The following is a 115343-nucleotide window of genomic DNA, read 5'->3' as shown; positions in this document are numbered from 1 at the left end:
CTATTTCATTATTGGCATAATCTTCGAGACGACTCAACCTGGAATTGATATAAATATCACCTCCGGTCGTCATGATATTCTGAGTCAATGATAACCTACCATCAGATTGAAGCTTTTCGGAGCGTTTAAGATATGACCCGGTATTATCTGTGATGGCTTCAATGGAGTTTTTATACGATAAAGGATTTGAATTCAGTTCGAGCCATGGCCTCTGTTGCGCTTTAAATGCTTTATACTCCCACCAGCTTGACAAATACATGTTTTCCTGAATAAAAGCATCCAGGGATTGCTTCTGCGCCAATTCTATCACCTGATCCAATGATAGCACTGTCTCCTCCTTTTCCTGTGCTGAAACAGAAACCATACAACACATGATAATGGCAATACTTATATAAAATTTCATTTTCATCACTGACTATTTAAAAACCAGTTTTTCGGCATCTCCAAACGTATCATAACCTGAAACGATGACTTTCTCTCCCGGCTCAAGTCCCTCAAGAACTTCATAATAGTCATCGTTTTTGCTCCCCAAGCGAATTACCCGCTTTTCTGCGAAAGAATTCGACTTATCTATTACATATATCCACCGGCCTCCCGTACTCTGAAAAAAGCCTCCACGTGGTATTAAAATGCCGACCTGAGAGTCTCCGAGTCTGAGTTTTATGTGATAGGTCTGACCCACACGAATCAAATCCGGCATGTGGTCTGTAAAAAGTAATTCGGTTTCGAACCGCCCACCGTTGACCTCAAATGAAACCTTATCCACGTAAAGATCATAATCCTTATTTTCTATGGAGCAGGTTGCCTGCAAATGCCGTGATACCCTTCCTGTATAATACTGATCAATATTGGCTAATATCTTTAACTCCGAAAGGTCTCTGATATATCCTATTCCAGAGTTTTTCCCAAGCTGTCCTCCAATCTCAACATTTATAAGAGAACTAAGTCTGCCGGCTACCGGTGCCTTTACATTCAGATCGTCCAGCTTTCTTTGTTCAATCCGGAATTTTGCCTCGTTTCTTTCCAGGTTATTTTCCATTCGTTTTATGTTCAGTACGCTCAACAAGGAGTCCCTGTGCAGATTTTCAATTTGAATATCACGCTTTTTAAGGGTAAATTCATAAGATTCCTTGGCCATTAAAAACGCATTTTGAGGGATCATCCCCTGTTCGTATTCATACTTCTTTTCTTCGTAATTGCGTCGCTCATTGTTGACAGAAAACTCAATTTCCATAATCTGGCTTTTAAAACCAGCCCTGTTCTTTTCTTCATTTATCTTGCTTTGCTGCACATTAATGCGCTCCTGATCCAGTTCCGAACGCATATCAATGATGGACTGCTCCAGTTCGGGATTTGTCATGGTCAGGATTATATCCCCGGCCTTTACTTCATCACCTTCTTCATGAAGTTTTTCCTTTACCTGTCCACCTACCAAAGGATGAAGGCTTACCGTTCTTATCGGTTCAGCAACACCGGTAATGCTGATATAGTCCTGAAAGGTATCCCTGACAACCTCTCCAACCGATAGCTTATCCATATCCACTTTAAAAGTGGACCGGTGATCACCAAATACTGTGGTCGCCAGTATAAAAACGAGGAAAGCCGTTCCTACAATCACAAGAATATAGTTTTTCCGTAACCAGCTTTGCTTCTTTATTTGTCTATCCATTCCCATAAGAAGAATTTTTATGTACCCTGAACCAAAACCTATGCCGTTATTACATAATTAACTAACTAACAAAATATTACACATTATCAATGATTGCGATGTGTCAATATATTTTACACGTTCATGTATCAGTTTTTGACACATTAGTGGAAATTAAAAATGTGCGTCCTGGTTTGAAATCTAAAAAAAGGATAGTATAACAGGAATTTGGGCTCAAAATAAAGCATGACAATCTAACTGTCTAATATTTTACAGCACAAAAGTCGAAGAAGGAAGTTTAACAGATATTGAAAATAATCAACCCCAGATATACGTTAATCCGCAGTTGTTATTCAACCAGTATAAGTCCCGGATTGGTTCCCGTAATACAACGTCCACCAACATGTGTAACAACAAATGTGTTTTCAATTCCCACCATCCCAATTCCTTCTATGCCCTTTTTAGGCTCCACGGCAAACACCATGTTCTCTTTTAGCGGGTCTTTAAATCCTTTGGCCAGTACCGGTAATTCATCCACTGTGAGCCCAATACCGTGCCCCAGAAACTTAACCTGCCGGTTTCCATAACCCATAAAATTTTGTTGAAATTCAGGGCTTAAACCTTCCATGATGCTTTCATAAATCTGCTCCGGGGTATTCCCCGGTTTCAGCATCTCAGCAATCCGGTTCTGAATATCCACACACTGTTGATGAACAGCAATAACTTCATCAGGCAATGATTTCCCGAACATATAGGTCATGGTTTTATCGGAATGATAGCCATTCACTCCCATTCCCATGTCCACAAAAACCAGGTCGCCTTTCTTTAACTTACGGGTACGGCTTCCAAGTCCCGGAACGGCAGCACTTAATCCGCGGTTTCCTCCGGGTCCGTCAAAATTAGTGGGATATAACGAACTGTCACCAAATCCGAGCTGAGCCACAATAATTTCCGTATCGTGCATGGCAAAACGGGCAGTTCCCTGATGCCCTTCACGCACCATAACCTGGTATAATTCACCGGCCAGATCGGCTTCAGTCATGCCCTCACGTAACAATCCGGGTACAAATTCTTCCGAGACACGTTGATGAATAGCTCCGGCTTTTTCCATAAAAGCCAGTTCCCATTCACTTTTTACTGCACGGGTCATCGCTATCTGGAAATCGAGGGGTTTAAAGGATTTAAACGAAAAATGTTTTTGAAACCGTTGGAACATTGCCAAGGGTACATATTCCGTTTCCAGATAAACATCTTCCGAAAGTTTTCGGTACGACTGCGCGGCATCCCGGTAGCTGTTCATTGGCTTTATGTCGCGAAATTCCGACTCCTGTACAGTACGGTCATAACTACGTCTGGCCCAAAGCGTAGCTCCGTTTTCACGTTCAATAATCAACATACCTTCAGGCATTGATCCTGTAAAGTATAACAGGTTTATTTTACTGAATATTACTGCTGTTTGCCAGTCAGGATAGTTTCGGCTCATAATCCGACGGAATGCTTCCATCCTCTGGTCCAGTTCTGCTAAAGGTACGTTTTCACTCATAATAGTCTTTTTGCACTTCAAAAATAACGGAACAAAACAAACATCATTCCCATTTCTGATAAGAATATTGCATTTTTTTAAATCCATGTTACAAACGACCCTGTAATTTGATACTTACTTACCTCTTATAAAGGATTTAATGCTACTCTGTTTTGTTCCAATCACGTAAATTTACATGCTAGCTTAATTTGAATTACTAACTTTAAAAATTGTATTATGAAAAAAACTTTTTACTTACTCTTTGCCCTGGTATGTAGTGTAAGTATTTTATTCGGTCAAACTGCCGGAACAACTTATACCTACAGTTTCGCTGATGGAAGCGAAATGCCACAAAATACAGATACCAAATACGATAATTTTACAACGAACGATGGATTTCTCACTATCAATAAAAATAGTGGACAACAATTTTGGTATCACGATGCAACACACGGCGTGGTTGTTTATTCAGGTAATACATTTGATATTTCAGTAGCGGGTAATGCTATTATAACATTTGTTACCTGCGAGTACAGTGCCGATAATTCAACGTTTACATTCACAGATTCTGAAGGAACCGAACTGGGAACCTGTGCTGCAGACAATAACGGAGGGACAGATGCTTATGCGGTTAGTTTTGCATATACCGGAGCGGCCGGAGTTATTACAGCAACATTGTCAAGCGGAGGTTCTGTCTACATCCACGGCATGAACGTTGAAAATGCAGCAGAAATTGTTCAAACCGGAAAAATAGACGTTTGGGATTTTGGTGCAGAGCAACTGGATGAAAATACATATAACAACAACCTGACTGTTGATGTAATTAACTCATGGTATAATGAATCTATTGCTACCGGTAGTTCTGGTAATGTACTGCCAAGCTTCTCTGCAGGAGTCTTAAGCTGGACAGGAGGCAGCAATGACAGGCTCAGAACATCAAACACCAATCTGACCCGGTACGATGAAAACCTAAGCAGCGTAACTGATTATACCGGGCGCGTTTATGTGAATTCCGGTGCGGCGACGGGAAGATTTATGAGCCTGACCCTGAGCGAAGATGATATGGTAACCTTGTACATGATTGCCCAGAACGGTGGAGGTGAAATACACTTCCAGTATGTTGGTGATCCTGATTTACAGGATGATGTAACTATGGTTACAACAAACGGCACAACTACCCAGGAAGTTAAATTCGTAGCAAAGTATGCAGGAACCTACCATATCTTTGATAGCAGTGATAAACCAAGTTATTACCGGATTTACAGGCAGGATGCAGAATACAGTACAGTTTCCGGAACTATTGATGTGAGTGCCGCCACCGGAATTCCTGGTGACTACGCCATTCAGTTTACAAATGAAGCCGGCAAGGTGTGGTCAGCTACCATGAACGGCGGCGACTATACTGTTGATCTGCCAATAGGTTACGATTATAATTTGAGCCTTGTTAATGCCAATGGTTTTGTGATTAGCAGTGCAAATGTAATCAGTGTAACAGAAGCAACTACAACCAACAACGTGACCATTTCTAAAGTGGAGCTTTATACGGTTAGTGGTTCTGTTACAGGCCTTGGCGACCTTATAAATAATCTTTCGCTGACATATACACCAGATCCGACTGCAGGAACAATCTTTACGCCTGATCCGGTAGTTGATGCAGGTGCAGGAACCTACTCTGTTGATCTTGAACCGAATGTGGAATATACCATCTCCGCTGCCGGAGTGAATGATTTTTATATCCCATCAAACACCATAACCATCGGAAATGCCGGTACAACTGCAGATATCGTATTTGAAGCCAAACCGGTTTATAACGTAACGATTAATGCAACCGGATTAACAACTGAACAACAATCCGCACTTAATCTTACATTCACTAATTTGAATGAAGAAGGTTATGTATATGATTTTGCTTCTGTTGATGGTATAGCTCTGCGTGACGGAACATATTCCATTTCTTACAGTGGAGTGGATGATTATCCTATTGAACTCCGAATGACATCCAATCTGACAGTAAATGGTGCAGATGTATCCAAAGACCTGGTGTTCAACCCTGTAACAAACTGGTCTTTCGATGATAAGGTGATTTCAAACGGAGACCCATCCTACAAGGGTTTATTGTTTACAGGTGATGTTTACAACGAAGTGGCCAAAGGTCATCTCGCCACAAAACCTGATGCAACGATTAAGGTGCCAGTTAAAGCCGACGACAAAATAAGGGTTACTTTTTATTATTCGGCTGACTTTACAATAGAAGGAGATGGGCCTTATACAACATCCAGCAGTAGCACAAGCACGTTTGAATTTGCAGATTATACTTATCAGGGAACAGAAGACGGTTTTGTAACCATAACCATAGGTTCAAACGCAGGAACAACATATATTACTAACATTGAAATAGGTAACATAGTAGATTATAAGGAAGTTATTACCGTTGGAACCGATAAAGACTACCAAACTATTAATGAAGCCCTGGCTGCCTTGCGTAAAATGAACCGACCCAATGATGAACGCGTAACTATTATGGTTGATCCGGGGGATTATGAGGAAATGCTTGTGGTTGACGTGCCAAATGTATCGCTCAACAATGCATCAGATAATGCAGATATTGATCTCCTTAACAAAGGTGTGGATATCTCAGAAAATGCGGTCAGAGTAACGTCTTATTATGGCCATGGTTACAACTATTACAGCATGGGTAACGATCAGAAATGGAATGCAGATATACTGCGTGTTAATAAGGAAAATGGGTATCTGTCGTACGAAAATAAAGGTGCAGGAACTACCAACGGATCATACTGGAATGCCACTGTTGTTATTACTGCCAAAGGATTTGAGGCAGACCATATCATTTTCGAAAATTCCTATAACCAGTATATCTCGAAGAAAGAATCTGAGGATGTTGTGGTTGAATGGGAAGTTGGAGGCAAAGGAACCCGTCCAACTGATTACGGAAATACAACCGTTCAGGACAGAAGTTTTGTAGAACGTGCAGCAGCAATCGCCATCACCGGAAGTTCAGACAAGGTGATCCTGAACAAATGCCGCATTGTTGGTCGTCAGGATTCCTACTATGGAGCTGCTCCTGCCAGAGTTGTGATGTACAAAGGTGCCATGATGGGTGCGGTAGATTACATCTTTGGCGCCATGACCGTTGTATTCTATAAATCAGATCTCGTAATGAATGTCAGTGATGCCTCTTCTGATGCCTCATACCTGACAGCTGCACAACAAAGCAGTGGCAGAGGATACCTGATGTACGAATGTACCGTAACATCGGCTGAACCGGGAACTGAATCCGCGTCAACTTACCGGGCAAAACCGGGTTATTTCGGAAGGCCATGGCAGGCAACAACCAGTGAGGTTGTCTTCTACAATACCACTGTTGAAACATCCAATTTCCCCGGATCTGAAGGACAGTCTCTCATAAGTCCTGCAGGATGGTCAAGCAGTCTGGGTGGTGAGTCCACTAAGATGTATGAATATGGTACTGTTGAGGAATCGGGAGTGGATAATTCCGGCAACAGGGTAAGCTGGTCAACCGTTTTGACACAACCACAACTTACAGATGGAACCGATATTACAACCTTTAACTTTACAAAAGGCAGTGATAACTGGGATCCGTTACCGGAACTTATTGCAAATGATACCGAAACTGCCATAGACGCACCTCAGGGTAATGCTGCCATTGGAGTCTATGCCGGAAAAAACAGGTTGTACGTAAAAAACGTAACTTCAGAAACGCACGTTAAACTGTATAATCTGAATGGTTCACTGGTTCAGGATTATATTCTGACTTCAGACGCCAGTTTAGAAGTTAACCGCGGATTATGGATCGTTAAGGTTGAAACAGCCAAAGAAACAGCCACGGCAAAAGTTATGGTTGAATAAATAAAAATACCAAATATAAACCCCGAAGCACACCTTCGGGGTTTTTTATACTTTGAATTATAATAGTGCCCTGAATCAGGTTAACTAAAAAATACCTAAATTCGTATTGATAATCAGTTATTTCACAATACATACCCAAATCAGATTACATTTAGCGGTGAACCGAATTAAAATTTCAGAAAAGACTTTGAGCTTAGAACCTGTTGCGAAATTGTTTCTTGTATTCCTTCTGTTGTTCTTTCCGTTTTGCTATTTATTGCATTCCCAAACTGTGAATGACACAGTTTTTAAAAAGGACGGGCAATATGATATCTATGAAAAAATATATCTTCACTCTGACCGGTCACTCTATCAGCCCGGAGATGATATCTGGTTTAAGTCCTATCTTGTCGAAGCCCTTTCAAATCAGCTCACATCACATAGTAAAGTCGTTTATGTTGAATTGATTTCACCTGACACTTTAATTCTGAATCATCATAGCATAAGGCAAATTAACGGAACAGGATATGGTGTATTTCACTTATCAGATAGCATTCCCGCAGGCGAATACTTTTTAAGAGCATACACTGCTTACATGAAAAACTTCGGGGAGAATTTTTTCTATTTAAAAAAGATATCGGTAAAAAACTTTGCTGACACAACAGGTAGTGAATTAAAGAAAAAACACCAAAAGCCTGCCGTTGATATACAGTTTTTCCCCGAGGGAGGTAGTCTTGTGCGCAATGTCTATTCCAAAATAGCCTTCAAAGCCGTTAATTCAAACGGATACGGATGTGACGTGTCCGGGTACATCATTTCTTCACAGGGAGACACTGTTTCAGCCTTTAAGTCAGAACACCTTGGCCTGGGTAGCTTTTATTTGAAGCCTGAAAAAGATCTGGATTACTTTGCGACGGGTAAGGCAGGCAACGGTTCCGGATTTAATGTGAAACTTCCCGCCAGCTTTGAAACAGGACTTGTCATGCGTCTGAAACCATCCGGCACATCCCTGATTCTGAATATAGGAACCAACCAAAAAACATTGCCGTTGCTCTCTCAAGGTCGCCTGATCCTAAAAGGCACTTTCAGAAATCAAACTTTTTTTGAAACAAACCTAAACATCAATAATTCAAGTTACTTATTGCCGGAAAGCGCATTTCCTGAGGGAATAATAAAACTGACAATTTATGGTAATGATACGCTTCCGTTATGTGAACGGCTTTTTTATGTTGAACACGAAAACACATTAAATGTAACGGTAAAAACCAATAAGTCAGAATATTTACCCAGAGAAAAGGTTGATATTGAATTATCGGTTCGTGATTCTTCCGTACAACCAATTTATGCTAACCTTTCGATGGCGGTAATCGACAAGAATTTTGAAGATTTTGGAGAGCCATATGCTTCCAGTATTGCTTCGTGGTTTTTACTGGAATCAGAAATAAAAGGATACGTTGAACAGCCGGGTTACTATTTTGACCCGTCCCAACCTGACAGAACAAAGCATTTGGATTTATTACTTCTGACCCAGGGATGGCGGGATTTTCTATGGAAATATGTTCCTCCCGTATCAGGGAAACCAGAATACAAACCTGAACAAGGCCTGACAATCTCCGGACGACTTCGACACAAATTGTTTGACACCCCAATACAGAATGCAAACATAGCCATGGGAATTTTCACCGGAAAGAACAGATCTTTTAAGAATGCCCAAACTGATTCGCTGGGTAAATTTTCATTTGAAGGTCTGAATTTCATGGGAGAATCCACTCTTGTATTAAGTGCTACAAATGATAAACAAAATACAGTTGGTTGGATTTTGCTCGATTCACAACAGACAACGCCTCCCGTAATTTATCCTGCAAATGCTAATGAAGAAAAATTGGTTCCTGCAATGATGAAGAACATTACAGAGGATGCCCTGTACAAAAAAATGCTTAAAATGAAATACCAGTTAACAGATACCATTCTTATAAAAGAAGTTACGGTAAAAGGTGAAGTTAAACCAACAACAAAAAATGACGGAAATTTCAGAATGTACGGTAATCCCGACAATGTTATCCACATTCAGAAAGATGACCTGTCATATTTCGATATATTCGATCTTATCCAAAGCCGTATTCCAGGGTTCAGAGTTGAAAGTACGTTTCCTGATATTACCGTTTCTTTTCGTGGTGGAGGCACTCCAATGTTTCTGCTTGACGGCATTATGATTGACGCCGATTGGATAAGCACTATTCCTCTGGAAAGTGTTGATAAAATTGAAATACTTAAAGATATCGGTGGGTCTGCTGCTTTTGGTATGAGGGGAAAAAGTGGTGTAATCAGTGTGTTTACCAAAAAGAATTATGATTTGCCTTCCGAAGAAAATTTATATCACACTATTAATGAAAAAATAACTGGTTACACTACTCCCCGTATTTTTTATTCTCCGAATTATGATATACAAAAACCAGAAGATAACAAGCCTGATCTGCGTTCAACCATACACTGGGAGCCTGATATTAACATAAGCAATACGGTACCTGCAAAAATAACCTTTTATAATGCCGACCTTTATTCAACAATTTATATCGATATTCAGGGTATAACCTACACGGGAATTCCTGTTACAGGGCAGGCCATTTATGAAGTAAAGGATTAGAATACGATCACATCATGTTCTTTTGAAAAGATCAGTATTTTCTCCAGTTGATCCACCACTGTCAGTTGCACCCCTGCGACAGGCTTTTTTGCTTCCTCCATAACCTTTTTAGCATTGGCCAACCAGATATCCTTAGGAACTTTTCCCCTTACAATGTACTCCATGGCCTCATTGGCAATTCTCGCAGTAGCCGAAAGATTCTTTGCCAATGGTTCTAATTCCTTTAACCGGGAATTCTGCTGGAAATATGCTTTATTTTTCTCATAATACTCTTCCCATTCAAACAACTTTCTTGCCACCAGATCAAAATTCGAGTCGCTTGAACCGGCAATAATAAATTCACGCAGTGCATTGTAAAACAAATCAAGATTAGCAGGATCTGTATCTGCTGCATCTGCAAAAGTATTCAACGGTGTAAGCGTATTATTATATCCTGAACCATGACGGTAATAACCTCTTACAGGCGTGACCAATCCCCGGAGTTCAATCAGTGGCGCAATATCTTTGCTGCCTGCAATTTCATATAAAATACTATATGGTGCACCAACCTGGTTAAGGTTATGCTCCATCAGCTGAAGATTAATCGCTTCCGTTGCAGCAGCCAGCGATCGCCTGTCCCGCTTTTCCGTCGACCAGAACCGGTCTGCCAGCATTGCCATCCTCGGCCATAGCCGGAATCCCAGGATACGTTCATCCACCAACTCTCCCCACAGACAGGCTTCCGCTCCTAAATAATTTTGCCGTTGATCCGGTTTAAAGTTCACATCTTTGGGTAAAGGGTCATTGTTATAGTGATCCTTTAACGAATTAAAAACATCCAGATAATATCCGTTTGACAGGATCGTTTTCAAACCTTGTTTTGCATAGCTGTAAGCAAGTCCCTTGCTTTTCCAACACTGAATAATGACTTCTTTGTCCAGTCCGTCACGAGCCACTTCTTCCCATCCGATGACAGTTTTTCCCATCGGTTTAATGCTGTCTGTCATACGTTTCACAAAATACCCCTGAAGCGCCGGAAAATCCTTTAGCCCTTTTTGCTCCCGAAATGCATCAATTTCAGGATTATTTTTCCAGTTATCATACTCCACTTCATCTCCCCCAATATGGATATACGGCCCGGGAAACAGGCCGTCGATCTCACGGAAAAGGTTGGTTAAAAATGTATACGTTTCATCCTTTGCAGGATTCAAAACAGGTTTGTGAACACCAAAACTTCGGTCAAGCACATAGGTTGTATCAGCAGATGCCAGAGTCGGTTTAGCAGTTAATATGGCCGTGGCATGACCTGGAATATCAACCTCGGGAATAATAATGATTCCACGATTTGAGGCATATTTAACCAGATCACTGATCTGTGTCTGTGTATAATAATTCCCGTCCGAAGCCATAATCTGCAAAGACGGGTACCGCTTGGATTCAATGCGCCAACCCTGATCATCGGATAAATGCAGGTGCAGCACATTCAGTTTAACGGCAGCCATGGCATCAATCGTTGTTTTCAACGCATCCACCGATAAAAATCTCCTGGCAGGATCCAGCAAAAGGCCACGGTAGGACAGCATGGGTTTATCTGTAATTTTAACAGCCGGAATTATCCAAACGGAATCATTTTTCTGTACCAGCTGTAACACAGTTTCAACAGCATGTAAAACACCCACCGAGGTAGCAGCTGATATTTTTACACCAAGCGTATCAACCAGGATGGTATAGGATTCGTCCATCCCGGGGATCAGACGGACAGATTCTTTGGCATCAAGCATAAAGCCGAATGATACAGGTTGATTTATAACCGGCTTCTTATCGAAAGTTATGCGGGTACGATAAGTCAATCCTGATTTCAGACGATCAACAGCCTGCAGCATCTGATCATTAGCCTTTCCTTTAATTGCTACTGGCAAATCTCGGTTTAATACCAGAAATCCGTCCTGAGTTTCAATTTTTTCAGGTAACGGAACAATAGTATTTTGGGCTGACACAGAAAATATCGCACATATCAGGAGCAGAACTAACTTACTTCTCATGGTTTTTACGTTTTAATATTTAACCCGAATCGGAATTTTATGTTGTGTTAAACAGGGATTAAATATACGGATTTTTTAAGTTAGTAAGAGTGCGACTTAAGTAACGAGGGCTTCACTTCAGGTGGAACCCCCGGTCAAACTTATTTTACTGACAATTTTTCTTCTGCGATGGTTTTCCCAACTCTGAGGGCTTTAATATTTATGTTGATGATGTCTTCTCCTTTACGTGCAAAAATTTCACTGATCCCGGCTTCAAACGCTTCGTAAGGGATATGTATAAATGGCGTGGCAGCACCCAGCAACACCATGTTGGCTACCCGCGATGATCCTATCTTTTTTGCTTCTGCATCCACATCAAGAATCACATGGTTCGGTAGTTTTCTGACCTCCGCCAACACCTGATCCAGATCGGGATAGTTGGGAATATTGATAAATGGTGTAGCATTGGTTACCAACCAGCCCTTCTTTGAGAGATACGGTAAGTAACGTAATGCTTCCATAGGTTCAAGAGAAAGAATAAGATCGGCTGAGCCCAATGCGATGAGGTCAGAAGCAACCGGTTTATCGGATATCCTGAGATTTGATTGCACGGCCCCTCCTCTTTGGCTCATACCATGAACTTCAGCCTGTTTGAGATAAAGATTATTATGAATGGCGGCAGAGCCTATAACTGCGGCAATGGAAAGAATCCCCTGTCCTCCTACGCCTGAAAGTATGATATCTGTTTTCATTTTCAAAGTTTAAACGTGACAATTGCGTTGTGGTACCTTCTGGTTTTTTCTGCGTTTCAGCGTCTGAATACATTCCCTGCGGGCGATAATTACAGATACGCCTCTGTATTTCATTTCCTCTGCAATGATCCCTACCAGCTTGTCATGATTCTTTTTCATTGGTTCAACCACGTGAATATGTTCCGGGGCAACACCAATACCCTGACAAATATCTTCCAGTTTTCCTGTGCCGGCAGAATCCTGTCCTCCGGTCATTGCCGTGGTTTCGTTATCGGAGATAATTATTGTAACCGGTGAATTTGCGTTCACCGTATCTATAAGCCCTGTCATTCCTGAATGAGTAAACGTGGAATCACCGATTACTGCCACTGAAGGAAACAAACCGGCATCGGCAGCACCTTTTGCCATTGTCACCGAGGCGCCCATATCCACACAGCTGTTGATGGTATTGTAAGGCGGCAAAGCACCGAGAGTATAACATCCGATATCTGAAAACACGTGCCCGTCGCCATAAGGTTTCAGTGCATCAATAAGAGCTTCAAAGGTATCAATATGGCTGCAACCGGCACACATTCCAGGAGGGCGGTTGACCACCAAATCAGGAATATCGTGTATCTTATTACTCTCTGATCCCAGTGCTCTGGCAACAATATCAGGATTAAGTTCGCCAGCACGCGGAATAGTGCCATCCAGTCGACCCTTTACTTTGGGCCCTACATTGGTAATTCCTTTTACCATGCGTTCAATCAGCGGATAACCTTCCTCCAGAATCAGCAGCTCATCATGTTCCTCAACCATAGTGTTGATCACATCCACAGGTGGTGGATAGTGGCAAAGCTTAAATACCGTATAAGGACAACCATCCGGGAAATTCTCCATCAGATAGTTATATGCTATTCCACAGGCGATGATTCCCACCGTTTTGTCACCTCCTCTTACGAGTTTATTATAGGTTGAAGTGGCTGCAGTTGCTGTAAAATCTTTCTGTGCATCCAGCAATTCAGCATACTTCTTTCGTGCAAAAGCAGGTAACAAAATAAACTGGCGTAAATTATCCGGAAGATGCATATGGTTTTCAGGTTTCACCGGCTTGCGTTCCACTCCGGCCCTTGAATGTGCCAGACGTGTGGTGACCCTTATCATTACAGGAACCTTAAATTTTTCAGAAAGTGCCAGACCTTCGTAAGCCATATCGTAAGCTTCCTGTTGATCGGATGGCTCCAGAACCGGTAAATTGGCAAAATCGGCATAAAAGCGGGAATCCTGTTCGTTCTGGGATGAGTGCATGGAAGGATCATCCGCTACAAGGACCAACATACCACCGTTTACCCCAGTTACAGCGGCATTGATGTAAGGATCTGCTGCAACGTTTAATCCCACATGTTTCATACAAACCAGCGTACGTTTACCTGCATACGACATTCCCAATGCTCCTTCCAATGCAGTTTTTTCGTTAGCAGCCCATTGACGATGCACATTTCTTTCAATGGCTTCGGTGTTACTGCGTATATACTCTGTAGCCTCGGTGGATGGTGTACCCGGATACGCATAAACACCCGATAATCCTCCATCCAGCGCTCCCTGGGCAATGGCTTCATCTCCAAGTAAAAGAAGTTTCTTCATGACATTTTAATTCAAAAATAAGATACTAATGGTAAACCGCAATAAAATTAGCTAATCCAATATGGCTTAAATATGATGAATGTCGCCATGAAAAAAATAACATGAAAAATTAGTATTTTTAACAGCTCAAATGACATCTTTTAAACGTTTGACCATAAAATGGACCTTAAATTTTCACACAAAACTTTTACGCTCTCAATATGGTGTTTTGCCCTGGCATTTCTCCCGCTTATAGTATTTGGATTACATTATATATCAATACAATCATTCATACCGTATCATGAAACTGCCCTGGGTACAAAATGGGACAATATGCCTGAATCTTTCCATATGCTGTATCTCGCATTGATGAAAGTTGCAGGAGGCGGGATGCTTTCAACGGGCATTGCCGGAGAAATCCTGATATGCATACCCTTTCGGAAATTCGAACCATGGGCAAGATGGTCGCTTCTTGTTATCGGTATGATAGTTGGTGGTATGGCTTTAACTGCTGCCATAACCATAAAATTAAATACACCTGCTTCCCCTCCATGGATATTAACATTGTGCAGTATCATTCTTATTCTGGCAGGATTCCTTTTATCCTCAGGAATGAAAAAATTTATCAATTCCGTTGAATAACATTTAATATTTCACTGGTTTAGCTTATTTCTTCGGGCTATTCGAATATTTTATTTCAAATAAAAGGAGGGAAATATTAGTTTTATCCGGTTCATTATATAAACTGTATTCACATGAAGCCGTATTTACTTCTGTCACTTTTAATTTTCTCAACAACAGCATTCGGGAAAAAAGTTATTGAAACCCACTCAAAGTGGACTCCTGATAATTCTTTCCCTGTAAAAACCGATGCTTTTGATAAAAAATCGGGCATATCGTTAGCGGTCAGTAATGATGACAAAAACATTTACCTGACATTTGTTACAAGCGATCAGAAACTGCAAATTGCTTTAATGAAACAAGGGTTTAAACTATATTTTGATACTGTAAAACAGAAAAACAAAGCATGTTACCTTAGCTATGCCAACGAAGTTCCAACCCCAATGCAACGCGGTAAGGGTATGCAGCAGGGCAACAGAAATGTAATGGGACAGGGATTGGAAATGGGTAACAATGCAACCCGCCCGGTTCAGCAACAACCCGGTAATACTATGTTACCGCCATTCAGAATAGAAATTATAAAAGGTGATTATTCCAAAGCTGAATGCAACGGAATAGACTATGACCTTAAATTTCAAAAGACCGTTTTTTCGGCCAGCTTTGAACTTGATACTTCCAATGTTATGATTTGCAGGGCTGTTATTCCTTTAAGAATAATCAACACTTCGGAATTAACCGCTATCCCTAATTTATCCATCGGACTCGAAATTACAGATAACTACAAGCAGGGACCCGGTGGAAACCGGCAGGCGCAGCACGGAGGAGGAATGGGTATGTCATCAGGAAGAGGTGGCGGCAGAATGCAGGGTATGGGAGGAAGTCCCGGTGGTCGTGGAGGAATGGGCGGCCCGCCACAGGGAGGCATGCGTGGTGGTCCCGGAGGAATCTCATCCTCTTCTGCGAAAAGACTGGCAAAATTCTGGTTTCATACTACTTTGGCTGAACATCCTTAATAGGATATCAAACAAAAAGTGAATAGAGAAGCGTGGAATGTGTGTCATGGGAGGTTTTTATGAAAAGTCGTGGTTCTTGTGTCTTATATCCTAAATCTTAAAAATTTATTTCCTCACAAAAACCTTTGCTGTTCTAAACGTGAAATAACGCTGGGCGAGATAACTGTATCCCACAACTACAAATGTGGTGACAATCTTGGAAAATGTGGCGTACCAGTGAAAATATTCCACAAAGAGCTTAAGAAGCACATAATTCAACAGAATGGAACCTCCTACCGTAAACCCATACCTGAAAAGCTGCACCCTGCCCACAACTTCAGATGCAGTAAAGGTAATGTATTTGGCTAAAAGGAATCCGGTGGTAAATGTAATAGGGAAAACGACCAGAAATGCAGCAATATGCGGGCTGATCGCATAAAATCCCAGATCGATAATCTCCCTGTCAAAAACATAGCGGTAAAAAATAAAGTACAACAGAATATCCAGAACCATATTCATACCACCGGTAGCAGCATAGCGAAATGTTTCTCCCGGAATAACCCTTTGAAACGGCTTATAAAACCAGTTAATAACACCGTTAATGATATTTCTTATGTGCTGTAATACCGTCACCTGCTAATGTTAATTCGTTACAAATATAACAGTTATGCTAATCTTTTTACGGATACCAGTTTGTGGGAATAATCTTTTAAATCTGAATTATAAATCCCTATGGCATCAATGGTATCAATTCTCACCCAGCCAGATGCATGGATAATATGCTGCTTATCGACGATTAAACCTACATGGGTAATTTTATCAGAACTACCAAAAAAGGCCAGGTCCCCGGATTTTACTTTTTCAATATACCCGATATTCCTTCCTATCTTCACTTGCTGACCTGCATCACGTGGAATGTTTTTTCCAGTCATTCTGTAAAGTAACTGCGTAAATCCACTGCAGTCTGTACCAAATACGGTTCTTCCGCCCCATAAATAAGGAACATTTAAAAATAAACGTGCTACCTCCGGCAGTTCTTCGACGGAGAGGTTATTATCCAGAACATCGGTGTTTTTATAATTCAACAACAATCCCTTTCGCATTTGCGATCCCATCGGAATAAGCTGTTTCCCTCTTAAAGTTATTACTTCTGCATAAGGAACTGAAAGTATTTTGCAATCCTCTTTTGCAAGGATTTCGTAATCTTCTGATGAAACCGGGCTAATCATTTTGCGGTCAACCCAACCTGTATAGCTATCGTGCGTAAGTTCCACCTTCAGCCACTTATCCTTTACCTCCAAAACCTTAGCAGTTTCGCCAAATAAAAGCTGTGTCACCATTTCTGAAGTTTCGCTGGCTTTTGCCCTTACGGGGACAATACTTAGTTCACATATAGCGTAATCATTCATAAGTAATATTAATTATCTGTTGAAAGTATTATAAGTTCAAAATTTGAATATTCTTACTGGTTGGAATGAAAAAAAAGGCATAATTCATTCTACTTTTTTTAATATATCATTCAGCATTTCGACCTGTATTTTTTGTATTTCGATTAATTCCTGCTGCTGATGCATGATCAAATGGTCCATTTTTTCGTGTAAGGTCCGGATCTCTAATTCAGATTTCAGGTTTACCATGTAATCCTTTTTTGCCCGGTCACGATCCTTTTCTTCCTGCCGGTTCTGACTCATCATAATAACAGGCGCCTGAAGCGCTGCCAAACACGATAGGATAAGATTTAGCAAAATAAACGGATAAGGATCAAATCCCTTATTCATTAACCAGTATACATTCACAGTTATCCATAGCAGAAGGAACACTCCGAATGAGATGATGAATGTCCAGCTTCCTCCAAAAGAAGCCACCTTATCAGCAACTCTCTGACCAAACGTTGGTTTCTGATCTTCATCAGCATCAATCTTATCAGAAAGTGTTGTTTGGTTCTTAATGGATTCCAGTACCGTCTGATCATATTCGGTCAGTTCTCCTATCTGAGTCCGCAGATAATCTGAAATATATTTCTCCCGGTAAAAATTTAACTCCTCCTCTGACAGATAGCTGTCATCTGAGAACTCAGGAATATCTTTTTTGATACTATCCAGAATTGTGTCCCTCAACGATTTCGCAGATATGCGTTCAGAAACAGGAAATTCCTTTTTAGAAATATCACTGATAAAAGTCTTCATATAAATATATTAAAATCAGGAAATCATAATTCTGATCCAAATTTAAACTAAATAATTCAAAGTCAATTTATGCACCAAAAACATATGCTGTGTTTAAAATAAATTGATTTTAGTTAAAGTTTTTTTATAAATTTAAGAACCAAATACTGTAATATGCCTAAAAATCAAAACAGAGGACAGGGCTTTGGAACAGCACCTGTTTTTTTTACAGCCATATCCACCATACTTGGAGCTATTTTATTTTTACGATTCGGTTGGGCCGTTGGAACCATGGGATTCTGGGGTGTAATCGGGATTATTATTCTTGGTCATCTGGTTACTATCCCAACAGCACTGGCCATTTCTGAAATTGCAACCAACAAGCGTGTAGAAGGTGGAGGAGAATATTTTATTATCTCCCGGTCCTTCGGCCTTAATATTGGAGCCACCATTGGAATTGCTCTTTATTTATCACAGGCTATCAGTGTCGCATTTTATGTGATTGCATTTACCGAAGCATTTTCTCCTCTTTTTAATCTTGTCCAGGAAAAATGGGGGCTTGATTTACCACGTCAGGTTGTAAGTATTCCTGCTATGGGTTTACTCTCGTGGATCATCCTGAAAAAAGGTGCAAATATGGGGGTTAAAACGCTTTATGTGGTCATAGCCATTTTGTTTATTTCACTGTTGCTGTTTTTTCTCGGATCAACCGAATATCAGCACAACAACTCCTACAACCTCTTTGAAGGAACCTTAAGAAATACGGATAAATTTTTTATGGTATTTGCCATTATTTTTCCTGCATTTACAGGAATGACAGCCGGCGTAGGTCTATCGGGAGAACTCCGTAATCCGTCAAAATCCATTCCTTTAGGGACGGTTGCAGCCACGCTTACCGGCATGTTGTTTTACGTTTTTGTGGTTTACAAACTGGCTATTTCAGCCTCCCCTGAAGATTTGCTGGGGGATCAGCTTATAATGAGTAGAATTGCTATCGGCGGTGCGATAATTGTTCCGCTTGGTCTGGCAGCCTCTACCATTTCTTCGGCCATTGGTTCGGTTATGGTGGCTCCAAGAACGCTTCAGGCACTTTCAAAAGATCACTCGCTTCCTTCAAGAAGGCTAAATATCTTTCTGGCAAGAGGTAAAGGTAAAGAAGGCGAACCGTTCAATGCAACGTTGGTAACATGTGTTATTGCCATGGTTTTTGTGGCGCTTGGCGATGTTAACACTGTAGCATCTATCATTTCTATGTTCTTTATGGTAACCTATGGCTCTCTGAGCCTTATTTCTTTTCTGAACCATTTTGGCGCTTCTCCATCTTACAGACCTTCTTTTCGGTCACGCTGGGGCATTTCTCTAATCGGCTTTGTTATTTCAGTATGGGTAATGTTTATGATAGATCCGTTATATGCTATCCTTTCAACCATTATCATAATCCTTTTTTACATAGGAATCAACTATTATCATAAGGACAGAAAAGGGCTCGAAGCAATATTTTCGAATGCCCTGTTCCAGCTGAACCGGAACCTGCAGGTATACCTGCAAAAGAATTCACGTAAAAAGAAGAAAACCGAATGGCGCCCAAGCGCAATTTGTATTTCAGACGATTCCTTTGAGCGAAACAGTGCATTCGACCTGCTGAACTGGATTTCTTACCGTTTTGGCTTTGGAACCTACATTCATCTGATACATGGTTACTATTCATCCAAAACACATGAACAGGCTGCCAAGGAGCTGGATCAGCTGATATTGCGATTTAAAAGCGACCTGAACCAGGTTTACATTGATACCATGATCAGTCCTTCATACACCACAGCAGTGGCACAGGCCATTCAGGTTCCCGGAATTTCGGGAATGGAAAATAACATGGTTATTCTGGAATTTGAAAAAAGTAATCCTGATAATCTGGATGCCATAGCCGAAAATTTTGCCCTGGTAAGAAGCGGCGATTTTGATGTGTGCATTTTAGGCAGTTCAGCCAGAACCATGGATCCTAAAAAAGGAATACATGTATGGATAAGATCAACCGATGAGGAAAACTCCAACCTGATGGTCCTGTTGAGTTACATCATTATGGCTCATCCGGACTGGCATAAATCAAATATCCGTATTTTTGAGATTTGTAAAAAAGGAGAAGAGGAAACATCGAAGCAAGAATTTGAAAAACTCATCCAGAACGGACGTCTGCAGATCACCACAAAAAATATTGAGATTATTACGCAACCCGAGAATCAGAGCATTAAGAAAATTATAAATGAACGATCAAAAGAAGCGGCACTGACAATGATCGGTTTTCACGAAGAAATGCTTAAACATACCGGTAAGGAGGTCTTTCAGGGTTACGATGAACTGGGAACAGTTTTATTTATTAATTCACATAAACAAATTGATATTGTATAATGGCACGGTTTTTAAAGAACAGGAAACAATCGCAAGGGACCTCTCCCGGATCACTGATTTTTTTAGGGAAACAAAAAACGGATAAACCTACTATCCGTCAGATGCAGTTCGATAAAAATACGCTTGAAGAGTATGAGTACAGTAAGATAAGTGATGTAAAGCTTGATGACAACAAAATGGACTGGGTTAACATCGATGGTTTGCATGATACGAAACTCATTGAAGAGATAGGTATTTTGTTTGGTATCAATACGATGTTTCTGGAGGATATTCTGAACACCGATCAACGTCCAAAATTGGAGGATGATACTAATCATATTTTTGTCGCCATGAAATTTGTGGGGTACGATGAAGAAACCAAACACCTGTTTACAGATCAGGTTTCATTCATTATGGGTAATAATTACCTGATATCCTTTCAGGAGAAAAAAGGAACATATTTTGATTCTGTGAGAGAAAGGTTACGTTCAGGGCATGGCAGGTTAAGAAATATGAAATGCGATTATTTGTTGTATGCGTTAATGGACACTATTGCTGATAAATACATTGATACGGTTGAAAATATTGGCGATAAAATTGAAGGTTTGGATAAGGAAATTTTCGAAAATCCAAATACGGATATTATCAAATCCATTTATTCATTTAAAACTGAACTTAACTACCTGCGAAAAGCCATAAGACCGGTTAAAGAGATCACAAATAACCTGTTACGCTCAGAATCACATTTGCTTCACAAAAAAACAGATTCATTTTACAGAGATCTTGACGACCTGGTTACGCAGTCTACAGAAGCCCTGGAGGTGTACTATACCATGAACTCGGATCAGTTAAATATACTAAATACACTTATTGGCAATAAGACAAATGATGTGATGAAAGTATTAACTATATTTGCGGCCATATTTATTCCGTTGACATTTTTAGCCGGTATTTACGGAACAAATTTTGATTATTTGCCAGAATTACACTTTAAATACAGTTATTTTATTATGTGGGGTGTCATGATAATAATGGCCGGCATCATGTTGCTCTATTTCAGACGAAAAAAATGGCTGTAGATTAAACGAACAATATAATTATAATTGCTGTTTAACTACGGATTAAATTATTAACCATCTAAAAACTTGATGAAACATGAAAAAGCTCATTTTACTACTATTCCTGTTTGCTGTTGTTGGATCGACATTTGCGCAGGATGCACAACCTGAAAAGAAGCCCTGGACTATAAAAGGTGAAACTGGTTTAACATACTCCAATGCTTATTTTGGAAACTACTGGGCTGCCGGAGGTGATAATTCGAACTCCCTGCTATGGCGTGGATTACTGAACGCAAACTGGGTTGGAGAGAAAGGTGCGTGGAATAATACGCTGGACCTTAGCTACGGACTTTTACAACAAGGAGATCAGAATGTACGCAAAATGAACGATAAAATCGATTTCCTTTCTAAGTACAGTATAAACGGATTCAGTGAAAAATGGCGGTACACAGCACTACTTAATTTTAAAACTCAGTTTACCGAAGGTTTTAAATATGAAGATAATAAAATTCTGGTTTCTGACTTTTTTGCACCTGCATACCTGACTGCATCGTTAGGTATAGAATATCTGGGTGATGATAAACTTAAAATATTTTTCTCTCCATTCTCTGAAAAAACAACCATTGTAAAGGAGGCTTATTACAATAAAAAAGTTGAAAATACTGCTATAAACGATGGTTTCGGTGAAAATGGTGATGCAATTCCTGAAGAGGTTTTAAATCAAATTGACACCACTTATGCTAACAATAACACGATTACATATGGTTTAGCATGGAGGGAGAATGTAAAAACAGAAATTGGTGCCCTGGCCCAAATCATATATGATCATCCGGACATGGTCAAAGGTTTTGGATTGAAAACCAGGCTTGACCTGTTTGCGGCTTATGCTCACCTGAACAAAATTGACATCGACTGGGAATTGTGGTTAACATTCCAGTTCAACAAATATCTGTCTTTGAATATCAATACTCAGATGATTTATGATGATGATATTAAATTTCAGATTGATTATACAAAACCGGATGGAACACCAGGAATTAAGAATTCACCAAAAATTCAGTTTCGGAATTTACTCGGTGTAGGTTTAGTATACACTTTCCAGAATCAATAACCCGGGTTGAAACAAAATACAAAGGGGATGCATCTTTTGATACATCCCCTTCTCTTATCTTCAAAATTTCATTAAAAGGTTATAACATGCCTTCCTGACTTTATATATTTAGTGGTAAGTTCTCCCACGTATCTGACCTCAATACCCATGCCTGTTAATTCTTCTGTTGCTTCATAATCATCGGAACATGATTTACAGGCCACTACCTTAATACCACTGTCAATATTTTTTTGCAGGAAATTCCGAACCAGACTGTCCTCCAGAAGTAGTTTTGCCGAAGGGCCCCATACAATTAGCGTAACATCCTGCCACCATCCCTGTGTAATGGATTTATAGGTATATAAAAGTACTGTTCTCAGAGCAACTTCACGCTCCCCACTTGACCAAATCACTACAAGTTTTTCACTGTCAGGTGTTATTGGATCTTGCTTTTCCATAATCTTTTTATTTAACTGTACGAATAGCTAATTTACAATTTTTACTCCGCTAAAAAAACTAAATGCCTTAAAGAGTAAGTAACTTTTATCTTCAGCTATTGCTTAAACCCGACCAGGTCGATATCAAAAATCAGCACTGCCCATTTAGGAATATCCGCTAAATCTTCTGAATTACTAAAACTTGCGTCAGAACCATAAGCCAGATGCGAGGGAACAAAAATAGTAGCCTTTCCTCCGGGGCGCATTTTCTGCAATCCAATCTGAAAGCCCTTAATAAAATTATCCACCCTGGTTTCCCAAATTTCATCTACATGAGTATCATCAAAGACTTCATCGTTGGTTAAATATCCCTTATACATTATCTGAACCGTAGTATAGTAATAAGGATGCATCCCTTCTCCTTCTTCGTGAATCACGTAGTAGATGCCTGATGCATCTTCCTTTGCGTTGGTAATATTATGAGAATCCAGATAATCCTGAATTTCCTTATCATCCATACGGCTGTGATCCTTATCGCAGGAAGCAAATAAAAGTGTCGCCAATACAATCAAAAGATAGTTTAATTTCATATGTTTAAAATTTCAATATTAAAAAATCAAAGATATTAAAAAGACGGATAACTCAGGAATTTCACACAGAATTTGACGGAATTATGAAAAACAACTCAGGTCATCGTTTTTTATTATCTTTAAAGTTAAATTTCTGATCCGGAATTGTCCGATATAAATTATTAATATACTACATACAATATTTATGAAAACAACAATAACAGGCTTTTTCCTCATGGTTTTTCTGGGCTTTGTCAGTGCTCAGAATATGACCGACATCAGTCTGAGTAAAAAAGGAAGTGGAAAACAAGTAAAAGAGATTGTTTCTGAAACCGGAGACATGTATAAACTGGTGGAACATCACGGACCTGCGGTTGAAAATGAGTGGATAGGATTAAGGCTTTATTTCGATTACAAATGCGCCATTGATGTGTACAATAAAACCCGACAGGGACTGGAACTTGAAGAGGCAGGTTGGTATCCTACACCGGAACAACAAAAAGAAGGATGGGGAGCAGATCAGTACAAGGTTGGGCAAACAGTAGGACTGGGAGGCGTAAGACTTTGGGATGGGGAGAAAGAAGTATTTCTTAACCCTGTTAAAGATCGCATAGCTCGTGTAAGAAAAGAAGCTAACTTTTCCCAGATGGAGATGCTGTCGGAAGGGATTCCTTACAAAGGAGATTCAGTAGATATTCTGATTCGTGTTACTGTATTTTCCGGTTTCAGAGAAGCAAAAGTTGAAGCGTTTGCACTTTGTGATAACCCAGTGGAATTTGTTACCGGAATCAATTATTTTCCCACAACAAAAACTGTTGAAGGCGATAACTATATCTGCACCTGGGGCTTGCATCCCGAAGATGTTGCAGCTTTTCAGTTAAACATCGGCGGGGCCATTATGTATAATCCTGAAGATTTTGCAACCCTTACAAAAGCCGATAAACAGTATATGCTGATTTCAAAACCTACCAAATACCTTGCAACCTGGATTACATCAGCCTGTGAAAAAGAAAAAGGCTTTAAGTCAATGGATCAGTTTGTGGACTATGTAAAAGAAAAGGCACAGTAACCTGTACCCTCGAAAACATAAAAAAGGGAGCTGATTTTTGAAAGCAGCTCCCTTTTTAAATTCTTTATAGTTTAGTTAGTCGATCTTAATCGTCTTGCTTAATAAGACCGGAGTTCCCTTGCTGGAAGTAAACCTTGCATTTACTGTAACTGACGGTGGAAATCCATTAATTTCGTAATACGTTACCGAAGCAACATTGTTTTTAGCTTCAATTTCTTTCAGATTTGGATTTTCATATAATCTGCCGTCCGCAGGAATAAGCTGACCTACCGTAAATTTCACTTTTGGAACTACCTTCCCAAACTTATCTTCAACTCTAGCATATACGGTATACTTTCCTTTGTACCTTCTCTGGTCATCAGCCCAAACCTTTAATTCCGGCATAGTAAGTACGGTGTGTTCCTGATCATCCGCATAATCCTGTGAACCGGTTCCTAAAAAATCACTCTTGTACGGCATTTCAGCCATTACACGACCTGACCTGTAAAACTTTTTAGATATTCCGTCTTTCTTCCCGTTCTTGTAAGACCACTCTAGATAAATCTTTTCTCCATCCTCATAAAATTGTCTTCCAATACCTTCCCTTTTTCCGTTAACGTAATTAAATTCTCCTTGCAATTTACCATTCTTATAATATACCCAATACCTTCCGTTTCTGATCCAAACATCCTTACCGTTCTTTTTTACTTTTATGATTTCACTCTTATCTTTTATCAATTCGCCACCAGGATAATAATTAGTGTGAATCTTAAAGGTATCATTGTAATCTGCAGCGGCATCCCCAGATTGAGCAGTTGTTGATGACTCACCTCCCTTTTTAGGTAAAAACTTACACGAGGTAAATGTGAATACAGCAATTAATACCAGTAATAGCGCTTTTGTTAATTTCATAATTCTTTATATTTTATCGATTTATTGATCTCTGAAACGTTCAGTATTTGCCCTGTCTCCCATTTTAAAATACGCAGCATAAAGCAGCTTTTTTAAATTCGGATCTTCTTTTTGGGCATAAGCTTTTTCAAGATAACCGACCGCTTTCACATAATAATCATCCAGAATAACTTTACATTTTTTCTGATAATTGCTCCATTGAACCCGGTCAGGATTTGCATTCTTTTTATATGCGGCCTCTTCTCTGTCAAGTTTTGATTTGCCGACCTGGTAGTAATAATTCCCCATAAATACATTGGCAGACAAATCATCCGGATCTTTCTCCAGTATCATTTCATAAACAGCTTTTGCCTCGTTTATCTTTTTATTCTTTTGTAAAGAAACGGCTTGCAATCGCATTAATTTCTGGTTATCCGGATCATCCTTCAGTAACTCTGTAGTCAACTTTTCGAGCTCCGGATACTTTTTAGCCTTGTAATAAACATAAGCCAGCTTTTCACCATAATCCTTCGACATTGAAGGTAAAACTTCCATTGCTTTTGAATACGTCTTTATCTGGCCTTCTACATCATCCTGATCACGACAAATATCTCCAAGCAAGTTAAATACTTCACTGTCATCTACTCCTCTGTCAATAGAAGTTTGAAAATATCCTTTCGCTTCATTGTCCTGTCCGATTGCTTTAGCACAAATACCGGCGTATGAATACAGCAAAGGCGTTGCTGTTTTATCTTCATCCAGTGCAATAGCCTGTTTAAATTCGGACAACGCTTCTTCGTTTTTGGTTTGGTTCATATAAGCAACACCCTTTTTCAGATGTTCTTCCAATGTTTGGGCATTTATGCTGAATGACAACAAACCTGTTAATAATGTCAGTAGTGCAATTTTAGTTCTCATGATTTTAATTTTTAACAAAAATATCAGTTAGCTGATTAATAAACAAATTATTATTTTATATACATCCCTGATGATTAGGTTCATCAAGCAGGGAATACTTAACTTCCCGCTAACTAAAATCAAATACTGTACCAAAAATGTATCCATTCAGATTTTCAATAGATACCGGAGGTATATCAATTGATGTTTTACAAATTTAATCCATTATGCTGAAAAACATATCACCCGCAACGCTTTTAAATTCAATCCTTCAGAAAAATTAACCCTTGCTGTCACACAATTTACTTAGCGTACAATGTACGTTAAGTAAAAAACCAATATATTTGCACCCTGAATTGAACCAGTTTGAAATTACTCTCACACATATCAGTTGACTGCGTTATACTCGGATTTGACGGGACAAAACTTCATGTTTTACTTTCTGAGCGCGATATTTTACCTCAGGAAGATACTAAGATTCGTTCAGGTAAATATAAATTACCAGGCGATATGATCGGAAATAATGAAAGTCCTCAGGATACGGCATTCCGCGTGCTGAACAACTATACCGGAAGGGACAGGCTGTTTTTAAAACAGTTTGAGGTTTTCGGAACTCCGGGTCGTATTAAGTCGCCAAACGATCTGCTTTGGTTACAGCAAACTTCAGGAATAGACATTGACCGCGTGATTACTCTCGCCTATCTGGCACTGGTAAAAATTGATCAGAGCGAACCAAAAGATGTATCTGAAAATCTTCACTGGGTCCCGGTTGACCAATTGCCGCATTTGATATTTGACCATGATGCCATTGTTAAACGTGCTTTTGAGGAAATACAACGGGAACTCAGAACTGAACCCGTTGGGTTTGAACTGCTTCCGAAAAAATTTACCATACGGCAATTGCAGCTGTTATACGAGATTGTATTTGAACGTGAACTTGACAGCAGGAATTTCAGGAAAAAGATTCGCAACCTCAAATATATCGTTCCGCTTGAAGAGAAGGAAACCGGAGTTAGCCACAAACCAGCCCAGCTTTTTAGGTTCGACCCGAAACTGTTTAATAAGTACAAAAAAGATATTGGATTTTTTATTTAAACAACATGCATTTATTAGGATTTGATATTGGAAGTTCTTCGGTTAAAGTCTCGCTGATTGATGGCGAAAGCGGCAACTGTGTTGCTAGCTCGTTTTACCCGAAACAGGAGATGGCAATTATTGCCAAACAGCCCGGCTGGGCCGAACAGGAAACGGAACAATGGTGGGAAAACCTGAAACTGGCCCTCAAAGATGTGATGCAGACCAGTGGTGTTGATCCGAAAACCATTGATTCTATCGGCATCTCTTACCAGATGCATGGATTAGTGTTGGTGGATAAGAATCATAATGTGCTCCGTCCATCCATTATTTGGTGCGACAGCCGCGCTGCAGGCATAGGTGACAGAGCATTTGAAGAATTAGGTGCCGAAGAGTGTTTGTCATGTTACCTGAACTCGCCGGGTAACTTTACCGCTTCGAAATTAAAATGGGTTAAATCCAACGAGCCGGAACTGTATAAGCGCATTTTCAAAATGATGTTGCCGGGCGATTACATTGCCATGAAACTCTCTGGAATCATTAATACCACAGCGAGTGGCTTATCAGAAGGTATATTATGGGATTTCAGGGAAAACAAAGTGGCTTCTGCCCTACTGGATCATTATGGTATTGACCCGGATTTCATACCCGACATCGTCCCAACCTTTTCGGTTCAAAGCACTGTTTCAGAAAGAGCAGCTAAAGAACTCGGCCTGGTTCCCGGAATAAAAATCGGTTACCGTGCCGGTGATCAGCCCAACAACGCCCTGTCATTAAATGTGCTGAATCCGGGCGAGATTGCCACAACAGCGGGTACTTCGGGAGTCGTTTACGGGGTCAGCGATGAAGTGAAGTACGATCCATTATCACGGGTAAATACCTTTGCACACGTCAATCATTCTGACGCTTTGAACAGACTAGGCGTATTATTATGCATTAACGGAACAGGTATTCTGTATGCCTGGCTGAACAAGAACACAGGCAACAAGGCATATTCATACGAAGAAATGAATCACATGGCTGCATCAGTTCCCATAGGCTCTGATGGTGTTGTTATTCTGCCCTTCGGGAACGGAGCAGAACGTGTTCTGCAAAATAAAGATACAGGTGCTCAGATTTCGGGTCTTAACTTTAACCGTCATACCAATGCCCATTTATTCCGTGCTGCACAGGAAGGCATCGTGTTCTCGTTTATGTATGGAATGGAAATTATGCAACAAATTGGTATTGAAGCCAAAGTGATCAGAGCCGGAAAAGCCAACATGTTCCTGAGTCCTTTGTTCCGTAACACGCTGGCAGGCATATCAGGTGCAACCATAGAACTTTATAACACAGATGGCTCCATCGGTGCTGCCCGGGGAGCCGGAATCGGTTCAGGGTATTTTAAAGATGCATCAGAAGCATTCAACAACCTGACAAAGCTGGAGACAATTGAGCCTGATACAGCCAACAAGGAAGCTTACACCACGGCTTACAACAACTGGAAATCAATCTTAACACAAAAATTATAACTCAAAAAATAAAAAAAATCATGACAGTATTTAAAGGTAACAAAGAGTATTTCCCGGGCATCAACAAAATTAAGTATGAAGGCCCGGATTCAAAAAATCCAATGGCATTTAAGTGGTACGACGCCGATCGCGTTGTAGGTGGAAAATCCATGAAAGAGTACCTGCGGTTTGCAGTGGCTTACTGGCATACCTTCTGTGGTGACGGTGGAGATCCGTTTGGTCCCGGAACACAAATTTTCCCCTGGGTTGGCGCATCTGATCCGATGGAAGCAGCCAAAAACAAAATGGATGCTGCATTTGAATTTATCACCAAACTGGGCGCCGAATTTTATTGTTTTCATGACACCGATGTGGTAGGTGATGGTTCGGTATTTGAAATTGAACAGCGCCTGGCAAAAATGATCGATTTTGCCAAAGAACGTCAGGAAGCCACGGGTGTTAAACTGTTATGGGGAACTGCAAACGTATTTTCAAATCCCCGGTATATGAACGGTGCCTCAACAAACCCGGATTTTAATGTGCTTGCAAACGCTGCTGTTCAGGTTAAAAATGCCATCGATGCAACGATTGCCTTAGGTGGTACCGGTTATGTTTTCTGGGGTGGCCGTGAAGGTTATATGAGCTTGTTGAACACCAACACTAAACGTGAGCTGGATCATCTTGGTCAGTTTTTAACTATTGCCAAAGATTATGGCCGTAAACAAGGATTTAAAGGCACGTTCCTGATTGAACCCAAACCGATGGAACCAACCAAACACCAGTATGATTTTGATACGCAGACAGTTCTTGGCTTCCTGGCTAAAAACGGGTTAAGCAATGATTTTAAAATGAACATCGAAGTGAACCATGCCACCCTGGCTGGCCACACCTTTGCACACGAACTGCGTATGGCTGCCGATGCAGGCATGTTAGGATCAATCGATGCCAACAAAGGCGATTACCAGAACGGATGGGATACCGACGAATTCCCGACCAACATCTATGAAACCACAGAAGCAATGCTGGAAATCATCAGCGCAGGCGGTTTTACACATGGTGGTATTAACTTCGATGCAAAGATGCGACGTAATTCAACAGATGCCGAAGACCGGTTCATCGCGCACATTAGTGGGATGGATACATTTGCCCGTTCACTGATTATTGCTGATAAAATTCTGAAGGAATCAGACTATCTGAAACTGCGAAAAGAACGCTATGCGTCTTATGACTCCAGAAAAGGTGCCGATTTTGAAGCCGGCAAACTGTCTCTTGAAGATCTGAATGCCATTGCTAAAGAAGTAGGTGAACCAAAACAGCTCAGCGGGAAACAGGAAATGTTTGAGCAACTGATTAATATGTATATCTAACGGATTGAGGCTGTAACAAAAAATATTACGTATCCCACTCCAAACCTCTCCTGAAAGAGAGGCTTAAAGTCCCCTTTAGGGGATTTAGGGGTAATCAGCTTCAACCGCTAATCTTTAACAACTAATCTGAAAATTATGAACAAATCTCAAGGGAATACAGGCTTTGTCTTTGCGATCACACTGGTAGCAACTCTTGGCGGTCTTTTATTCGGTTATGACACCGCAGTGATATCCGGTGCAGAGAAATCGGTCCAGGCCTTTCTGATCACCAGTCAGGGATTGAGTTCCTGGATTCATGGAGCAACCATATCCAGTGCACTCATTGGATGTATTATTGGTGGCGCCATTTCCGGGCTTCTTGCATCCCGCTTCGGACGTAAGAAATCGCTGATGATCGCCTCAGTATTGTTTTTTATTTCTGCACTGGGATCCGGTTACCCGGAAGCTTTCTTTTTTAAAAAAGGTGTGGCAACCATGGGACTGCTCTATATGTTTAACTTTTACCGCATTATTGGTGGTATTGGTGTAGGTCTGGCTTCCGCCATCTCTCCAATGTATATTGGCGAAATTGCACCGGCAAACATACGCGGGAGACTGGTTTCTTTTAACCAGTTTGCGATTATTTTCGGAATGTTGGTCGTGTATTTCGTGAACTGGGGTATTGCAAAAGGCCAGTCCATAGACTGGATCAACTCTACCGGGTGGCGTTATATGTTTTTATCTGAAGCCATCCCTGCTGGTTTATTTGGTATTTTGTTGTTTCTGGTTCCCGAAACACCACGTTACCTGGCGTTGAGCCATAATGATGAAAAAGCACTGCAAATCCTTGAACGCATCAACGGAAAGGAAAAAGCAAAGGCAATTTTTAAGGACATCAAAAGCACGGTTGAAAAATCTTCTGCCAAACTCTTTTCTTACGGTAAGATTGTTATACTTATTGGTATTCTGCTATCAGTCTTCCAGCAGTTTGTAGGCATCAACGTAGCGCTTTATTACGCACCACGTATATTCGAAAGTATGGGCGCCGGTAAAGATGCTTCTATGCTTCAAACGGTTGTTATGGGGCTCGTGAATGTCATCTTCACCGTCATTGCCATTGTAACTGTAGATAAATGGGGACGTAAACCCTTACTTATGGTTGGATCAGTCGGTATGGCTATCGGTATGTTTGCCATCAGCGGACTGGCCTTTGCTGAGGTCATAGGCATCGGAACGCTGATCTTTATTATTGTGTACACGGCTTCATTTATGATGTCATGGGGTCCGATTACCTGGGTACTGATCTCGGAGATCTTCCCGAATAAAGTCCGCGGAAAAGCAGTAGCCATTGCCGTGGCCGCACAATGGACAGCCAACTACCTGATATCATCCACCTACCCGGCCATGATGGAATTCAGCAGTGGCATGACCTATGCATTTTATGGTACAATGAGTGTGCTTTCACTGATTTTCGTCTGGAAAATGGTTCCCGAAACCAAAGGCAAAACGCTAGAGGATATGGAACATTTATGGAAGAAAAAATAACTGCAAAAAACAGCGAGGGCTTCACTAAAAAGTGAAACCCTCGCTAATATCTTAAATAACGTTCTACCCAATAAAAATACCTATGGAATGGGTTGCCCAGTCCACCAGGGATGAGAAATAAATTCCGAAGATCAAGGTTGGTATTGCCAGTGCTACAACAATTGCGACTGACACGGGTGAGAACTTTACTTTTTCTGTTGCAGCATCACTTTGACGCAGGTACATGTTCCGTACTACTTTCATATAATAATACAATGAAACCACGCTGTTCAGAATACCGATCACAGCCAGCCAAAGGTAACCGCCTTTTATAACTGCTGTAAATATGTAAAACTTACCAATAAACCCTGCGGTTGGAGGCAAGCCGGTTAACGACACAAGGAAGATTGTCATACAAACCGCTATAACCGGATATTTCTGTCCAAATCCTGTGTAATCTGATATATTCTCTGAGTTGATCTTATCTGCAATAATCTGTACCACAAAGAAAGCACCGAGGTTCATGATCATGTAGAACACAAAATAGATCATCACTGCAGATACACCTGTGTTGTTCATAACCGATACAGCCATCAATAGATAACCGGCGTGCGCAATACTTGAATAAGCCAGCATACGCTTCATATTGTCCTGCCATAAAGCCACAAGGTTACCGAGTGTCATCGTTAAGATTGCCAGTACTGCAATCACTGCATGCCAATCAAAATTTCCCATCAGGTGCCAGCTTTCCGACACAAATGAGGAGTCAACAAAGGCGGTTTTGAAGAAGCGTAACATGACTGCAAAACCTGCCGCTTTTGATGCTACAGAAAGATAAGCTGTGATGGTTATCGGCGCACCTTCGTATACATCAGGTGTCCAGAAATGGAAAGGTACAGCTGATATCTTGTAACCAAAACCTGCTATTATCATAATTCCAGCAACAATAACCGGAGCAGTATTCAAATTTCCTGTTGCCAGTTGCTGGTTAATGTCAAATAAATTCAGACTTCCAACCAGACCAAATAATATTGAAATTCCATATAACATGATGGCTGACGACACAGCACCGTAAATCACATATTTCAGAGATGCCTCGGAAGACCGCTTTACTTCTTTAGTATAACCTGCCAGGATATAGGAACTGATACTCATGATCTCAATGGAAAGATAAATCATGATAAGATTGGCAGATCCAACCAGTAAAAACATTCCGAAAACCATGCCCAGTATAAGTGTAAAATATTCACCTAACCGGGAGTTTTTAGGATCAAGCTCCCTGGATAAAAAGGAGAAAATGATAACGATGACTGTAGTAATCAGGATGATCCATTTCATGAAAATTCCGAAAGAATCTACGACCAGTAAACTGCGAAACACTCTAACCTCTGCTCCGGACTGCTGTAAAAGAAATACACCAGTAACCACAAGCACAGCCAGAGCCACATAACCGGCAATCTGTTTGGGTTTCTTTATAATCAGATCCAGAAGGATTGCCAGTATAATACCGACAGTCAGTGTTGTCTCCGGTTTAAAGAAGCTTACACTTTTAATCAGTTCCGACGTTATGGAAGATATATCTGTCATCTCGTATTCAGTATTTTGTAATAGCTAAGTTGTTTTTAGAGACCTCCAATGAATACAAACGGTTTCATCAGCTCTATAAAGTGGTTTACAGAACCTGTAATTAAGTTAAGCACAGGCATTGGATAAATTCCAAGGAAAATAACAACGACGGCCAACGGAATAAGTGCAACAAGTTCCCTTGCATTGATATCATCATTCTTATATATTTTTCCTGTCGGATCCCATGGTCCTTTCCATTTTTCAGGCAATTCACCAAAGAATATTTTCTGTAACGCCCACAACATATAACCTGCTCCCAGAATAATACTTAATCCTGAAATAACTGTCAGTATCGGGAATGACCTGAAAGCTCCAAGGAATACAAGCACTTCCGAAACGAAACCGCTTAATCCCGGTAAACCAATGGCAGCAAAGAAAGCTATGGCCATCACACCAGTGTAAACCGGCATCTTTTTGGCCAGACCACCAAAATCGTCCAGTCCGCGGGTATGTGCCCTGTCATAAATAACACCTACAATCATGAAGAGCATGGCAGTAATCACCCCATGGTTGAACATCTGGAAGATCGCTCCTACTGTTCCCTCCGGACGCATGGATGCTAATCCCAGGATAACCAGTCCCATGTGACTTACCGAAGAATATGCAATCAATTTCTTGAAGTCTCGCTTTCCGACTTTATGCTGACCCAAAGCACACAATGCTCCGTACACAATACTTATCATTCCGATCCAGGCTATCAGATTCTGGAAATAGCCAAAGGCATCGGGGAAGATCGGAAAAGCGATTCGGATCATACCATAAGCACCCATCTTCAACAGTACGCCTGCCAGTATAACGGATATCGGCGTAGGTGCCTCCACGTGTGCATCCGGCAACCAGGTATGGAAGGGGAAGATCGGAACCTTAATGGCAAAACCGATAAACAATCCCATAAATGCCACGTACCGTATAGTGGTCGCTGTCCCTCCGAATATAGAGCCTGCCTTGAATACTTCAGGGTTCATCATACTAATAATATCGAATGTACCGGTACTTTGATACAGTCCAATCATCACCAGCAACATGAACACACTACCAACCAGCGTATAGATGAAGAACTTGATGGCCGCATATTCTTTACGTGGTCCACCCCAGATTCCAATCAGGAAGTACATTGGTAACAACATAAGTTCCCAGAATATGTAGAACAGGAAGAAATCCAGTGCACAAAATACACCCATCATACCAAGGTCAAGTAAAAGGTACATGGCAAAGTATCCTTTCACTGCCTTTTTAATATTAAATGACGGGAAAATTGCCACGAAAGAAATCAGCGCTGTCAGCAATATCATTGGGACACTCACACCGTCAATCCCCATATAATAATTGATATTCAGGTTTCCAATCAGCGGGAAACTGGCATGAATCCAGCTTAGTTTTTCCACAAACTGAAACGAAGCGGCATCATTTATCCCAGCCTTAGACGAATCGAAGTTGATGTAAATAATGACAGCTAAAATTAACTGAATAAAAGTAATGGCGGCACTCGTCCATTTAATCAGTTTTGATGATAATTCTATTCCTTTCTCATCTTTTCCTTTAGGAATGAACAGGATAATTAATATCCCCAGAACCGGAAGGAAAGTTATCCATGATAAAATCGGAAAATTGAATGTCCCTTGCATATAAGTAATTTTTAGAATCTGTTAGCTAAATAAAAAAGTATACCAAAATTAAAATGCCCATCAGCACAAACACAATGTAGCTCTGAACCTTACCAGTCTGCAGTTTCTTAATCATCGTTCCTGCATAACCCGTAGCATTGGCCACAAGGTTTACCAGACCATCCACCACGTAACTATCAAATAAGCTGGTGAGATAACTGAACCCGCGTGCAAGCCACGAACTGGCATTGACGATCCCGTCAACAATATTTTTGTCGAACCATGAAAATGCTTTCGATATCCCCATCACGCCGGCAATAACTGTGGCATTGTACAATTCGTCGAAGTACCATTTATTGTACAGAAATTTATGAACAGGTTTATACCTGCGTTCCAGGTTATCTGCACTAATATATTTAAACTGATAAATCAGATAGGCCAATAATATTCCTATACCAGCAGTCAAAATAGATATGATCATTGCCAGCACATGTAAATGATGTGTTTCCTCCTGTAAAAGGGTTATGGTACCGCTATGCGCCGCAGAAGCTTCATGCATGGCATGCTCTGTATTTTCAGTAGCCACCTCGTGTTCTGTTGAATGTACAGCAACTGTTTCATGTTGTTCTTCAGGAATCAGGAAACTGAACTGGTATTCAGCCGGAACCACGGTTGCAGGCTGTTCTATTTTCTTTTCAAACCACCCTTGTGAAGCATTAAACGGATTAGGTGAATAAATAAACCAAAAGGACAAAAATGCCAGAAGAACAAGCGGTGTAACAATGCGCCAGTTGTTTTCTTTTACTTTTGTCGCCACTTCAGTTTTGTGTTCACCATGAAATGCCAGAATCGTTAAGCGGAACATGTAAAACGCTGTCATACCGGCTGCTGCAAATCCCAGGAAAGGAATGATCCAGTGCCATCCTCCGCTAAGTTTGGCATAAGCCAACGTACCGGCCAGGATGCCATCCTTACTTAAAAATCCTGAGGTAAACGGAATGCCGGAAAGCGCCAGAGTTACAACCATAAATGTGCGGTAGGTCCATGGCATATTTTTACGCAGGCCTCCCATATTATTGATGTCCTGTGGGTCGGTATGATGATCGTGCATGCGATGCATGGATTCGTGCATGGCGTGGATCACAGATCCGGCAGCAAGGAAAAGCGCTGCCTTAAACCATGCATGCGTTACGAGGTGAAAGAATCCGTTGGTATATCCACCGGTTCCCAGCGACATAATCATGTATCCCAGCTGGCTGATGGTGGAATAAGCTAATATCTTTTTAAAATCGGTTTGAACCAATGCGATTGTTGCCGGCATAAATGCAGTGATGGCACCGATAACTGCAATAACGGTCAATGCATCGGCTGTAAACATTACGAAAGCCTTGGAGACCAGGTAAACACCTGCTGCCACCATGGTTGCTGCATGGATCAAGGCAGATACCGGCGTAGGTCCTTCCATGGCATCGGGTAACCATACATGCAACGGAAACTGAGCCGATTTACCAACTGCTCCCATAAAAATACAGATGCCCGCAATGGTCAGCATGGTCGGATTATCAAACGGAAGATGACCGGATGCAATACCTGAGAAGATATCCTCGAACATGAACGAATGATAGGTAAAGAACAGGATCATGATTCCTGCAAAAAAACCAAGGTCACCAATACGGTTTGTAATGAAAGCCTTTTTGCTGGCATTGGAAGCTGAATCTTTTTCATACCAGAATCCGATTAACAGGTAAGAGCTGATCCCAACCAGTTCCCAGAAGATGTACATCATCAGGAAGTTGTTTGAAATCACGATTCCAAGCATTGAGAAAGTAAACAGTCCTAAATAGGCATAAAAAGTAGGATAGCGTCTGTCTCCTTTCATATAAACGGTGGAGAACAAGTGTACCAGGAAACTGATGAGTGTAACCACCATCAGCATGATGGCCGCTATATTATCGATACCAATTCCAATATCAAATTTTAATTGCCCCAGATTAAACCATTCAAACCTGTTTTGAACGGTGGTGATATCGGCGTATTTGAAAAGCTTGTTAAACGCCAGCGTAAAAGCCAGGATCATATCTATTCCAAGAATAACCGTTCCAACAATACCACTTTTTCTTCCTAACCTGTTTCCAAAAAAGATATTGGTAATAAAACTCAACATCGGAATGAGGAGCACTAAAACGCTAAGAAACAGCAATATATTTTGTGTCATAATTAAGATTTCCTTTAAATATTACTATTCTTTTAAATCATCTACTTCATCCACATTTGCATGCCTGAAATGCTGATAAATATTCAGAATAATGGCGAGTGCAATAGCCGCTTCCGTGGCAGCCAGAATAATGACAAAAATGGCAGCAATATGACCTTCAATGTTCAATCCGCCAAACTTCGCAAAAGCGATGAAATTTATATTGGCTGCATTCAGTATCAATTCAATACCCATCAATACCAGAATGGCATGCTTTCGGGCAATGATACCATACAGTCCGATTGAAAACAGAATCGCGCTGACAACCAAATAATGAACCAATCCTATATGCATAACATTACTTTTTTTTACGTGCTATAAGTGCTGCTCCAACAATGGCAAGTAACAATAACATCGAAGCCGCTTCAAACGCCAGAAGGTAGTTGGTCAGTAACTCGTTACCTATCTGCGTTACGGTTGAATTAACTTCTTCTGAAGGTGCAGTATGCCAATCGGTTGAAATGGCCATATAAATAAGTGATCCGGCAATAACAACTGCCAGTACACCGGCAGCCACAACCTGCAGTTTTCCCAGAGTACCCGATTTTACATCAATTCCCGTAATTCGCGATGTAAGAACTACTCCAAAGATGATCAACACCAGAATACCTCCTATGTAGAGCATAAGTTGGGTTATCGCCAGAAAATCGGCTGTAAGCAACACATAGAGACCTGCCACACCAAACAGGGTAAACAGCAGGGCAAATGCCGAATACATGATATTTTTAGACAATACAACAATCGCGCTGAACCCCAGAGTTAAGGCAGCGAGAAAGTAGAATGCTATCGTTACTAAATCCATATACTGTATATCTTGATCTGTTATTTCTCGTCTTTTTTCGGACTGTCATCTTTTTTGGCAGCAGCTGCTGCTGCAGCTTCAGCTGCCTGCTTCTGTTTGTACTCCTCAAGCAAACGCTTCTTTTCCTCAATCTGCACCGGAGTCAGGGTCTGAAACTGGTATACAAGGTTCTCGCGTTTATATTCCGAGTATTCAAATTCCTTTGTATGAAGAATAGCGTCAGTAGGACATGCCTGAGTACATAAACCACAAAAGCAACACTTGGCAAAATCAATTTCATATTTCTCCAGCCACATTTTCCGTTCTTTACCATTCTCGTAATTTTCCTTGTTAGGATCATCGGGAGAAGCCTTAATGGTCTCTATGGTAATGCAATTTACCGGACAGGCTGTTGCACATAAGGTACAACCCGTGCATCGGTTCATCTGTAGTGCCAAACGGTTACGTGCACCGTCGGGTATCGGAAAACGTTCATCCGGATATTGAATGGTCACTTTTTTGGCAAAGATATGCTTCCAGGTAATTGTCATCCCCTGAAACGCCGTTGATAAGCCTGACCAGATTGTATTAAAATATGCCATTATAAAATCCTATTTCAACATTACGTATAAACTAATTGCAAAAAAGCAAACAAAGGCCGCCGGTAACAATACTTTCCATCCTAAGTACATCAGCTGATCAACCCTGAATCGCGGCAATGTCCAGCGAATCCATATCTGAACCAGAACAATCATAAACCCTTTCAGGATGAACCAGAAAGCGCCCCAAACCGGTCCCTGCATGAAATCGCCAAACGGCGAATTCCATCCTCCTAAAAATACGGTTGTCAGGATGGCTGCTACCACAAACATGTTGGCGTATTCTGCAAAAAAGAACATTGCGAATTTTATTCCGCTGTATTCTGTATGGAACCCTGCCACCAATTCCGATTCACCTTCAGGAATATCGAAGGGTACACGGTTGGTTTCGGCAAGTGACGATATAAAATATGTTATGAAAAGAATCACAGTAAATGGAAAAATGATCCATTTGGCAGCTGTTCCGGGTCCTCCAAAAAGATACCAGTTCCAGAACCAACCGGATTGCATGCTGCTGATATGCTGGAGATCCATGCTGGAAGTCAAAACCACAACAGATAAAACTGCAATAGCTGCAGGAACCTCATAGCTGATCAGCTGCGCCACCGAACGCATTGCTCCCATTAACGAATATTTATTGTTTGATGCCCAGCCACCCATCACAATACCAAGCGCACTGATGGATCCAACGGCAAAAATGTAAAACAGGCCCAGGTTGACGCTCGCAGGTGTATAGGCCTGACTGAACGGAATAACAGCAAATGCAGAATAAGCACCTGTGAAAATGATGAACGGTGCCGCATTATACAACAATTTGTTAGCCCTGTCCGGAGTAATATCTTCTTTTTGTAATAATTTGATTACCTCAGCCACAGGCTGTAATATCCCCCATGGCCCGGTTCTCATTGGACCTAAACGCTCCTGAATCCATGCTGAAACCTTCAACTCAGCCAAAATGGCTACAAGGGCATAAATGAGTACAAATCCCAGAGGAAGAAGAACTGCAAAAGTGACCGCCCAGCCGTTTACACCGCCGAAAAGATCATATAGAAAGTTTGAATTGTCCATTTATATAATGATTCAATTTTTTATTATCTGTCAACTTCACCCAGTACAATGTCGATACTTCCTAAAATCAGGATCAAATCGGCAAACATATAGCCTTTTGAGATTTCAGGTATTATCGACAGATTCACGAAACTGGTTCCGCGAGCCTTCAGGCGTTCCGGCTTATCGGTACCATTACTTACAATGTAAAACCCAAGGTCTCCTTTTGGATTTTCAGCCCTCATGTATACCTCACCGGCCGGTGGTTTAACTCTCTTCTTTACTGCTTCCTGCACATCACCTTCCATCGGCATCTGCTCCAATGCCTGCTCAATAATCCGGCAGGACTCTTCCATCTCACGAACTCTTACGATGTTCCTGTTCCAGCAGTCGCCTACCTTACCTATTTCGTTGGATCCAACCGGTATATCAAAATCGAACCTGTCGTAAATGGAATATGGTTCATCTTTTCTCAGATCGTATTTTACACCGGAACCGCGCAAAACAGGACCGCTACAGGCATAATTTATGGCTACGTCAGCCGGAAGGATACCAACATTGGTTGTTCGTTTAATGAAAATACCATTCAACATTAAGAGATCCATAACCTCTTTATTGGTTTCACGAATCTGCTTAATTGCTTTCAGAATATCCTGTTTAAAATCAGGATAGATATCTCTGGCAAGACCACCGATTTTAAAATAATTATAAAGTAAGCGTGCTCCTGAAAGCTTTTCAAGTATCCAAACAATTTGCTCGCGGTCGCGGAAATAGAACAGGAATGGTGTAAATGCTCCGGCATCCAGACCAAATGTTCCGATGGCTATCTGATGGTTAGCGATACGGTTTAATTCTGCCACGATTACCCTTATATACTCTACCTTGTCCGGAACCTTAATGTCCATCATTTTCTCCATGGCCATTGCGTAAACCCATTCGTTGTTCATCGCAGAAATGTAATCCATACGATCGATGTACGGTATGATCTGCGGATAGGTCATATTTTCACAATGTTTCTCAAAACTCCGGTGCAGGTAGCCCAAATGTGGAATTACCTCATTTACAATCTCACCATCAACTTCAACTTCCAACCTGAGTACGCCATGAGTAGACGGATGCTGCGGGCCAACATTCAGCCGCATTTTATCGGAACCTAACTGGCTGTACTCGAGATCTAATTTTTTAATATCGCTCATACCCTTATTCGTATCCTATTTTCATCCCGTGATAGGTCTCGGGTGTTACGTAATCTTTTCTTAATGGATAGCCTTCCCAGTCGTACGGACAAAGAATCCGGATCATATTGTGATGTCCTTCGAACTCAATTCCAACCAGATCGTATGCTTCACGCTCGTGCCAGTCGGCTGATTTCCAAATTCTCTCCACAGAAGGAACCACTGGTTTATCTTTTAAAACCATCACTTTAATGACCAGCTTATGCTTAAGCTCCATGGAATACAAATGATAAACCACGCCAACGTTCTCTCCATAATCCATACCACTCAGGCTCATCAGATAATCGAACTGTGTCTGGTCGTGATCGCGAAGTGTATGGCAAATGTCAAACAGTTTTTCGGGGGAAATTATAATATACGGATCAACCGGCTGCAGATCATTCATTTCAATGATTGCATCACCAAATTTGTCCTTCAATAACTGATATATCTCGTTTAATTCCATGTTATACCGCGTTATTTGATTCATCAGCTTCAGCTTTCAGCTTTTTCCGTTTATTGAAAATCGCCTGCTTGCTTATTTTTTCCTGCAGTTTTATCATTCCTTCTTCAAAAGCTTCCGGGCGCGGAGGACATCCAGGAATGTATACATCTACAGGAATAATCTTGTCAACTCCCTTTAGTACATGGTAACCATGTTCCCAGTAAGGCCCGCCACAGTTAGAGCATGATCCCACAGAAATGACGTATTTTGGTTCAGACATTTGTTCGTAAAGAATCTTGATCCTGTCAGCCATCTTTAAGGTAACAGTTCCGGTAATCATAATAAAGTCAGCCTGTCGCGGACTTGTACGAGGAATGGTACCAAAACGCATAAAATCAAAGTGGGAGGCATTCATTGCCATAAATTCGATGGCGCAGCATGCCAGACCAAAATGCAAATACCAGTTGGATTTACTCCGACCCCAGTTTAACAAATCTTCTACTGTTCCAAGAACAATTCCACCACCATCGTAAGGATCATCCAGTTTATTTAATAAACCCATCGTTAATCAATTTTTTTACCTACAACTAAATCTTCTAATTTTGGAATTACAGGTTTTGGTTTTTCCCAGTCAAGGTCCCCTTTTGCCCATACGTATACAAATCCTGTGAGCAGGATAACGACAAAGATGATCATTTCAATAAATGCAAACCATCCCAATCCCTTGAATATAACGGCCCACGGGAGCAGAAAGACGATTTCAACATCGAACAAAAGAAAAACCAGCGCGATAACATAGAACCGCACGTTAAATTTTATCCAGGGTTCTCCTATCGGAATTTCACCGCATTCATACGTAGAATTTTTTACCGGATTTGGATGACTGGGACGCACGAGGTAGGATGCTGCAAATCCAATGCCTACAAAAACAAAACCCAGGATAACGAAAAGTAGTATAATACCGTAATTTGAAAGCATAACCTGTTAACTTATCGTTTAATTTTTTTGTTAACTGTCTGACAATGTCACATTTATATCGACCGGCAGCTTGTTTTTTTGAACCATCAAATATATATTTTTTTTAAAAATCTGTATACCGAAATGAACTTTTTATATGTAGATATGTTGATTTATCGATTTAATCGGCAATTTTATCCTACCTTAAAAATAGTGTAACATCCAATGAATCTGTTTTTTATGATTTTAACACTTGTAACTAATTTAGAATCAAACTAAAAAGTAAATGCGTAATTTATTTTTAGATTGGATAACCGGTTTATAAATAATAATAGGTTAGGCTATTTATATTGTTTAGGGGACGTTTGACTAATACTTTGAAATAATTTATACAGGTTTTTATCGAATATAGACTTTAATTTTCATCAATTGATTTTAATATCTCATCTATTCTTTCATTTTTCACAATCTGCATTCCAAATCGTTCTTTAGTAACGCCCCCTTTTAATTTATAATTGTAAACGGGAGTTTCCATGTCCATTTTAGATTCAAAACACTTGAAAAAAATATTGTCTTTATTATTCAGTTCTTCAGCAATTTCAATAATATGAGTAGAGATCAAAAATATACTTCTTTTAATTCTTAAAAGTTCCGAAATAACCATTAACGATGCATCAAATGCATCCTTCACATTGGTTCCTCTAAATAACTCGTCAAAAATTACAACTACATTCTTATTCTTTTCTATCATTGATGCTGCTTCTTTAACCCGCTTAACCTCGCTATAAAAATGGCTATAGCCAAGAGCAATATTGTCGTTAAGATTAATCGTAGTTATCAGTCCTTTAAAAATAGTTGATTCCATTTTTGACGCAGGAACCGGAAAACCTACATGGGCCAGATAAACTGCCAATCCAAATGCCTTTAAAAAAGTGGATTTCCCTGACATATTAGCTCCGGTAAGAAAACACAGGCTTTTATGTCTGCCTATTTGAAAATCATTTCTAACGGGCCTTTCTAAAACCGGATGGTACAAACCTTCAAGTTTTACATTTGGAATTGCGGAACCGGAATATTCAGGAAAAGATAAATTGTATTTTTTTACTGAAGCGGCAACAGATTCAAATACATCCATCTCATAAAGCATTTCCAGAATTTCAGTGATTTTGTTACTATTGGTCCTACTGAAAAAATTATCCAGCTTCTCTATGTCAACAGCATTTAAATGTGTTTTATCTGCCGTATCTAATATTTCCCGAAATCCTTTCTCATAAAGTATTTCCTGAATATTATAAAAAATAAGAGATAAATATACGGGAATATCATTAGTGTGATACTCTTTAGCAAATACAGAAAGATAGTGTAACAGTCCTAATGTTTTTTGTACACCTGTCTTTTTTATATAATAATCATTACTGGATTTTATTTTATAACGCAACCCTTCATACATTGAACCAATAACATTCTTTCTTGAATCAGCAGTTTTGTATGATCTGTAAAACTCAATAAAATCAATATCTTTTTTAGTGATTTTTAGGGTCACATTTTTTTCGACAAAAAACTTAATCGTATCTCTTCTATCCGTTAATCTGTTTATGTCCGAAATAGGTGTTTTGAGCATCTTCTGCAAACGAATTCCCCCTCCCGTTGTTTTTACATTATCGAATATTGAAAAGATAAGACCTGTTTTTGTATTGCCAATCAAGTCAAGATCACGCAATGTTTGACTATCCACATTAAAATTAACAGGGAGACTTTCTTCCCGAATACCATCCATTTTTGAACGCATTAACGTCCCGGCAGGCAAGTAACCATATTCTTCCAGTTGTTCTGACTTTTGTATATTTATTAATGCTCCATCTTTTATTAAGACTAACCTATCACTTATATCAAGTATATTTTGATAATCATGGTCCGTAATTATAAAACCTTTATCATTACTATACTCTTTTATTAACTCCTTTATTTTTCCCTTATAGATCGGTTCAATACCAGAAAAAGGTTCATCAAGAAGAATAAATCTGACATCTAAATTAACAAGTACGGTTATCTCAAAATACCTTAACTCGCCTCCAGACAATTCTTTTGTTCCTTTCTTTAAATGTTGCTTTATTCTTTCGTCAGCAATTAGCTTTTTCCTTTTTTCAGGATCCTTTATAAAAACATGTATTATACCCCTCAAACTAATATTTTCAGGTAAAAAGCTGTGCTGGGGTAAATAAGCAATCAAATTTTTATACTGATACGGTTTATCATAAAATTTATTGTCTATTTTAATCGCCTTTTGATCCGCAATCAATGTTCCAAATAATATTTTTAATAGTGTTGACTTTCCACATCCATTCCTCCCCAGAATTCCGACAATCTCTCCTGTTTGACATTTTAAATACACATTAGAGAGTATTTTTCTCTGACCAAATGTTTTAATTACACTATCTATTTCCAACGTACTACACATAAGAAATTAATCCTAGAAGGATGGCTCCTGTTAATGAGTTAAAAATTAATGCTGACAAATACAATTTCGTCTTTGTTAAAGCATGATTGTAATAAAAAAAGTAATTTCTTTTCTTATAATATTCATAGTAGGCAATACTACATACAAATCCAACGGTAAAAAAAATAATTATCCAATTGTGTAATAATTGTAGCCAAAATGATGATGGTACTTCTTCAATTGTCGAAGAAATAAATGATGCAACAAGAATCGACGATACGAACGAAAATAAAATATTCAATGGTAATAATGATCGGTAATATATCCAACACATCTTAATCATACTTTCATATTTGTATTTGAATATAGCCTTCTTACGATTTTATTTTTTGATGTCAGACAACAGATAATATCTATTAAAAGTAACTAAATTTCAGCTGTTTAATAAAATTAAAAATGTTAAATTGACGATTGTTAACATAAAATCACTTTTTATTCAAAACTCTCGCTAAATTTATTATATGCTCAAACATTTCAATATAACTGTTTACGGTAATGTTCAGGGAGTCGGATTTCGCTGGCATACCCGCAGAATGGCAGAGACTCTTGGTGTAAAGGGATACGTAAAAAACCGATATAATGGCACTGTTTATATTGAAGCAGAAGGAAGTGAAATACAGCTTTCACAGTTTGTAAGCTGGTGTAAAAAAGGACCAGATCATGCGCAGGTTGAACATGTGGATATTACTATAACTGATCTGGTTGGGTTTAATTCGTTTACGGTTAGAAGATAAGTGGGTACCGAGGGCTTCGCTTAAAGCGAAGCCCTCGGTATGCTCAGAATTCCACCATTATTTTTAAGACCTCTCCCGTATGTTCTGACCAGTATTTAACGGTTTCAGACGCCTGTTCTACTGAAATAGTTTTTGTGATTAACAGGTTTTCATCCAGGTCGCTGCCCTTCAGATATTTAATTACTGCTTCAAAGTCGGATGGATTGGCATTACGTGATCCCATGATTTTCAGTTCCTTCTGTACCCACAGTTTGGTTAAGAAGGATATTTCGCTTCCGGCATAGCCAATACATACCACCCGTCCCGCAAACGCGACTTCTTCCATGGCCGCTTTATAGGTAACGGTATTTCCGGCTGCTTCAACAACAACAGTCGGACCGTCACCGTTAGTTATCCTTTCCAGTTCTTCATGCAGGTTCTGCTTTAGTGAATTAATGGTATGAACAGCTCCAAGTTTTTTAGCTACAGCCAGTTTGTCATCATCAATATCCACAGCTATCACAGTTGCACCACGCAGGGCAGCACGAACAATAGCACCTGTTCCGATCATTCCACACCCCAGAACCATAACGGTATCCAGATCTGTTACCTCACCATTGTCAATGGCGTGAAAGCCAACAGTCAATGGTTCAACCAAAGCCAACTGACGTGTTGATAGCTGCTCGTCGGTTAATATTTTCTGCCACGGAACCACAATATATTCCGCCATGGCCCCATCGCGTTGCACTCCCAGCGTTTCATTATAGCGGCAAGCATTAAAACGCTTCTGTTTACACGAGGTACACTGTCCACAGTTGGTATAAGGAACCACGGTAACTTTCTGTCCCGCATTGAAGTTTTCAGGAACACCATCACCTTTTTCGATTATTTCAGCAGAAATTTCATGCCCCGGAATACGTGGATAACTCACCATGGGATTTTTTCCCAGATAAGTGCTCAGATCCGATCCGCAGAACCCCACGTACTTTATCTTCAGTAAAACCTCGCCTGTTCCTGCCACCGGCATTTCACGTTCCACAACTTTTACTTCACCTGCTTTTATAATTTCTATTGCTTTCATATTTTATCTTTAGACACAAGATACAAGAATCAAGACACAAGACTTCTGTGAATTCCCGACAATCGCATCTATAAATTGTATACTTTCTTTGCATTCTTAAACAGAATTTGGTCCTTTTCTGTTTGGCTAAATCCTGAAATTATACCTCTTACTATATTAACCCATTGTTCATATTCTGTAGCTACAAGGCAAACCGGCCAGTCAGAACCAAACATGAGGCGTTCGGGACCAAATGCTTCCAAAACCACATCAAAGTATGGCTGAAGCTGTTCACTGGTCCAAGTTTTGTAATCTGCTTCAGTCACCATGCCACTTAGCTTGCAATACACATTATCGCGTTTTGCAAGTTCATACATATTATTCTTCCAATCCTTAATTTCATTGGTTTTAATTTTAGGTTTGGCAATATGATCCAATACAAATACCTGATCCGGATGTCTGTCCACAAACCTGATGCTGTTCGGAAGCTGATGTTCAAATATCAGTATTTCATAGAGCAAATTATACTCTTTTAGCAATACAATCCCATTATTAAAATCCCGTCCTAAAATAAATTCCGGGTCCGTTTCTCCCTGTACCACATGACGCACGCCTTTCAACCAGAGATTACCTTTATATTTTTCCAAAACAGAATCTAAATCGGGTGAAGCAAGGGGCACCCAACCGATCACGCCTTTCATAAAATCATGTTTTTCTGCCAATGTGAGCAACCAGTCTGTTTCTTCCAATGTTTGTCTGGCCTGAACCGAAATGACCTGTTCAACACCTGTTCCCTTGATGGTTTGCTGCAGATCATCCGGCAAAAAGCTTTTACGGATTATGGCCATCTCATCATCAATCCAGTCAAACTCTACCGGATTATACTGCCACAAGTGGTGATGTGTATCAATAATCATCATGTTGATTTATAAAAAGGGATACGCCGGATCAATAATCTTTTCTTCTTTTAATGCTTCCCAGAAACCATACGGCATAGGACGCACGATAACAATCTTGTTCCGTGCCATACGGGTTGGTTTCCCCGGATTAAGAGCTACAGCATTCACCGGCTTAGGTGAATAGGCAAACTGCAGACAGGCATCACCCGGAACTACATTAAACGTATCGCAAACGGCATAGAACTTCTCTCGCCATTCAAATAAATGCTGATCCTGTGGATTTGATACATCTACCAACCGGTAATCAAAATAGGCACCTCCGGTCAGAAATCCGGCATTAAAAACTCCTGAGTTAATGATGCCAACGCCATCCTTCTCCAGTTGCATGAAGAAATCAAGAACTTCTCCGGGATGGGAATAAACCGTGAAAGAGTTGGCAAACATGATCCAGTCAAATTTCACATGCTGGTACAAATCATAAATTACTTTCCAATCCTTGGACCCAATGCCAACCGCTTTAACCTTTTTCTTCTTTTTCAGTTCGAACAGGGCTTTATAAGCACCAAGTACATCATCAAAGCGCTTTTTCCTGTCTTCTTCGGATTTAGCTGCTGCAAGATATTCATCGGGATCATGTACCGAAACCAGTTCTGATTTATATGTATCTCCCAGCAGCTCACTTCCCTGCTTCCAGCATTCCAGAATGCCTTCGTAGCTTATTTTCTGTACAGCATCGTGTTTAATATTAATCCATGCACCAGGTTCAAATGTTGGTTCATCGGTAGTTAGGGGCACACGATACCATCCCAGCTTATTGCTGATGGTAATCTGAGACGGATCAACACCAAGTTCCTTCAGGCCTTTTCCAATGGTTTCAAGAGACAAACCAGCACCGTATTTCCCGGCAGAATCAATCACAACTTTCTTACCATCCGCCACATTGAACCATTCCTTTATCAGTGCCAGCTTTTCCTTCCATGAAAGTTCCCGGTAAAGATTTCCGAGATAGCTGGTCCCATAAATAATTGGCGGACATTCAATGCCGGTTTTGCCTAAATATTTTGGTTTAATAAATGTCATTTAATCCATTTTATAAATACGTTCCATCAACTGCCATTTTTCATCGGCAGAGGCATCTTCTGAGGTATTCTGAAACTTTGACACATAAGCCTCCCATTCACTTTGCCGTGGTTTTTTTGCCAGATCATGCATTGCTAGGTCATGATCGAAATCCACTATTGTATCCATGATCATGAACAACTGGTTCCCCAAAATGTAAATTTCCATATCCAGAATTCCAACCTCTTTCATTCCTTTTGTAATCTCCGGCCAAATGGCACCGGGTGCATGAACTTTTTTATATGCCTCAATCAATTCCGGATCATTCTTTAGAGTTAAGGTCTTACAATATCGTTTATATTCTGTCATTATACTGCTACTTTTTTGGTTAATGATAACCTGTAATACGCGTAAGAACCTATTACAATAAAACAAACCAGAGGAATAAAGTAAGAAAAGCTTACACCTATTATGTCAATAAAAGCACCCTGTAACGGTGTGATTAATGCACCACCAAGAATCGCCATAATTAATCCGGAAGCACCTACCTTTGTTTCTTCATCCGTCAAACCATCACTTCCCATGCCAAATATGGTTGGAAACATAAGAGACATAAACGCCGATATTCCTATCAATGAATATACGCCGACAATACCTCCAACGAAAATTACACTCAGAGAAAGCAGACCTGCCATTACTGAAGCGGTTAAAAGTAATGTACTGTCTTTAAATTTTCTCATAAGGATAGTAAAGATCCATCGCGAAACACCAAACAATATCAGTGCCCATGAATGATATTCCAGAGCCTGATCGGGAGTCACATGCAAATGTTCAGGGATATAAAAATTTGTGTATGTCCATACCGTAATCTGTGCTCCAACATAAAAAAACTGTGCAATCACGGCAAACGTATAATTCTTTCTTTTGAATAAGGATTTAAAGGTTCGAAACAGATGCAGGTCGGCACTGTTATCAGAAACCTTTGGCATCTTCATGACAGCAATTAATATCCACACCAGCACCAAAACAGCAGCAATAGACAAATACGGAAAAATGACGATGTTCAGAACTTCATTGATCTGATCAGATGCAACCTGTATATTACCCTCTGCATCCAAAGGCATCTTGGCCATAATGAGATAACGGGCCAAAAACACACCAGAAACAGCTCCGATCGGATTAAAAGACTGTGCAAAATTTAAGCGCCGTGTTGCCGTTTCTCTTTCACCCAGTACCAGAATGTAGGGATTTGCATTGGTTTCCAGAATACTTAAACCGCTTGCCAATACATAATAAGAGATACAGAAAAAAATAAATTCCTGTAGCAACGTTGATGGATACAATAAAAGACAACCAATGGCATAAAGCCCTAATCCTACAAGAACCCCTGTTTTATATGAATACTTCCGGGATATCATAGATCCGGGAATTGCCATACAGAAATAACCAAAGTAAAATGCAAACTGAATGAGTGAGGCCTGAAACGTACTTAATTCGCCAAATACTGCCTTAAAAACCCTGACAAGAGGATCTGTGAGGTTATTTGCAATACCCCACCACATAAAACAACTTGATAATAAAATAAATGCCAGTGTGTACTTCTTATCCAGTAATGGCACTTTCTTAGCTATTGCATCCATGTTCTATTGTAATTTTATTCTTATAAATAACTCATCAATGTACATATTTTATTTCTAATCTTCCTTTTCAGGATTATATGTTTTAATCCCGAATGATTTCCCTACTATTTTATGAGCCTCTTCAATGGAACTGGCATACCCCATCGCCACGCTCTGCCATAACATGTTCCCAATGGTTGCTCCCTCCACCGGTCCTGCATGAACCGGAATTCCTACTGATTTTGCCGTTAACCGGCACAGCAATTGCGACTGAATGCCGCCGCCAAGCATATGAAGGCAGTCGAACTTTCGGTTTCTGAGATTAATCAGGACATCCAGAATTTCTTTGAAAGATGCCGCAAGGCTTTCGTACGCACACCAGAAATACTCCAGTGGATTTTTAAACGGCTGATAACCTGCTTCAGACAGCAATTCATCAAATACCAGTTTCATGCTTCCAGGATTGTACAACCTGTTGTCGTTCGGATCAATGGTTATACCGCTTGACCCGAATCCTGAAATGCGTTGTTCCAGTTCACCATACGATAAATCCGGGAACAGCTCCTCCTTAAGTTTCTGGATCAGCCACAAACCCATGGCGTTTTTATGCACCTTAATATTCCCCGGCGACGTAATCTCGTTGGTGATACCTTCGGTAAAAGCCAGCTCAATAGTGATTGGCATTGTGCTCTTCATGCCCATGATACACCAGGTCCCTGTTGATATATAAGCATAATTATCTGTAGTGGCAGGAATGGCTTCAATGGCTGATGCGGTATCGTGTGAAGGTGCAAGACAAACTTTGGCATTCGACAGCTTAAATTCGGATCTGACTTTGCCAATCACCGTTCCGCAACGTTGTGGTTCAGAAAACTGATCTGACTTAAGCGCCAGTTTTTTCAGGATAAGTTCATCCCATGTGTTCGTTGTAATATGTATCATTTGCGATGTGGAACATAACGATAGCTCGTTATTTAAAACACCACTCAAATAAAATGCTATGTAGTTGGCCATAAAAAGAATAGCCCTGACATGTGCAAATTCTGATTTGTCTTTAACCGACAGAAACTGAAAAAGCGTGTTGAACGGATAAAAGTTGATACCGGTTCGTTCGAATGTTTCTTTCGCTGACAGAAATTCATTCTCCCACCTTTCCAGCATGCCATCTGTCCGCTTATCGCGGTATGCAAAAGGATTGGCTAAAGGTTTCAAATCGCTATCAAGAAAAACATGGTCCACACCCCAGGAATCAACAGCCACACTTTGAATTGGATAAACCGATAGTTTGGCAGCCTTTTCCAGTCCCTTTTTAATCTCATTGGTAATTCGGACCAGGTCCCAGCGCTCGTGTCCGTTTTCAAATATAATTTCATTGGCAAAGCGGTGCACCTCGGTCAGGGTTAGTTTAGCGGAAAACTCTCCAAGCATGATCCGGATACTACCGGCGCCCATATCGATTGCCAGACATGAAAACTGATCCATACCCAATAGTATTTAGAATCCTTTACTTCTCAGTTTTTTTGCTTCGTATTCTCCGCCGTTTATAAGATGCATCAACGGAACCGGACGATCTACACCCTCTATTAAACTGGCTCTGTTTTGCCATGGCGCAACCGATAACACATTGGTAAGATCCATCCAGTATTGCAGAACAGCTGGTTTCAATCCGGCGGTCATGTGGAAGTGGTTAGCCGGTGCATACTGTTTGTATTCTGCCATGGTGGCATATTTCGGAACTACCCACGTATGTGGCCAGGTGACATTGGAACTGTTGGAAATAAAGGTTTCCATTTCTTTTGGAAGATCCACTGTGGTTGCTTCATCCCATATCAGGCTGAACATGCCATTTAATTCTGAGTAGGTTAAGCGGCTGGCAATACCGTCAATACCACCTGGAGATACGAAGTTAACACTGTTTCCTCCACCCGGGAAATAATACAATTCTGCTCCCGGCATAGTGATTCGTTTCAGCAAAGCTTCTGCCTTTTCACCCGGTAAGCCTGCCCAGTTCAGACTGGCTGATCCGGAGTTGTCGCCGTCAACCAAACCTTTTTGCAGCCATAGCTCGTTACCTGTAACTTTCAATCCAAGCTCCTCCACTTTTTTCTTCAGTTCCCACGGTTCCCACACTTTCCGGAAGTCCATAAACAACGGAGGATTTCCTCCTGACAACCATGTTTTAAACAACATGGTCAACGTTCCCTGCATATCTGCCTCTGTTCCAAATGGCATCGCAAATTTGGCTCCGTTATGGTCGAAGGTTGAATTAAACAATGACTCGGCCATATCGCAAATTGGCAATGGAATGCCACGACGGTCGCTTCCCCATTCCAGCTGGTTCATAAATGCACCGCCAACCGCATCCAGATCGGTCAGCAGATCGCGCATGATCAGGTACATACTTAGCGACTGATCCAGCTTTTCTTCGGCACCTTGTTGTGACTTGTCAATAGATTTCAAATTGGATTCCAGCCAGTTCTTTAAGGCCTTCAGTTCTTCTTTATCGTAATCTTTTTTGTTCAGTTTATCTGCCAGCAATTTCATATCCAGCCTGGTCACCTCCAGACCAAATGTGTTGCGGGTTGCATTTACATGGGTTAAAGCTGTTTCCATGCCCATGGAGTCGTGTCCAAAACAAACCACCCGCCTGCCTTTCAGACCAACATAAGTTACAGCTGCATAGCACCAGTCAATCAACTGATCCAGTGTTTCGGGTTTGATGGCAGGATCCAATCCGTTGTCATCCCAGCTGCCAACATTCAGATGGGTCAACCGGCCCTGTTGTGCAAATGCACCATTAACAGCATGAGCAAATACCACGCCCGGTTTCGGTGCACTGTTACCACAGGTTATATTTAAAGGTGTGTCCTTTGGAAAATGTGCCATTAAACTCATCAGGGTCAGCTGAGGAAAGGCCCATGTATCAGGTGTACACACCACAATATTTACACCCTCATCCTTAAACTGACGAGCCACTTCATCGGCCTGCTTTTCGCCGTCGATTAATATCGGGGACCAAACAACATTTACTGTTTCATTAGCCGGAACCTTAACTCGTTCAGAAATAACACCCGCTATTTTATCTACGATGTTCTGCGTACGTATTCGTGCATCATCATCAATCCTTGGATCACATGCAGCACACACACCGATATTAATGCTGCTTTTTCGTGTTTCTGAAAATCTTTCAGAGAGTCTGACTGCTTTTCCCATGATATATTTTAATTTTGTAATTATTAAACAACTGATTGATTACATCACTATTTATTGAAGTTCAAAATTAAGTGTTTAAAGCTTATATATTGTTGCATATAAAAATCTTAAATGTGTACAATTTAAACATTAAAGCATGTTTTACAGAATATGATTACTGCCAATGAAACCGTTTAATGAAATTATTGACCATCACATTGACCCTTCAGATGTCAGGCAACAATTTGAAACCTTTCAAATTAAACTGCATTGTTGCAGGTACTGGAAATTTCACAACTGGAATGTCAGAAATTTGTCTGCACCTTTCTGGCGCTTTTACCATAATGAATTGCCGGGGGCGTTTGTTGAACTGGAAGGCTGTTTATATGAACTGAATAAGGATCAGTCACTGTTGATTCCACCTAATACTCCATACTCAATTCTGACGTCCGGCAATAATTCCGATTTGAATATAATTGATGGTTCACGAATTACTTCTATGGACGAGATTCATCATCACGAACCGGACACATTTGACCATTTATTCATACACTTCAACCTTGGGATCAACCGTGATGATTGTGAACCGGGGATCTATAAAATTCCGGTAACCGATCAGTTGCGGAAAAATATCACAACAATACGGCATCATCTACTAAAGGACCATGTTTCCATTCCGGTTCATATAACTACTAAAATATATAATGTAATCATGGAATCAGTGGCTTCTCTGCCTCAAAAGAGCTGGATACTGACACATTACGATGAGCGGATAGATGATACCCTTGCATTTATTGAAACGCATCTGCACCGCAATATACAGAACGAAGAACTGGCTCAAAAAGTGAACCTGGTAACCAATTCATTTGCACGCTTATTTCGTGAAAATGTGGGTCTTAGTGTACAGAAATATATTCAGAAAAAACGCATTGAAAAGGCACTGACGTTATTGCATCATTCAACTTACACCATCGAACAGATTGCCAGGGAATGCGGTTTCTACGACCTCCACCATTTTTCGCGTGTATTCAAACAGGAGCTGAATATGCCACCAACCTATTACAGAAAAAATATGAGTATTGCGTAATTCAGATATAAGTATCAAGACACAAGAACCAAGAATGCAAAAAGAGCTGCCTTAACAAGACAGCTCTCTTTTATTTTAAGCATTTCTGATTATTACATCATTCCTGGCATTCCGCCTCCCATGCCGCCTGCAGGCATTGGTGGTACATCTTCTTTTATGTCAACCAAAACACATTCTGTTGTTAGGAACATGCCTGCGATAGAAGCTGCATTTTCAAGAGCAATACGTGTTACTTTTGCAGGATCAATTACGCCACTTTCGTACAGTTTCTGATATTCATCAGTACGGGCATTGTAGCCAAAGTCGTCTTTACCTTCTTTAACTTTCTGAACAATAACAGCACCTTCCTGCCCCGCATTGATTACAATCTGACGCATTGGTTCTTCAATAGCACGCTTAACGATTTCAATACCGATTGTTTCATCATCGTTTTCGCCCTGAACACCATCAAGAACATTAATAGCACGAACCAAAGCCACACCACCACCAGGAACGATTCCTTCCTCAACGGCAGCACGCGTTGCATGCAATGCATCGTCAACACGGTCTTTTTTCTCTTTCATTTCAACCTCAGTAGCAGCTCCTACATAAAGAACAGCAACACCGCCAGCCAGTTTAGCCAGACGTTCCTGAAGTTTTTCTTTATCATAATCAGAAGTGGTTGTTTCAATCTGCGCTTTAATCTGATTCACACGGGCAGTAATGGCATCTTTATCACCAGATCCGTTTACAATGGTCGTGTTTTCCTTGTCAATGGTGATCTTTTCTGCTTCACCAAGCATATCCAAGGTCGTAGCATCAAGCTTCAAACCTTTCTCTTCACTGATGACAACACCACCGGTTAATACAGCGATATCTTCCAGCATTTCTTTTCTGCGGTCACCAAAACCAGGTGCTTTAACAGCAGCTACTTTTAAAGATCCTCTTAAACGGTTAACAACAAGAGTTGCCAGTGCTTCACCATCCACATCTTCAGCAATAATTACCAATGGACGGCCGGTCTGTGCAGTTTGTTCCAGAACCGGTAAAAGATCTTTCATGGTAGAGATCTTTTTATCGTGGATCAAAACGTATGGTGCCTCAAGATCGGCTTCCATTTTTTCGGTATCAGTAATGAAGTAAGGAGAAATATAACCCCTGTCGAACTGCATCCCTTCAACAGTTTTCAGTTCATCCGTAATACCTTTGGCTTCTTCAACGGTTATCACACCTTCTTTACCAACAACATCCATAGCATCGGCAATAAACTTACCTATTGATTCATCGTTGTTGGCAGATACTTTAGCCACGTTCTGGATCATTTCGCGGGAATCGCATGGTTTGGACTGTTTCTTAATGTTTTCAACAACCAGACCTACAGCTTTATCAATACCACGTTTTAAATCCATTGGGTTGGCACCTGCAGTCACGTTTTTAAGACCAACAGAAATAATGCTTTGAGCAAGAACAGTTGCAGTTGTTGTTCCATCGCCGGCATCGTCACCGGTTTTAGAAGCAACTTCTTTCACCATCTGTGCTCCCATATTTTCATATGCATCTTCCAGTTCTACTTCTTTTGCAACAGTTACACCATCTTTTGTAACCTGAGGAGCGCCAAACTTCTTTTCAATTATTACGTTGCGTCCTTTGGGGCCTAAAGTAACTTTAACTGCATCGGCCAGAATGTCCACACCTCTTTTCAGGTTGTCTCTGGCTTCAATATTAAACTTAATCTCTTTTGCCATTTTTATTTTGATTTTGTGTTATTAAACAATAGCTAAAATATCCGATTGTCTCATTATCAGGTAAGTTTCTCCATCAAGTGTCAGTTCTGTACCGGCATATTTACCGTACAAAACGGTATCACCAACCTTAACTTCCATTGCTTCATCATTCGTACCGGGACCGGCTGCTACAACTTCACCTTTTTGTGGTTTTTCTTTGGCTGAATCCGGAATAATAATTCCGCTTGCTGTCTTTTCTTCTGCAGCGGCAGGTTTAATTACAACTCTGTCTGCTAATGGTTTGATATTCATCTTTTGTTATTATTAGAGTTAAACATTTTATTTTTGAAACCGGTCATCTTCTTATCACATTGTATGCCAAACCGTATTCTGACACTTTCATAAAATAATGACAAAAAAAATGTCAGACTTGTATGACAGTCTGACATTTTGATATTTTTACTTATATCTCTTATTCCGTATCTGAATCCTGTTCTTCCAGAGCAGGAGCTTCTGTCGGGAATTGAGGAACCTGGTTAGGATCAATTGTCTGTTCTACTCTTTCCTGAATAGCCGATTCAGCCTGACCGCTGCTTCTTGGAATAGCTGCTGCGCCTGCAATGCACAAAACAAGAATAGCAATAGACAAGGTCCATGTTGCCTTTTCAAGGAAATCTGTCGTTTTTCTCACACCCATAATCTGGTTTGATGATGCAAAGTTGGATGCCAAACCTCCGCCTTTTGAGTTTTGAACCAATACAATCAGTATCAGTAAAACTGCTGCAATGAAAATAAGAATTGATATTAAAAGATACATTGTGATTATTTTTCGTTATTCTTTAATTGCTCTACAATTTTAATTTGACCCGCAAAGTAAATACTTTTTTCGGGATATTTCAAACTTAACTTTTTAAATATCTGCAGTGCTTTTTCAAAGTTTCTCTGTTTGATATATATCCTTGCAAGTGTCTCGGTCATAAATTCATCGCTATCGGATACCGATTTGGCACTCAAATCCTGAACCACACCGTCTTTATCCACAGGTTTTTCTCTGGATGCAGTGAATGCCGGTGTTTCTTTAATGAAGTTATCTATCAGCTCCCATTTTTTGTTTGGCTGAACCGGTTTTTCTTCATCCACATCAGCTTCATTTGGCCTATGACTCATAATATCAAGCCACTGGGCGAATGAATGAACACCATCAAACTTATCTCCGGAAGTTCCTTCGCGTGTAATTTTTGAGATGTTGAAATAATCGTTTGATATGGTAACAGAGTCAAAATATGTGTTTTCTTTAGCCGCTTTTGGTTCCTGAAAAACCTCTTGCTGTTGCTCGAACTCCTGCTCAGGAGTCTCTTGCTGTTGATTTCTTTCTTCTTTACTTATTTCAACCGGCTTTAGCCCCGGTTCAACAGATTTTATATCCGGAGTCCCCAGGATATAATCATATAGTAATTCCCTGTTCCCTGCATAAGCAGCAATCTTTGTCAGATACTTTTCATATAACACATCTTTGGTTTCATACAAACTTTTTAAAAGCAGCACATGTCCGGTCTGAAAAGCCGGATAGGCCTTTAAAAGCTCTTTAAGCTGGGGTGCGACTTCAGGTGTTATTGAAGCCGGTTCTTTCAGATATGCTATGAATTCTCCTTTGTTCACTACCAGTTTGCCACAGATTCGTTAAAAATATCTTCGAAGATCTGATCCAGAAGTTCTTCCCTGATCGTTTCCTTAATGGATTCAAAGTTTTCTGAACTGTCGAAATCCACATACGCAGAAAAGCTTTTTTCAAAATCCTGCTCCGGATCAGTTATATTCATAAACCTCACATTCACCTTCATCGTTACCCTGGTTTGGGCAGCCGTCATATCAGCCTGAATGGATTGCGGTTTAATGGTATAATCTGTAATTTCCCCTTCAAACTGTAAATCACCGTTATTTTCCTTGAGATCCAGACGCGTCTGTTTCATAAAATAATCCTTCAACCCCTCTGTAAAAGCCTGACTTAATCCCGGGTCGGCAACCAACGGTGCTTCATTTGGAAACAATGCCACAGACATTGTTTTAACTTTGGTATAATCAATGGATGCACCTGTAAATTTATAACTGATTTTGCATTGAGTTAAAATCAGCACACTTATGACAAATATGAATAATTTTCTCATCACTGGTCTATGTCGTATTCTTTAATTTTTCGGTATAACGTCCGCTCCGAAATCCCCAATTCCTGAGCCGCATTTTTCCGTTTTCCGTTATGTTTCTCCAATGCTTTTTTTATCAATTCTATCTCCTTATCTATTAAAGAAAGGGATTCTTCCACGTATACCTCGGTATCTTCAATATAGTCGCCATTGGAATGTTCTTCTATATGAATCGGTTCTTCCTCGTGTTTACTGAAATGAGACAAATGCACATCCTTCTTCTCTGAAAGGGTATTCAGAATACGGGATTTATCTTTGTCAAGTTTTGTTACATCAATATTCTCTTTATCAATAATTTCATGAACCAGCTTTTTCAGATCGTTCATGTCATTTTTCATGTCAAACAGAATCTGGTACAAAATTTCACGCTCGGAATGAAAGGTTTTTTCTTCCTTTTTGTCAGCATTGTAAAGTGCAGGAAGCTGATCGTGACTGTCAAACGGAATGTACTGTCTTAGAATTTCCGGAGTAATCTCCCGGTTCGGCTCAATCACCGAAATCTGTTCAGTCACGTTTTTCAGCTGGCGAATATTTCCAGGCCAGCGGTACTGAATCAGCAGATTTTTAGCTTCTTCTGTCAACCGGATATTCGGCATGCGGTATTTTTCGGCAAAATCCTGAGCAAATTTTCTAAACAGCAATACAATGTCATCGGTTCTTTCCCTTAACGGAGGGATGGAGATAGGTACGGTATTCAAACGATAATACAGATCTTCCCTGAATTTTCCTTCTTTAATGCCTTTGGCCATATTCAGATTAGTAGCTGCAACCACCCTCACATCGGTTTTTTGTATCTTGGATGATCCAACCCGAATAAACTCACCGGATTCAAGCACACGCAATAACCTTACCTGTGTTGACAACGGCAAATCGCCTACTTCATCCAGAAAAATGGTTCCTCCATCGGCTACTTCAAAATATCCTTTTCTATCGGTATGCGCACCGGTAAATGCTCCTTTTTCATGACCGAACAATTCTGAATCAATGGTTCCTTCAGGAATGGCACCACAGTTAACCGGAATGTAGGCGCCATGCTTACGCGAACCATACTGATGAATGATCTGAGGAATAATCTCCTTACCTGTTCCGCTTTCACCCGTAATTAAAACCGAAAGATCCGTAGATGCTACCTGTACAGCTATATCAATGGCGCGGTTCAGTCCGTAGGCATTACCAATAACACCAAATCGTTGTTTTACTTGTTGAATATTCATAGTGAGACTGAAATTTTTTCAGTAAAGCATGACAAATTTACAATAATTCAGTTTTCAGCCGCATTAAGCCGGTACATTTTAAAAATTTTTAGCGAAAAGATATGAAAATATGATAGCCGTTAGGACTTAAATGTTGGTGGAATATAGTAATTTAGTAAAATAAAGTCCCGTAGGGACGTAATTACCTTAAAACCAATTCATCATGGCTAATACTTACACTCAAATTCATATTCATGCAATATTTGGCGTGCAAAACCGACTTTCATTAATACACATTGGTTGGCGAGATGAACTTTACAGGTACATAACAGGTATAATTCAAAACCATGAACATAAATTATTGCAAATAAACGGAACGCCTGACCATATTCATGTATTATTCGGCATGCGACCGATACAATCATTATCAGAATTAATGAAGGATATAAAAGGGAGTTCTTCAAAATGGATTAATGAAAGAAAATTGGTCAAAGGGAAATTCTCCTGGCAAGAAGGTTATGGCGCCTTTTCGTACAGTAAATCACAATTATCCGGAATAATTCGTTACATAAAAGGTCAAGAGGAACATCACCGACGAAAATCATTTAGGGAAGAATACATAGATTTTCTAAATGAATTTAAAATAGATTATGATCCCAAATATATATTCCGTGAAATAAGATGAAACTATTTCGTACCTACGGCACTTGATAAAAAAGTGAGAATTTATTTTTACCGACATTATGTCCTTACAGGACAATGGAAAAAACTGCAATAATGAATTACGATTTTTTATCTCTGTATAATTGTTCGATTTATCGGATAAATATTAATTTAAGCAAAAGACGCCTTGGATGAAATCAACCTTTAGACATGTAAATTAAATAGCCCGCTAGGGCTTAAATGTTGGTAGAATTTCGTATTCGAAAAATTGAAGTCCCGTAGGGACGAAATTAAGTTATCCAAAATAGCTAACCTCTTTTCCTGTAATCTGTCCCAGCACATCGTTGGCCAGGCGACTGGCTCCGATTCTGAAGAATTTATTATTCAGCCATTCTTTACCTAATACTTCTTTTACTATGGTATAATAGAGCAATGCTTCTTCGGTGGTGGATATTCCACCTGCTGGTTTAATTCCAATCTTCTTTCCCGATTTCTCTCCAAATTCCTTTATGGCTTTCACCATCACCAAAAATGCTTCAGGTGTAGCAGCAGGAGAAATTTTACCTGTTGATGTTTTGATGAAATCCGCGCCGGCTTCCATGGCAATAATGGAAGCTGTTTTAATCGTTTCCGTGGATTTAAGCGCACCAGTTTCCAAAATAACCTTCAGCTTTTTTTCGCCACAGGCTGATTTGATTTCTGAAATATCATCAAAAACATTATCATAATCTTCATCCAGTAATTCTCCGACATTGATCACAATATCAATTTCATCGGCACCATCCATAATGGTCAGACTGGTTTCTGCAATTTTTACCTCTGTGAAGGTATGCCATTCCGGAAAACCGGCAGAAACAGCACAACACGAAACTCCTTCAACGTTCAGTGTGTCCCGAACCTGACCAATTAAGGATGGCCAGGTACAGATAGCAGCTACATTGGGTACATCCTTAAAATTTGACTGAAACTGATTAACTTTATTCACAAAGGCATTGATCCGCGTCTTGTTATCCTGTACATTAAGCGTTGTCAGATCAATCAGACTGAAAATGGTTTTATAAACATCTTTTGACTTATTTTCATCAACTTTGGCCTTAATGCCGTTCAGCTCCTTGTCTATTGTGGCTTCATCAGCTTTAAACCTGTACTGTGTGAGGCAATCCAATATTTTACTGGATAACTCTTTATTTATTTCCTCGTGTTTCATGCTAAATAATTTGCGGCAAAATTAGGGAATATTTTTGTTTTCAACGAAGTCCTCGTGAAGTACATGATGTTTGGTAATGAGGGTTTCGTTTTTTTACCGAGGGTTTCGTTTGAAACGAAGCCCTCGGTCGAGCTGTAGCACTCCTGCTTGTATTTCAGCAAAAAACCCTTCGAGCATTCGAAGGGTTTTTGTAGCTGTCCAAAGGCAATCTAAGTATTAATCAAACATTTATTATGAATAAAACTATAATGTTACACCAGATTTAAATATGGAAATCTCACGGTATCCGTATTTTTCATTATTTACCTTTTCTCCTTCTGCCACCTTTAAAATGTATGCCAGAAATTCTTCTGCCAGATCATCCAGCGATTTACCCTCATCTGCAACCGGTCCTGCATTAAAATCTATCCAGTGTGGCTTATTCTGTGCCAGCGGTGTGTTGGAAGATATTTTCATAGTGGGAACAAAACTTCCAAACGGTGTTCCTCTTCCCGTGGTAAACAGCACCATATGACATCCTGCTGCACCTAAGGTTGTACTGGCTACCAGGTCGTTTCCAGGAGCACTGAGCAGGTTCAGTCCGTTAACAGAAATCCGGTCACCGTACATCAACACATCATTCACCGTTGCCTTTCCGCACTTCTGCGTACAACCCAACGATTTTTCTTCAAGCGTAGATATACCTCCTGCTTTATTTCCTGGTGATGGATTTTCGTAAATTGGTTGTTTGTTTTCTATGAAAAAGGCTTTAAAATCATTGATCAGATGAACCGTTTTATCAAAGGTTGCTGCATCTTTTGACCGGTCCATTAAAATAGTTTCCGCACCGAACATCTCCGGCACCTCTGTTAAGACAGCTGTTCCACCCTGACTCACAAGAATATCGGTTAATTTACCCAATAACGGATTGGCCGTTATACCGGACATACCATCCGAACCACCGCATTTTAAACCAAGCCTCAGTGCTGACAAGGGAACATCTTCCCGTTTGTCAGTACCGGCTTTGGCATACAGATCGCGCAGTATTTTCATCCCCTCCTCAAATTCATCCTGCACTTCCTGCGTCACCAGGAACTTTACACGATCTTCATCAAAATCACCAAGAAATGTTTTAAAATCTTTGGGCTGGTTGTTTTCGCAACCCAATCCCAGTACCAATACTGCACCTGCATTAGGATGCAGCACTATATCTTTTAAAATCTTACGCGTGTTTTCGTGGTCATCACCCAACTGGGAACACCCGTAGTTATGCTTAAATATTTCAATGCCATCAACTTTTAGGTCGCCTACCTCAGCTTTTAAGGCATTGAGCATACGGTCTCCAATGCCGTTTACACAGCCAACTGTCGGCACAATCCACAATTCATTCCGAATCCCTACATCACCATTTTTTCGCTTATAGCCTTTAAAGGTGAGATTGCGTTGAGGATATTCCACATCCGAAAGCGACTGATTGAATTTATAATCCAGTACTCCCGAAAGGTTTGTTTTGATATTTTTTTCGTTCACATGATCACCCTGTGCAATTTCAGCAGTGGCATGTCCGATGGGATACCCGTATTTTATAATGTGGGCATCCTTTTTTATATCGGCAATGGCAAACTTGTGTGCTCTTGGGATGTCACTTTTCAAAATAATCCTGTTCCCGTTCAACTCCACCTCTGTGCCATTGGCCAGATCAGCCAGTGCAACAGCCACATTATCCTCAGGATCAATTAAAATATGCTTTGACATTGAAATATGTTTGTACGCTGAATTATTGTTTATGCTTCAATAGAAATAACTGATTTTACCACCTCTTCCATGCCTTCATGAATGATTTTATCGAGGTAAAATGCTGTCCGCCCACACAATCCTTCGATTTTTGTCAGATCCTCGCCCCAGATCATCTGGTTGCTTAAAAACACCTGAACAAAAGCATCGAGGTTCATCTCTTTATTTTCGAGTTTCTTCCAGTTGGTATTAAAAAAGCTCAGTACATAGTCGGTATCCTTCAAAGTAATGGCTTTACCATTGAATTCACCTTTGTAAAATGCCATCATGGCTGCAAGTGATAAAACGAGATTATTCGGCAGTTCGTTGTATTTGGCGTTGAATTCCTTTATCGTATCAAGCACACGTGCTTTAAATTTAGAGATTGAGTTCAGCGAGATACTCATCAACGCGTGCTTTACAAAAGGATTGCGGAACCTGTCCAGAACTTCTGCCGCAAATTTTTCCAGTTCCTCTTTAGGCATATCCAGTGCCGGAATGATATCGTTGTTTATGGTTTGCAGGATAAACTGTCCCATCAACTCATCTTCCAGGGCATCACCCACATATTCAATTCCGCACAGATAAGCTACAGGTGTCATAACCGTATGTGGACCGTTCAGCAGACGTACTTTACGGGTACGGTATGGTGTTACGTCATCCACAAACAATACATTCAAACCAGCCGCTTCAGCAGGGATTTCATTTTTGATCCATTGCGGACCTTCAATGACCCAAAGGTGAAACTGCTCACCGTCAACCACCATATTATCTTCATATCCTTCTTTCTCTTTTACCTCTTTGGCAGATTCAGGATTGAACCCGGGAACGATGCGATCGACCAGCGTGTTGGTGAATACATTTGCCGTATCCAGCCAGTTGATGAATTCACGATCAAGGCTCCACAAATCACAGTATTGTTTGACACATTTCTGCAGTTTATCCCCGTTCCGATCAATGAGTTCGCAAGGCAAAATGATAAATCCTTTTGAAGCATCTCCACTGAATGTTTTAAAACGGTGATAAAGTAAGGCCGTCAGTTTTGCAGGAAAAGAAGATGCCGGCTGATCATTCAGCTTATCCTTTGCATCGAATGTTATACCTGCCTCAGTTGTATTGGAAACGATGAAACGCATATCCGGATTCTCTGCCAGCTTCAGGTATTCATCGTATTGCGTATACGGATTTAAACCTCTTGAAACTGAACCAATAACCTGTGATTCTTTCAGGGCTTTTCCGTTTTTTATTCCTTTTGAAACCAATGTATACAGTCCATCCTGTTCATTCAGTTTATCCACCATTCCGAAATTTATGGGTTGAACCAAAACCACACTGCTGTTAAATCCGGCTTTTCTGTTCATCTCATCAACCATCCAGTCCACAAAAGCACGAAGGAAGTTGCCTTCTCCAAATTGAATTATCCGCTCCGGTGCCTTCTCAATGTTTTTAATCTTCCTGTTCAATTTCATAATGAGTTCTTTTTGATATTTTTTACATGTTCTTAATCGACGATTCCCTGATCACAAGCTCTGTCTTCATCACGATCTGCCGTGGTGAATGTTTGTGTTCTGACTGTAGCTGACGAATCAGCAGACGGGCTGTCTCCTCTCCCATTTCAAAGGTGGGATGAGACACCGTAGTTAATGTTGGTTCCACAAAATCGGAATGCAGTTCATTATTAAAACCTGTAACTGCAATGTCTTCGGGAATTTTATATCCACGTTCCTTTAATTCCTTCATCACCACATACGCCACTGTATCGTTTACACAAAAAATGGCATCAGGCGTTTCGGCTGATTTCATCAGCTTATCAATTGCTTTTTTAGCTCCGACAGGTGTCAGATCTGAATACACCAGATGTTCTTCATTGTATTTCAGATCATTTTCCTGTAATCCACTCAGATAACCCGAAACACGATCCCGCGTAATCGAAAGTTTTTTAGGACCGGCAATGTGTGCAATTCTGCGGCTTCCGGTTTCGTATAAATGATTTGTTAAATCCTTTGCGGCCTCTGAATTATTGGCTACCACAGAAGAAAACTCATTGGTCCTGCAAACGCGATCAAAAAATACCACTGGAATATCCTTGCTTCTTGCAAGGTCAAAATGTGAGTTATCCTGTGTTTCCTGAGACAGGCACATGATCAGGCCTTCTACATTGAGACCTATCAGGTTTTCAACACATTCCTTCTCTTTATCGTACGATTCGCGGGAATTAGCTATTATGATAAAGTATCCTTTACGCTTGGCATAATTCTCAATACCACTGATAATAGATGAATAAAAGCTGCGCTCAAGGTTTGGAACGATAACACCAATGGCTTTGGTGCTGGTAAGATGAGTTGTTTCCGCAAAATTTGCGGAACGATAATTTCGTTCTTTTGCTAACGCTTTTACCTTATCAATCACTTCCTGGCTGATATCAGGGTGATTCTTTAATGCCCTTGACACGGTAGATACAGAAACATTTAGTTCCTGTGCCAAATCTTTAAGTGAAACTGCTTTCCGTATCATGTTCTTTGTTTTTACACTGCAAATGTATGGTGTTTTATTATATGTTGCGAAATTTTACGCAAATATTTTTAATAATTTGCATTAAATTGCGGTATTAACCTAAATACTATGATTGAAACTTTCCATAAAATGTTTTTAAAAACCTTATTATCAACAATATCAAATTTTGCGAAACATTTATTTAGTTTGGATTTAAATTGCAGGAAAGTAGAGACGCGATTAATCGCGTCTTTACAACCATTGAAAACGTTGGGAATATTCTGTAATTTAGCAGATCAATTTTACCATTATGAATAAATCTCTATTTCTGTTTTTAATCCTGCTTTTATCCGGCGTTTGTGTTATATCTGCTCAAAATCCATTCATCACCAAACAATATACTGCCGATCCATCAGCACATGTATTTAAAGGACGCATGTATGTGTATCCTTCACATGACAGGGATGACAGTAAAACCTTCGATATGATCGATTATCATGTCTATTCTTCTGAAAACCTGAAAGACTGGACCAATCATGGCGTAGCATTGCAACTTGATTCCGTTTCGTGGGCAAATGAAAAAGCCTGGGCACCGGATTGTGCATACAAAAACGGCAAATACTATTTCTACTTTCCAACAGATGAATCCAAAATTGGTGTAGCCGTAAGTAATTCGCCTGAAGGTCCGTTTAAAGATGCATTGGGAAAACCACTGGTAACCAAAGATAGTCCGGGTGTGGTGAACAAACGTGATTTTATTGATCCCTGTATATTTTTGGATGACGATGGCGCACCCTATCTTTTTTTCGGACAGCTGGATATTAATGTAGTGAAACTTAACGATGACATGATCACTTATAATGGTCCGGTTCAACAGGTGAAAGGAGCCAAAGATTTTTTCGAAGCTGTATGGGTGCATAAATACAACGGAACGTATTACCTCTCCTATTCCACCTGGGGAGAAAAGGGCGTTACCGGACCGCAAATTGTGTATGCCACGTCAAAAAATGTTTTGGGCCCGTATACCTATCAGGGAGTAATTTTAGATGAAGTCAGCAGTGGTACCAATCACCATTCCATTGTGGAATTCAAGGGACAGTGGTACCTGTTTTATCATGATTCTGATCTGTTTTTAAAACGGACCTCAAAAGATTCACCCGATATGAAATACAAAGGATACAGACGGTCCATTAATGTAGATTACCTGTATTACAAAGAAGACGGAACCATTCAGAAAGTGATTCCAACGGATGATGGTGTTGATGCGGTTCCTCAATAAACTTGTTAAAGAAGTCCTCCATTTGATTGCTGATTAATCTGAGATATCGGGCCATATCGAAGCAAAAGAAGGTATCCGTCAATTGACGAATGAATGATTTTAGTTACATTTATAATTTTAAATGCATCGATGAAACTTATCCCATATATCGTACTGGCATGGTTATCAATACAAATCACAATTGCACAACAGGCATCTTTTTATGGTGTTGAAGGCTGGGCTAATGCAACTCAGGGCGGACAAGGTGGTGAAATTATCAGAGTCACCAATCTGAACAGCAGTGGTCCCGGATCGTTTCGTGAAGCTGTTTTGGCATCATTCCCAAGAATTGTGGTTTTTGAAGTTGGCGGAGTTATTGATTTGAATGCACAGAATATCAGCATTAAAAATCCATTTCTGACCATCGCAGGACAAACAGCGCCTTATCCCGGAATTACGATCATTAATGGCCAGACAAACATCGCTACACACGATGTCATCCTTCAGCATATTCGGATCAGACCCGGTGCAGCAGGTAAAAATACAGGATGGGAACCGGATGGCTTGTCAACCGTTAGCGGGAGTTTTGTTATCATTGACCATTGTTCTTTTTCCTGGGCTGTGGATGAAAACTGTTCGGCATCGGGTCCGCGTTTTGAAGGAGATACACCGGATGACTGGCGCAACAATACCTCGCATGATGTTACCATCAGTAACTGCATAATTGCTGAAGCCCTGGCTTATGCCACCCACACCAAAGGGTTGCATTCCATGGGATCACTTATTCATGACAATGCCACCAATATTGCCATTCTGAAAAATTTGTATGCCCATAATAATTCCAGAAATCCTCTTTTTAAAGGCGGAGCAAGGGGTGTAATCCTTAATAATATGATTTACGATCCGGGTAAAGAAGCCATTCATTATGCATTGAACGCTGCTGAATGGGAAGGCTATGAATGGCAATCGGGAGAAATGTCCATTATAGGAAATTATATGCAACTTGGAATCAGTTCATTGAATACGCCATTTATGAAGGTTCATGCCGGACCTTGCAAAATTTATATGAACAATAATAAGGCCCTTAATATAAATGGAGGTAATGCAACCTTTTATACCGGCGATGCTGCAAATATTGTAACTGAAATACCTGTGTGGAACGACAATATAGCTGTGCTTTCTGTTGATGACGTTGAGGCAAATGTGATTCACAATGCCGGCGCAACACCCTGGATGCGCGATTCTGTAGATATTCGTATCATTAATGATTTGATAAACCGGGAAGGTAAAATTATAAATTATGAAACCGAAGTAGGCGGTTATCCGCAATATCAGCAAACCGTGCAGCCATTTAATGCCGATGAATGGAACCTGGATTTTATGATCCGAAAAGATCCACTGTTAAACCTTACGGTTGAAACACCTGAACCTTATCATGTAGCACAACCTGTTAACTTCAATCTTGATACAAGCGGATTTATGCGGGCAATTGATCACATTGACTTATTAATTAATGGTCAGGTTGTACAATCAAAAAACGAAAACCTGACGGACTGGAATTATACATTAACTTCTACCGAAACACAAAATGTTGTACTTATAATAACTTGCAGTTCTACGGAAAAACTTTCAACCGAAACGTTTAACCTGACCATTCAGAATACAACAGCTCTAAATAACCCGGACCAAAATAAACAGCCACTGCAATTTCATTACGATAAAAATGATCAAACTCTGATTCTCAGTTTCAATCAGCCGGTAAACCAAAACTACCTTATTAAAATTCTGGATTTAAATGGTCGATTGGTAAAACAATATGAATCTGTGTTTGAAAATATTACAAGTTTTTCCTGTAATCTTAATGATCTTCCAACCGGAACCTATGTGCTATCGCTTCATTCTACAGAATCGTATTTCCGGAAAATATTTACAAAGGATTGATCATACTGTTAATATTATGAATATAAGTGATTTAAATATAAATTACATTAATTATCTCTCACCAACATTCCTTGTTAACACCCTTGTTAATAACTGTTGATTTTTATTCCATACTTTTTAAATACTATCTGTTGCATTTAAACTTTGTAACATCAATTAACAAAATATTACAATTATCAAAGCATAGTTATTCTTTTTTACGAGGTAAATTATCCATCCAATTTCAACATTTTTTAAGGGTTAACAGCGCCATTATTTTTTAACTTTGCCGGTAATTAACAGATTGTGAATAACAGTTGATATGTATTGATATTCAACTTATTTAAATCTTTAATGTTGTCAATAGCGTGTTATTTCAATTTTTACAGGATGATAATAACGATATATGCAACAGATATTACATTTATTTTTCAACGCTATTAACAAGCTATTATAATAATCATATTATTTTTAAATTATATCTATTAATATATATTGTATGTTGGAAAAAGGATTTGTAGACGCACCCGTCGAAAAAAATTTGAACCTGGCTGCAGAAATAGAAAAACTGAAAAAAGAAAAGAATGCGGTTATCATGGGGCATTTCTACCAGCGGGACGAGATTCAGGAGATTGCAGATTTTGTGGGAGACAGTCTGGCACTGGCACAATGGGCCTCAAAAACAGAAGCTGATATCATTGTGTTGTGCGGTGTACATTTCATGGCAGAAACCGCCAAGATCCTTTGTCCCGATAAAAAAGTGATTCTTCCGGATTTGAATGCAGGATGTTCCCTGGCCGAATCCTGTAATGCGGTAGATTTTGAAAAATTTGTAAAAGAACGACCTGATCATGTTGTTATTTCGTATGTGAACACGACGGCTGAGATAAAAGCACTGACCGATGTGGTTGTGACCTCAACCAATGCGAAGCAAATTGTGGAGAGCTTTCCCGAAGATCAGAAGATCATTTTTGGTCCCGATCGTAACCTTGGTAATTATATTAACAGTGTTACCGGACGAAATATGGTATTATGGGATGGAGCATGTCACGTACACGAGCAGTTTTCTCTTGAACGGATTCTGGATCTGAAAAAGGACTACCCGGATGCGGAAATTCTGGCTCATCCGGAATGTAAAAAAGTTGTGCTGACTGTTGCGGATCATATTGGTTCCACTTCATCTCTTTTAAAATATTCTGCACAATCACCAAAGAACAGATTTATTGTGGCAACGGAATCCGGTATTCTGCATGAGATGCGGAAAAAAAGTCCCGCCAAGGAATTCATTCCGGCACCTCCAAACGATTCAACCTGTGCCTGCAATGAATGTAATTTTATGCGGGTGAATACCATGGAAAAATTATATAACTGTCTGAAGTACGAACTTCCGGAAATAACGCTGGATGAAGAATTACGAAGGAAAGCTGAAAAGCCCATTCTTAAAATGCTTGAAATTTCAGAAAAACTGGGATTATAAATTAGAATCAGGACACAAGACACAAGAATCAAGACAGAAAAGTTCTACTTGTTCATGCTAAATGCATTTCCTTTTTCAATGATAAAAGGAGAGTAGGTAAAATCGTGATACTTGATTCCTGATACCTGATAAGGAAAAATTTGACTGTCATAATTTATATTCAGGCAGGCTCAATTGTTCATTAATCGTTATTAATAAAAAATATCTTGTGTCTTGCATCTTATGTCTTAAATCTTTTTTATTACTATTTTTGAGGCAAACCATTTTCCATGGACAATATTGATATCAGGGATTTAAGTAATTCAGAACGGGAAGGGGATATTGATAATAGACTGAGGCCTTTAATTTTCGACGATTTCGAAGGTCAGAAGAAAATTGTCAGTAATCTGCAGGTCTTTGTATTGGCCGCCAAACAACGGGAAGAAGCCCTGGATCATGTACTGTTGCATGGACCTCCGGGACTGGGAAAAACCACCTTATCCAATATCATTGCCAATGAACTTGGTGTTGGGTTTAAACTGACTTCAGGTCCTGTTCTCGATAAACCAGGTGATCTGGCGGGTTTATTAACAAATCTTGAACCCAATGATGTGTTATTCATCGATGAGATTCATCGTTTAAGTCCCGTAGTTGAAGAGTATCTTTATTCAGCCATGGAGGATTACCGCATCGATATTATGATTGATAAAGGGCCAAGTGCACGCTCTATTCAGATTGATCTGAATCCCTTTACATTGATTGGTGCAACAACCAGGTCCGGATTATTAACCAGTCCGCTAAGAGCGCGATTTGGTATTAACTGCCACCTGGAGTACTATGATTCAGAGATTTTAAGTCACATCGTTAAACGGTCTGCCGGAATTTTGAATGTTGAAATAAAGAATGATGCAGCCCATGAAATTGCAGGACGCAGTCGTGGTACACCAAGAATTGTCAATGCCTTACTTCGTCGCGTAAGGGATTTTGCCCAGGTTCAGGGAGACGGTTCCATTGATTTAGAGATCACAAAATATGCCCTGGAAGCTTTAAATATTGATAAACATGGTCTGGATGAAATGGATAATAAAATTCTGACCACCATAATCGATAAATTTAAAGGCGGGCCGGTCGGATTAAATACCATAGCTACTGCAGTAGGAGAGGATAGCGGAACCATTGAAGAGGTTTATGAACCGTTTCTGATTAAGGAGGGGTTTATTAAACGCACGCCACGTGGTAGAGAGGTGACTGAACTTGCCTATAAACACCTTGGAAAAAGCAGATTTAATCCAGGTGATAATGTGTTATTTTAATTTCATTTTGCATTGGCAAATAAGATAAAACAACTGGCAAAAGATACGGTCATTTATGGCGGAACAACCATATTTACACGTATTTTAAACTGGTTACTTGTACCTTTATACACTTATAAACTTGAAAATCAGGCTGATTATGGTATTGTAATCAACCTCTATGCCTGGACTGCTCTTCTGCTGGTAATTCTCACTTATGGCATGGAAACAGGTTTTTTCAGGTTTTCCAATAAGCAGGAAGGAGAAGCAAAAGTTTACAGTACAAGTATTTTATCCCTTGGTTTTACGAGCCTTTTATTTATTTTAATCATTGTTCTTTTTATTCAGCCTATATCAGTATTTCTGGAATACAGAAATTATAAGGATATTTTAATTATGCTTGGCATTATAGTTGCCATGGATGCCTTTACGGCCATTCCTTTTGCCAGGTTGCGTTATACCAACAGACCACTTCGTTTTGCTTTTGTTAAAATTGTTTTGGTAGGTGTGAATATATTTTTTAACCTTTTCTTTTTCATTATTTTACCGGCCTGGCATAAAAGTAATCCTGACGGATTAATATCGTCATTGTATAATCCTGATTATGGAGTCAAATATGTATTTGTCAGTAACCTGTTTTCTTCGGGTATCGTATTGATTATGCTGTTGCCTGAAATTATTAAGGCTAAGTTCGATTTTGATTTCAGTTTATTGAAGCGCATGTTGAAATATTCCTGGCCAATTCTCATTGTGGGTATTGCAGGAATCATCAATCAATCCGGAGATAAAATTTTATATCCTTTTTTAATTGATGGAACTGAAAATGCAAGAACTCAGCTGGGTATATACGGTGCTAATTATAAAATAGCCGTAATTATGGTCATGTTCACGCAAGGCTTTCGTTATGCGTTTGAACCGTTTATATTTAAACATAAACAGGAATCCAATTCAACCAGGGAGTATGCAGATGTCATGAAGTATTTTATCATTCTCGGCATTTTTATTTTTCTGGGTGTGATGTTTTACATTGATATTGTAAAATATTTTATCAGTTCATCCTATCATTCGGGTTTAAAGGTTGTACCAATAGTGTTGACCGCGAATTTAATGTTCGGTATCTTCTTTAATTTATCGTTGTGGTATAAACTGACGGATAAGACTATTTTTGGGGCATGGCTGGCTATTTTAGGATCTGTTATAACCCTTGGAATCAATATTATATTTGTACCCAAATATGGGTATATAGCATCAGCATGGGCAAATTTCATCTGCTATTTCAGCATGGTTGTTATTTCATATTTTTTAATGCAGAAATATTATCCTGTTAAGTATGAGCTCAAAAAAATATTTATGCATATCCTTATTGGCGGATTATTATATGTCATCGATATTAAGCTGATTGAACCACTGGGTAACATTAAATACGCCCTTAGTGGTGTATTGCTTTTAGGTTATTTAATATATATCCTTCGAAAAGAAAAATTATTTAAACTATTCAAACATTAAGTGTTATAAATGGTTAAACGTTTTATGTAAAGCAGTTTACAAGAATTTGAAAATACTATTTTAGCAGACTATAATCAGATATGGGATAAAGGATATAAGATTAAAGACTTGTCTTGCATCTTGTGTCTCGTGTCTTGAATCTTTAAAGTATGATTGTAAAAATTGTCAACAAATCGAAGCACGATTTACCTGCTTACAGCACAGTTCTATCGGCAGGTATGGATTTAAGAGCTAACATTGATGAACCGATTACCTTAAATCCGCTGGATAGAGCACTGGTTAAAACAGGTTTATTTATAGAATTGCCGGAAGGTTACGAGGCACAAATACGGCCCAGAAGCGGACTGGCTTACAAAAAGGGTATTACGGTATTAAATACCCCCGGAACCATTGATGCGGATTACCGTGGAGAGATTGGCGTTATTCTTGTAAACCTTTCGAATGAACCATTCGTGGTCAACGATGGAGAACGGATCTGTCAGATGGTTATTGCAAAACACGAAACGGTGGACTGGCACGAAGTTGAACTTCTGGAGGAAACAGAGAGAGGAGCAGGAGGTTTTGGTCACACCGGAAAACATTAAAAAAATGATTAAGAAAATAAGTATTTATGCCGTTTTGCTGACACTTTTACTGGCATCATGTAAAACAAGTGAACATGTTCCGGTAGTCACTAAATCAAAAAGTTATCAAACGAATCTTTCAGATGAGAATCAAAGAAAGTTTGATTATTTTTTTATTGAAGGTAACCGGTTTAAACTAGATGGTGATCTGGAGCGGGCTGCGAAAATGTTTAGTCAGTGTCTTCAACTTGATCCTAAAAGTGCAGCCACATATTTTGAATTAGGTAAATTGTATCTGGCATCGCAGGACATCACTAATGCTATTAAAAATATTAAGATAGCTGCAGATTATAATCCGGAGAACGAATGGTACAGATATTATCTTGCCGGTTTGTATGAGCAAAACAAGGATTACGATAATGCCATACTGCAGTATCAGATTTTAACTCAGAAATTTTCCAATAAACAGGAATATCAATATCATCTGGCGGCGTTGTTCACGCAACAAAAACGATTTAAGGATGCCATCACCGTGTATGATAAAATAGAGCAGCAGGATGGAATAAGTGAACCTATCTCACTTGAAAAACATAATTTGTACCTGCAGGCAAATGATCTTAAAGGGGCAATTAGTGAAATTGAAAACCTTAAAAATGAGTATCCTAATCAACCACGGTACCATGTGTTATTGGGTGATGCATACATTGATGGTAAGGAATATAAGAAAGCGTTGAAGGAATATAATAAGGCTATTGCTATTGATCCGGATTACGGTCCTGTTCATATGTCGTTAGCTGGTTATTATGATATTCTCAAGGAGCCGGAAAAATCACAGCAGGAGTTAGTGAAAGCTTTTGAAAGTAATTCCATTCCATTTGAGAATAAACTGCGTATTTTGGTTCAGTATATGATGCAGACTACCAAGGACTCTACCAAAACAGAAAATCTTGTAAGTCTGGTAAATGTCATGCTCGATAAACATCCTAATGAACCTGATCTGCATTACTATTACGGCAACTTTTTATTGAGCCAGAATCAGAAGGAGGATGCACTTGAGCAATTTAAACAGGTGGTAGAACTTGATCCGTCACGATATGAAACATGGTTACAAATTGCCGGATTTTATATGGATGATCAGGACTGGAAAAAAGTTATTGAAATGGCCGATCATGCTATTGATGCACAACCTGCCATGCCACAGGCTTACATGTACAAGGGCATAGCTGCTTTTCAGGAGGAAGATTATAAAACAGCACTGAATTCATTTTTAAAGGGCGCTGTATATAGTCCTGATGATAATAAAGATATGAAAGGGCAGTTTTATTCAAATATTGGGGATGCATATTATAAACTTGGCGAAAGTAAAAACGCGTTTGAGTATTATGATAAAGCACTTCAACTGGATGATCATAATCTGCTGGTATTGAATAATTACAGTTATTATCTTTCATTGGAAGGACACGATTTGGATAAAGCACTTGAAATGAGTTCTAAATGTGTTGAACTGGAACCCAAGAACAGTACTTATCTTGATACCTACGCCTGGGTTTATTACAAGAAGGGAAATTACACCATGGCAAAATATTTTATTGAACAGGCCATTGATAAACTCGATCAGGATAATGGTGAGGTATTCGAACATTATGGTGATATTCTCTTTAAATCGGGTGATAAGGAAAAGGCACTGGAATGGTGGAAAAAAGCAAAAGCTGCCGGATACGATTCGTCTGAACTGGATAAAAAAATTGAATCTGGTGAATTGGTCAATTTGTGAAGAACAGAATAAGCTTACATATAGCATCCGGATTTCTGATAGTTGTACTTGTTTCATGTTCGGTGACAAGAAAGTCAGTTGTTACTGGTGATATATATTCCGGGCTAAATGAAAAGAAATTTATCAGGCTCATTGAAACCACTTCCGATCATTCTTTTAAAACACTTGAAATATCAAAGTTCACAGCTAATTATTCAGGATCAGAAGAAAAGAAAAACTTTAAGGGTTTTATACGTTTGAAGCACGATAGCGTGCTTATGGTTTCGGTTTCTCCGCTAATGGGAATAGAATTATTTCGTTTAAGACTTGACCGGGATTCTGCTGGCTTTATAGACAGGTATTACAAAACCTATTTTTTAGATGGATTATACGGCCTAAACCAAAAGTACGGATTGCCGGCTGATTTCAATTTAGTACAATCTTTCTTACTTGGTTACGATCCATTTTTTGATAATTCTGAAATTGTGCCGCGTAAATTCAGGGAAACAAACGATTTTTATTCAGTTGAGTATTATATTCCCGTAGAAAAGTCTAATTTTGGGATTGAATATTTTTATGCTAAGAATCTGAAGATTAAGCGTATATTGGTTACAGACTTTGCGGGAGGTTCATCATTAGATATTCATTATGGTTCCTATTTTGAAAAGAATGATGTGTCTTTTATACCAAACGAACTGAATATAACGTTTATAAGGGGAAATACCATTGATAAACTTGAACTCAGCTTTAAAAATGCTGAACTGAATAAAACTTTAAATTTTCCATTTAGCATATCTGATAAATACACCAGAGTTAATTATAAATGAAAAAATCTGTTATAATACTTTTCCTGGCTGTTTTGCATTTATCTGCTTTTTCACAGACTCTTGAGGAATTAAAAAAGCAACGAGAGAAAACGGAGAAGGATATAGAATATACCAATAAATTATTGGAAAAAACGCAGAAGGATACCCGATCTTCGCTGAATAAAATAACAATTATTGGAAAGCAGATAGATAACAGGAAGCAACTCATTAGTGGCATTAATAAGGAAATACAACTTATTGACAATGATATTGTTGATAAAAGAAATAATATATCAAATCTGGAAAGTGAAATTGCGAAGTTAAAGAAGGAATATGAAAGTGCGATTTATCATACATGGAAGACCCGTAATGCTCAGAACAGGTTAATGTATGTGTTTTCCGGCAAGGATTTGGGTGAGGTTTACAGACGAATAAGATACCTGCATGAGTTCAGTAATTTCAGAAAGCAGCAAAGTGAATTATTGCTGGCAATGCAAAAGGATCTGGAAAAGGAATTAAGGGAAGTCGAGGAGAAGCGCGAAGATAAATTGAGTTTACTGGATTCAAAAACCAAAGAACAATATAATTTGCAGCAGGAACAAAATAAGCAGGATGTTTATGTTAAGGATTTAAAATCTAAGGAAAGAAATTTGAAAAGGCAATTAGTTCAAAATCAAAAGAAAATGGATGAACTCAATGCCTTTATTAAAAAGATTATAGATGAACAAATAAGGGAGTCTAATAAGGGTAAATCGAATACTTCACCGGGTAAGTTTTCTCTGACTCCTGAGGAGCAATTGGTTTCTGATCAGTTTGATAAGAATCGTGGAAAACTACCTTGGCCTGTGGAGCAAGGAATAATAATTTCTAAATATGGCACTCATAAGCATGCTTTAGTAAAGAGTGTTACTGAAATGAATCCTGGTATTGATATTCAAACGGATGAAGGTTCTGTTGCACGTTCAGTGTTTAAAGGAGAAGTCACTTATGTAGGTGTTTCTCCGGACAATACTCTGTGTATAATTGTAAGACATGGTCAATATTTAACTTTATATGCTAACTTAGTTGAATTGTATGTAAAAAAAGGAGATAAGGTTGATACCAAAGAGAAAATTGGAAGAATTTACAGTGACGATGCTAAGAATAAAACTGTATTGCATTTTGAGGTTTACAAGGGATCTCAAATTAATAATCCGGAATATTGGATAGCTCGTTAAAATGGAAATCAATTTTTTTTCTGAAGATGTAGCGATGCCTGAGTTCGATCAGGAGTGCATTGCGGATTGGATTGACTTTACGATTAGATCAAAAGGACTTTCCACGTGGAACATTTCAGTCATCTTTTGTTCCGATGCCTATTTACTGAATATTAACAGGCAATATTTGAACCATGATTACTACACTGATGTTATAACATTCGATTATAGCGAAAATAAGCTTGTTTCCGGGGATGTTTTTATATCAGTGGATATGATTAGGTTTAATGAGATGAAATTCGCTAAAAACGAAAAGAATGAGCTTTTTCGGGTAATTATACACGGCGTGTTACATCTCTGTGGATATAAGGATAAAACTGAAGCGGATAAAAATGAGATGACAAAGCAGGAGAATCTTGCACTTTCCCACTTAGCTTGCTAGTATATATCTTACGGAATTGGCAGGTTAAACCTCTGATTTATTATTTTTGCATTGAAATTTATTAATAATGAGATTTGATTACGATATTATTGTGGTTGGCGCCGGACATTCCGGTTGTGAGGCAGCAGCAGCAGCAGCCAATTTAGGCTCAAAAACTGTGCTCATAACCATGGATATGAATAAGATTGCACAGATGAGTTGTAATCCGGCCATGGGAGGAATTGCAAAAGGGCAGATCGTAAGGGAAATTGATGCACTGGGTGGACAGGCAGGAATTGTAACGGATGACACAGCTATTCAATTCAGAATGCTAAATCGTTCCAAGGGTCCTGCTATGTGGAGTCCGCGTGCGCAAAGTGACAGGTTCAGGTTTATAGAGCGCTGGCGTAATATTCTGGAAAATACGGATAATCTGGATTTGTGGCAGGATACGGTGAAGCAATTAATATTTAAAGGAAATACGGTTATTGGAGTCAGAACGGCGTTGAATGTTGAGTTCAGGGCTAAATGTGTTATACTGACTAATGGTACTTTCTTGAACGGATTGATGCATATCGGTAGGGTACAAATTGGAGGAGGTCGTGTGTCGGAACCCGCTTCGTATCATTTGTCAGATCAGCTTTCTGATTTCGGATTTGTTACCGGACGTATGAAAACCGGAACCCCGGTGAGAATTGACGGGAGAACAATTGATTTTTCGAAATTAATACCTCAGGAAGGTGAAAATGATTTTCATAAGTTTTCGTATCTTGATCATGAACTGAGAAGACTAAAGCAACGGAATTGTTATATTGCTCATACCAATGGAGACGTTCACGAATCGTTGCGGCAGGGACTTAAGGATTCTCCGCTTTACAATGGTACCATTAAAAGTATAGGGCCGCGGTATTGTCCAAGTATTGAAACAAAGATTGTAACGTTTGAAGAAAAGGACAGACATCAGTTGTTTTTGGAACCGGAAGGCGAAAATACGCAGGAATATTATCTGAATGGATTTAGTTCGTCATTATCTTTAGATGTTCAGTATCAGTCTCTTAGAATGATACCTGGATTCGAAAATGCTAAGATTTACCGTCCTGGTTATGCCATTGAGTATGACTTTTTTGATCCGACACAGCTAAAACATACTTTGGAAACAAAACTCGTTGATAATCTGTATTTTGCGGGTCAGATTAACGGAACAACAGGGTATGAGGAGGCCGGTGCTCAGGGTATTATTGCAGGAATAAATGCACATCTCAGGGTTCATGGAGATAAGGAGTTTGTTTTGAACCGTGATCAGGCTTACATCGGAGTGCTGATTGATGACCTGGTGAACAAAGGAGTGGATGAACCATATCGTATGTTTACATCGCGTGCGGAATATCGTATTTTATTACGGCAGGACGATGCGGATGTAAGGTTGACACCTTTGGCATATGACTTAGGACTGGCTACAAAGCATCGGAAGGATCTTCTGGATGAAAAACTTGAGTGGAGGGATAAAGTTATTGATTTTGTGAATAACTATTCGGTAAAAAAGGATAAGATTAATGATAAGCTCGAAGCGTTGGGAACAGCTCCTTTAAAACAAGGCGTAAAGTTAAAAGATGTAGCTTTGCGTCCACAGGTTTCATTTAAGGATCTTGCTGAAATGGTTCCGAAGTTTAAGGAACTTATTGATCATATTCCAAATAGAAAGGAAGAAATTGTTGAGGCCGCAGAAATTCTGATTAAATATGAAGGTTATATAAATAGAGAAAAAGTTATCGCTGATAAGTTAAGCCGTCTTGAAAATATTAAAATTAAGGATAAATTCAACTATAATGATCTTTTAAATTTGTCTACCGAAGCAAGGCAGAAACTGACTAAAATTAATCCCGAAACAATTGGACAGGCCAGTAGGATTTCGGGAGTTTCACCTTCCGATATTAATGTTTTATTGGTATTAATGGGTCGTTAAAATTTGTGTTCCACGTGGAACAATTCGATAAAAATTATAATAATGAAAATTGAACAGATCAAAGCATCGATTCGTGATGTCTATGACTTTCCTAAAAAAGGAATTGTATTTAAAGATTTAACTACTTTGTTTAAGGATGCAAAATTGTTTGCTGCAACTGTAGAATTATTCGTGGATAAATATAAGGATAGTGGTATAACAAAGGTTGTAGGTGTAGAATCGAGAGGTTATTTTTTGGGACCTGTTATTGCGTATAAACTGGGAGCAGCTTTTGTTCCGATCCGTAAACCAGGTAAATTACCTTCCGATGTTTTCAGCGAACATTACGATCTGGAATATGGTACTGACAAGATAGAAATTCATAAAGACGCACTGGAGGAAGATGACATCGTTTTACTGCATGATGATTTGCTGGCAACAGGAGGAACCATGGAAGCAGCAATAAAACTTGTAAATCGCTTCAACCCGCAGGGGCTTTATGTAAGTTTTATTGTTGAATTACTCGCATTAAACGGCATTGAAAAACTAAAGGACAAAAGCGACGTTTTCTCTTTAATTCAGTTTTAATATTGAACCGTGAAAGGTGAAAACCAACATAAAGATGATCTGAAAAAACAGGTTTTAAACCTTCCGGGAAAACCAGGTGTCTATCAGTATTATGATAAGGAAGGTAAATTAATTTATGTTGGTAAAGCCAAAAATTTAAAGAAAAGAGTCAGTTCCTATTTTACCAAAACACATGATTCTGCCAAGACTTCTATTCTTGTAAGAAAAATTCACTCCATAAAACATATCGTGGTTGATACCGAACAGGATGCCCTTTTATTGGAAAATAATTTGATAAAGGAGAATCAGCCGCGATATAATGTAATGCTGAAAGATGATAAAACCTATCCCTGGATATGCATTAAAAATGAACCCTTTCCGCGCATCTTTAAAACCCGTAAAATTATAAAAGATGGTTCCGAATATTTCGGGCCATATACATCCGTACATATGGTTAATACCATCTTGGGTCTGATCCGACAATTGTATAAACTGCGCACCTGTAATTTAAGCTTAACTGAAAAAAATATCAAAGCCGGAAAATTTAAAACCTGTCTCGAATATCATATAGGTAATTGCAAAGCACCCTGTGTCGGTTATCAGGAAAGGAGAGAATATGAAGAAAATATAGATCATATCCGGCAAATTCTGAAAGGAAATATTTCTGGAGTAAAGCATTATTTAAAGGATTTGATGACAGAGGCTGCACAAAAACTAGAATTTGAGTTAGCCGAAACCTATCGTCAGCGACTCGAAATCATTGAAAAATATCAGAGTAAATCTGCTATCGTTAATCCTAAAATTTCAAATGTAGATGTATTCTCTATCATCGATGATGAAAAAGAAGCATACGTCAATTTTATTAAAGTGGTAGACGGAAGTGTTATCCAGGCCCATACCATGGAAATTAAAAAACGGGTAGAAGAAGATAAAGAGGATCTTTTATTAACCGCACTTTTTGATATACGCCAACGATTTCATAGTACGTCTAAGGAATTAATTGTACCTTTTAACCTAAGCATGGAACTGGAGGATATTAAGTTTACTGTTCCACAAAAGGGAGATAAAAGGAGCTTGTTGGAACTATCCGAAAGGAATTTGAAATATTACAGGGCAGATAAATTAAAGCAAAAACAGCAACTGGACAAATCGCAAAACGTTGTTGAAAAGTTGAAAATGGTACAAACAGATTTGCATTTGGACCACCTTCCGGTTCATCTGGAATGTTTTGATAATTCCAATTTACAGGGAACAAACCCGGTTGCTGCTTGTGTGGTTTTTAAAAATGGAAAACCTTCAAAAAAGGACTACCGGCACTTTAATATAAAAACAGTAGAAGGTCCTAATGATTTTGCTTCGATGGAAGAGGTGGTTTACCGAAGGTACAGGCGTTTGCTGGAAGAGGGAGAACAAATACCACAGCTTGTTGTAATTGACGGAGGAAAGGGTCAGCTCGGAGCTGCTGTTTCTGCTTTGGATAGATTGCAATTCGATAAGCGACCTGCGCTTATTGGTATTGCTAAACGACTGGAAGAGATTTTTAAACCTGGAGATAGTATTCCGTTATATCTGGATAAAAATTCTTATACTTTAAAACTGATTCAACAAATGCGTGATGAGGCACACAGGTTTGGAATTACCTTCCACAGAAACAAAAGATCGGCTAATTTTATTTCGTCGAAATTGGAAGCAATCAAAGGAATAGGTCCAAATACGCTCGAAATTTTATTAAAGGAATTTGGATCTCTCAAACAAATTGAGGAAGCAAAAGTTCAGGATTTAGAGAAAGTGGTTGGTAAGTCTAAGTCTCGGATTATATATAATGCACTGAAAGATAAGTAGTTATGAAAATAAGTGAATTGCAAGTATCTGTAGATCAATGGATTAATACAATCGGCGTTCGGTATTTCAGTGAATTGACAAATATGGCAATCCTAACAGAGGAGGTTGGGGAGCTGGCCAGGGTTATGGCCAGAAAATTTGGGGATCAGTCAACCAAACCCGGAGAAGTATTGAACCTTGAAGATGAGATGGCTGACGTATTGTGGGTACTGGTATGTCTGGCCAATCAAACCGGTGTTGATTTGGAAGGTGCCATTCAAAGGAATATTGAGAAAAAGACCAATCGCGACAAAGACCGTCATAAGAATAATGAGAAGTTGAAGTGAGTTTAAAGGTATTGCTTCCTTCGATACACTTCTCTGCAGCACTCAGTAAGCTGCAAGTTTTACAATAACGATTTATTTTGAAAGTGATCTACCCGGTCACTGAGTAGAATCTATGATTCGTATCGAAGCGACCATTCTATTGCTTCCTTCGATACACTGCTTCGCAGCACTCAGTAAGCTGCATGTTTTTTACAATAACGATTTATTTTGAAAGGGATCTACCCGGTCACTGAGTAGAATCTATGATTCGTATCGAAGCGACCATTCTGTTGCTTCCTTCGATACACTTCTCTGCAGCACTCAGTAAGCTGCAAGTTTTACAATAACGATTTATTTTGAAAGTGATCTACCCGGTCACTGAGTAGAATCTATGATTCGTATCGAAGCGACCATTCTATTGCTTCCTTCGATACACTGCTTCGCAGCACTCAGTAAGCTGCAAGCTTTTACTACAAATATATATTTTGAAAAGATTTACCCGGTCACTGAGTAGAATCTATGATTCGTATCGAAGCGACCATTCTAATAAAGTTTTCTTTTCCATAACCTTTTCCGTATATTTATAACATCCTAAAAACTAAACAAATAATGAGTAAGGGCTATACCTATATTCTGCTTTGTGCAGATAATACTTTTTATACAGGTAGTACTATTAATCTTAAACGTCGAATAAAAGAACATCAAAGCGGGTGCGGTGCAAATTATACAATGACCAGATTACCTGTAATACTCGTTTATTACGAAGAATACGATCACATTGATCATGCCTTTTTTCGTGAAAAGCAAATACAGGGTTGGAGTAGAGCTAAAAAAGAAGCCCTTATTAAAGGTAATAAGAATATGCTCAAAGAACTGGCAAAGAAATATTTTTATAAAAGATTATGAATTAATAGATTAGGCATGTTTGTCGATGGAAAATTCCTTCGTTGCTTTCTTCGATACACTGCTTCGCAGCACTCAGTAAGCTACATGTTTTTAGTACAAAGATTTATTTTGAAAAGATCTACCCGGTCACTGAGTAGAATCTATGATTCGTATCGAAGTGACCATTCTTAAACAGCTATTTTCTAAAACATTAACGAATAAAACCTGTTTAATTTTTCGTCCAGCTCACTTATACTTGTATAAATACCGCCTCTGAAGAATTCTTTACCATCAAGGAAAAGTAACATTGTTGGGGATGAAAGCACGTTGAATTCTGCTACATATTCCGGATAATCGGCAATGTCGAGTACATGAAATCTGATGTTTTCATATTTCGCTTCCAGCAGTTCCTGAACTTTTACGCGTAGTACTTTACAGGGTTGACACGTTTCATTTTTAAAATAGAGAAATACTGCGGGATGTTCTCTCAGCTCATTTTTTATATTGATTGGCATGTTATTTTATTCTGTTTACGGTAAAGTCAATAAAATCTTTCAGTGCACTCTTAATGTCACTCTCCGGATAAGTATCAAGAATTGAATGCGCTCTGGAAATCTCTTTCTCGATTGCATTTTCAGCATATTCAATGCCTCCTTCCAGCACAGCAAAACGCGTGACTTCCTTCATTTTACGGGTACTGTTATTGTATCGTTTAATGGTTTTAATAATCCGTTTTTTTGTATGATCATTGGCTTTATTTAATGCATAAATTAATGGAAGTGTTATTTTCTTCTCTTTCAGATCGTTACCTATCGGTTTGCCAATAATTCCCTTGGTCTGATAGTCAAAAATATCATCTCTGATCTGAAAGGCAATCCCTAATGCCATTCCAATGTCTTCAATTTTTTTAATATCCTCTTTGGAAGCATTTACCGAAATTGCACCGGCCTTTGCACAACTTGAAAATAAAATTGCGGTTTTCATCCGGATAATGTTGTAATATTCTTCCTCTGTAATATCAAGGGTTTTTGTTTTCTCCATTTGCAGTATTTCTCCCTTACTGAGTGTTTTGCTGAGGTCTGACATGATATAAAGGAAATCGTAATTGTGGGTATCAACAGAAAGGGTTAATGACGTTGAAAGCAGGTAATCACCCATTAAAATGGCATTCTTATTGTTCCATATAGCATTGATTGATAATAATCCTCTTCTTTCATGCGTTTCATCAATCACATCATCGTGAATCAATGAAGCATTATGCAACATTTCAAGAGAAGCCGCAGCACGGGTAGTATTAATATTGGGTTCAGCAAATAACCGTGCAGCTAAAAATACCAGAGTAGGCCTCATAAGTTTACCTCTCTGTTTGAGAATATATTTATTAATAGCCTGAATGCGTTTGTAATTGTCCTGGAGGATATCTTTATAGAATTCAGAAAATGCATCCAGATCTTTTTGTATCGGTTGTTTTATTTTTTCGAGTTGATCCATCCTGATTGGTTCAAAATAAAGCCCAAAGGTATAAAATATACATTATACATAAACAGTTAAATACTATTGTTGCCTACTGAGTCTTATACATTTAAGTTTTTTTAAAGTCACAACATATAGTAAGATATTGATATGAAAATATTTATTTGCGTTTTGGCAATTATTAATATATTTGCATAATAGTAAATACCCCGTAAATATGATAGAAGAAAAAGATAGTATCAAGGGATTGGACCATGTGGAGCTGGAACGGATGGCTGATACACTGAAGGTAATTGCTCATCCGGTCAGAATTTCAATTTTGGGTCTGTTAGAAGATGGTTCAAGACTTACCGTTACAGAAATATACCAAAAGCTGGATATTGAACAGGCACCGGCCTCACACCATTTAGGTTTACTGAAATCCCGCGGATTGCTTAGGAGTCAGCGTGAAGGTAAAAGTAACTTCTATTATATTGATAGTGATGCTATTAGCGAAGTAATGTGTTGCTTTAAACGTTGTACAAGTACACTCTGATAAACTTTTTTAAACCTGTTCTGTTTATCAGAAAAAACTAATATGTCAAAAATAAGAGTAACAAAAGAGTTTCGGTGGGAGATGGCGCATGCCCTGTGGAACTATGATGGCCTGTGTAAAAATATTCACGGACATTCTTATATTCTTTATGTAACCGTTATTGGTGAGCCGATGATGGATAAATCAGATGTTAAAGACGGTATGGTAATTGACTTTGGGGATTTGAGCCGTATTGTAAAAAAAGAAATCGTCAATAAAATGGATCACTCCGTTGTGTTGAATAAAGATATTCCGGATAAAAGTTTTTTGGATGTTGAACAGATGTATGACAGGTTATTTTTAACAGATTATCAGCCAACATGTGAAAATATGGTGATTGATTTTGCGGAACGGATAAAACCGCATTTACCTTCCGGGGTTGAGTTATTTTCAGTGAAATTATACGAAACAGCTAAGTCGTTCGCCGAATGGAATATGAACGACAATTAGCTCTAATTAAACTCAATATATATTCAAAAAGCGCTGTTTCAGCGCTTTTTTTGTTAGTCAGTGTTTCACTTTAAGTGAAGCCCTGAATAAGAGGAAATGAAATTATTTCCTTACCTTAGTCAGCATTCCAAAATTGATTGATTATGTCAGAAAAAAAATTATTCCTTCTTGATGCTTATGCCTTAATATTCAGGGCATACTATGCATTTATCAGGAATCCGAGAGTAACAACCAAAGGTCTTAATACATCCGCAATATTTGGTTTCACCAATACATTGGATGAACTACTCCGAAAAGAAGACCCGGCTTATATCGGCGTTGTTTTCGATCCTCCCGGACCCAATTTCAGGCATGAAATGTATGAGGAGTATAAAGCTAACCGTGATGCAACACCCGAAGACATTAAGCTGGCTGTTCCATATATCAAACAGATTCTTGACGCTTATAGAATTCCCGTGATTGAAGTTTCCGGTTTTGAGGCGGATGATGTGATTGGAACGCTTGCGAATAAAGCTGCTCAAGATGGATTCGATGTATTTATGATGACACCGGATAAGGATTTTGGCCAATTGGTTCACGACAATATTAAAATGTATAAACCTGCAAAATCAGGAAATGATGCTGAAGTTTGGGGTGTGAATGAGGTGAAAGAAAGGTTTGATTTAAGTGATCCTAAGCAGGTAATTGATATCCTGGCATTAATGGGAGATGCTGCGGATAATATTCCTGGTTGTCCCGGTATTGGAGAAAAAACAGCCATGAAACTTATCAGTCAGTTTGGTTCTGTTGATGGCATTTATGAGAATATTGAACAACTGAAAGGAAAGCAAAAGGAAAACCTGGAAAACTTTAAAGAACAGGTGTACCTGTCACGTGAACTAGCCATAATTAAAACAGATGTGCCCGTTAATTTTGATCCTGATGGATTGAAAAAAGAAGATTTTGATCGGCAGAAGTTGGCAGAATTGTTTGAAGAACTGGAGTTTCGGACAATGAAAAACCGTATCATTGGCGATGTACAGAAGGATCCGGTTCAGGGAACATTGTTTGGATCAGACGATACCGAAGTAAGCGTTTCCGTGGATATGCCTGAGACAGGACGTGAAAATATTCTCACACGTAAGCATGAATATATCCTTGTGGATGATGCCATGAAACGTGCTTCCTTAAGGGCTGAACTGGCAACAAAGAAGGAGTTTTGTTTTGACACCGAAACAACAGGTTTGGATCCACTCGAAGCAGAATTGGTTGGAATGGCATTTTCTTATGCCGACCGACAGGCGTTTTATGTTCCGGTTCCCGCAGATCAAAGTGATGCAACAGAGCTGGTACAGGAATTTAAAGCCGTTTTTACGGACTCAAAAATTTTGAAAATTGGACAGAATATCAAATATGATATTCTTGTCATGCACAAATACGGAATTGAAATAAAGGGACCTGTATTTGATACCATGATTGCGCACTACCTGATTCAGCCTGAATTGAAACATAATCTGGATGAACTGGCAATTCAATACCTGAATTACGATACCGTAAAAACCGAAGAACTGATTGGAAAAAAAGGTAAGAACCAACTATCCATGCGTGATGTGAAGATGGAAGAGGTTAAGGATTATGCAGGAGAGGATGCTGAAGTAACATATCGTTTGAAACCGTTCCTTGAAAAAGGGCTTAAAGATGAAAAGATTACCTCTTTATTTTATGAACTTGAAATGCCTTTGTTAAAGGTATTGGTTAAAATGGAGGTTGCCGGAGTAAAACTTGATGTGGATGCACTTAAATCCTATTCCCTGCAACTGAATGAAATGATTGAGAAACTGGAGAAAGAGATCATTGAAATGGCCGGTATGGAGTTCAATGTTTCATCGCCTAAGCAGGTTGGTGAGGTACTGTTTGAACACTTGAAAATTGATGATAAAGCGAAGAAGACAAAGTCAGGGCAATACTCCACTTCGGAAGATGTACTGGTAAAATTACGTAACAGGCATGAAATTGTTGATAAGATACTGGATTACAGAGGACTAAAAAAACTTTTGAATACCTATGTAGATGCGCTTCCAGAGCTGATCAATTCACGCACGGGTAAAATCCACACCTCTTTTAACCAGGCCATTGCTGCAACTGGAAGATTAAGTTCCACAAATCCAAACCTGCAGAATATTCCAATACGGGATGAGGCCGGAAGAGAACTGCGGAAGGCTTTCGTGGCATCCGATGCAGATCATCTTTTCTTCTCAGCGGACTATTCCCAGGTGGAATTACGGCTCATGGCGCATATGAGTGAAGATAAAAACATGTTGGATGCATTTAATCAGGGTGAAGATATTCATGCTGCTACAGCAGCAAAAATTTATGGTATTCCGCTGTCTGATGTGGATTCGGATATGCGTAGAAAAGCAAAAACGGCAAACTTTGGAATTATTTACGGCATCTCGGCTTTCGGCCTGTCTGAACGCTTAAACATCCCTCGCAGCGAAGCTAAACAACTGATTGACGGCTATTTTGAAACCTATCCGCAGATTAAAGCTTTCATGGACAGCAGCATTAAGGATGCTCGTGATAAAGGTTTTGTAACAACCATTTTGGGGCGAAGGAGATATTTACCGGATATCAACTCCAGGAACGGAATGATCCGAGGTATGGCTGAACGCAATGCCATTAATGCACCTATCCAGGGTTCGGCGGCAGATATCATTAAGCTGGCTATGGTTAAAATTCAGGAACGGTTCGATGAAGAAAATCTACAGTCAAAGATGGTACTGCAGGTACATGATGAACTGAATTTCGATGTGCTGAAATCTGAACTGGATACCGTAAAAAACATTGTAGTACAGGAAATGGAAAATGCATATACGCTGAATGTGCCGTTAACTGTGGACTGTGGTAGTGGTGCAAACTGGTTGGAGGCGCATTAAATAACGATTTCAAATGAAAAATGAATAATTGTTTGTAAGTTTTGATGTTACGTCTTATATATTTGTAAAATGCTTAAAAGGGGTAACACGATTAATTAATGTTCTGAATGGCAGAAAAAACTACTGAAGGAAAGGAGATGTCATTCCTCGATCATTTGGAGGAATTACGCTGGCATATCATCCGAAGTCTTGGGGCTCTGGTGGTTTTTGCTATCCTTGCTTTTTTATTTAAAAATATCATTTTTGATAAAATCATTCTGGCTCCCAAAATGCCTGAGTTCTGGACCAACAGGATGATGGCCAGGGCAGCAGATTTTTTGCATATGCCGGCACTGAAAATAAACCAGGATCCGTTTCAGATCATTAATATCAGCATGGCCGGTCAGTTTACCACACACATTAAGGTTTCACTTTCGGTTGGTCTCATTCTGGGTTTTCCTTACCTGATTTACGAATTGTGGAAGTTTATCAGTCCTGCTTTATATGAAAATGAGCGGAAAAACTCACGCGGAGGATTGTTTTACACCTCATTGTTGTTTTTCATGGGAGTGTTGTTTGGCTATTTTCTTATTGTGCCACTTTCAGTACATTTTTTAGGAGGATATCATGTCAGTGACCAGGTGCAGAATCAGATAAATCTGCAGTCGTATATAGGTACCGTTACATCTGTGGTTTTGGCGGCTGGATTAATTTTTGAACTTCCTGTGTTAATCTATTTTCTGAGCAAAATAGGAATTGTCACACCTCAGTGGTTAAAAAAATACCGTCGTCATGCCATTGTTGTCACATTACTTGTTGCGGCTATCATTACACCACCGGATATATTCAGCCAGGTCCTCGTTTGCTTACCACTTATTGTATTGTATGAAGCAGGAATAGTTATTTCCAGAAGAGTAAATAAAAAGCGGGAAGCGATTTGATGTTTGCTTTTTGATCCGAATAGTTTCGTAAAAAGGTACTAAAAAGCTTCCGGTTTTAATGGTGATCATGGGTTGAAATGTAAAGCCGATTCAGAAAATATTGTTACTTTTAAATACCAATTTACGCACTATGATTAAAGCGCTCGGTTTATGGAGTCCGGCCATTGTTCCCCTAATCATTTCCGGAATTTTGCTTTTCAGTTCTGAAAGGCACAATAAACCAAAGCTCTATCTGGTAGCTTACATGTGGTTGATAACATTTATTTTTCTGGCCAACCTGTTTTATTTTGAGCACAACTATAAGGTTTACAGTTGGTTTCACAGCCTTCATATAGCAACCGTTCTGGCCATCTATCCAGGTGCATATAGTTACATAAAATTGCTGGTTGATCCCAACTATCCCCTTCGAAAATTGATCAGACATTTTTTACCATCCCTCTTTTTTCTTTTGGCTTCAGGATTGATATTTTATCCTGTATTAAATATGCAGGAAAGAGAACTGTTTTTAACGCAGTACAGGTTCCATCCCGATTTTGAAAATCAGGCATTGCGCATTTTGTATTATGTTAGAATATCCAATATCTTGTTCCTTTTTATACAGGTTTTGTATTATCCTGTCATCACTTTTGTTACACTTAAAAACCACAGAAAGAGATTAAATAACCTTTTTTCCAATCCTGAAAAATTTCAGTTGAACTGGTTGGGGATTTTCAATGGCTTGCTTGCGCTTTCGGCATTGATAAGCGTATTTATCTATACCGTTAATCCTGTAAAATTATTTGGTGATGACCGCTATCTGGCCTACCCTTTACTAACCGTTGCCATAATGCTGTGGTATCTTGGTATTATGGGTAATAATCAGGCACAGATACCTGTTCCTGTTGATGATGATTCATTGATCAATCCGAATTCTTTAGGTCTGCAGCAGGATGGCAATTCCTTAAAATCAAGGCTCATAACATATTTTGAAGAGCAGGATCCATATCTGAATCCGGAACTGAAAATATGGGATGTAGCCCGGGAACTTGGCACCAACCGAACTTATATTTCTCAAACCATCAACCAGGAGTTTGATCAGAATTTTTCTTCATTCGTTAATACATACAGAATAAAACAAGCCCGAAACCTAATTGACAGCAATCCGGAGCTTTCACTCTCTGATGTGGCATTTCAAACAGGTTTTGGCTCAGTGCTGACCTTGTCGAGAACATTTGCTGAAATTTATCAGGTAAAACTTTCGGACTACAAAAAAGAATTGGCAAACGTATAATTTTTACGTTTTGAAGCCATCTTTTTATCTTTTGAAACACCAATAAAATGGCGGTCCGGTAACTTTGATTGCAAAGTTTAATCCCACTGTCATGAATAAAAAAATGTTATTATTAGTCTTACTGTGTTCAGTAAGTTTTTTCGCATTACAGGCACAATATAATTTTGTTGTGCAGAACGGATCCGCATCAGTCTATAACACGCTTCAGGAAGCTTACGATAATGCCAGTGCCGGCGATACCATTTATCTGCCCGGTGGTTCTTTTAATTTTCCTTCTGTAGATAAGCCACTGGTATGGATTGGTGTAGGTTACCACCCGGATTCTACGGCTGCTACCTATTTTACAAGAATTAATAATCCGGTAAATTTTTCCGGTAATTGTGATAATACTTACTTAACCGGAATGCATTTTATGAGTAATGTTACATTTGGTACCAGTGGTCAGGATGTAACTGATGTTACCATATTCCGATGCAGAATATCCGGATCACTTACATTGAAATACAATAACACTGTTGAAGTATTGTTAAACGACAAAGTGAGTGAGTGTATCATCGATGGCAGCATTGACGCCGGAATGGGAAGTAATGTAATTATAGAAAAGACAATTCTGAAGGGAACTCTTGGTCATTTCCGAAACAGTTACATGAATCACAATATTTTCACATACGGAGCCAGAAATTCAGGAAGTGGATATTCATTTTTGCTAAGTTATTGTGAAAATTGTCAGGTCAAAAACTCTGTGATAAATTACTATTCCTACGTTAACTGGCGGGCAGATGTATATGGAAGTATCAATAACAATTTTCTTAACAATATTTTTGCTGGAAACATTACTTTCCCGGATGGAACCAATACCGGTTCATACAATATAACCGGGGTTGATCTTTCTACTGTATTTGAAAATATAGATGGAAACTTTCAGGATTTTTCGTACCTGCACAATTTTCATTTAAAGGTGGGAAGTCCTGCAGCAGCAGCCGGAATGAATGGTGCAGATATTGGGATTTATGGCCATACTGTTCCTTTTAAAGATGGAGGTCTTCCTGTTACACCTCATATCCGCAGTGTTGAAGTTAACGATGAAACCACTAATGGTTTATTACCGGTTAGCGTAACTGTTGGCGCCCAGGAAAATTAATCTGACATAAATCTTATAATCATGAAAAAGCTTTTTATATTCAGTTTGCTGGGTTTGGCATCCGTTATGCTGAATGCGCAGGCTCCCATCGTTTTGCAAAGTGGCGATCAGGTGTTTTTGCATACCAGGCTCGATACTATTGTAAAGCATGCTCAATCAGGAGATGACATTTATCTTCCCGGAGGAAATGTAGTGTTATCTTCGGAATTAAGGATTGACAGGGAAGTGCATATTTATGGAGCTGGTCATTATCCCGATTCGTCCAAGGCTACTTCAGTAACGTTTGTAACAGGTGGCAGCATACGGTTCATTCCGGGATCGTCAAAGTCAACTTTAACAGGTATTTATATGTACAACGACATTTATTTTGGTTTGAACCAAACCGATGTAATTCAGTATGTTGACGTTTCGCGTTGTAATCTAGCATCTGTTTGCCTTGGTTATACCACAGGACAACGGAATTCAGGTAATTCTTATCTGAGGTTTTCTGAAAATGTAATCAGGGGCGGAATTTTGGAGGCTGATGCACAAAATTGTTTATTCGAAAAAAATATCATTGACGGATCAATTTCGTATATCACGGGAAATGTTACATTTTCCAATAATATATTTAACTATTATAGTTACAGTTATTCCGTTTTTAACAGTTGTACCGGAGTTATTGTAAAAGATAATATTTTTACGCGAGATAGTCACGGACTTGCATCGTCGCAGATTGATAATAACCTGTTTGTGGTCAGTCAGACTGATTCTCCCGGAGGAACCAATATAGGTAGTGGAAATATCGGCAGTCAGTCGTTGGAATCTATTTTTTTAAATTTCGATGGCGGTGGCTTTGGTTATACTTACGATTATCATCTTAAGGAAGGTTGTGCCGGAATTGGTGCCGCTACCGATGGATACGATATTGGGATTTACGGGACAGAAAATCCATATAAACCTTCTGCTGTTCCGGTGAACCCTCATATTCGCTTTGTAAAAGTTGCCAGGGAATCGGTTAACGGATTACTTCCTGTCGAAGTTGACGTAAGTGCACAAACACATTAATAACGTAATTATGAAAAATATTCTGATAACGATACTATTGTGTTTTACAGGTTTTCTTTTCGCTCAAAATAAAGTAGTGAATGGAGAATACTGGTTCGACAGTAACAGGAACAATGTATATCCGGTAACATTTTCTTCCGCAGCAGATATTAGCATTAATGCTGATATTGATGTAAGCAGCCTTTACGATGGATTGCATACTATTTCTATACGCATTGTGGATGAAAAAGGAATCTGGAGCAGTCCGACATCAAGGTTCTTTATCAAACACAGTTCAAATAATAGTGTTGAAGCCAGTGAAATAAGCGGGTATGAGTATTGGTTCGATGGGGATTATGCAAACCGAAAAAATGAAGACATTACAGGGACAATAAAATTTTCGTTGGATAAAAATATTGATGTTTCTGCTTTATACGACGGTCTACATACAATTCATTTTAGGTTTTTGGACAGAAAACATAGCTGGAGTTCGGTTGCCAGCCGGTTTTTTATAAAGCAAAAAAGCTCTTCGGGATTAACCCCGGTTAAGATTGATGCTTTTGAATATTGGTTCGACAGTTCTAAGGATCAACAAACATATGTGGATATTGAAAATAAAGCATCTTTTCAGTTTGAAGAAAATATTGACGTGAAGGATTTGTATAACGGACTGCATATCATACACATCAGGGCAAAAGATACCCGGGGAATGTGGAGTTCTGCGGTAAGCCGCTTCTTTATAAAACGGGACAGTTTGTTGAATACTGCGGATAATAAGATAAGCGAACTGGAATACTGGTTTGATAATCAGGTAGACGCGAAGTATGTTGTTCCTTTGGGTCAAAGCAATCTTAAGTTTATGGATCAGATTGATATATCAGACTTGTTCATGGGATTGCATACTGTTCACTTCAGGTTTAAAGATACAGGCGGAGTTTACAGTTCCGTTGTAAGCAGGTTTTTCGTTACGCAATCCGTCAGTTCAGTTACCGAAAATGATATTGTGGCTTACCGATACTGGCTTACCGATAAGGCTGTTCATACCGGCGAAATTGAAAATGTGGAAGCTGATTTGATGTTCATAGACTCTCTTGACCTGCGGTATTATGCCAAAGGAGAATATATAGTGCATATGCAGTTCAGGGATTCACGGGGTTATTGGAGCACCACGGTTTCTGATACGGTTACAAAACTCAGTTATCCGTTTGCTGAACTTCAGTTTGAAAATACGGATATGTGCAAGGGAGATTCACTTACTGTTCGTGTTTTGGCTGTAGATGCTGATTCTGTGCTTCTCAATTTTGGTGACGGAGAAACTGATACAGGAAAAGTGGTTAAGCATCTTTACCTGAATGACGGAGGTTATACTGTTTCTGTTCAGGTGAAAGATACAACAGAAAAAATTACTATGAATTATCACGCTGATCAGACTGTTACGGTGCATTCTTTGCCGGTGATCAATTTGGCGGATTCATTGAAGCTGGTGGATGACGAAACAGAGGTTCTCGATGCAGGAGCGGGATTTATAAGCTATCTCTGGAACAATGTTTCCGGCGATCAGAGCTACCTTGTTTCGGGTGAAACATACGGAGTTGGCGATCATTCCTTAGTGCTAAAGGTTGAAGATTTGAATGGATGTGTGAATTCCGATACGATTTTTATTTCAGTTTCCTCTACAGTAGGTACAGATGATTTATCGTCTGTGAAATTGAGGGTTTATCCAAATCCTGCGGTGAATTTTATTACGGTTAACTGGGATAATTCAAACCTTAAAAATGCAATTATTTATATTGTTGATATGACCGGGAAAGTTGTTTCCGGTTCAAAAGAAATAACTCCGGGTGAACGGATTGCTGTTGACCACCTATCCTCAGGTCATTACCTGATGGTTCTTTACATTAATCAACGCATCATTTCAGTGCCAATAGTAATCCGGGACTGAGGCAAACCCGGGTTTATTCATGACAGTAAAGGCATCCCGAGCGAGGGATGCCTTTTTCATGATCGCTACGCTGTAAGTCGTGTTCTCTCTGTAATGGATTGTTCCCATCTTTTTCTACATTTGTAAAAATCAATTTCAAATTGGAGAAAAAAGGGAAGAAAATAATTATTCTGGGTACTGCTCATCCTTTCAGGGGAGGACTTGCCGCCTATAACGAAAGATTAGCCAAAGAGTTTATCAGAGAAGGGAATGAGGTTATTGTATACACTTTTAAACTTCAGTATCCCGGTTTTTTGTTTCCCGGAAAAACGCAATATGCTGACTGGGAAGCTCCCAAAGATCTTGATATTCGGATTAAGGTTAATTCTGTAAATCCGTTTAACTGGCTTAAAATCGGAAGGGAAATCAAACGGCAGAAACCGGATATATTTTTGGTTAAATACTGGTTGCCTTTTATGGCTCCCTGTTTTGGCACCATAGCCAGAATCGTAAAGAAAAATAGGACAACAAAAGTTATTTCCATTCTCGATAATATTATTCCACATGAAAAGAGGCCGGGAGATACGCTGTTCAGCAAATACATTGTAAAGCCTGTTGATGGTTTTGTGGCCATGTCCGATTCGGTAATGAATGATCTGGGGCAATTTGATACAGTTAAACCACGCGCATTCTGTCCTCATCCACTATTTGATAATTTCGGGAATCTGATTGAAAAAAAGGAAGCCATCAGGCAAATAGGTCTTGATCCGACGTATAACTACCTTCTCTTTTTTGGGTTTATCCGGGCGTATAAAGGTCTGGATCTGATAATTGAAGCCATGTCAGATGAACGGGTCAGGAAAATGCCGGTTAAGCTTATTGTAGCCGGAGAATTTTACGAAGACGGTGATAAATACAAACAACAGATTGCTGATCTGAAGCTGTCTGACCAAATTGTGTTGAAAACGGATTTTATTCCCGATTCTGAAGTTGGACAATATTTCTGTTCTGCAGATATGGTGGTTCAGCCGTATAAGAGTGCCACGCAAAGTGGTGTGACGCAAATTGGATATCACTTTGAAAAACCGATGCTGGTGACAGATGTTGGAGGATTAAAGGAAATTATCCCGGATAAAAAGGTAGGTTACGTTACACAACCCGATGGCAAAGCTATTGCGGAAGCACTTGTGGATTTCTATGAAAACAAACGGGAAGAAATGTTTGTGATCAACGCGAAAAAGGAAAAGCAAAAATATTTGTGGAGCCGAATGACGGGAACGATATATGAACTTTGTGAAAAAGTAGAACTATGATTATACGAAGCAAAGCCCCTTTAAGAATTGGTCTTGCAGGAGGAGGAACCGATGTATCACCTTATTCCGAGTTGTACGGCGGTGCTATTCTGAATGGAACCATTTCGATGTACGCCTATGCCACGATTGAACCGAGAAGCGATGGCAAGATCGTATTTGATGCCATTGACAGAGGTGTAAGGCTCGAGTTTAATGCAGAAAAGGCATTAAAACTAAACGGGGAACTGGATCTTTTAAAAGGAATCTACAACCGGATTGTAAAAGATTTTACAAACGAATCACTTTCATTCACTTTGTCAACATTTGTGGATGCTCCTCCGGGATCGGGTTTGGGAACTTCTTCTACATTAGTTACTGCAATAGTGGGCGCATTTTCTGAATGGCTCGCGTTACCTCTTGGAGAATATGATGTGGCAAAGTTAGCATATGATATTGAACGTGTGGACCTGTTGATGGCGGGAGGCAAACAGGATCAGTATGCAGCCACATTTGGCGGCATAAACTTTATGGAATTCGGTTTTGACGGAAAAGTGATAGTGAACCCATTAAGAATCAAAACAAAAATCTTGAATGAACTGGCGTATAACATTGTGTTATATTATACCGAAACCAGCCGTTTGTCGTCTAAAATAATTGAAGCACAGCAACAAAACGTAAACAGCAATAATGTGCGTTCCATCGAAGCGATGCATGCACTAAAGCACGTTGCTATTGAAATGAAAGAAACCTTATTGAAGGGAAACCTTGACAAGATAGGGATGCTATTAGACAAAAGCTGGCAGTTTAAAAAGCAAATGGCATTGGGTATTTCAAATCCACTCATAGATGATATTTATGCAACAGCAATGAAGGCAGGTGCAACGGGAGGTAAAATTTCCGGAGCAGGTGGTGGTGGTTTTATGTTTTTTTACTGTCCCGGTAATACCCGGCATGCTGTAATTGAAGCATTGGGCAAGTTTGGCGGACAGGCAAAAAGGTATCAGTTTACTAAAAACGGAATGGTGTCCTGGACGATTTGATATGGTGACAAAGGAAGCTATAATACTGGCAGGTGGTTTGGGAACCCGACTAAAGGACGTGATCTCGGATATTCCCAAGCCGATGGCGGAAGTGGCTGGAAAACCTTTTCTGGAGTATATTTTCCGGTATTTGAACCGATTTGATATTCAAAGAATAATTCTTTCTGTAGGGTATAAATATGAAGTTATTAAGGAACAATTCGGAGATTCATTTTTAGGAATGAAACTGGTTTATGCTGTGGAAGAGGAACCTCTTGGTACCGGAGGAGGCATTTTAAATGCATTGAATCATGTTATATCCAAAGAGGTTTTTTTAATAAATGGAGATACTTTTTTTGATGTGGATCTAGGCACGCTCGAATCTCATTTTTTAAGCCAAAAATATGATCTTTGTTTTGCCTTGAAACCAATGAATAATTTCGACCGGTATGGAGAGGTAATTGTGGATGGCGATAAAGTTGTAGCCTTTAATGAAAAGAAAATGGTGAAGGAAGGCCTGATCAATGGTGGCATTTATATTTTAAGAAGCGATATTTTCGATGGTTGTGGATTGACGGGAAAGTTTTCTTTTGAAACAGATTATCTGGCTGAATATAAAGATATTCATACGTTTGGCTACATTATTAGTGATACTTATTTTATCGATATAGGTATTCCGGAAGATTATAACAGAGCGCACAAACAGATACCCCTGCTGTTCTAAAATAAAACACAGTTAAATAACGTTTTAATTTTATTATGCACAAAATTGTTTTTGCAACTAACAATCAACATAAACTAACAGAGGTACGGGCGCTTTTAAGCGATAACTTCGACGTGGTTGGATTAAACGAAATAGGTTGTTTTGAAGATATTCCGGAAACCGCAGATACTTTAGAAGGGAATGCCTTGATAAAAGCCCGTTATGTTGCAGAGAGGTACAAGATGGATTGTTTTGCAGATGACACGGGTTTGGAAGTTGAAGCCTTGGACAATGCTCCCGGGGTTTATTCTGCCAGGTATGCCGGTCCGCAAAAAAGTGCCGACGATAACATTGAGAGACTTCTGAAAGAGTTAGGTGGGAAAGAAAACCGACACGCTCAGTTCAGAACTGTTGTTGCCTTGATTATGCATGATGGGGAGCAGCTTTTTGAAGGTGTTGTCAAAGGGTATATTACCAGCGAGAGGCATGGCGTTGAAGGTTTTGGGTATGATCCTGTATTTCTACCTGAAGGAAAGAACAAAACGTTTGCAGAAATGGGTCTATCTGAAAAGAATACTATTAGCCATAGGGCGAAGGCTGTAAATAAACTGGTTAGTTATTTAAATAAATCGAAATAATTCATGAACCGTATTAGAATATTTGTTATCCTTATTGTGTTCAGCGCTATTAGTTGGGCGCAGATTCCAACAGGAACATGGACCACACATTTTTCGTATGATGAAGGTACCTCTGTAACAAGGGCAAAGGATAAAATATACGCTGTAGGTTCTGGCTTTTTATTTTCCTATGGATTGAATGACAATGCTGTAACTACGTACTCTAAAATAAACGGTCTGAATGATGTGACCATTGCAAAAATAAAATATTATGATGCCTTAGATTTACTGTTCATTGGATATGAAAATGGAAATATTGATTTGTTGAAGGGTAATAAAATCATTAATGTTCAGGACATTAAACTGGCCAGCATAAACGGAAGTAAGAATATAAATAATGTAACATTTAAAGATGATATAGCCTATATTTCTTCAGATGTTGGTGTTGTTGTTCTCGATCTTGAGAACAGAGAAGTTTTGGAGACATATATTTTAAGTGATGGTTCATCTCAAAACCCTGTAAATGGTGTGGCGATTAAAGATGGAAATATTTTTGCGGCGACAGATAACGGAGTTTATAAATGTAACCTGGACAATCCAAATATACTTGACTTTGGAAAATGGGAGATGGAGACGCAGTTTCCGGAATACAACAAACGATATGCTGCGATTGAAAATTACTTAAATAAACTCGTTGCTATCAGGGCAGATAGTAAGACTTCGGGATATACAGGATATGCAATTGAAAATGGATCATTAAAGACAATTTTAAATGGAGGGACAAATTTTAGAAATTTAAGTATTTCTGATGGCACGCTTTTGATTACTGCATCGTACCGTATTTATATTTTTGATCAGGAACTAACACTAACTGATTTTATCACATCGTATAATCTTGAAGAAGTGGCATATAATGGACAGAACGCTTTGTCATCAGCAGATGCTCTAAAATTCGATGAAAATACTTATTTTGTGTCTGATGGAAAATTGAGTCTTGTAAAATACAGGAAAGAAGGGTTTAGTGAAGTCCTTAAACCAGACGGTCCAGCCTCAAATACCATCTGGAATATGGATATAAGAGACGGGATATTAAGGATGGTACATGGTGCGTTGGATGGATCTTCAAATGATTATAACATAGCGGCAGAAGCTTCAGAAATTAACAGGGAGGGTAATTGGATTATTTTTAATAAATATACAATACCTGAAATTGATAATGCGGTTGACTTTGTGAGTATTGCTTCTGATCCTTTTGACTCTGAACACTTTTATACAGGATCTTTTCGGTTTGGATTATTCGAATTTAGGGGAAATGGATTTTTAGAGCGATATTATGACCAAAACAGCCCAATTACAAATATAATTCCTGGTAAAATATACTATCGCATTCACAGTCTGGTTTTTGATGATAAAGGAACCCTTTGGATGAGTAACTCAGAAGTACATAATTCTGTTTTGTCTTTGACACAGGAAGGAGAGTGGTATGAGTTCAATTTTCCGCCTATTGACGATGCCGGATCAGATAGAAAAGTTGCTTTAGGAAATATGATTATTGCTGATAATGGATATAAATGGATGGTAGTTCCACGTGCGGATGGAGGTATTTTTGTATTTAATGAAAATGGAACTTTGGATGATAGTGCTGATGATGAATATCGTATGCTTAGCGTAAATAACGACATTGAAGGAAAGGAATTTGCTATTGCAGTCGCTTGTATTGCAGAAGATAAAGATGGTTCAATTTGGGTTGGAACCAATAATGGATTAGGTGTCTATTCTTCTCCTGAGGATGTCTTTAAGGGGGAAACTTTTCTGCCATCCCGTATAAAATTACCAAGAGCAAATGATGAGGATAACGCTGCAGATTATCTTTTGGACAGTGAAATTGTAAGGGCAATAGCTGTAGATGGAGGAAACAGGAAGTGGTTAGGGACAGCATCATCCGGACTTCTTTTGGTTTCTCCTGATGGTTTAACGACGATTCATCACTTTACAACAGCAAATAGCCCTCTCCCGTCAAACTCTATTCGGTCAATTATAATTGATCCGGACAATGGTGAAGTATATGTTGGAACAGGTGCCGGACTGGTATCATTTGGTGGAGATGCAACAGAAGGTAACAGTGATTTCTCAAATGTTAAAGCTTTCCCGAATCCGGTGAGAGAGAACTTTACTGGTGTTGTTACGATTTCCGGTTTGGTGGAAGAAACAGTTGTTAAAATTACGGATATATCCGGGAATTTAGTGTTTGAAACGATTTCAAATGGAGGATCTGTTTCATGGGACAGGAAAAATATGTTCGGTGAATATGTTGGGACCGGAGTTTATATGATTTTTTGTGCTACTAAAGATGGAGCGCAATCTGCAATTACAAAGCTTTTGGTAATCAATGCTAAACAATAAGTATGAATTATCTCGATATTATTATTTTGCTTCCACTTGTTTATGGTATTTTTAGGGGGTTCCGCAAAGGATTTGCCATTGAACTGGCCACATTAGCTGCTTTGATCCTGGGAGTTTGGGGTGCTTATAAATTCTCATATATTACAACCGTATTTTTGAGGGACAAATTCGATATGACGGGAGATTACCTGCCGTATGTGTCTTTTTTTCTCACATTTATTATTATCGTTATTCTGGTGAATCTGCTGGGTAAAATGCTGGATAACTTGTTAAAGGCCGTTTCTCTGGGCTTTATTAATCGTTTGGCCGGAGCAGTATTTGGATTCGCCAAACTGGCTGTTGTAACTTGTTTGCTGGTTTTTATGGCTCACAAACTTGACGACAGAACAGGAATGATCCCGGAAAAGGATAAAACGGGAAGTTTACTTTACGAAAGGGCCTATGACTTGACGCTTTCGGTTCTTCCCTATATTGACATTAAAAAGCTGGAAGAAAAGATTAATGACAAAAAAGAACAGGAAGAGCCGGATAAAGTGGCATAAAAATCTCTAAAACCGGTATTTTACGCCTGCCAGTACATTAAATCCAAAGGATGGATAACCATTCCAGTAATAATAGTTGGACGACAGGATATTATTCAGGTTCAACGATGCCGATAATCTGTTGTTATATTGGTATTCTCCTGATAAAGACAAATCATATACTGCTTTTAACTGAGTTCTTTCTGTTACTCCTGAACCGATCGCATCTTGTGTAAGCGCTTCCCTTTTTGAGATGGTTGTAAAGTCAACATTGACAGTAACATTTCTGTAGGGCACAAAACTTCCGTAGACCTTTATTTCATAATCCGGCAAATGCCACGCATATTCAAGATTATCCAGGGCATAGTTGTAATAGGCTCCGCTTGCACCGAAGCTGTATCTGTCGTTTCCTGCATAATCAATGGCTGCTTTCACGGTTAAAACGTTCATGTCGTCGTATACTGCGGTAAACTGGTTGGAATATGCAACTGAGCTTACCTGTGATGTGTCTGTGATATAGAATTCGTTAATATAAAACGGATTATTTTTTACAATTGAGAAGTTAACACTGCCGTTAAATACAATTTTTGGTGTTAGCTGACCGGTCAATCCTGCTTCTAAGGAAAGAGGTATTTGTGTCGGCATCACATTCAGCTCAGGGGTCATATAAGGGTTGATCTGAATGCTGTTCCTGTAGTCGTTTAATCTGTAATTTCCTCCAGCCATTAAGTGTGCTGTAAATAGTTTTTCGATCAGATTAAAATTAAAATCAATGTCCGGAGTAACAAGATAGTCTGTCTTGTCTTTCTGAATGTTGAAAAATGCATTTAACCCAAGTTTCAGGTTCCATGTATTCCGGTTCAACTTAAAATACGGACTGAAATCAATATAGGTAAAATTATTAAAGTCTTTGTAAAGAGCTGTATCGGGGACATTATACATGCCATATTGCACATCCAGTGCTCCGCCAGCAAGATTGTCTCCAACAGGTTTTTCAAAGAAGCCTTTTAGCCCTATAAGATCTTCCTTAAAATCCATGCGGGTGAAGAAGTGATCGTAATAAAGTTCGGCTTTATATGCCGTTTCATCATAAATTGACGGATTGGTGGCAAATACAAAATTCGCTTTAAAAGAAGCATAACCCGGTTTCTGATTGGGATATGTAATATCTGCCTGGTTTAGCACGACGTTATTGGTGTCATTTAATGCCATATAAGAAACAGAGTCCGGTTTAATCGTCTGATAACCGAAATACCGGTAATTATGATTACTGAATCCCAGGTTGGCTGTCAGATAGGTTCCCCAAAACTGATGTTTATAGGCTAACAATAAATTGTTCTTTACAAACGTAGCATCGTTTTTACTACCATCTTCCATTTTTACTTTCCCGAACGAGGAACGATTATTGGCAAAAAACGACAGACTGTGTTTGTCTGAATGAAAAGCGTTATAAAATAGTTCGCCGAATAAAGAGCTGTAATTTCCACCTCCCAGACTAATGTAGTTCTGATCGTAATCCCGCCTTGGCTCAGACGAAAGAGTAGCTGGCGTTAATGGAATAATTTCAAAACTTGTCTCCAGAGGATGTGTAAAAAAGCTGTATGAAAACGTTGGTGTTTTTATCTCCGGTTTCTGAATTTCAGGGATGAGATTAATCTTGTTGGCATCCGAAATGGTTGGATTATATTCTCTTACCACTACTACGTTTTTATTAATCGTTGTATCGGTTTGAGCCGAGGCCGATAGTCCCGTTGCTGATATAATTATGGCAATTATTATATTCTTTTTCATTTTGTTATCTTTTCAATCAGTTTTAAGTTATTGAATGGAATCAGACTTAGATTTTTTTATGGAATCAACCTTTTGGAAATAAGTTTTCAGCGTATCCCGTTTTTCCATTTCCTTGCGTTTTTCAATGGCATCTATTTCCCGTAGTTTTGTTTCAACCATTGGTTTAATATCATCGTTGTTATTCTGATAATTTTCTTTTACGCTCAGCAGATACTGTTTGGCCTGGAAAATGTCATCCCTGTTTATATAGATATCAGAAAGCAGTATAAAAGCTTTGGCTAACCAATACTGATGAGGTGTATTTGTATTAATAAATTCGAAGATGTCTTTTTCTGCTCCTTTCACATCTCCCTGTTCATAAAGCATTCTTGCGATTTCATATTTAGCCTCAGCACCTTCTTTTGAGCGTGTATCCTGTGCCAGTATTCTGAATGCGGACAAGGCTGCTTCTTTGTTGTCGAGCTTAATAAATGACTTTGCTTTCTTATAAATTGCTTCGCGTTTCAGTTCCGGCTCAAGTACCGGTTCTTTTAACAGGTTATCAGCAGCAACTATTGTGGCTCCTGCATTGTTAAGATTATACTGACACCGCATAATTCCAACTTTCGCAGCCTTAATATTTTCTTTCATTTGAGCCTGCTGTTCCAGATCGGAATAATATTCCAGGGCTTCCTGATAATTGCTTTTCTCAAACAGCAAGGTCGACAAGGCGGTCAAGGCCTGCTCTGTAAATGAACTTCTAGGTTGTGAAACCACCAACTTAAGATCAGAAATTGCAGCGTCTTTGTCGCCTAATCTCAGGTTACAATCTGCTTTATAATAGTGTGCAGTCAATTGGTAAGCACCATTAGGAAATTTCGCAAGATAATTTTCAAAGTATCGTTTTGAATCACTTATATTGCCAGACATATAAAGCTTTTCTGCTGCTGCAAATGTAAGCGAGTCTTCTTCGTTATTTTTGAGTGTAGCAAAGCCTCCAACTTCTTTGGTGTAGTCAATGTATTTATCCACCTCGTTTTTCTCAACCGAAATATTCTTTAAAGCGGCGAGAGCAGTTCTTGCTTCTTCGGTTCCCGGATATTTCTGAACCACATCTTTATAGATGGAGGATGCTTTATTAACATCCTGAATGTTATAGTAAACAAGTGCCATATTCACCATAGCCTGGCTGGCAAAACTGCTGTTCGGGTACTTTTGAATGAGCGCATTGTATGATCCGATGGCATTCTGAGGGTCATTTAATACAACCCAGGTTTTGGCCATTTCGAACCATGCATCATCAATAAACCGAGATGTTGGAAAACCTGATATCAGGCTTTTTAGATCGGTGATCTTTTTATTGTAGTTTTTCTGTAACCCCTCGCTGTACGCTTTTTTAAATAGGCCGTAATCTGCATTGCTTCCACCGTTCTGATAGGCAGCCTGAAAATATGTTATTGCATCGCGGAAATCGCGTTTTAGATAATAACAGTCTCCAACGCGGTTGTTAGCATCGGTTATCAGATTAGGATCTTTGGTTTTAGCCAGTGATAAAAACTTCCGGAACCAGTTGATGGCGGCGCTGTAGTTTTTCTTTTTAAAAAAGGCATAACCCATGTTATAATGCGCCATATCAAATACATCTTTGCTGTAAGCACCTGGAAGAATAATAAACTTATTGTAATCGCTCAGTGCTTTATCGTAATCCCCGAGTCTGTAGTAGGTTTCTCCACGCCAGTAATACGACAAAGCCTTAATGTCCTGATCGAACTGGGAATTATCAATAGCCGTATTAAAATACGGGATTGCATCGCTGTATCTGTTGTCCGTAAACAATTCTATTGCCCGGTAATAAGAAACGCGTTGTAAAGCTTTTAATACCTTCGGATTTCGTGTGCGTATCTTCATTATGGACTGGTATGCTCTTTCGTAGTTTTGTGTTGTCATAAACACATTTGAAAGCATATTGTACACTTCATCCCTGTATTTAGAGTCCGGAAATTCTTCCAGGAACCTTTCAAAAGCGGTTATAGTCTCATTAAAAGGGGAGAATGCTGTTTCGTACGTAAGCTTGGAATAGTTATAAAGTGCTTCTTCCTGTAAGGATTTATCGAACGACATACGGGACGCAGCTTCAAATGCCATACGTGCAGCATTTTTATCATCCAGTTTCAGGTAGCAGTCTCCAAGATATCCATAGGCGCTTTGAGTTAGTTCATCTTCAACGGTTGCAATTTGGGAGAATGTTTCTGCTGCTTTCTGGTATTGTTTAGTGTTGTAATATGCTACGCCAAGGTGATAAATGTCCGGTCTGGAAATAGAGGGTGTTTCTTCAAGATACCGTTCCAGAAATGCGATGGACTTTTCATATTCCTGACGGGCATAATAGGCATCACCCACTATTCTTGCAATCTCACCGGTTCTGTTATTTACGGTACCCATAATCAGGTTCGAACCGTATTTAATTACTTTATCATATTCTTTGTTTAAATGGTAAAGTTGAACCAGATAATATGGAATCACATCTGAATATTGTGGCGAATTTTCCAGCATAAGAAAATTATCCAGTGCTGTAGTGTAGTTTCCTTCTTCGTACTGAATATGAGCGTAATAATATATGGCGGCTTCCCTGTACAGGTTTTTTTCTTCTTTTACCTCATAAAAAAGGTTTTCTGCTTCTTTAAATTTTCCTTGTTTAAAAAGACAATATCCTTTTTTGAACTGGTATTCCTTCAGTTGGTTTTCGCTGAGCTGGTTTGTTTTAACCTTTCCGTATAATACCCCGGCATATTTGTAGTTTTTCTGATCGTATTTGTAATTGGCCAGGATAAAAAGAGCCTGATTCCCAAAATAACTGTCCGGATGATCATTAATAAAACGGGATAATTCTGTCTCCGCTGTTTTATCCTCCAGTCGTAAAGAAGATACGATGCGGTAAAAGTCTGCTTCTATGCGTTTTCCTTCTGATTCCGGAGCGTTGTTCAGAAACAAGGTAAAGTTATCTTTTGCTGCAGCATACTGGTGTTCATCGAAAAACTCCTTTCCTCTTTCAAACCAGTTTTGAAAGTCGGTTTCAGAAACGGACTCTTGAGCAAATATAATAACAGATGTAAATAGGAAGAATATACTTAAAACTGCGGTTCTCATATTAATTACATTGGGTTTACGATTGGCGCGAAATTACTAATTTCCCAGTAATCAGAACGAAAGATGCATTCAGATATTGTAAACAAGTTCTCCAAAATAAAAATAGTCAGCGTGTGAATATTTACGTTATGGATATATTCCCGCGGTGACTAAATCTATAGAAGTCTCCCGTACGTCAGTTGACGTACACCCTCTTTTGAAAAAGAGGTGCACAATACATGTAAATTTGAATGTATTTATGTCCTCCTTGCCGAAAGGAGGTGTCATGATAGCAAAATCATGACGGAGGATTTAATTGGTAATGCAATTTTGAGATGCGCCAGAACTAAGTTATGCTTTATAAATAGGCAACTTTACAATCCTTGCTTTTAATGCTTTATTTCTGACCCGGATAAAAATCTCCGAATCAAATTTGCTGTAGGATGTAGATACATATCCCATGCCGATGCCCTGTTTCATCATCGGTGACATGGTTCCGGAGGTGACTTCTCCGATAACATCTCCGTCAGCATTTTCAATAGCATAACCATGTCTTGGAATACCCCGGTCTTCCAGAATAAAACCGCGTAATCTTCTTGATGTCCCGTTTTCTTTTTGTTCAAGAAGAAGTTTTTTGTCGATAAAATCTTTGTTGTCAGTAAATTTTGTGATCCATCCCAGGCCGGCTTCTATGGGAGAGGTTGTGTCGTCAATGTCGTTTCCATAGAGGCAGAATCCCATTTCAAGGCGCAGGGTGTCGCGGGCTCCCAATCCGATAGGTTTAATGCCGAATTCTTTCCCGGCTTTAAAAATGGCATCCCATAATTTACCGCCATCTTCATTGTAAAAATAGAGCTCAAATCCACCGGCACCGGTATAACCTGTATTGGAAATAATTACATCTGAGATACCTGCAAATTTTCCGGTTGTAAAGCTGTAATACGGAATTTCGGAGAGATTAATCGGTGTTAGTTTCTGCAAGACTTCAATGGCTTTGGGGCCCTGTATGGCTAACTGAGCAATTTTATCGGACGTGTTTTCCAGTTCGGCTCCAAACGAATTATTTTTCACGCACCAGTTCCAGTCCTTCTGAATGTTGGCTGCATTAACGACCAGCATATATTTTTCCGGTTCGTAATAATAAACCAGAAGATCGTCAATAATACCGCCTTTTCCGTTGGGAAAACAGCTGTATTGGGCTTTACCCGGTGTTAGTTTTGATACGTCATTGGATGTGATATGCTGCAAAAAGTCCAGCGCTTTTGGACCCTTTACCCAAAATTCACCCATATGACTCACATCAAAAACCCCAACTCCTGTTCTTACGGTTACGTGTTCATCGTTAATTCCTGAATATTCGATAGGCATATTATATCCTGCAAACTCATGCATTTTAGCACCCAGATTAATATGTTTTTGGGTGAAAGGGGTTGTTTTCATCTAATATGACTTTTTAGCTACAATATCAATAATTTCAACGATCACATTAACGGCTTTTTCCATAGAACCAACCGGAACATATTCGAATCTTCCGTGAAAATTGTGTCCTCCGGCAAAAATATTAGGACAGGGAAGTCCCATGTAAGAGAGGCGGGCACCATCGGTTCCACCACGAATAGGTTTAATATTTGGTGTAACGCCACAATTTTTCATAGCTTGTTCGGCGATATCAACTATGTGCATTACCGGTTCAATCATTTCCCGCATATTGTAATACTGGTCCTTCATTTCAATGGTACAGGTTCCTTCGCCAAACTCATTGTTTATTTTATTGGTCATGTGGATCATCTCTTTTTTACGCTCTTCGAAACGCGGGCGGCTGTGATCGCGAACTATGTATTGCAGCGTTGTCTTTTCCACATCGCCTTCCATCGACATCAGGTGAAAAAAGCCTTCATAGTCTTCTGTATGTTCCGGAGTCTGAAACCTTGGCATTAAGGTAATAAACTGGTTTGCAATGCGTATTGAATTTCGCATTTTATGTTTTGCATAGCCTGGATGTACATTGCGGCCTTTAAAATAAATCTTTGCAAAAGCGGCATTAAAGTTTTCAAATTCCAGTTCTCCAATTTCGCCGCCATCCATCGTGTAAGCCCACTCAGCTCCGAATTTTTTCACATCAAAATGATCTGCACCGGCACCTATTTCTTCATCAGGGGTAAATCCTATTCTGATCTTTCCGTGTTTTATCTCAGGATGTTGAATGAGGTATTCCATCGCTGATACAATTTCTGCCAAGCCTGCTTTGTCATCAGCTCCAAGTAAGGTTTTTCCATTGGTTACAACAATATCTTCTCCAATGTATTGCAGAATTTCCGGGAAATCTTCCGGAGTAAGAATAATGTTCTCGTCAGCATTTAATATAATTTCCTTTCCATCGTAATTTGAAACAATGCGCGGTGAAACCTTTTTGCCCGTCATGTCCGGACTAGTGTCCATATGTGCAATAAAGCCAATAACAGGGATGTCTTCTTTTATGTTTGAAGGCAGGGTGGCCATAACATAACCATTGTCATCCAGGGATACTTCTTCAAGTCCAATGGATTTTAACTCTTTTACCAATTTCTCGGCAAAAATCATTTGCCCCGGTGTACTTGGCGTTAATTTAGTTTCATAATCAGACTGTGTGTCTAATTTTACATACGTAAGAAATCGTTCTAATACCTGGCTCATAATTCAAGAATTTTGCTCAAACATACAATATAATTCCATAAAATTAAATGATCTATTTCAGTCATTCAAGTTTAATAAGGGATTACGGTATAAAGTTATTATTTTTGAGATCAAATAAGAAAAATGAAGAAACTTGCTTTACACTGGCAAATATTAATAGCTCTTGTCCTTGCTGTTCTTTTCGGTATATTTCTGCCGGAACAGGTTTCCTACATTTCCTGGATGGGAGATGTGTTTTTAAGAGGATTAAAGATGGTGATAATTCCATTGATACTGTCTTCTATCATTACCGGTGTGGCCGGTATTGGAAATTCCTCAAACCTGGGGCGTGTTGGTGCAAAGACTATGGGCTATTATCTTTTAACAAGTACGATTGCTATTGTAACCGGGTTGCTCCTTGTAAATATTATTAAGCCGGGTGTGGATTCCGGAATTGAATTAAAGTCATCTGTGGATTCGGTTCTTGGTCAACATGATACAATAGGTCAAACACTGATAAAAATAATTCCCGAGAATATTTTTCAATCTTTTGCAAATGGTGATATGCTTGGAATAATATTCTTTGCATTGCTTTTTGGATTCTTTTTGACAAAAATAAAAGCAGAATACCGCGAGCCGACTTTAAAAGTTGTAAATGGTGTTTTTGAGGTTATGATGAAAATAACCATGTTTATTATCCGGTTTACACCACTGGGAATTCTAGGGCTTGTGGCTGGCGTTGTCGCAGAACAAAAGAATATTGCGGATGTAGCAACCGGGTTGGGAAGTTATTTTCTTACGGTTTTAATTGCGTTGCTTATTCATGGGGCATTTACGTTGTTAATGATTACATATTTTGTGGGAAGAGTAAATCCATTCAGGCACTTTAAAGCCATGTCAACACCATTACTTACTGCTTTTTCAACGAGTAGTTCAAGTGCGACATTACCCCTTACCATGGAAGCCGTAGAAAATAACGGTGGAGTTTCTCAAAAGATATCGTCATTTACCTTACCTCTTGGTGCAACGGTTAATATGGACGGAACAGCATTATATGAATGCGTGGCAGTTATATTTATTGCTCAGATTTACGGTATGGAACTTAGTATTGTTAACCAGGTGATGATCGTTTTGTTATCACTTCTTGCATCAGTAGGAGCAGCAGGGATTCCAATGGCAGGGCTTGTTACCATTACAATTATACTTTCTTATTTAGGGTTACCCCTGGAGGCAGTCGGACTTATTTTGGCTGTAGACCGGCCATTAGATATGCTCAGAACTACGGTAAACGTTTGGAGTGATTCTTGTGGCGCTGTTACCATTGCCAATAGTGAAGGTGAGAAATTGAACTATTAATTTTATTGAATTAGTCTGTTTCAAAACAAGTTTGTTTAAAAATTTCATTCAATTGGGTTACAATTTGCTTTAAATTTCGTTACTTTTGTCCATTAATTTAATTCAGTTTAAAAATGAATAGTAAAGAAGTAAAGACAAAGGACGCTGTAAAACAGATCTTTACTGAATATCTAAAGAAAAAAGGTCACCGTAAAACACCTGAGAGATATGCTATTTTAGATAAAGTGTATTCTCATGAAGGTCATTTTGATATTGAGTCGCTCTACATCTACATGAAAAACAAAAATTACCGGGTTAGCAGGGCAACTCTTTACAATACAATTGATTTATTACTGGATTGTAAGCTGGTGGTAAAGCATCAGTTTGGGAAGAACATGGCTCAATACGAGAAAGCTTACAATATTGATCCTCATGATCACCTGATTTGTACGAATTGCGGATCTATAAAAGAACTCAAAGATCCTGAGCTTCAGAAACAAATTACAGGCAGATCAATTGACGATTTTCAGGTGTCGCACTACTCACTATACATTTACGGGTTGTGCAAGGATTGTTACGGAAAAAGTTGATAATTGTTAGCAATTATTCATTTCTTTTATCCATCATCTCATTGATTTATTCTATTTTTGAGAGTCGAACCGGCATCTCATGAAATAACTGTGTTTGACCAGTTATTTTGCGGTACGGGTATTGAAAATATAAATAAATAATATAATGAAAGTTGATGTTCTCTTAGGTTTGCAATGGGGTGATGAAGGTAAAGGTAAGGTTGTTGATGTTTTAACACCCAAATACGATATCGTTGCACGTTTTCAGGGTGGACCTAATGCCGGTCATACTCTCGAATTTGATCGTAAAAAATATGTTCTGCATACTATTCCATCCGGAATTTTTCAGGGAGATAAAATTAACATCATTGGAAACGGTGTTGTGATTGATCCTGCAATTTTCAAAAAGGAAATTGATGAACTGAAAGCCGATGGGCACGAAATAAAATCCAAATTATTTATATCAAAAAAAGCTCATCTTATATTACCAACACACCGCTTGTTGGATGCTGCCTATGAAATGGCTAAGGGAAAGGATAAAATCGGATCAACGTTAAAAGGCATTGGCCCCACCTATACCGACAAAGTCAGCAGAAACGGACTCAGGGTTGGTGATATCTTCATAAATTTTGATGAGAAATACAACCGGTTGAAACAACGTCATATCGAAATTCTTAAAACATACTTATATGATTATAGTTCCGAGTTGGAGAAGTATGAGTCTGAATGGATGCAAGGTATTGAGCTGATAAGTGCATGTAATGTTGTTGACAGTGAGCAATTTATTAATGATAATATCTTGTTGAAAAAATCTGTTTTAGCTGAAGGTGCTCAGGGAACTCTGCTTGATATTGACTTTGGATCCTATCCTTTTGTAACATCTTCAAATACAGTGTGTGCAGGAGCATGTACCGGTCTGGGTGTTGCGCCCAATAAGATTGGCGAGGTTTTTGGTATTTTTAAAGCCTACTGTACGCGGGTTGGAAGTGGTCCGTTTCCTACTGAATTGTTTGACGAGGCAGGGCAGATGTTACGTGACAAGGGACATGAGTACGGATCAACTACCGGAAGACCGAGACGATGCGGTTGGCTTGATTTGGTTGCGCTTAAATATAGTGTGATGATCAATGGAGTTACCCAGCTTATCATGATGAAAAGTGATGTTATGGATGCATTTGAAAGTATAAAGATAGCGGTAGCTTATGAAGAAAATGGTCAGGAAATTAATTACTTCCCGTATGAATTGACCGACGATATAAGACCTGTATTTCAAGAATTTCATGGATGGAAAACAGATATGACAAAAATGACGGATGAATCGCAGTTTCCTCCTCAGTTTTCCGAGTATCTGGCGTTCATTGAAAAATATGTTGGCGTTCCGGTTAACATTGTTTCTGTTGGTCCGGATAGGAGTCAAACTATTGTTAGACAGTGATTTGAAAAATACTACAAGAGAGTATTATTAATTAAAATACAAAAACACATTAACGCTGGATTAACAAAAAAACAATAAAACTTAAAATTTTAACAGAAAAATAACATTAAATCCGTAAAATAGTTATACTTTTGTCCCTGAGCATTTTTAACAAATGTTTACAGTTTGTTTGTTGGCCACTGAAATTTGAGAATTGAAATTTGTTGTATGCAAAATTTTACGCGCAGATTTTACATATTCAGTGGGTACAGAAAGGTCGTATTGATTGGGATGCTTTTGACGTTACTTCTTTCAGTTAATACTTTTTCTCAGACCAATGTTAATCAGGAATCTTCGGATATTATCATTTATGGTGATGTCAGGGTTTTTATTGACACACTGGAGCAGGTTACTACCCATGGGTCATTAACGGGAATTAATGGTGCCGTGATTGAAAATCAGGGGTCATTGATTTTTGATATTAATGACGACTATCAATCCGTTTATAATTATTCATCAGACAATTTTTTTACTGGTAATGGTAATTATTACTTTAATGGTAATGCCGATTTTTATACTGGTGGAGATTTTGAAAATGCATTTTACAATTTGTGGTTGAATAAGACTGAAGGTTCAAATCTTTTCCTGGAAAGCAATCTGAACGTTCAAAATCGCTTGTCACTGGAATCGGGACATGTCGTAACCGGAGATGATAACTATATTGAAATAAGTAGCAAAGACAGTAATGCTGTGCGTGTTGCAAATTTTGCCAGTATGGCTAATCAGTCCTATGTTGAAGGTAATCTCAGAAGACATATAGCTTCCGGCACGGGTTACCATTTTCCGGTTGGACTTGCTAATACCTATTTCCCTGTCAGGATCGCAAATAATATGGAAGGTGTTGAATACCTTGATGTAACCTTTAACGATTTGGTTCCATTAACCGGCAAGGTTAATATTCAGCAGGCGCTTTATAATTTTAATGCATTGAACCAAACCGGTGCCTGGAAAATTGCAGGCGATGTAAATCCTTCATCAGGGGCCATGAACATTACCGCGTTTATTTTTGATTATATTGAAAAACCTCAGTTTGAAACCAACATGTTTGGTTTGGTATACAATAGTAATCCGCAGGGCTATGAAGATGATTGGTCTTTAGAGGGAAAATTTGCAATTCCGGGTTCACTTCCGAGACTGGCAGAATCTGATTCCACACAGCTGTTCGAAACTAATAAAATGGGCTATTATACAATAGCTGTAGCCGATATAACCAAACTCATCAACTTTATTTCTCCCGGAGGAGACAGGGAAACAAGATTTATCATTCCTTCTATAGAAAGATATGAAAGTACAGAACTCATAGTTTACAATGCTATGGGAAGGGAAATATTTAACGCAAAACCTTACAACAACGATCTCGACATGAAAGAATTTAAGGATGGAACGTATTACTACATCTTTAAATTTACACGAAACGGAAAGCCGGGGGTCATTCAGTCTTTTATAGATGTGAAAAGAGTCTACTAGTGTAATGAAGAAACGACTATTAACCATATCAATAATTTTATGTAGCCTGGTAAGTGCATTTGCACAGACTCCTCTGCAATTTACTCAGGTGTTTAAGACACTTGAGTTTGTAAATCCTGCGTATTCGGCATTTGAAGGATCACTTTCCGGAAAGATGATGTATCGCTCTCAGTGGGCAGGAATGGATGGGGCTCCTAAAACAATAGGTTTTACAGCTTATACTCCTTTGAATAACTATAAGCTTGGTTTAGGAATACAGGGAATCAATGTAAGTTCAGGTAACATGAACCTTAGTAACCTGGCTGCTACGTTCAATGTGGATTTAAGGGTAAATGAAACTGATTTCCTTGCTTTCGGATTACAGGCCGGAGGTGAATACAGTTTTTTTGACAGAGACAAGCTGATTACATATTATGATATTGATGCAAACCAAGGCAATGGAGGTTATGGATATTCTTTGATAGATCAGTACAGCTTTTTTAATCCGACTTTCGGAACTGGTATCATATATTATAATCCTAAGTTCTATGCAGGTATCAGTTCGTTTATGATGATCAACCAGAATAAGTTTGTTGCCCAGGATTTTTATCAGGGAAGCTACCTGATGACCGGTTTTACACAACGTTTTGCTGTGGATTGGTACCTGAAGGAGACATTAATGTATAAATGGTTATATCGTGATCGTAATATAGGAGAGCTTGGGTTATACCTGATGTATAAAGATTTATTTTGGGTAGGGACAAGTCACCGTTATCTGGAATCCCAGTCAATTATTATGGATGTCAAATTATCGGAGACTTTGCGTATCGGTATGAGTTATGATATTCAGTTATCGCAATTAAAACGCTATACATATGGTAGTTTTGAATTCAGGCTGGAATACCGAGGATTCAGCAAATACCGCTATATGAATAGTAGAAAAAAACGATTTAATGAATTTTAATCTTAAGTAGCATGGGAAAGAAATCCTTTACTTTTTTTCTTTACATATTTTTATTACTGACAGCTGTACAGGCTCAGGAAAAATATGTACAGCGTGCGCAGAAGTATGTTGAAAAAGGAAATATATACAAAGCCAAAGCTTTACTTGACCAGATTGACCTTGAAAATTCGGAGTCGTATATTACTGATTACTATCTTGTAAAAGGTAATATATATGATGCAGAGGATCTTCAGGACAGTGCAATGCTATGTTATGAGAAAGTACTGGATAGCAGGAATATGAATGATATTCCAACCAAAGTTATTGTGGATTACGCTGCCTATCTTTTTAACAGTGGTCGTTACGATGAATCAATAGCTTTCATCGATAAAGCTGAAAAGAATCTTGAGGATACTAAATATCCAGTAATCCTGGACCGGATTAAAGAAAAAGCTTCCTGGTCTCTTGATAACCTTTATAATTATTCTTCTTCGCTTGGCAGGGACTCTATTGTTGATGTTGCGTTGGGTTCAAACAAACTGGTATTAGATGTGCCACGTTTTGGTGCCGCTTTTTATAACGACAGC

The 115343-nt window shown here is 39.2% G+C and carries 98 protein-coding genes (2 of these 98 only partly in view); 50 read left to right on the top strand and 48 right to left on the bottom strand.

Annotation, left to right across the window (positions count from 1 at the left end; all coding sequences use genetic code 11):
- The 3 genes from ACE01N_RS01565 to ACE01N_RS01555 form a co-directional block, all read right to left on the bottom strand.
- Positions 1–409, bottom strand: partial view of a TolC family protein gene (locus ACE01N_RS01565; protein WP_380584132.1) — the 5' end (the start) only. 1076 nt of this gene lie to the left of the window's left edge; the window shows 409 of its 1485 coding nt (coding positions 1–409); the start codon lies at positions 407–409; the stop codon falls past the left edge of the window.
- Positions 410–415: 6 nt separating this feature from the next.
- Positions 416–1669 (bottom strand): efflux RND transporter periplasmic adaptor subunit, encoded by a 1254-nt coding sequence (locus ACE01N_RS01560; protein ID WP_380584130.1) that lies wholly within the window; start codon positions 1667–1669, stop codon positions 416–418.
- Between the two features lie 328 nt (positions 1670–1997).
- Positions 1998–3191, bottom strand: coding sequence for a M24 family metallopeptidase (locus tag ACE01N_RS01555; protein ID WP_380584128.1), 1194 nt, complete (start codon positions 3189–3191; stop codon positions 1998–2000).
- Positions 3192–3407: 216 nt separating this feature from the next.
- Between ACE01N_RS01555 and ACE01N_RS01550 the strand changes: the two genes are divergently transcribed.
- Together ACE01N_RS01550 and ACE01N_RS01545 are read left to right on the top strand one after the other, a co-directional pair.
- Positions 3408–7058 (top strand): pectinesterase family protein, encoded by a 3651-nt coding sequence (locus ACE01N_RS01550; RefSeq protein ID WP_380584126.1) that lies wholly within the window; start codon positions 3408–3410, stop codon positions 7056–7058.
- Between the two features lie 271 nt (positions 7059–7329).
- A complete protein-coding gene (locus tag ACE01N_RS01545) occupies positions 7330–9681 on the top strand; it encodes a TonB-dependent receptor (protein ID WP_380584124.1) in 2352 nt (783 codons plus the stop codon).
- On the opposite strand, the gene ACE01N_RS01540 is transcribed toward ACE01N_RS01545, so the two are convergent.
- The 3 genes from ACE01N_RS01540 to ACE01N_RS01530 all read right to left on the bottom strand — a co-directional run bounded on the left by ACE01N_RS01540 (position 9678) and on the right by ACE01N_RS01530 (position 14056).
- Positions 9678–11702: a beta-N-acetylhexosaminidase gene (locus ACE01N_RS01540; RefSeq protein WP_380584122.1), complete on the bottom strand. Its 2025-nt coding sequence runs from the start codon at positions 11700–11702 to the stop codon at positions 9678–9680. The genes ACE01N_RS01545 and ACE01N_RS01540 overlap by 4 nt on opposite strands.
- A 140-nt stretch (positions 11703–11842) precedes the next feature.
- Complete coding sequence (locus ACE01N_RS01535) at positions 11843–12433, bottom strand: indolepyruvate oxidoreductase subunit beta (protein ID WP_380584120.1); 591 nt, start codon at positions 12431–12433, stop codon at positions 11843–11845.
- A 9-nt stretch (positions 12434–12442) separates the two neighbouring features.
- Entirely contained in the window at positions 12443–14056 is a 1614-nt protein-coding gene (locus tag ACE01N_RS01530) for a thiamine pyrophosphate-dependent enzyme (protein WP_380584118.1), read from the bottom strand.
- A 159-nt stretch (positions 14057–14215) separates the two neighbouring features.
- On the opposite strand from ACE01N_RS01530, the gene ACE01N_RS01525 reads away from it, so the two are divergent.
- Positions 14216–14677: a hypothetical protein gene (locus ACE01N_RS01525; protein ID WP_380584116.1), complete on the top strand. Its 462-nt coding sequence runs from the start codon at positions 14216–14218 to the stop codon at positions 14675–14677.
- Between the two features lie 113 nt (positions 14678–14790).
- Positions 14791–15669, top strand: a complete 879-nt coding sequence (locus tag ACE01N_RS01520; RefSeq protein WP_380584114.1) for a hypothetical protein — start codon at positions 14791–14793, stop codon at positions 15667–15669.
- Between the two features lie 105 nt (positions 15670–15774).
- Here ACE01N_RS01520 and ACE01N_RS01515 read toward each other — a convergent pair whose 3' ends face one another.
- The 3 genes from ACE01N_RS01515 to ACE01N_RS01505 all read right to left on the bottom strand — a co-directional run bounded on the left by ACE01N_RS01515 (position 15775) and on the right by ACE01N_RS01505 (position 17834).
- Entirely contained in the window at positions 15775–16281 is a 507-nt protein-coding gene (locus ACE01N_RS01515; protein WP_375727932.1) for a GtrA family protein, read from the bottom strand.
- A gap of 32 nt (positions 16282–16313) precedes the next feature.
- On the bottom strand, positions 16314–17057 hold the full coding sequence (locus tag ACE01N_RS01510; RefSeq protein WP_380584112.1) for a C40 family peptidase: 744 nt from the start codon (positions 17055–17057) through the stop codon (positions 16314–16316).
- 84 nt (positions 17058–17141) lie between these two features.
- The gene (locus ACE01N_RS01505) at positions 17142–17834 is read right to left on the bottom strand and encodes a DUF1003 domain-containing protein (RefSeq protein WP_380584110.1); all 693 of its coding nucleotides are present in this window, start codon (positions 17832–17834) and stop codon (positions 17142–17144) included.
- Positions 17835–17987: 153 nt separating this feature from the next.
- Between ACE01N_RS01505 and ACE01N_RS01500 the strand changes: the two genes are divergently transcribed.
- From ACE01N_RS01500 to ACE01N_RS01490, 3 genes are all read left to right on the top strand, one after another.
- Positions 17988–20216 carry an amino acid permease gene (locus tag ACE01N_RS01500; protein WP_380584108.1) on the top strand — a complete coding sequence of 743 codons (2229 nt, stop codon included), beginning with the start codon at positions 17988–17990 and terminating at the stop codon, positions 20214–20216.
- Complete coding sequence (corA, locus tag ACE01N_RS01495) at positions 20216–21274, top strand: magnesium/cobalt transporter CorA (RefSeq protein WP_380584106.1); 1059 nt, start codon at positions 20216–20218, stop codon at positions 21272–21274. The genes ACE01N_RS01500 and corA overlap by 1 nt, the downstream gene beginning before the upstream one ends.
- 76 nt (positions 21275–21350) lie before the next feature.
- Positions 21351–22364, top strand: a complete 1014-nt coding sequence (locus ACE01N_RS01490) for a DUF3078 domain-containing protein (protein ID WP_380584104.1) — start codon at positions 21351–21353, stop codon at positions 22362–22364.
- A 71-nt stretch (positions 22365–22435) separates the two neighbouring features.
- Here ACE01N_RS01490 and ACE01N_RS01485 read toward each other — a convergent pair whose 3' ends face one another.
- The gene (locus tag ACE01N_RS01485; RefSeq protein WP_380584102.1) at positions 22436–22801 is read right to left on the bottom strand and encodes a DsrE family protein; all 366 of its coding nucleotides are present in this window, start codon (positions 22799–22801) and stop codon (positions 22436–22438) included.
- A 95-nt stretch (positions 22802–22896) separates the two neighbouring features.
- On the bottom strand, positions 22897–23370 hold the full coding sequence (locus ACE01N_RS01480; RefSeq protein WP_380584100.1) for an FKBP-type peptidyl-prolyl cis-trans isomerase: 474 nt from the start codon (positions 23368–23370) through the stop codon (positions 22897–22899).
- 184 nt (positions 23371–23554) lie between these two features.
- Here ACE01N_RS01480 and ACE01N_RS01475 point away from each other — a divergent pair, with 184 nt between their 5' ends.
- Positions 23555–24418 (top strand): DUF4861 family protein, encoded by an 864-nt coding sequence (locus ACE01N_RS01475; RefSeq protein ID WP_380584098.1) that lies wholly within the window; start codon positions 23555–23557, stop codon positions 24416–24418.
- Positions 24419–24493: 75 nt separating this feature from the next.
- Here ACE01N_RS01475 and ACE01N_RS01470 read toward each other — a convergent pair whose 3' ends face one another.
- Together ACE01N_RS01470 and ACE01N_RS01465 are read right to left on the bottom strand one after the other, a co-directional pair.
- The gene (locus ACE01N_RS01470; RefSeq protein ID WP_380584096.1) at positions 24494–25309 is read right to left on the bottom strand and encodes a toxin-antitoxin system YwqK family antitoxin; all 816 of its coding nucleotides are present in this window, start codon (positions 25307–25309) and stop codon (positions 24494–24496) included.
- Positions 25310–25330: 21 nt separating this feature from the next.
- Positions 25331–26206, bottom strand: a complete 876-nt coding sequence (locus tag ACE01N_RS01465) for a tetratricopeptide repeat protein (RefSeq protein ID WP_380584094.1) — start codon at positions 26204–26206, stop codon at positions 25331–25333.
- Between the two features lie 345 nt (positions 26207–26551).
- Here ACE01N_RS01465 and ACE01N_RS01460 point away from each other — a divergent pair, with 345 nt between their 5' ends.
- The 4 genes from ACE01N_RS01460 (at position 26552) to xylE (ending at position 31640) form a co-directional block, all read left to right on the top strand.
- Positions 26552–27280 carry an NUDIX hydrolase gene (locus ACE01N_RS01460; RefSeq protein WP_380584092.1) on the top strand — a complete coding sequence of 243 codons (729 nt, stop codon included), beginning with the start codon at positions 26552–26554 and terminating at the stop codon, positions 27278–27280.
- 5 nt (positions 27281–27285) lie between these two features.
- Positions 27286–28770 carry a xylulokinase gene (locus tag ACE01N_RS01455; protein ID WP_380584090.1) on the top strand — a complete coding sequence of 495 codons (1485 nt, stop codon included), beginning with the start codon at positions 27286–27288 and terminating at the stop codon, positions 28768–28770.
- A 20-nt stretch (positions 28771–28790) separates the two neighbouring features.
- Positions 28791–30116: a xylose isomerase gene (xylA, locus tag ACE01N_RS01450; RefSeq protein ID WP_380584088.1), complete on the top strand. Its 1326-nt coding sequence runs from the start codon at positions 28791–28793 to the stop codon at positions 30114–30116.
- A 135-nt stretch (positions 30117–30251) separates the two neighbouring features.
- Positions 30252–31640 (top strand): D-xylose transporter XylE, encoded by a 1389-nt coding sequence (gene xylE / locus ACE01N_RS01445; RefSeq protein WP_380584086.1) that lies wholly within the window; start codon positions 30252–30254, stop codon positions 31638–31640.
- Positions 31641–31703: 63 nt separating this feature from the next.
- Here xylE and ACE01N_RS01440 read toward each other — a convergent pair whose 3' ends face one another.
- The 12 genes from ACE01N_RS01440 to ACE01N_RS01385 form a co-directional block, all read right to left on the bottom strand.
- Positions 31704–33206, bottom strand: coding sequence for an NADH-quinone oxidoreductase subunit N (locus ACE01N_RS01440; protein ID WP_375727947.1), 1503 nt, complete (start codon positions 33204–33206; stop codon positions 31704–31706).
- 35 nt (positions 33207–33241) lie between these two features.
- Positions 33242–34870 (bottom strand): complex I subunit 4 family protein, encoded by a 1629-nt coding sequence (locus ACE01N_RS01435; RefSeq protein ID WP_380584084.1) that lies wholly within the window; start codon positions 34868–34870, stop codon positions 33242–33244.
- Between the two features lie 25 nt (positions 34871–34895).
- Entirely contained in the window at positions 34896–37064 is a 2169-nt protein-coding gene (nuoL, locus tag ACE01N_RS01430; RefSeq protein WP_380584082.1) for an NADH-quinone oxidoreductase subunit L, read from the bottom strand.
- Positions 37065–37088: 24 nt separating this feature from the next.
- Positions 37089–37397 (bottom strand): NADH-quinone oxidoreductase subunit NuoK, encoded by a 309-nt coding sequence (gene nuoK, locus ACE01N_RS01425; RefSeq protein ID WP_375727950.1) that lies wholly within the window; start codon positions 37395–37397, stop codon positions 37089–37091.
- A gap of 4 nt (positions 37398–37401) precedes the next feature.
- Complete coding sequence (locus ACE01N_RS01420) at positions 37402–37905, bottom strand: NADH-quinone oxidoreductase subunit J family protein (RefSeq protein WP_375727951.1); 504 nt, start codon at positions 37903–37905, stop codon at positions 37402–37404.
- 20 nt (positions 37906–37925) lie between these two features.
- Positions 37926–38486 carry a NuoI/complex I 23 kDa subunit family protein gene (locus tag ACE01N_RS01415; RefSeq protein WP_380584079.1) on the bottom strand — a complete coding sequence of 187 codons (561 nt, stop codon included), beginning with the start codon at positions 38484–38486 and terminating at the stop codon, positions 37926–37928.
- 9 nt (positions 38487–38495) lie between these two features.
- Positions 38496–39551 (bottom strand): NADH-quinone oxidoreductase subunit NuoH, encoded by a 1056-nt coding sequence (nuoH, locus tag ACE01N_RS01410; protein ID WP_380584077.1) that lies wholly within the window; start codon positions 39549–39551, stop codon positions 38496–38498.
- A gap of 23 nt (positions 39552–39574) precedes the next feature.
- Entirely contained in the window at positions 39575–40726 is a 1152-nt protein-coding gene (locus ACE01N_RS01405) for an NADH-quinone oxidoreductase subunit D (RefSeq protein WP_380584075.1), read from the bottom strand.
- A 4-nt stretch (positions 40727–40730) separates the two neighbouring features.
- Positions 40731–41234, bottom strand: a complete 504-nt coding sequence (locus ACE01N_RS01400; protein WP_380584073.1) for an NADH-quinone oxidoreductase subunit C — start codon at positions 41232–41234, stop codon at positions 40731–40733.
- Positions 41212–41751, bottom strand: a complete 540-nt coding sequence (locus ACE01N_RS01395) for an NADH-quinone oxidoreductase subunit B (protein WP_375727956.1) — start codon at positions 41749–41751, stop codon at positions 41212–41214. The genes ACE01N_RS01400 and ACE01N_RS01395 overlap by 23 nt, the downstream gene beginning before the upstream one ends.
- Before the next feature lie 2 nt (positions 41752–41753).
- On the bottom strand, positions 41754–42167 hold the full coding sequence (locus ACE01N_RS01390) for an NADH-quinone oxidoreductase subunit A (protein ID WP_375727957.1): 414 nt from the start codon (positions 42165–42167) through the stop codon (positions 41754–41756).
- Between the two features lie 394 nt (positions 42168–42561).
- Positions 42562–44592, bottom strand: a complete 2031-nt coding sequence (locus ACE01N_RS01385; protein ID WP_380584070.1) for a MutS-related protein — start codon at positions 44590–44592, stop codon at positions 42562–42564.
- A 512-nt stretch (positions 44593–45104) separates the two neighbouring features.
- On the opposite strand from ACE01N_RS01385, the gene ACE01N_RS01380 reads away from it, so the two are divergent.
- Entirely contained in the window at positions 45105–45377 is a 273-nt protein-coding gene (locus tag ACE01N_RS01380; RefSeq protein ID WP_380584068.1) for an acylphosphatase, read from the top strand.
- 43 nt (positions 45378–45420) lie between these two features.
- Here ACE01N_RS01380 and ACE01N_RS01375 read toward each other — a convergent pair whose 3' ends face one another.
- From ACE01N_RS01375 to ACE01N_RS01345, 7 genes are all read right to left on the bottom strand, one after another.
- A complete protein-coding gene (locus ACE01N_RS01375) occupies positions 45421–46437 on the bottom strand; it encodes a zinc-binding alcohol dehydrogenase family protein (RefSeq protein ID WP_380584066.1) in 1017 nt (338 codons plus the stop codon).
- Between the two features lie 68 nt (positions 46438–46505).
- Positions 46506–47336 carry an amidohydrolase family protein gene (locus tag ACE01N_RS01370; protein ID WP_380584064.1) on the bottom strand — a complete coding sequence of 277 codons (831 nt, stop codon included), beginning with the start codon at positions 47334–47336 and terminating at the stop codon, positions 46506–46508.
- Between the two features lie 6 nt (positions 47337–47342).
- Positions 47343–48395, bottom strand: coding sequence for an aldo/keto reductase (locus ACE01N_RS01365; RefSeq protein ID WP_380584062.1), 1053 nt, complete (start codon positions 48393–48395; stop codon positions 47343–47345).
- Positions 48396–48743 (bottom strand): L-rhamnose mutarotase, encoded by a 348-nt coding sequence (locus tag ACE01N_RS01360; RefSeq protein WP_380584060.1) that lies wholly within the window; start codon positions 48741–48743, stop codon positions 48396–48398.
- On the bottom strand, positions 48743–50014 hold the full coding sequence (gene fucP, locus ACE01N_RS01355; RefSeq protein WP_380584058.1) for an L-fucose:H+ symporter permease: 1272 nt from the start codon (positions 50012–50014) through the stop codon (positions 48743–48745). The genes ACE01N_RS01360 and fucP overlap by 1 nt, the downstream gene beginning before the upstream one ends.
- Before the next feature lie 54 nt (positions 50015–50068).
- Positions 50069–51475 (bottom strand): rhamnulokinase, encoded by a 1407-nt coding sequence (locus ACE01N_RS01350; RefSeq protein ID WP_380584056.1) that lies wholly within the window; start codon positions 51473–51475, stop codon positions 50069–50071.
- Between the two features lie 12 nt (positions 51476–51487).
- The gene (locus tag ACE01N_RS01345) at positions 51488–53206 is read right to left on the bottom strand and encodes a hypothetical protein (protein ID WP_380584054.1); all 1719 of its coding nucleotides are present in this window, start codon (positions 53204–53206) and stop codon (positions 51488–51490) included.
- Positions 53207–53369: 163 nt separating this feature from the next.
- Here ACE01N_RS01345 and ACE01N_RS01340 point away from each other — a divergent pair, with 163 nt between their 5' ends.
- The gene (locus ACE01N_RS01340; RefSeq protein WP_380584052.1) at positions 53370–54272 is read left to right on the top strand and encodes a helix-turn-helix domain-containing protein; all 903 of its coding nucleotides are present in this window, start codon (positions 53370–53372) and stop codon (positions 54270–54272) included.
- 92 nt (positions 54273–54364) lie between these two features.
- Here ACE01N_RS01340 and groL read toward each other — a convergent pair whose 3' ends face one another.
- The 6 genes from groL to ACE01N_RS01310 all read right to left on the bottom strand — a co-directional run bounded on the left by groL (position 54365) and on the right by ACE01N_RS01310 (position 59390).
- Complete coding sequence (groL, locus tag ACE01N_RS01335) at positions 54365–55996, bottom strand: chaperonin GroEL (RefSeq protein WP_375727968.1); 1632 nt, start codon at positions 55994–55996, stop codon at positions 54365–54367.
- 21 nt (positions 55997–56017) lie between these two features.
- On the bottom strand, positions 56018–56287 hold the full coding sequence (locus ACE01N_RS01330; protein WP_375727969.1) for a co-chaperone GroES: 270 nt from the start codon (positions 56285–56287) through the stop codon (positions 56018–56020).
- A gap of 160 nt (positions 56288–56447) precedes the next feature.
- Positions 56448–56792 (bottom strand): preprotein translocase subunit SecG, encoded by a 345-nt coding sequence (gene secG, locus ACE01N_RS01325; RefSeq protein ID WP_375727970.1) that lies wholly within the window; start codon positions 56790–56792, stop codon positions 56448–56450.
- 5 nt (positions 56793–56797) lie between these two features.
- Complete coding sequence (locus ACE01N_RS01320) at positions 56798–57634, bottom strand: hypothetical protein (protein WP_380584049.1); 837 nt, start codon at positions 57632–57634, stop codon at positions 56798–56800.
- Positions 57634–58140, bottom strand: coding sequence for an LptE family protein (locus ACE01N_RS01315; protein WP_380584047.1), 507 nt, complete (start codon positions 58138–58140; stop codon positions 57634–57636). The genes ACE01N_RS01320 and ACE01N_RS01315 overlap by 1 nt, the downstream gene beginning before the upstream one ends.
- Entirely contained in the window at positions 58140–59390 is a 1251-nt protein-coding gene (locus ACE01N_RS01310) for a sigma-54 interaction domain-containing protein (RefSeq protein WP_375727973.1), read from the bottom strand. Before ACE01N_RS01310 ends, ACE01N_RS01315 begins: the two co-directional genes overlap by 1 nt.
- Positions 59391–59592: 202 nt before the next feature.
- Between ACE01N_RS01310 and tnpA the strand changes: the two genes are divergently transcribed.
- The gene (gene tnpA / locus ACE01N_RS01305; RefSeq protein ID WP_380584045.1) at positions 59593–60054 is read left to right on the top strand and encodes an IS200/IS605 family transposase; all 462 of its coding nucleotides are present in this window, start codon (positions 59593–59595) and stop codon (positions 60052–60054) included.
- Positions 60055–60327: 273 nt separating this feature from the next.
- On the opposite strand, the gene deoC is transcribed toward tnpA, so the two are convergent.
- From deoC to ACE01N_RS01285, 4 genes are all read right to left on the bottom strand, one after another.
- Positions 60328–61239 carry a deoxyribose-phosphate aldolase gene (gene deoC / locus ACE01N_RS01300; protein WP_380584043.1) on the bottom strand — a complete coding sequence of 304 codons (912 nt, stop codon included), beginning with the start codon at positions 61237–61239 and terminating at the stop codon, positions 60328–60330.
- Positions 61240–61482: 243 nt separating this feature from the next.
- Positions 61483–62973: a UxaA family hydrolase gene (locus tag ACE01N_RS01295; protein WP_380584041.1), complete on the bottom strand. Its 1491-nt coding sequence runs from the start codon at positions 62971–62973 to the stop codon at positions 61483–61485.
- Positions 62974–63002: 29 nt separating this feature from the next.
- Positions 63003–64460 carry a tagaturonate reductase gene (locus ACE01N_RS01290; RefSeq protein ID WP_380584039.1) on the bottom strand — a complete coding sequence of 486 codons (1458 nt, stop codon included), beginning with the start codon at positions 64458–64460 and terminating at the stop codon, positions 63003–63005.
- A gap of 22 nt (positions 64461–64482) precedes the next feature.
- Complete coding sequence (locus ACE01N_RS01285) at positions 64483–65505, bottom strand: LacI family DNA-binding transcriptional regulator (RefSeq protein ID WP_380584037.1); 1023 nt, start codon at positions 65503–65505, stop codon at positions 64483–64485.
- Between the two features lie 289 nt (positions 65506–65794).
- Here ACE01N_RS01285 and ACE01N_RS01280 point away from each other — a divergent pair, with 289 nt between their 5' ends.
- The 15 genes from ACE01N_RS01280 to ACE01N_RS01210 all read left to right on the top strand — a co-directional run bounded on the left by ACE01N_RS01280 (position 65795) and on the right by ACE01N_RS01210 (position 83217).
- Positions 65795–66763 carry a family 43 glycosylhydrolase gene (locus ACE01N_RS01280; protein WP_380584035.1) on the top strand — a complete coding sequence of 323 codons (969 nt, stop codon included), beginning with the start codon at positions 65795–65797 and terminating at the stop codon, positions 66761–66763.
- Between the two features lie 129 nt (positions 66764–66892).
- A complete protein-coding gene (locus ACE01N_RS01275) occupies positions 66893–68683 on the top strand; it encodes a T9SS type A sorting domain-containing protein (RefSeq protein ID WP_380584033.1) in 1791 nt (596 codons plus the stop codon).
- A gap of 478 nt (positions 68684–69161) precedes the next feature.
- On the top strand, positions 69162–70139 hold the full coding sequence (gene nadA, locus ACE01N_RS01270) for a quinolinate synthase NadA (RefSeq protein WP_380584031.1): 978 nt from the start codon (positions 69162–69164) through the stop codon (positions 70137–70139).
- A 269-nt stretch (positions 70140–70408) separates the two neighbouring features.
- Positions 70409–71431 carry a Holliday junction branch migration DNA helicase RuvB gene (gene ruvB / locus ACE01N_RS01265; protein WP_380584029.1) on the top strand — a complete coding sequence of 341 codons (1023 nt, stop codon included), beginning with the start codon at positions 70409–70411 and terminating at the stop codon, positions 71429–71431.
- Positions 71432–71443: 12 nt separating this feature from the next.
- Positions 71444–72916 (top strand): lipopolysaccharide biosynthesis protein, encoded by a 1473-nt coding sequence (locus ACE01N_RS01260; protein ID WP_380584027.1) that lies wholly within the window; start codon positions 71444–71446, stop codon positions 72914–72916.
- Between the two features lie 149 nt (positions 72917–73065).
- On the top strand, positions 73066–73500 hold the full coding sequence (gene dut, locus ACE01N_RS01255) for a dUTP diphosphatase (RefSeq protein WP_380584025.1): 435 nt from the start codon (positions 73066–73068) through the stop codon (positions 73498–73500).
- Positions 73501–73504: 4 nt separating this feature from the next.
- Positions 73505–75253 carry a tetratricopeptide repeat protein gene (locus tag ACE01N_RS01250; protein ID WP_380584023.1) on the top strand — a complete coding sequence of 583 codons (1749 nt, stop codon included), beginning with the start codon at positions 73505–73507 and terminating at the stop codon, positions 75251–75253.
- Positions 75250–76059: a lipoprotein insertase outer membrane protein LolB1 gene (lolB1, locus tag ACE01N_RS01245; protein WP_380584021.1), complete on the top strand. Its 810-nt coding sequence runs from the start codon at positions 75250–75252 to the stop codon at positions 76057–76059. The genes ACE01N_RS01250 and lolB1 overlap by 4 nt, the downstream gene beginning before the upstream one ends.
- Complete coding sequence (locus tag ACE01N_RS01240) at positions 76056–77255, top strand: murein hydrolase activator EnvC family protein (RefSeq protein ID WP_380584019.1); 1200 nt, start codon at positions 76056–76058, stop codon at positions 77253–77255. Before lolB1 ends, ACE01N_RS01240 begins: the two co-directional genes overlap by 4 nt.
- 1 nt (position 77256) lies before the next feature.
- Positions 77257–77676, top strand: a complete 420-nt coding sequence (gene ybeY / locus ACE01N_RS01235) for an rRNA maturation RNase YbeY (protein ID WP_380584017.1) — start codon at positions 77257–77259, stop codon at positions 77674–77676.
- A 67-nt stretch (positions 77677–77743) separates the two neighbouring features.
- Entirely contained in the window at positions 77744–79618 is a 1875-nt protein-coding gene (mnmG, locus tag ACE01N_RS01230) for a tRNA uridine-5-carboxymethylaminomethyl(34) synthesis enzyme MnmG (protein WP_380584015.1), read from the top strand.
- A 42-nt stretch (positions 79619–79660) separates the two neighbouring features.
- On the top strand, positions 79661–80185 hold the full coding sequence (locus ACE01N_RS01225) for an adenine phosphoribosyltransferase (RefSeq protein ID WP_375727988.1): 525 nt from the start codon (positions 79661–79663) through the stop codon (positions 80183–80185).
- 9 nt (positions 80186–80194) lie between these two features.
- Positions 80195–82006, top strand: a complete 1812-nt coding sequence (gene uvrC / locus ACE01N_RS01220) for an excinuclease ABC subunit UvrC (RefSeq protein WP_380584012.1) — start codon at positions 80195–80197, stop codon at positions 82004–82006.
- 2 nt (positions 82007–82008) lie between these two features.
- Positions 82009–82332 carry a nucleotide pyrophosphohydrolase gene (locus tag ACE01N_RS01215; protein ID WP_380584010.1) on the top strand — a complete coding sequence of 108 codons (324 nt, stop codon included), beginning with the start codon at positions 82009–82011 and terminating at the stop codon, positions 82330–82332.
- A gap of 588 nt (positions 82333–82920) precedes the next feature.
- Positions 82921–83217 carry a GIY-YIG nuclease family protein gene (locus ACE01N_RS01210; RefSeq protein WP_380584008.1) on the top strand — a complete coding sequence of 99 codons (297 nt, stop codon included), beginning with the start codon at positions 82921–82923 and terminating at the stop codon, positions 83215–83217.
- A gap of 182 nt (positions 83218–83399) precedes the next feature.
- Here the strand turns inward: ACE01N_RS01210 and ACE01N_RS01205 are convergent, their stop codons facing one another.
- Positions 83400–83711: a thioredoxin family protein gene (locus tag ACE01N_RS01205; protein WP_380584006.1), complete on the bottom strand. Its 312-nt coding sequence runs from the start codon at positions 83709–83711 to the stop codon at positions 83400–83402.
- Between the two features lies 1 nt (position 83712).
- Positions 83713–84687 carry a polyprenyl synthetase family protein gene (locus ACE01N_RS01200; RefSeq protein WP_380584004.1) on the bottom strand — a complete coding sequence of 325 codons (975 nt, stop codon included), beginning with the start codon at positions 84685–84687 and terminating at the stop codon, positions 83713–83715.
- A 199-nt stretch (positions 84688–84886) separates the two neighbouring features.
- Between ACE01N_RS01200 and ACE01N_RS01195 the strand changes: the two genes are divergently transcribed.
- The 14 genes from ACE01N_RS01195 (at position 84887) to ACE01N_RS01130 (ending at position 101462) form a co-directional block, all read left to right on the top strand.
- Positions 84887–85204, top strand: coding sequence for an ArsR/SmtB family transcription factor (locus ACE01N_RS01195; protein WP_375727993.1), 318 nt, complete (start codon positions 84887–84889; stop codon positions 85202–85204).
- Positions 85205–85246: 42 nt separating this feature from the next.
- Positions 85247–85693, top strand: coding sequence for a 6-pyruvoyl trahydropterin synthase family protein (locus tag ACE01N_RS01190; protein ID WP_380584001.1), 447 nt, complete (start codon positions 85247–85249; stop codon positions 85691–85693).
- 143 nt (positions 85694–85836) lie between these two features.
- Positions 85837–88608: a DNA polymerase I gene (gene polA, locus ACE01N_RS01185; RefSeq protein WP_380583999.1), complete on the top strand. Its 2772-nt coding sequence runs from the start codon at positions 85837–85839 to the stop codon at positions 88606–88608.
- Between the two features lie 107 nt (positions 88609–88715).
- Positions 88716–89528 carry a twin-arginine translocase subunit TatC gene (gene tatC / locus ACE01N_RS01180; protein ID WP_380583997.1) on the top strand — a complete coding sequence of 271 codons (813 nt, stop codon included), beginning with the start codon at positions 88716–88718 and terminating at the stop codon, positions 89526–89528.
- A gap of 130 nt (positions 89529–89658) precedes the next feature.
- The gene (locus ACE01N_RS01175; protein WP_380583996.1) at positions 89659–90798 is read left to right on the top strand and encodes an AraC family transcriptional regulator; all 1140 of its coding nucleotides are present in this window, start codon (positions 89659–89661) and stop codon (positions 90796–90798) included.
- A 91-nt stretch (positions 90799–90889) separates the two neighbouring features.
- Positions 90890–91939 (top strand): hypothetical protein, encoded by a 1050-nt coding sequence (locus ACE01N_RS01170; RefSeq protein ID WP_380583995.1) that lies wholly within the window; start codon positions 90890–90892, stop codon positions 91937–91939.
- Positions 91940–91960: 21 nt separating this feature from the next.
- Positions 91961–92986: a hypothetical protein gene (locus tag ACE01N_RS01165; protein WP_380583993.1), complete on the top strand. Its 1026-nt coding sequence runs from the start codon at positions 91961–91963 to the stop codon at positions 92984–92986.
- Between the two features lie 10 nt (positions 92987–92996).
- Positions 92997–94907, top strand: a complete 1911-nt coding sequence (locus ACE01N_RS01160) for a T9SS type A sorting domain-containing protein (protein ID WP_380583991.1) — start codon at positions 92997–92999, stop codon at positions 94905–94907.
- A gap of 140 nt (positions 94908–95047) precedes the next feature.
- Positions 95048–96199 carry a glycosyltransferase gene (locus tag ACE01N_RS01155; protein ID WP_380583989.1) on the top strand — a complete coding sequence of 384 codons (1152 nt, stop codon included), beginning with the start codon at positions 95048–95050 and terminating at the stop codon, positions 96197–96199.
- A complete protein-coding gene (locus ACE01N_RS01150) occupies positions 96196–97218 on the top strand; it encodes a GHMP family kinase ATP-binding protein (RefSeq protein ID WP_380583987.1) in 1023 nt (340 codons plus the stop codon). Before ACE01N_RS01155 ends, ACE01N_RS01150 begins: the two co-directional genes overlap by 4 nt.
- Before the next feature lies 1 nt (position 97219).
- Entirely contained in the window at positions 97220–97921 is a 702-nt protein-coding gene (locus ACE01N_RS01145) for a nucleotidyltransferase family protein (RefSeq protein ID WP_380583985.1), read from the top strand.
- A 35-nt stretch (positions 97922–97956) separates the two neighbouring features.
- Positions 97957–98538 (top strand): non-canonical purine NTP diphosphatase, encoded by a 582-nt coding sequence (locus ACE01N_RS01140; protein ID WP_380583983.1) that lies wholly within the window; start codon positions 97957–97959, stop codon positions 98536–98538.
- Between the two features lie 3 nt (positions 98539–98541).
- Positions 98542–100920: a type IX secretion system anionic LPS delivery protein PorZ gene (gene porZ, locus ACE01N_RS01135; protein WP_380583981.1), complete on the top strand. Its 2379-nt coding sequence runs from the start codon at positions 98542–98544 to the stop codon at positions 100918–100920.
- 2 nt (positions 100921–100922) lie between these two features.
- The gene (locus tag ACE01N_RS01130; RefSeq protein WP_380583979.1) at positions 100923–101462 is read left to right on the top strand and encodes a CvpA family protein; all 540 of its coding nucleotides are present in this window, start codon (positions 100923–100925) and stop codon (positions 101460–101462) included.
- A gap of 6 nt (positions 101463–101468) precedes the next feature.
- Here ACE01N_RS01130 and ACE01N_RS01125 read toward each other — a convergent pair whose 3' ends face one another.
- From ACE01N_RS01125 to pepT, 4 genes are all read right to left on the bottom strand, one after another.
- On the bottom strand, positions 101469–103232 hold the full coding sequence (locus tag ACE01N_RS01125; protein WP_380583977.1) for a porin family protein: 1764 nt from the start codon (positions 103230–103232) through the stop codon (positions 101469–101471).
- A 27-nt stretch (positions 103233–103259) separates the two neighbouring features.
- The gene (locus ACE01N_RS01120) at positions 103260–106358 is read right to left on the bottom strand and encodes a tetratricopeptide repeat protein (RefSeq protein WP_380583975.1); all 3099 of its coding nucleotides are present in this window, start codon (positions 106356–106358) and stop codon (positions 103260–103262) included.
- 330 nt (positions 106359–106688) lie between these two features.
- Entirely contained in the window at positions 106689–107777 is a 1089-nt protein-coding gene (gcvT, locus tag ACE01N_RS01115) for a glycine cleavage system aminomethyltransferase GcvT (protein ID WP_380583973.1), read from the bottom strand.
- The gene (pepT, locus tag ACE01N_RS01110) at positions 107778–109010 is read right to left on the bottom strand and encodes a peptidase T (protein WP_380583971.1); all 1233 of its coding nucleotides are present in this window, start codon (positions 109008–109010) and stop codon (positions 107778–107780) included.
- 123 nt (positions 109011–109133) lie between these two features.
- Between pepT and ACE01N_RS01105 the strand changes: the two genes are divergently transcribed.
- The 6 genes from ACE01N_RS01105 to ACE01N_RS01080 form a co-directional block, all read left to right on the top strand.
- Positions 109134–110345 carry a dicarboxylate/amino acid:cation symporter gene (locus tag ACE01N_RS01105; RefSeq protein WP_380583969.1) on the top strand — a complete coding sequence of 404 codons (1212 nt, stop codon included), beginning with the start codon at positions 109134–109136 and terminating at the stop codon, positions 110343–110345.
- Between the two features lie 113 nt (positions 110346–110458).
- Positions 110459–110914: a Fur family transcriptional regulator gene (locus ACE01N_RS01100; RefSeq protein ID WP_375728012.1), complete on the top strand. Its 456-nt coding sequence runs from the start codon at positions 110459–110461 to the stop codon at positions 110912–110914.
- A 145-nt stretch (positions 110915–111059) separates the two neighbouring features.
- Entirely contained in the window at positions 111060–112328 is a 1269-nt protein-coding gene (locus ACE01N_RS01095; protein WP_380583966.1) for an adenylosuccinate synthase, read from the top strand.
- A gap of 207 nt (positions 112329–112535) precedes the next feature.
- A complete protein-coding gene (locus ACE01N_RS01090) occupies positions 112536–113834 on the top strand; it encodes a T9SS type B sorting domain-containing protein (protein ID WP_380583964.1) in 1299 nt (432 codons plus the stop codon).
- A 4-nt stretch (positions 113835–113838) separates the two neighbouring features.
- Positions 113839–114777 (top strand): PorP/SprF family type IX secretion system membrane protein, encoded by a 939-nt coding sequence (locus ACE01N_RS01085; protein WP_380583962.1) that lies wholly within the window; start codon positions 113839–113841, stop codon positions 114775–114777.
- Between the two features lie 11 nt (positions 114778–114788).
- Positions 114789–115343: the beginning of an OmpA family protein gene (locus ACE01N_RS01080; RefSeq protein WP_380583960.1), read on the top strand. The gene runs 2223 nt beyond the window's last position; 555 of the gene's 2778 nt are visible here — the first part of the coding sequence; it begins with the start codon at positions 114789–114791; its stop codon lies beyond the right edge, outside the window.

The organism is Quyinboa ferrireducens (assembly GCF_042436675.1).
Classification (GTDB): domain Bacteria; phylum Bacteroidota; class Bacteroidia; order Bacteroidales; family UBA5342; genus JBHJHP01.
The sequence above is the reverse complement of the archived record's forward strand: the minus strand, read 5'-3'. Positions and strand labels throughout refer to the sequence as shown.

Excerpts from the sequence above, each read along its gene's own strand:
- ACE01N_RS01560 (WP_380584130.1), bottom strand. The coding sequence starts at position 1,669 with ATGGATAGACAAATAAAGAAGCAAAGCTGGTTACGGAAAAACTATATT.
- ACE01N_RS01555 (WP_380584128.1), bottom strand. The coding sequence starts at position 3,191 with ATGAGTGAAAACGTACCTTTAGCAGAACTGGACCAGAGGATGGAAGCA.
- ACE01N_RS01550 (WP_380584126.1), top strand. The coding sequence starts at position 3,408 with ATGAAAAAAACTTTTTACTTACTCTTTGCCCTGGTATGTAGTGTAAGT.
- ACE01N_RS01540 (WP_380584122.1), bottom strand. The coding sequence starts at position 11,702 with ATGAGAAGTAAGTTAGTTCTGCTCCTGATATGTGCGATATTTTCTGTG.
- ACE01N_RS01535 (WP_380584120.1), bottom strand. The coding sequence starts at position 12,433 with ATGAAAACAGATATCATACTTTCAGGCGTAGGAGGACAGGGGATTCTT.
- ACE01N_RS01530 (WP_380584118.1), bottom strand. The coding sequence starts at position 14,056 with ATGAAGAAACTTCTTTTACTTGGAGATGAAGCCATTGCCCAGGGAGCG.
- ACE01N_RS01525 (WP_380584116.1), top strand. The coding sequence starts at position 14,216 with ATGGACCTTAAATTTTCACACAAAACTTTTACGCTCTCAATATGGTGT.
- ACE01N_RS01520 (WP_380584114.1), top strand. The coding sequence starts at position 14,791 with ATGAAGCCGTATTTACTTCTGTCACTTTTAATTTTCTCAACAACAGCA.
- ACE01N_RS01510 (WP_380584112.1), bottom strand. The coding sequence starts at position 17,057 with ATGAATGATTACGCTATATGTGAACTAAGTATTGTCCCCGTAAGGGCA.
- ACE01N_RS01505 (WP_380584110.1), bottom strand. The coding sequence starts at position 17,834 with ATGAAGACTTTTATCAGTGATATTTCTAAAAAGGAATTTCCTGTTTCT.
- ACE01N_RS01500 (WP_380584108.1), top strand. The coding sequence starts at position 17,988 with ATGCCTAAAAATCAAAACAGAGGACAGGGCTTTGGAACAGCACCTGTT.
- corA (WP_380584106.1), top strand. The coding sequence starts at position 20,216 with ATGGCACGGTTTTTAAAGAACAGGAAACAATCGCAAGGGACCTCTCCC.
- ACE01N_RS01490 (WP_380584104.1), top strand. The coding sequence starts at position 21,351 with ATGAAAAAGCTCATTTTACTACTATTCCTGTTTGCTGTTGTTGGATCG.
- ACE01N_RS01485 (WP_380584102.1), bottom strand. The coding sequence starts at position 22,801 with ATGGAAAAGCAAGATCCAATAACACCTGACAGTGAAAAACTTGTAGTG.
- ACE01N_RS01480 (WP_380584100.1), bottom strand. The coding sequence starts at position 23,370 with ATGAAATTAAACTATCTTTTGATTGTATTGGCGACACTTTTATTTGCT.
- ACE01N_RS01475 (WP_380584098.1), top strand. The coding sequence starts at position 23,555 with ATGAAAACAACAATAACAGGCTTTTTCCTCATGGTTTTTCTGGGCTTT.
- ACE01N_RS01470 (WP_380584096.1), bottom strand. The coding sequence starts at position 25,309 with ATGAAATTAACAAAAGCGCTATTACTGGTATTAATTGCTGTATTCACA.
- ACE01N_RS01465 (WP_380584094.1), bottom strand. The coding sequence starts at position 26,206 with ATGAGAACTAAAATTGCACTACTGACATTATTAACAGGTTTGTTGTCA.
- ACE01N_RS01455 (WP_380584090.1), top strand. The coding sequence starts at position 27,286 with ATGCATTTATTAGGATTTGATATTGGAAGTTCTTCGGTTAAAGTCTCG.
- xylA (WP_380584088.1), top strand. The coding sequence starts at position 28,791 with ATGACAGTATTTAAAGGTAACAAAGAGTATTTCCCGGGCATCAACAAA.
- xylE (WP_380584086.1), top strand. The coding sequence starts at position 30,252 with ATGAACAAATCTCAAGGGAATACAGGCTTTGTCTTTGCGATCACACTG.
- ACE01N_RS01440 (WP_375727947.1), bottom strand. The coding sequence starts at position 33,206 with ATGACAGATATATCTTCCATAACGTCGGAACTGATTAAAAGTGTAAGC.
- ACE01N_RS01435 (WP_380584084.1), bottom strand. The coding sequence starts at position 34,870 with ATGCAAGGGACATTCAATTTTCCGATTTTATCATGGATAACTTTCCTT.
- nuoL (WP_380584082.1), bottom strand. The coding sequence starts at position 37,064 with ATGACACAAAATATATTGCTGTTTCTTAGCGTTTTAGTGCTCCTCATT.
- nuoK (WP_375727950.1), bottom strand. The coding sequence starts at position 37,397 with ATGCATATAGGATTGGTTCATTATTTGGTTGTCAGCGCGATTCTGTTT.
- ACE01N_RS01420 (WP_375727951.1), bottom strand. The coding sequence starts at position 37,905 with ATGGATTTAGTAACGATAGCATTCTACTTTCTCGCTGCCTTAACTCTG.
- ACE01N_RS01415 (WP_380584079.1), bottom strand. The coding sequence starts at position 38,486 with ATGGCATATTTTAATACAATCTGGTCAGGCTTATCAACGGCGTTTCAG.
- nuoH (WP_380584077.1), bottom strand. The coding sequence starts at position 39,551 with ATGGACAATTCAAACTTTCTATATGATCTTTTCGGCGGTGTAAACGGC.
- ACE01N_RS01405 (WP_380584075.1), bottom strand. The coding sequence starts at position 40,726 with ATGAGCGATATTAAAAAATTAGATCTCGAGTACAGCCAGTTAGGTTCC.
- ACE01N_RS01400 (WP_380584073.1), bottom strand. The coding sequence starts at position 41,234 with ATGAATCAAATAACGCGGTATAACATGGAATTAAACGAGATATATCAG.
- ACE01N_RS01395 (WP_375727956.1), bottom strand. The coding sequence starts at position 41,751 with ATGGGTTTATTAAATAAACTGGATGATCCTTACGATGGTGGTGGAATT.
- ACE01N_RS01390 (WP_375727957.1), bottom strand. The coding sequence starts at position 42,167 with ATGCTTTCAAATTACGGTATTATACTACTTTTCGTTATCCTGGGTTTT.
- ACE01N_RS01380 (WP_380584068.1), top strand. The coding sequence starts at position 45,105 with ATGCTCAAACATTTCAATATAACTGTTTACGGTAATGTTCAGGGAGTC.
- ACE01N_RS01375 (WP_380584066.1), bottom strand. The coding sequence starts at position 46,437 with ATGAAAGCAATAGAAATTATAAAAGCAGGTGAAGTAAAAGTTGTGGAA.
- ACE01N_RS01370 (WP_380584064.1), bottom strand. The coding sequence starts at position 47,336 with ATGATGATTATTGATACACATCACCACTTGTGGCAGTATAATCCGGTA.
- ACE01N_RS01365 (WP_380584062.1), bottom strand. The coding sequence starts at position 48,395 with ATGACATTTATTAAACCAAAATATTTAGGCAAAACCGGCATTGAATGT.
- ACE01N_RS01360 (WP_380584060.1), bottom strand. The coding sequence starts at position 48,743 with ATGACAGAATATAAACGATATTGTAAGACCTTAACTCTAAAGAATGAT.
- fucP (WP_380584058.1), bottom strand. The coding sequence starts at position 50,014 with ATGGATGCAATAGCTAAGAAAGTGCCATTACTGGATAAGAAGTACACA.
- ACE01N_RS01350 (WP_380584056.1), bottom strand. The coding sequence starts at position 51,475 with ATGGATCAGTTTTCATGTCTGGCAATCGATATGGGCGCCGGTAGTATC.
- ACE01N_RS01345 (WP_380584054.1), bottom strand. The coding sequence starts at position 53,206 with ATGGGAAAAGCAGTCAGACTCTCTGAAAGATTTTCAGAAACACGAAAA.
- ACE01N_RS01340 (WP_380584052.1), top strand. The coding sequence starts at position 53,370 with ATGAAACCGTTTAATGAAATTATTGACCATCACATTGACCCTTCAGAT.
- groL (WP_375727968.1), bottom strand. The coding sequence starts at position 55,996 with ATGGCAAAAGAGATTAAGTTTAATATTGAAGCCAGAGACAACCTGAAA.
- ACE01N_RS01330 (WP_375727969.1), bottom strand. The coding sequence starts at position 56,287 with ATGAATATCAAACCATTAGCAGACAGAGTTGTAATTAAACCTGCCGCT.
- secG (WP_375727970.1), bottom strand. The coding sequence starts at position 56,792 with ATGTATCTTTTAATATCAATTCTTATTTTCATTGCAGCAGTTTTACTG.
- ACE01N_RS01315 (WP_380584047.1), bottom strand. The coding sequence starts at position 58,140 with ATGAGAAAATTATTCATATTTGTCATAAGTGTGCTGATTTTAACTCAA.
- ACE01N_RS01310 (WP_375727973.1), bottom strand. The coding sequence starts at position 59,390 with ATGAATATTCAACAAGTAAAACAACGATTTGGTGTTATTGGTAATGCC.
- tnpA (WP_380584045.1), top strand. The coding sequence starts at position 59,593 with ATGGCTAATACTTACACTCAAATTCATATTCATGCAATATTTGGCGTG.
- deoC (WP_380584043.1), bottom strand. The coding sequence starts at position 61,239 with ATGAAACACGAGGAAATAAATAAAGAGTTATCCAGTAAAATATTGGAT.
- ACE01N_RS01295 (WP_380584041.1), bottom strand. The coding sequence starts at position 62,973 with ATGTCAAAGCATATTTTAATTGATCCTGAGGATAATGTGGCTGTTGCA.
- ACE01N_RS01290 (WP_380584039.1), bottom strand. The coding sequence starts at position 64,460 with ATGAAATTGAACAGGAAGATTAAAAACATTGAGAAGGCACCGGAGCGG.
- ACE01N_RS01285 (WP_380584037.1), bottom strand. The coding sequence starts at position 65,505 with ATGATACGGAAAGCAGTTTCACTTAAAGATTTGGCACAGGAACTAAAT.
- ACE01N_RS01280 (WP_380584035.1), top strand. The coding sequence starts at position 65,795 with ATGAATAAATCTCTATTTCTGTTTTTAATCCTGCTTTTATCCGGCGTT.
- ACE01N_RS01275 (WP_380584033.1), top strand. The coding sequence starts at position 66,893 with ATGAAACTTATCCCATATATCGTACTGGCATGGTTATCAATACAAATC.
- nadA (WP_380584031.1), top strand. The coding sequence starts at position 69,162 with ATGTTGGAAAAAGGATTTGTAGACGCACCCGTCGAAAAAAATTTGAAC.
- ruvB (WP_380584029.1), top strand. The coding sequence starts at position 70,409 with ATGGACAATATTGATATCAGGGATTTAAGTAATTCAGAACGGGAAGGG.
- dut (WP_380584025.1), top strand. The coding sequence starts at position 73,066 with ATGATTGTAAAAATTGTCAACAAATCGAAGCACGATTTACCTGCTTAC.
- ACE01N_RS01250 (WP_380584023.1), top strand. The coding sequence starts at position 73,505 with ATGATTAAGAAAATAAGTATTTATGCCGTTTTGCTGACACTTTTACTG.
- ACE01N_RS01240 (WP_380584019.1), top strand. The coding sequence starts at position 76,056 with ATGAAAAAATCTGTTATAATACTTTTCCTGGCTGTTTTGCATTTATCT.
- ybeY (WP_380584017.1), top strand. The coding sequence starts at position 77,257 with ATGGAAATCAATTTTTTTTCTGAAGATGTAGCGATGCCTGAGTTCGAT.
- mnmG (WP_380584015.1), top strand. The coding sequence starts at position 77,744 with ATGAGATTTGATTACGATATTATTGTGGTTGGCGCCGGACATTCCGGT.
- ACE01N_RS01225 (WP_375727988.1), top strand. The coding sequence starts at position 79,661 with ATGAAAATTGAACAGATCAAAGCATCGATTCGTGATGTCTATGACTTT.
- ACE01N_RS01215 (WP_380584010.1), top strand. The coding sequence starts at position 82,009 with ATGAAAATAAGTGAATTGCAAGTATCTGTAGATCAATGGATTAATACA.
- ACE01N_RS01210 (WP_380584008.1), top strand. The coding sequence starts at position 82,921 with ATGAGTAAGGGCTATACCTATATTCTGCTTTGTGCAGATAATACTTTT.
- ACE01N_RS01205 (WP_380584006.1), bottom strand. The coding sequence starts at position 83,711 with ATGCCAATCAATATAAAAAATGAGCTGAGAGAACATCCCGCAGTATTT.
- ACE01N_RS01200 (WP_380584004.1), bottom strand. The coding sequence starts at position 84,687 with ATGGATCAACTCGAAAAAATAAAACAACCGATACAAAAAGATCTGGAT.
- ACE01N_RS01195 (WP_375727993.1), top strand. The coding sequence starts at position 84,887 with ATGATAGAAGAAAAAGATAGTATCAAGGGATTGGACCATGTGGAGCTG.
- ACE01N_RS01190 (WP_380584001.1), top strand. The coding sequence starts at position 85,247 with ATGTCAAAAATAAGAGTAACAAAAGAGTTTCGGTGGGAGATGGCGCAT.
- polA (WP_380583999.1), top strand. The coding sequence starts at position 85,837 with ATGTCAGAAAAAAAATTATTCCTTCTTGATGCTTATGCCTTAATATTC.
- tatC (WP_380583997.1), top strand. The coding sequence starts at position 88,716 with ATGGCAGAAAAAACTACTGAAGGAAAGGAGATGTCATTCCTCGATCAT.
- ACE01N_RS01175 (WP_380583996.1), top strand. The coding sequence starts at position 89,659 with ATGATTAAAGCGCTCGGTTTATGGAGTCCGGCCATTGTTCCCCTAATC.
- ACE01N_RS01170 (WP_380583995.1), top strand. The coding sequence starts at position 90,890 with ATGAATAAAAAAATGTTATTATTAGTCTTACTGTGTTCAGTAAGTTTT.
- ACE01N_RS01165 (WP_380583993.1), top strand. The coding sequence starts at position 91,961 with ATGAAAAAGCTTTTTATATTCAGTTTGCTGGGTTTGGCATCCGTTATG.
- ACE01N_RS01160 (WP_380583991.1), top strand. The coding sequence starts at position 92,997 with ATGAAAAATATTCTGATAACGATACTATTGTGTTTTACAGGTTTTCTT.
- ACE01N_RS01150 (WP_380583987.1), top strand. The coding sequence starts at position 96,196 with ATGATTATACGAAGCAAAGCCCCTTTAAGAATTGGTCTTGCAGGAGGA.
- ACE01N_RS01145 (WP_380583985.1), top strand. The coding sequence starts at position 97,220 with ATGGTGACAAAGGAAGCTATAATACTGGCAGGTGGTTTGGGAACCCGA.
- ACE01N_RS01140 (WP_380583983.1), top strand. The coding sequence starts at position 97,957 with ATGCACAAAATTGTTTTTGCAACTAACAATCAACATAAACTAACAGAG.
- porZ (WP_380583981.1), top strand. The coding sequence starts at position 98,542 with ATGAACCGTATTAGAATATTTGTTATCCTTATTGTGTTCAGCGCTATT.
- ACE01N_RS01130 (WP_380583979.1), top strand. The coding sequence starts at position 100,923 with ATGAATTATCTCGATATTATTATTTTGCTTCCACTTGTTTATGGTATT.
- ACE01N_RS01125 (WP_380583977.1), bottom strand. The coding sequence starts at position 103,232 with ATGAAAAAGAATATAATAATTGCCATAATTATATCAGCAACGGGACTA.
- ACE01N_RS01120 (WP_380583975.1), bottom strand. The coding sequence starts at position 106,358 with ATGAGAACCGCAGTTTTAAGTATATTCTTCCTATTTACATCTGTTATT.
- gcvT (WP_380583973.1), bottom strand. The coding sequence starts at position 107,777 with ATGAAAACAACCCCTTTCACCCAAAAACATATTAATCTGGGTGCTAAA.
- pepT (WP_380583971.1), bottom strand. The coding sequence starts at position 109,010 with ATGAGCCAGGTATTAGAACGATTTCTTACGTATGTAAAATTAGACACA.
- ACE01N_RS01105 (WP_380583969.1), top strand. The coding sequence starts at position 109,134 with ATGAAGAAACTTGCTTTACACTGGCAAATATTAATAGCTCTTGTCCTT.
- ACE01N_RS01100 (WP_375728012.1), top strand. The coding sequence starts at position 110,459 with ATGAATAGTAAAGAAGTAAAGACAAAGGACGCTGTAAAACAGATCTTT.
- ACE01N_RS01095 (WP_380583966.1), top strand. The coding sequence starts at position 111,060 with ATGAAAGTTGATGTTCTCTTAGGTTTGCAATGGGGTGATGAAGGTAAA.
- ACE01N_RS01090 (WP_380583964.1), top strand. The coding sequence starts at position 112,536 with ATGCAAAATTTTACGCGCAGATTTTACATATTCAGTGGGTACAGAAAG.
- ACE01N_RS01085 (WP_380583962.1), top strand. The coding sequence starts at position 113,839 with ATGAAGAAACGACTATTAACCATATCAATAATTTTATGTAGCCTGGTA.